Genomic DNA, 112480 nt, shown 5'->3' with positions numbered 1-112480 from the left:
ATCCTGGAGAAGGGGTCGGGCATCGTCGACCGGATGCGGGTCACGCCGGTGAGCCGGCTCGGGCTGCTCCTTGGCCGGGTGCTGCGGGACGCGACGGTCTTCGTCTTCCAGGCCGTGCTGCTGGTGCTGGCCGCGCTGGCGATGGGGCTCAGGGCGCCGCTCTCCGGCATCCTGATCAGCTTCGCGTTCGTCGGGCTGCTCACGGTCTCGCTCGCCTCGCTGTCCTACGCGGTGGCGATGAAGGTCCGCACACCCCAGGAGTTCGGCCCGCTCATCAACGCCGTGTCGATGCCGTCCATGCTGCTCTCCGGCCTGATGCTCCCGATGGCCCTCGGCCCGGGCTGGCTGGACGTCCTCTCGCACTTCATGCCGTTCCGCTATCTGGTGGACGCCATGCGCGACGCCTACGTCGGCCGGTACGCGACGGACCACATGCTGTACGGCGCCCTGGCCGCCCTGGCCCTCACCGCCCTGTCCGTGACGGTGGGCACACGGGTCTTCCGGACGTCGGGCGCGTAATTAGGCTGACCTCATGGTCAATCTGACGCGCATCTACACCAAGACCGGCGACAAGGGCACCACCAACCTCGGCGACATGAGCCGGGTCGCCAAGACCGACCTGCGGATCGCCGCGTACGCCGACGCCAACGAGGCGAACGCGGTGATCGGCACGGCGATCGCGCTGGGCGGGCTCGACGAGGAGGTCGTGAAGGTCCTCACCCGGGTGCAGAACGACCTGTTCGACGTCGGAGCCGACCTGTCCACGCCCGTCGTGCAGAACCCGGAGTTCCCGCCCCTGCGGGTCGAGGAGTTCTACGTGGACAAGCTGGAGGCGGACTGCGACCACTTCAACGAGCGGTTGGAGAAACTCCGGTCGTTCATCCTGCCCGGCGGCACCCCGGGCGCGGCCCTGCTGCACCAGGCCTGCACGGTCGTACGCCGCGCCGAGCGCTCGACGTGGGCGGCGATGGAGGCCCACGGGGACACCATGAACCCCCTCACCGCCACCTACCTCAACCGGCTGTCGGACCTGCTGTTCATCCTCGCCCGGACGGCCAACAAGGCCGAGGGCGACGTCCTGTGGGTCCCGGGCGGGGAGCGTTAGCTCTCGCGTTTGGGGAACAGGGTGTAGCTGCCGGCGATCAGCAGGTTGATGCCGATCAACCACAGCATGCGCTGCTGCCAGTCCCGCAGCGAGCCGGTCTCGCCGGCGCCGCCGACGTACCAGGCGGCGGCCTGCAACAGCGCGATGGCGACCAGCGCGGCGAGGATCCAGCGGCCCGCGACCTTCCATTCGTGGACGGCGCGGGCCGTTCCGTACTTCGGTGGCCGGACCGGCGGCGGACCGTCCGCGAAACGGTGGGCGAAGCGGGCGTCGGCCCAGCGGATCGTGGAGTGGCCGAGGCCCACGGTGAAGCCGATGTAGACGGCGGCCAGGCCGTGCTTCCAGTCCGGCTCGGCGCCGCCCCGCAGGTCCACCGCCGTGACCGTGAACAGCACCAGCTCCAGAAGCGGCTCGCACAACAGCAGGGCCATCCCGACCCGTGGCATCTTCAGCGGGTACCGGAACGTCAGTCCCGCGGCCAGCAGTACCCAGAACGCCACCTCGCAGGCGACGATCAGCCCGACGATCACCGTTCGCTCCCTTCGCTCACCTTTCCAGGCTCGCGTCGGGACCGGCCGCTTTCGTCGTCGGCGGTGACGAAGTGGCGGTACATCGAAGGATGCAGTCCCGAACCGTTCGCGGGGATCAGGCGGAGCGTGGCCCTCGCGTGTTGGATGGGGTCATGGCCGTACGACTCCCCCGCCCGCACCGCTTCGACGTGTACATCGCGGTCGGCGGGCTGCTCGGCGGGCTGCTGCTCGTCCTCGCGGGCCTCGGCACCCGACGGTCCGACGACCCGATCACCCTCCTCGACGGCCCCTGGCCGGTGCTGGTGCCGCTCACCGTGCTGGCCGGCTGCGAGCTGCTGCGCCGCACGGCGCCCCGCACGGCCCTGCTGACCGGCACGGTCGCGATCTGCGCGGACCTGCTGACCCAGGGCAGCCTCGCGTCGGTGCTGATGTTCACCGACGTCGTCTACGCGGCCGTCCTGTACGGCCCGCTCGCCTCCGCCCGCCGCATCCAGTGGATCACCGGACTGCTCACGGTGGCCGGGACGCTGGTGCCGTTCGCGGTGTGGCGGGTGCCGGAGGCGCTGCTGATCGGCGTGGTCGTCGGTGTCGTGGCGTACGGGCCCGCCGCCACCGGCTGGATCGTCCGCAACCACCGCGACGCGGCCGAGGCCGCGCGCCTGCGCGCCGAACAGACCGCGCTGCTCGCCGAGATGGACCGCGCCCAGGCCGTCGTCGCCGAACGCGCCAGGATGGCACGGGAGTTGCACGACATGGTCGCCAACCACCTCTCGGCGATCGCGATCCACTCCACCGCCGCTCTGTCGCTGGACGATCCGGAGACGTCCCGACAGGCCCTCGGCGTCATCCGCGAGAACAGCGTCAAGGGACTCGAGGAGATGCGCCGGCTGATCGGCATCCTGCGGGACGGCGACAGTGAACCCAGCGCTGTCCCGACCCTCGACGGCCTCGGCGTCCTGGTCGACGACGCCCGCGCCAACGGCCTCGACGTCACGCTGGACGCCGAGCACGACACGACCCTGCCGGCCCCCGTCGAGCTCGCCGCCTATCGGATCGTCCAGGAATCCCTGACCAACGCCCTCAAGCACGCCTGCCCCGGGCTCGTCACGGTGACCCTGCGCCAGCCCGACGGCTCCCTCACCATCGCCGTGACCAGCCCGTACGGCGACCGCGACGGCCCGAGCGCGCCTGGTTCGGGGGCCGGTCTGGTGGGTATGCGGGAGCGGGCCGCGCTGCTCGGCGGCTCCTTCGAGTCCGGCCCCGAGAGCTCCCCGGGCGGCAAGGTCTGGGCCGTGCGCGCCGTCCTCCCCGTCAACCTCGACATCACCGAAGGAGACCTCGCATGAGCCGGCCCGTCCGCGTGCTCGTCGCCGAGGACCAGTCCGCCGTACGCGCGGGGCTGGTCCTGATCCTGCGCAGCGCGCCCGACGTCGAGGTGGTCGGCGAGGCCGCCGACGGGGAGCAGGCGGTGGCGCTGGCCCGGGAACTGCGGCCCGACCTGGTGCTGATGGACGTACAGATGCCGCGTCTGGACGGGGTGTCGGCGACCCGGAAGGTCACCGAGGAAGGGCTCGCGGACGTCCTGGTGCTGACCACCTTCGACCTCGACGAGTACGTGTTCGGGGCCCTGCGGGCGGGGGCCTGCGGTTTCCTGCTGAAGAACACCGAGGCCAAGGACCTCATCGCGGCCGTGCGGACGGTGGCGCGCGGCGAGGGCATCGTCGCCCCGGCCGTCACCCGGCGCCTGATCGCCGAGTTCGCCGCCAAGCCCGTACGGCAGCCGAGTGTCGACCCGGCGGTCCTCGACGCCCTCACCCGCCGCGAGCGCGAGGTGCTGTCCTGTCTGGGCGAGGGGCTGTCCAACGCGGACATCGCGACCCGGCTGGACATGGCGGAGGCGACGGTGAAGACGCACGTCAGCCGACTGCTGGGGAAGCTGGAGCTGCGCAGCCGGGTGCAAGCGGCGGTGCTGGCGCAAGAGTTGGGCATCTGAGCGGCCGCGTACTCCTTTGCATACAGAGTGGTCCAGACCTATTGACCTGTGGTCCAGACCTTTCTATTCTCGCCGCACCGTGGCGTGAAGGCTCAGTCACGCCCCAACCCCCAAGGAGGCGCGGCATGCGCTTCAGACACAGAGTCGCGGCAGGGATCGCGACCCTGGTGCTCCCCTTCGCCGGCCTCGTCGGCCTGGCGAGCCCCGCCCAGGCGGCGACGTCGGCGACCGCCACGTACGTCAAGTCGCAGGACTGGGGTACCGGGTTCGAAGGCAAGTGGACCGTCAAGAACACCGGCACCACCAGTCTCAGTTCCTGGACGGTCGAGTGGGACTTCCCCTCCGGGACCTCCGTCACCTCCGCCTGGGACGCCGACGTCACCTCCTCCGGCACCCACTGGACCGCCAAGAACAAGTCCTGGAACGGCACCCTCGCCCCCGGCGCCTCCGTCTCCTTCGGCTTCAACGGCAGCGGCTCCGGCTCCCCCGGCAACTGCAAGCTCAACGGCGGCAGTTGTGACGGCGGCACCACGAACCCGGGCGACAACGCGCCGAGCGCCCCCGGCACCCCCACCGCCTCCGACATCACCGACACCTCGGTGAAGCTGTCCTGGAGCGCGGCCACCGACGACAACGGCGTCAAGAACTACGACGTCCTGCGCGACGGCACCAAGGTCGCGACGGTGACCACGACCTCGTACACCAACACCGGCCTGACCGCCGGCACCAGTTACTCCTACACGGTCCAGGCCCGCGACACCGCCGACCAGACCGGCCCGGTCAGCGGCTCGGTCGCCGTCAAGACCACCGGCGGCACCACCGACCCGCCGCCCACCGGCGACAAGGTCAAGCTCGGCTACTTCACCGAGTGGGGCGTCTACGGCCGCAACTACCACGTCAAGAACCTGGTCAGCTCGGGCTCCGCGGCGAAGATCACCCACATCAACTACGCGTTCGGCAACGTCAAGAACGGTCAGTGCACCGTCGACGACACCTACGCCGCCTACGACAAGGCCTACACCGCCGACCAGTCCGTCAGCGGCACCGCCGACACCTGGGACCAGCCGCTGCGCGGCAACTTCAACCAGCTGCGCCAGCTGAAGGCCAAGTACCCGCACATCAAGGTGCTGTACTCCTTCGGCGGCTGGACCTACTCCGGCGGCTTCGGCCAGGCCGCGCAGAACCCGGCCGCCTTCGCCAAGTCCTGCAAGGCCGTCGTGGAGGACCCGCGCTGGGCCGATGTCTTCGACGGCATCGACATCGACTGGGAGTACCCGAACGCCTGCGGTCTGACCTGCGACACCTCGGGCGCCGCGGCCTTCAAGAACCTGATGTCGGCGCTGCGCACCGAGTTCGGCTCCAACTACCTGGTCACCGCGGCCATCACGGCCGACGGCTCCTCCGGCGGCAAGATCGACGCGGCCGACTACGGCGGCGCCTCGGCCTCGGTCGACTGGTACAACGTGATGACGTACGACTACTTCGGCGCCTTCAACGCGCAGGGCCCGACCGCCCCGCACTCGCCGCTGACCTCGTACTCCGGCATCCCGCAGGCGGGCTTCAACTCCGCCGACGCGATCGCGAAGCTGAAGTCGAAGGGCGTCGCCTCGAAGAAGCTGCTGCTCGGCATCGGCTTCTACGGCCGCGGCTGGACCGGTGTCACCCAGGCCGCCCCCGGCGGCACGGCGACCGGCGCGGCCCCCGGCACCTACGAGGCGGGCATCGAGGACTACAAGATCCTCAAGAACTCCTGCCCCGCCACCGGCACCATCGCGGGCACGGCGTACGCCTACTGCGGCAACAACTGGTGGTCCTACGACACCCCGGCCACCATCGGCACCAAGATGACCTGGGCCAAGAACCAGGGTCTGGGCGGCGCCTTCTTCTGGGAGTTCAGCGGTGACACCGGCAACGGTGAGCTGGTCAGCGCCATCAACAACGGGCTCAGCTGACAGCGGTAGCGAGCAGCACTAATCAGCAGTACTAGGCGACATTGACGCGCTGACCGGGCGGGGCTGCCTCCAGCCACGCGAGGAAACCGGTCAGCGCGTCTTCGCTCATGGCGAGCTCCAGACGCGTGCCCCGGTGCAGACAGGTGAGGATGACCGCGTCGGAGAGCAGCGCCAGCTCCTCCTCGCCCTCGGGCAGCCGGCGCCCGGCGACCTCGATCGCGGCGCGCTCCAGGACCCGGCGGGGGCGGTAGGCGTAGGAGAAGACGCGGTACCACTCGATGCGGTCGCCGTTGTAGCGGGCGACGCCGTAGCTCCAGCCCTTGCCGTTGGTATCCGGTTTCTCGGGTACGTCCCAGCGCAGCGAACAGTCGAAGGTGCCACCGGACCGCTGGATGAGTCTGCGGCGCAGGCCGAAGACGAACAGCCCCACCACCACAAGGGCCACGACCAATCCGCACACAGTCAGAGCGAGGACCATCGACACCGACCTCCTCGTCTACTCGGTAACGGAATGGAAAAAACTTCCACATTTGCCTCAGCCGCGACCAGGGCCGGATTCCTCCGGTCCCAGCCGCGGCTGAGTGACGTCATACGGTCTCGCGCAGGCTAGCGCGTCGCCGCCGCACGGATTCGTACATCCGCGCGGCGCTCGGCGGCGGCGTCACCCTCCGCCTTCGCGCGCTCCAGCTCACGCTCCGCGCGCTGGACATCGATCTCGTCCGACAGCTCGGCGATCTCGGCCAGCAGCGACAGCTTGTTGTCCGCGAACGAGACGAAACCGCCGTGCACCGCGGCGACGACCGTTCCACCATCACTCGTACGGATGGTCACCGGGCCCGACTCCAGCACACCGAGCAGCGGCTGGTGACCGGGCATGACGCCGATGTCGCCGGACGTGGTGCGCGCGACGACCAGGGTGGCCTCGCCGGACCAGACCTCTCGGTCGGCCGCGACCAGCGCGACGTGCAGCTCAGCAGCCAAGGTGGCTCCTCGGGTCACCACCCGACGTTCTAATGCCGGGTGTTGTTGGCAAGTCTAGTAGGGCGCCGAGCGGCAATGTGTCGGGGCCCGCCCCGGGGTACGGCCGGGGGTCTGGGGGTTGCCCCCAGGGGATGCAGCAGTAGGCGTGAAAGAGGGGGCGGGACGCACCCCGCCCCCTCAGACGTGAGCCACGGGGCTCACTTCGAACTCAGTGAGTTCAGGAGACGCCGAGCTCCTTGGCGTTGGCCTTCAGGTCCTCGATGCCACCGCACAGGAAGAACGCCTGCTCCGGGAAGTGGTCGTAGTCGCCGTCGATGATCGCGTTGAACGCGGTGATCGACTCGTCCAGCGGCACGTCCGACCCGTCGACGCCGGTGAACTGCTTGGCGACGTGGGTGTTCTGGGACAGGAAGCGCTCCACGCGACGGGCACGGTGGACGACGAGCTTGTCCTCTTCGCCCAGCTCGTCGATACCGAGGATCGCGATGATGTCCTGAAGGTCCTTGTACTTCTGCAGGACCGTCTTGACGCGCATCGCGGTGTTGTAGTGGTCCGCCGCGATGTACCGGGGGTCGAGGATGCGGGACGTCGAGTCCAGCGGGTCCACGGCCGGGTAGATGCCCTTCTCGGAGATCGGACGGGACAGAACCGTCGTCGCGTCGAGGTGGGCGAAGGTGGTCGCCGGGGCCGGGTCGGTCAGGTCGTCCGCGGGGACGTAGATCGCCTGCATCGAGGTGATCGAGTGACCACGGGTCGAGGTGATGCGCTCCTGGAGGAGACCCATCTCGTCGGCCAGGTTCGGCTGGTAACCCACCGCGGAGGGCATACGGCCGAGCAGGGTCGAGACCTCGGAACCGGCCTGCGTGAAGCGGAAGATGTTGTCGATGAAGAACAGCACGTCCTGCTTCTGCACATCGCGGAAGTACTCCGCCATGGTCAGACCGGCCAGGGCCACACGAAGACGGGTGCCCGGGGGCTCGTCCATCTGACCGAAGACCAGGGCGGTCTTGTCGATGACGCCCGACTCGGCCATCTCCTCGATGAGGTCGTTGCCCTCACGGGTGCGCTCACCGACACCGGCGAACACGGAGACACCGTCGTGGTTGTTGGCGACGCGGTAGATCATCTCCTGGATGAGCACCGTCTTGCCGACGCCGGCACCACCGAACAGACCGATCTTTCCACCCTTGACGTACGGGGTGAGAAGGTCGATGACCTTGACGCCGGTCTCGAACATCTCGGTCTTCGACTCGAGCTCGTCGAAGTTCGGGGCCTTGCGGTGGATGCCCCAGCGCTCGCCCGTGTACTGCTCGTCGGTGTTCAGCACCTCACCGAGGGTGTTGAACACCTTGCCCTTGGTGAAGTCGCCGACCGGCACGGTGATGGAGGCACCGGTGTCGGTCACCGGGGCCTGGCGGACCAGACCGTCGGTGGGCTGCATCGAGATGGTGCGGACCAGGCCGTCACCCAGGTGCTGGGCGACCTCCAGGGTCAGCGTCTTCTTCGCGCCGTCCTGGGCCGGGTCGGCCACCTCGACGTGAAGGGCGTTGTAGATGTCGGGCATGGCGTCGACGGGGAATTCCACGTCGACGACCGGGCCGATGACCCGGGCGACGCGGCCCGTGGCAGCGGCCGTCTCAACTGTCGTCGTCATTACCTGTCACTCCCCGCGGTCGCGTCGGCCAGGGCTGCGGAGCCACCGACGATCTCGCTGATTTCCTGGGTGATTTCGGCCTGGCGGGCCGCGTTGGCAAGACGGGAGAGCGTGGTGATCAGCTCGCCCGCGTTGTCGGTCGCCGACTTCATCGCGCGCCGCGTGGCGGCGTGCTTCGAAGCGGCCGACTGGAGAAGCGCGTTGTAGATACGGCTCTCCACGTAGCGCGGCAGAAGGGCGTCGAGGACGTCCTCCGCCGAGGGCTCGAAGTCGTACAGCGGGAGGATCTCGCCCTTGGGGGCGGCCTCCTTCGCGACCTCTTCGAGGCTGAGCGGCAGCAGACGGTCGTCGAGCGCCGTCTGCGTCATCATCGACACGAACTCGGTGAAGACGATGTGGAGTTCATCCACGCCACCCTCGGCCGTGTCCTTCTCGATGGCCTCGATCAGCGGACCCGCGACCTTCTTCGCGTCCGCGTACGTGGGCTCGTCGGTGAAGCCCGACCACGACTCCACGACCTTGCGCTCGCGGAAGTTGTAGTGGGCCAGACCGCGGCGGCCGACGATGTACGTGTCGACCTCCTTGCCCTCGGCCTCGAGACGCGCGGTCAGCTGCTCCGCCACCTTGATGGCGTTGGAGTTGAAGGCGCCGGCGAGACCACGGTCGCTCGTCAGGAGCAGCACCGCGGACCGCACGACCGTCTCGGCCTGCGTGGTCAGCGGGTGCTTCGTGTTCGAGCCGGTTCCGACCGCCGTGACCGCGCGGGTGAGCTCGGTCGCGTACGGCGTGGAGGCCGCCACCTTGCGCTGCGCCTTGACGACACGCGAGGCGGCGATCATCTCCATCGCCTTCGTGATCTTCTTGGTCGCGGTGACGGATCGGATGCGACGCTTGTAGACCCGGAGCTGGGCTCCCATGAGTCAGGTCCCTTCCGTCGTCACTTGGCCGCGGCGGGCGCGTCTTCGCCGAGAAGCTTGCCGTCCGAGGTCTCGAACTGCTTCTTGAAGTCCGCGATGCCGTCGGCGATGGCGGTGAGCGTGTCGTCCGACATCTTGCCGCCCTCCTTGATGGAGGTCATGAGGCCCTGCTCCTTGCGGTGCAGGTACTCCAGGAGCTCCTTCTCGAAGCGGCGGATGTCGGCGACCGGGACGTCGTCCATCTTGCCGGTGGTACCGGCCCACACGGAGACGACCTGGTCCTCGGTCGGCATCGGCTGGTACTGCGGCTGCTTGAGCAGCTCGACCAGACGCTGACCACGCTCCAGCTGCGACTTCGACGCGGCGTCCAGGTCGGAACCGAAGGCGGCGAACGCCTCCAGCTCGCGGTACTGGGCCAGGTCCAGACGCAGACGGCCGGAGACCTGCTTCATCGCCTTGTGCTGCGCGGAACCACCGACTCGGGAGACGGAGATACCGACGTTCAGCGCGGGGCGCTGACCGGCGTTGAAGAGGTCCGACTCCAGGAAGCACTGGCCGTCGGTGATGGAGATGACGTTGGTCGGGATGAACGCCGAGACGTCGTTGGCCTTCGTCTCGACGATCGGCAGACCCGTCATCGAACCGGCGCCCAGCTCGTCGGAGAGCTTCGCGCAGCGCTCGAGGAGACGGGAGTGCAGGTAGAAGACGTCACCCGGGTAGGCCTCACGCCCCGGCGGGCGGCGCAGCAGCAGGGACACGGCGCGGTAGGCGTCGGCCTGCTTCGAGAGGTCGTCGAAGATGATGAGGACGTGCTTGCCCTCGTACATCCACTGCTGACCGATGGCCGAACCGGTGTACGGCGCCAGGTACTTGAAGCCGGCCGGGTCGGACGCCGGGGCGGCGACGATGGTCGTGTACTCCAGCGCGCCGGCCTCGTCGAGGGCGCCACGCACGGAGGCGATGGTCGAGCCCTTCTGGCCGATGGCGACGTAGACGCAGCGGACCTGCTTCTTCGGGTCGCCGGAGCGCCAGTTGTCACGCTGGTTGATGATCGTGTCGACGGCCAGGGCGGTCTTGCCGGTCTGACGGTCACCGATGACCAGCTGACGCTGGCCACGGCCGATCGGGGTCATCGCGTCGACGGCCTTGTAGCCGGTCTCCATCGGCTCGTGCACCGACTTACGGGCCATGACGCCCGGAGCCTGCAGCTCGAGGGCGCGACGACCGCTGGTCTCGATCTCGCCGAGGCCGTCGATCGGGTTGCCGAGGGGGTCGACGACACGGCCGAGGTAGCCCTCGCCCACGGCGACCGACAGGACCTCGCCGGTACGCGTGACCGGCTGACCCTCCTCGATGCCGCTGAACTCACCGAGGACGATGGCGCCGATCTCGCGCTCTTCCAGGTTGAGCGCGAGGCCGAGGGTGCCGTCCTCGAACTTCAGCAGTTCGTTGGCCATGGCCGAGGGGAGACCCTCGACCTTCGCGATGCCGTCGCCGGCAAGGGTGACCGTACCGACCTCCTCGCGCGAGGCCGCGTCCGGCTTGTACGACTGGACGAAGTTCTCCAGCGCGTCCCGGATCTCCTCCGGCCGGATCGTGAGCTCCGCCATCTGGGTTCCCTGCTCTCCTTGTTGGGCCCGAAGTTTCACTTTGGGGGTCTGGGGGCGACCCCCAGGAATCCTCTGCACGGCCCAACCGGGCCGTCTGTACGTACTGCTTATGAAGTTGCTGCTAGCCCGCCAGGCGGCGGCCGGCGTCCTCGATACGGTCCGCGAGGGAGCCGTTGATGACCTCGTCACCGACCTGCACCCGGATCCCGCCGAGGACCTCGGGGTCCACGTCGATGTTGAGGTGCATCGTGTGGCCGTAGAGCTTCGCGAGGGCGGCGCCCAGGCGCTGCCGCTGCGTGTCGCTCAGCGGCACCGCCGAGGTGACGACCGCGACCAGGCGGTCCCGGCGCTCGGCGGCGAGCTTGGACAGGGACTCCAGTCCCGACTCCAGGCTACGTCCCCGAGGCGCGGCCACAAGACGCGTCACCAGACGCTCGGTGGTCGCGTGGGCTCGGCCGCCGAGGAGGCTGCGCAGCAGCTCGCTCTTGGCCGACACCGTCGCGGCGCGGTCGGTCAGCGCGGCACGCAGACCGGTGTTGGAAGAGACGATCCGGCTGAACCGGAACAGCTCGTCCTCGACGTCGTCGAGCGCGTCCGCCTGCTGTGCGGCGGTGAGGTCGGCGATGTTCGCCAGCTCCTCGAGGGCGTCCGCGAGGTCGCGCGACTGCGACCAGCGGGAGCGCACCATGCCGGACACCAGATCGGCGCTCTCGCCGCCGACCTGCCCTCCGAGGAGGCGCTGGGCCAGTTCGGCCTTGGCCTCGCCGGCCTGCGCCGGGTCGGTCAGGACCCGACGCAGCGACACCTCGCGGTCGAGCAGCGCGGTGACGGCGGCCAGCTCGTCGGCGAGCGTGCCGGCGTTCACGGACGTGTTGTCCGTCAGCGCGTCGAGACGCTCACGTGCGGCTGCCAGGGCCTCGCGGCTCGCTCCGTTCATCGCGCGGCCTCGGCCTTCTCCTCGAGCTCGTCGAGGAAGCGGTCGATCACGCGGCTCTGTCGGGCGTGGTCCTCGAGGGACTCGCCGACGAGCTTGCCGGCCAGGTCGGTGGCGAGCTTGCCGACGTCCTGACGCAGCGCGGAGGACGCGGCCTTGCGGTCGGCCTCGATCTGCGCGTGACCCGCGGCGACGATCTCCTCGCGCTGCCGCTGGCCTTCCGCGCGCATCTCGGCGATGAGCGTGGCGCCCTGCTCCTGCGCCTCCTGGCGCAGACGCGCGGCCTCGTGCCGGGCCTCGGCGAGCTGAGCCTTGTACTGCTCAAGGACGCTCTGAGCCTCGACCTGCGCGGCCTCGGCCTTCTCGATTCCGCCTTCGATCGCCTCGCGGCGCTCTTCCAGAACCTTGTTGATGTTCGGAAGCAGCTTCTTCCAGAAGAAGAAGAACACGATGGCGAAGGCGATGGTGCCGACGAGCAGCTCGGGGCCCGGAGGAATGAGCGGGTTCTGCTCTTCCTCGGCCGCCAGCTGTACCCAATTGGCGATCACATCAGTGCCTTTCGTCGAAACGTGTCAGGTAAGCGGTAATTACTTACCGAACACGAACGGCATGACGATGCCGATGAGGGCGAGCGCCTCACAGAAGGCGAAGCCCAGGATCTGGTTGGCGCGGATCAGGCCGGCGGCCTCGGGCTGACGGGCGAGGGCCTGGGTGCCGTTACCGAAGATGATGCCGACGCCGACGCCGGGGCCGATGGCGGCGAGGCCGTAGCCGATGGAGCCGAGCGAACCGGAGACAGCGGCGAGGGTCTCAGTGGCAGCCATGCTGATTCTTCCTTCTCTTTCTTGGACCGGCGGGGGTTGGCCACCGGACGTTCTGGGGCTTGGGGGTAGGGGCTCAGTGGTGCTCGGCGAGAGCGCCCTGAATGTACGAGCAGGCCAGCAGCACGAAGACGTACGCCTGGACGGCCTGCACGAAGAGCTCGAAGAGGATCATGACCATGGTCATGACGAAGGAGACACCGGCCGCCGGGATCATCGCGCCGTTCAGCAGGTACCAGGAGGCGACGGTGAACATGACCAGCATCAGGTGGCCGGCGAACATGTTGGCGAAGAGCCGGACCGCGTGCGTGAAGGGGCGGACGAACAGGTTCGACAGGAACTCGATGATCATCACGAGCGGCAGCACGGCGCCGAGCGACTTGTCGTAGCCCGTCACGTTCTTGAAGAAGCCCACGAAGCCGTGACGCTTGAACGTCAGACCGACCCAGAGGATCCAGACGAGGCCGGCGAGCACCACCGGGAAGGCGAAGACCGAGGCCACCGGGAACTGGGCCAGCGGGATCACGGACCAGATGTTCATGATCCAGATGAAGAAGAAGAGGGACACCATGAGAGGCACCCACTTCTCGCCTTCCTTCTTGCCGAGCGTCTCGTAGACGATGCCGCGGCGCACGAAGTCGTAGCCGGCCTCGCCGACCATCTGGAGCTTGCCCGGGACGACCTTGGCCTTGCCGAACGCGGCATAGAAGAAGGTGATGACGAGCAGCGTGGTGATGAGGGCGAGCAGCATCACCTTGTTGAACTCGAACCCGCCGACCGTGGCGATCGGCTGGAACAGGAACGAGTGCAGGCCCGGAGCCGGGAAGCCACACCCGTTGTCGGACATGATCCGACAACTCCAGTCAAAGGCGAGCTGGGTCTGGTCAGCACTCACCACGGGCTCCTTCGGCGTGACGCATGGGTACGGCTACCTCGTTGTGTCGGCGCGGCGCGCAGCCGCTGGTCGGCACCGGACAGGTGTTACGGATGTGGGGGCGGCTGGGGGGCATCAAGCCTCGCGATTGAGCAGGCGTCAGCTCAGATGCCCGCGCCCGCGATGCCGCAGTTGGCACCGGACGATAGCAGGAGTTCTTCCCACCCTTTATCCCGGCCCTACCCCTCACGACGACGACCCTGACTTCTCCGACTTCCCGCTCTTTTCGGAGTCCGGGTCGACGTAGAAGATCTTGGCCTTCATGTGGGCTCGGGCCTGTGCGCCCATCCACACGACGGTCGCGACGACGAGTGCGGCCGCGAACGCCTTCGGGTTGAAGAGAGAGGTGTCCTGGAAAAGGGCGACGAAGATCAGAAGCAACAGGAGTTGGGCGACATAGAGCATCAGCCCCATGGCCTGGAACAACTGCGGGAGCGTTTTTGCCGTCCATTGCAGGACGTACAGACCGATTCCCATGAAGAGGATGGCCAGTACCGTGCCGACGGCCGCCCCGATGGCCCCCTTGCCGCCCGCGACCACGCCACTGACGGCAACGGTGACCGCGCCGACCGCCGCTGTAGGTACAGCGGTCTGCATGAGGTTCCGGGCGTCATTGGACGGCATGGCGGCAACTCCGCTTTCACAGGGGGGCAGGTGTCGTCATGGACGAGCGTAGTCCCGGATGGAGAGCTTGAGTCTCACGCCAATGGACCGTCGCACTGCGGTCCTTCGACTCTGTCCGGGGTTCTCGTGAACCGTATCACAAACTATTTGATGAGGTCTTTACCTGGAAGGTGTGCTCGGTGTCACACATGAGAGTGACAGTGCGCGTCTGTGCAGAAACGCCGCCCACTTGTCTGGTATTGGGGCGCTTTGCGGCCCCAACCCACTCCCACGACTTGGCAATGCTCTAGTCAGATTCTTACCTTGCCGCGTCAGCGCGACGTTCCGGCTTTCCGCCTGTCCGAGAAGCGCGAACGGACGCCGAGGGCCGTCGCACCGTTGACGCCGGAGACACCGACGGCCACCGGAGTGCGCTCGTCCGCGTCCTCCGACTCGGCGTCCGCGGCGGCCTGTTGCGCGGCCGCTGCGGATTCCGCAACGGCCCTGCGACGGCGGTACCGCGGCGGCACGAAGGCCTGTGCCCAGACGGGGGCTCGCGGCGTGAAGCGCGGCAGCAGGAGCAGGAGCAGGCCGATCGCGGAGAGGAACACCACACTCAGCACGATCCACATGGACGCCGAGTTCACGGAGTAGGCGAGCGCGCCGAACGCGATCAGCGCCGACCAGAAGTACATGATCAGCACCGCGCGGCTGTGCGAGTGCCCGATCTCCAGGAGCCGGTGGTGCAGATGACCGCGGTCGGCGGCGAACGGCGACTGACCGCGCCAGGTGCGCCGCACGATCGCGAGGATCAGGTCGGCGGCCGGGATCGCGATGATCGTGAGCGGCAGCAGCAGCGGGATGTAGACCGGCACCGTCTGGTGCACGGCCGCCTTCTCGGACCCGGCGAACAGCTTCAGCGCGTCCGGGTCGACCTGCCCGGTGATGGAGATCGCGCCGGCCGCCAGCACCAGGCCGATGAGCATCGAGCCGGAGTCGCCCATGAAGATCCGGGCGGGGTGCATGTTGTGCGGCAGGAAGCCCAGGCACATGCCCATCAGGATCGCCGAGAACAGCGTGGCCGGGGCGGCGGCCTCGATGCCGTACGAGACCCAGACGCGGTAGGCGTAGAGGAAGAACGCCGCCGAGGCGATGCACACCATGCCCGCCGCGAGGCCGTCGAGGCCGTCGACGAAGTTCACTGCGTTGATGGTGATGACGACGAGCGCCACCGTCAGCAGGGTGCCCTGCCACTGGGTCAGCGCCACGTTGCCCACGGTGGGGATCGGCAGCCACAGGATCGTCAGACCCTGCATGACCATGACGCCGGCGGCGATCATCTGGCCGCCCAGCTTGATCAGGGCGTCGATCTCGAACTTGTCGTCCAGGACGCCGATCAGCCAGATGAGGGCGGCGCCGGACAGCAGCGCGCGCGGCTCGTTGGACTTGTCGAAGACCTGACTGAGGTTGGTGAGGTGGTCGGCGACCAGCAGTCCCGCGCACAGTCCGAAGAACATGGCGATACCGCCGAGCCGCGGAGTCGGTTCCCGGTGCACGTCACGGGCCCTGATCTCCGGCATCGCTCCTGCCACGATCGCGAACTTCCGTACCGGCCCTGTCAGCAGATACGTCACCGCGGCCGTGATGCAGAGCGTCAGCAGGTATTCACGCACGGGCTTCCCCACAGGTCTCGCTGGCCATCACAGCCCCACACACTAGCGATGGACGCATATGGATGGGGACTTCCGGGTAGCGACGATGGTTGCACGTGTGGCTGTGCACTCAGGTGTACGCAGGGGCGTCTACCCCCGCTCAACCCGGATACGGCGGAAATCCCCCGACCAGCTCCCGCACTTCTTCACGAGCCTTCTGCGTCTCGTTCTCCCCTCGGAGCACCCCCGCGAGCAGTACGGCGATCCGCGCCATCTCCACCTCGCCCATCCCCTGTGTGGTCACGGCCGCCGTGCCCAGCCGCAGGCCACGGGCGTCCGCGTGCGGCAGCGCACAGCAGTCGAGCACCAGGCCCGCCGCCGCGAGCCGCCCCCGCGCCGTGCGTCCGTCGACGCCGAGCGGGGCCGGATCGGCGGTGACCAGATGGGTGTCCGTGCCGCCGGTGGTGACGACCAGCCCCTCGGCGGCCAGGCCCGCGGCGAGAACCCTCGCATTGGCGACCACCTGATGGGCGTACGCCGTGAAGGCCGGGGTTGCCGCCTCGCCGAACGCGACGGCCTTGGCGGCGATGGTGTGCATCTGCGCACCGCCCTGGGTGAACGGGAAGACGGCCCGGTCCACGCGCTCGGCCAGGTCCGCGCCGCACAGGATCATGCCGCCGCGGGGTCCGCGCAGCACCTTGTGTGTGGTGGCGCAGACGACATCGGCGTACGGCACCGGGCTGGGCGCGGCTCCCCCGGCGACGAGCCCGATGGGGTGGGCGGCGTCGGCGATGAGATAAGCCCCGACCTCGTCGGCGACCTCGCGGAAGAAGGCGTAGTCGATGTGCCGGGGGTAGGCGATCGACCCGCACACGATCGCCTTGGGCCGGTGGGTGAGGGCGAGGGCGCGCACCTGGTCGTAGTCGACGAGACCTGTCTCCGCGTCCACGCCGTACGGCACGAAGTCGAACCAGCGGCCGGAGAAGTTGGCGGGCGAGCCGTGGGTGAGGTGACCGCCGTAGGGCAGGCCGAGGGCGAGGACGGTGTCGCCGGGGCGCAGCAGCGCGGCGTACGCGGCGAGTACGGCGGACGAGCCGGAGTGGGCCTGCACGTTGGCGTGCTCGGCGCCGAACAGCGCCTTCGCGCGGTCCACGGCGATCCGCTCGGCGACGTCGACGATCTCGCAGCCGCCGTGGTGCCGGGCACCCGGATACCCCTCGGCGTACTTGTTCGCCAGCGGCGACCCCAGCGCCGCCAGCACGGCCGGCGAGCTGAAGTTCTCGGCGGCGATCAGCTGGAGCGACGTCGACTGCCGAGCGAGCTCCCCGAGCAGGATCTCGGCCAGCTCGGGATCCTGCCGTCGCAGGATGTCGGCGGTCTCGGGGGCATGGGTGACCGACATGGTGGACTCCGGGGCGTCGACGGTGACGTACGTCCAATGTAGGCCCGCCACCGACGGCCTGCTCGGCCATCACGCCCACCCGGCTACTCCCCCAGGCCCCACACCCCCCAAGCCCACCCACCCTCACATCCGAGCATGCACCCCCGTCAACGCCGTCACCACCGAATCCACCGCCTGGTGCAGCCCATCCCGGACGCGGTCCCCGCCCGGACTCACATCCGCGCAGGAACACCCGTCAGAGCCGTCACCACCGGATCCACCGCCTGGTGTATCTCGTCGCCGATCGAGCGGAAGAACGGCAGGGGGGCGCCGTAGGGGTCGTAGACCTCGTCCGCCTCTGCCGTCGGGGCCAGGAGCCACCCGCGTAGAGCCGCCGCGGCACGGACCAGGGCACGGGCTCGGGCGACCACGCCGTCGTCCAGGGGTGGCAGCGTTGTCGGGTCTATGGCTCGGACCAGGCGGGTGAACTCCTTCAGGGTGAAGGTGCGCAGGCCCGCCGAGTGGCCCATGGAGATGACCTGCTGGCGGTGGTCGCGGGTGGCGGTGAGGACGAGGTCAGCCATGATGACGTGCTCGTCGAGGAGTTCGCGGCCGGTGAAGCCGGAGGCGTCCGCGCCGAAGTCGGCCAGGACCGCCTCCGCGTTGGCCTCCATGGGCGCCCCCTCGTGGCCCCAGGTCCCCGCGCTCTCCACGACCAGGCCGCCCCACAGCGGGTCGCCCAGCCGGTCCGCCAGGGCATGCCGGGTCAGCCGCTCGGTGATCGGTGAGCGGCACACGTTGCCGGTGCTGACGTGGAGGATGCGGAAGGTGTCACGCGGAAGCCCTGTGAACGTCCGCGTCTCTTCCGGGTCCCATATGCCACGCCCCGCGTCAGGGGCCGTCAATTCGCCACCTCGAGGTCGGGTACGACCTTCCTCAGCTCGTCCGCGGTGAGGGCGCCCTCACGCAGCAGCAGCGGCACCTCACGCGTGACGTCGACGATCGACGACGGGACGATGCCGGGGGTCGGGCCGCCGTCCAGGTAGACCGAGACGGAGTCGCCGAGCATCTCCTGGGCGGCGTCGCAGTCCTCGGGCGCCGGGTGTCCCGTGAGGTTCGCCGAGGAGACCGCCATGGGGCCGACCTCCGTCAGCAGCTCGATCGCCACCGGGTGCAGCGGCATCCGTACGGCCACCGTGCCCCTCGTGTCGCCCAGGTCCCACTGGAGGGACGGCTGGTGCTTGGCGACGAGGGTCAGCGCGCCGGGCCAGAAGGCGTCGACGAGTTCCCAGGCCAGCTCGGAGAAGTCCGTGACGAGGCCGTGCAGGGTGTTCGGGGAGCCGATGAGGACGGGCGTGGGCATGTTGCGGCCCCGCCCCTTGGCCTCCAGCAGGTCGTGGACGGCCTCCGAGGAGAACGCGTCGGCGCCGATGCCGTACACCGTGTCGGTCGGGAGGACCACGAGCTCGCCACGGCGGACGGCGGACGCGGCTTCGCGCAGACCGGTCGAGCGGTCGGTCGCGTCGTTGGTGTCGTATCGCCGTGCCATTTAGCGGGCCTCCTCGTACACGTACATCTGAAAGAGAGTCTTCGGGCTGCTCACGGCATCGCCTTGCGAGCGGTCGCGAAACGCGGGCGGTTGTTGAGGTCGGGGTGGTCGGCCGCGTCGGCCCAGCCCCGCTCCTCGGTGAAGATCCACGGCACCTGGCCGCCCTGGGTGTCGGCGTGTTCGATGACGACGACGCCGCCGGGGCGCAGGAGCCGGTGTGCGGTCCGTTCCAGGCCGCGGATGAGGTCGAGGCCGTCCTCCCCTGAGAACAGGGCGAGTTCGGGATCGTAGTCCCGCGCCTCGGGAGCGACGTACTCCCACTCGGTCAGCGGGATGTAGGGCGGGTTGGAGATGACCAGGTCGACCTGGCCGTCGAGGTCCGGGAAGGCGTCCAGGGCGTTGCCCTGACGCAGGTCGACCCTGGACCCCTCGACGTTCTTGCGCGTCCACTGGAGGGCGTCCTCGGACAGCTCCACGGCGTGCACCCGGGAGCGCGGGACCTCCTGGGCGAGGGCGAGCGCGATGGCGCCGGAGCCGGTGCACAGGTCGACGATGCACGGCTCCACGACGTCCATGGCGCGTACGGCGTCTATCGCCCACCCGACCACGGACTCGGTCTCCGGACGGGGGACGAAGACGCCCGGGCCGACCTGGAGTTCCAGGTACCGGAAGAAGGCCCGTCCGGTGATGTGCTGGAGCGGCTCGCGCTGCTCACGGCGGGCGATGACCTCCCAGTACCGGGCGTCGAAGTCCGAGTCCTTCACGGAGTGCAGCGCGCCCCGCTTCACGCCGTGCACGAACGCGGCGAGCTCCTCCGCGTCGTTGCGCGGCGAGGGCACGCCGGCGTCGGCCAGCCGCTGGGTGGCCTGGGCCACCTCTGCGAGCAGCAGGTTCACGCAAGTCCTCCGTGTCGTACTCGGTACTGCGTACGTGCCTCTTTCGCGGCCTTTAGGCAGCTGCCAGCTTCGCCGCCGAGTCCGCGTCGACGCAGGCCTGGATCATTGCGTCGAGGTCGCCGTCCAGGACCTGGTCCAGGTTGTACGCCTTGAAGCCGACGCGGTGGTCCGAGATGCGGTTCTCCGGGAAGTTGTACGTACGGATCTTCTCGGAGCGGTCGACGGTGCGGACCTGGCTGCGGCGGGCGTCGGCGGCATTCTTCTCCGCCTCCTCCTGCGCCGCGGCGAGCAGCCTGGAGCGCAGGATACGCAGTGCCTGCTCCTTGTTCTGAAGCTGGCTCTTCTCGTTCTGGCAGGAGGCGACGACTCCGGTGGGAATGTGCGTGATGCGTACGGCGGAGTCGGTCGTGTTGACGGACTGGCCGCCGGGACCGGAGGAGCGGTAGACGTCGATGCGGAGGTCGTTCGGGTTGATCTCGACGTCGACCTCCTCCGCCTCGGGCGTCACGAGGACACCGGCCGCGGAGGTGTGGATACGGCCCTGGGACTCGGTCGCCGGCACACGCTGCACGCGGTGCACGCCGCCCTCGTACTTCAGGCGGGCCCAGACGCCCTGTCCGGGCTCGGTGGCTCCCTGGCCGCCCTTGGTCTTCACGGCGACCTGGACGTCCTTGTAGCCGCCCAGCTCGGACTCGGTGGCGTCGATGATCTCGGTCTTCCAGCCGACCCGCTCGGCGTACCGCAGGTACATGCGCAGGAGGTCGCCGGCGAACAGGGCGGACTCGTCGCCGCCCGCGCCGGCCTTGATCTCGAGGATGACGTCCTTGTCGTCGCTGGGGTCGCGCGGGACGAGGAGGAGGCGGAGCTTCTCGGTGAGCTCCTCGCGGCTCTTCTCCAGGTCCTTGACCTCGGCGGCGAAGTCGGGGTCGTCGGCGGCGAGCTCCTTGGCGGTGCCGATGTCGTCGCCGGTCTGCTTCCAGGAGCGGTACGTGGCGACGATCGGGGTGAGCTCGGCGTAGCGCTTGTTCAGCTTGCGCGCGTTGGCCTGGTCGGAGTGGACCGACGGGTCGGCGAGCTTCTTCTCCAGGTCGGCGTGCTCACCGACGAGTTCCTCGACGGCCTCGAACATCTCTGGCTCCTGTACTGCGGATGAAGGGGGAAGGCGGGCGACCAAAAACGCCGGTCCCGGCGCACTCCGAGGAGTGCGACGCGGACCGGCGCTGGTGGCTCGCTACTTCTTGGCAGCAGCCTTGCCGAAGCGGGCCTCGAAGCGGGCCACGCGGCCACCGGTGTCGAGGATCTTCTGCTTGCCCGTGTAGAACGGGTGGCACTCGGAGCAGACCTCGGCGCGGATGGTGCCGCTGGAGATCGTGCTGCGGGTGGTGAACGACGCGCCACAGGTGCAGCTGACCTGCGTCTCGACGTACTCGGGGTGGATGTCGCGCTTCAAGGTGTCTCCTAGTTTCGGGAGGGCACCGGGTCGCCGTCCGCGGGCTGCGGGGGCGTGAACCGGGGCCGACGTACCAGTCTGCCAGGACTGGCCGCATCCCCCAAAACCGGGGGCCGCGGCGATCTATTCCCGGCGGTCCGCTACGACGTCACGACACCCTTCGCCTGGCCCGTCGCCGTGCCCTCGGTGGCCGACTTCGGGATCGCCTGGTCGTTCTCCAGGGCCTTCCAGACCAGTGCGGCCTTGTCCTTGTCGATGAGGACCCGGTTGCCGTCCTGCGGGTCGTACTGGACCGGCATGGTGACCATGGTCATGTTCTTCGAGCTGATGCCCTTGAGACCGTTCGCGAAGGACATGAGCTTGTTGACCGAGCCGAGGTCGGAGTCGGTGGTGACGGCCTTGGTGGCCGTGTTGGCGAGGTTGAAGAGCTTCTTCGGGCTGTCGAAGAGGTCGACCGTCTTGACCTGGTTGATCAGCGCCTTGATGAACGCCTGCTGGAGCTGGATGCGCCCGAGGTCGGAGCCGTCGCCGACGCCGTGCCGGGTGCGGACGAGGCCGAGGGCCTGCTCGCCGGTGAGCGTGTGCGTGCCGGCCTTCAGGTTCAGGTGGCTCTCGGAGTCCTTGATGCTCTTGGTGGTGGTGACCTGCACGCCGCCGAGCTCGTCGATGAGCTTCTGGAAGCCCGAGAAGTCGACCTCCAGATAGTGGTCCATGCGGATGTCGGTGATCGACTCGACGGTCTTCACCGCGCAGGCGGCGCCGCCCGTGGAGTACGCGGAGTTGAACATCACGCCGCTCGCGGCGTCATGCACGGTGCCGTCGGAGTCGGTGCACTCGGGGCGGTCGACGAGGGTGTCGCGGGGGACGGAGACCACGCTGGCCTTCTTGTGGCCCTCGTAGACGTGCACGATCATCGCCGTGTCGGAGCGGGCGCTGCCGTCGTCGGTGCCGCCGCCCAGCTTCTTGTTGGAGCCGGAGCGGGTGTCGGAGCCGAGGACGAGGATGTTCTCCGAGCCGTTGTCGACCTTCGTGGGCCGGTCGGTGCCGAGGGCCTGGTCGATGTCGACGCTCTTGATGTTGCCGTTGAGCTTGAAGTACAGGTAACCGGCTCCGGTGCCGCCCAGCACGACGATGCCCGCGGCGGTCCAGGCCGTGATCATCAGGCCCTTGCGCTTGCCGCGGGTCTTGCGGCGACGGCCCTTGGCGCGGTGACGCGGGCCCGTGGTGTCGGACTCCTCGGCTATGCCGGGGTCCGGTGTGCTCTCGGCGGTCATCTGCTCCTCGTTCTCGTCCGGTCGGTTACCCCCTGCTTTCAGGGTCAGACGTGGTCGTTACGACCCGAACCTCACCATGGTCGCTCCGTCCGGTCAGACGGGTAAACCGGAGAAAGGGTTGCACAACGCACTGTGCCCACCCGGTGGACGGGTGGGCACAGTGCGTAGTCGTGTCAACGGGGTCGCACCCCGCTCACCTGCTATTTCATCCGAAGATGTCGTACTGCTTGAAATCGGTACCGACGGAGATCCTTGTGGCGAAGATCTCGCTGGTGGCCTTGCCGGTGCCCTTGTACAGGTACAGGGTGCCGCCGGGCGTACGGGCCAGGAAGTCGGCCTTGCCGTCACCGGTCATGTCACCGATGGCGTCGAAGGCGTTGTACGTGGTGTTGCTCCAGGTGCGGACCTTCACACGGGCGGAGAAGGGGCTGGAGGCCTTGCCGGTGCCCTTGTAGAGGTAGAGGGCGCCGGTGCTCTTGTTACGGGCGAGCAGGTCGGCCTTGCCGTCACCGTTGAAGTCGCCCTTGCCGCGCACCATGTTGTAGGCGTTCCAGCCGGTGCCGGTGCCGATCTGCACACGGGACGAGAAGGTGCCGTCGCCCTTGCCCGGGTAGAGCCACGCCTTGCCGGCGGAGTCCACGGAGACCAGGTCGGGCTTGTAGTCGCCGGTCAGGTCGCCCGGGGTGATGATGCGGGTGCGGGTCTTCCAGTTGTCGAAGACCTTCTTCTCGGCCCAGTCCTCGTTGGCCCACGAGTAGTACGACCGGTAGACGTCGCCGGTGGAGCTCTGGCGGAACAGGATGTCCTGGACGCTGTCCCGGTCGAGGTCCGTCTGGACGACGAGGTTGACGCCGCCCCAGTCGCCCAGGGACTGGCGGGCGCCGAACGAGGTGCCCTTGGAGTTCTTCTGGTAGGCCGTCTTCGTGGACGCGTTGCGCACGAAGAGGTCGGCCTTGGCGTCGGTGTAGCTCATGTTGGCGTCGTCGACCTGCGCGTAGGCGGCGCCGAGGTACGTCTTCACCTTCGAGAAGACGCTGTACGCGCCCTTCTCGACACAGTCCACGACACCCCAGGACACGACACCCACGATGCGGCCGTTCACGACGAGCGGGCCGCCGGAGTCGCCGTTGCACGCGGACGTCGTACCGGCGTCGCTGCCGCTGGCGGGCTTGCCCGCGCAGACCATGTGGCCCTTGACGAAGTCCGTGCCGTAGTAGCCGGCGCAGGTGCTGTCCGACTGGATCGGCAGCGTGGCCGTCTTCAGGGTGTTGGAGACGTCCTCGCTGGTGGAGCTGGTGCGGCCCCAGCCGTAGACCTTCGCGCTGGTGCCGGCGGCGTACGACGCGGTGTCCGTGGACGTCGTCATACGGATCGGCGTCGACTTGGTCGGGGTCGCCAGGGTGAGGACGGCGATGTCGTTGTCGATGGTCCGCGAGCTGTACGACGGGTGGGTCCACTGACGGACCACACCGGAGACCGCGCCGGTGGTGTTGCCGGCGTCGTCGGGCAGCGTCGTGGCGCCGGTGACGATCGCGCCGTACTTCGCCCAGTCGTAGCCCTTGGCGCAGTGCGCGGCGGTGAGGATCTTCGTCGGCGAGACGACCGCGCCACCGCAGAAGAACCCGGTGTCGGTGGTGTCGTCGTAGTACCAGAGCTGGGCCATCCACGGCGCCGAGGTGATCGTCGTGGTGGAACCGCCGATGATCTTCGGGTCGACGGTGCCGCCGCTGGTGCTCGAGCTCAGGGACGACTTCGAGGTCGTCTCCCCCGCGACGTCGTCACCGGCGACCGCGCCCGCGACCCGCTTCTCCAGCTCGGCCTGCGACACCGTGCTGATGGCCGGCTTGACCGTCGGCTTCGGAAGCGCGGTCGCGGCATCGGCCGACGTGGTCAGCAGAGCGGCGGCGACGGCGGCCGCGATACCGGCCGCGCCGATGGGCAGGGCGATCCGCATCCGGCGTCTGTGGCGACCGCCCCCGGACATGGCTGTACCCACTCAAGTCCCCCCTCGGGATCAGAAGTTCACAGGTCGAAAAAGTGACCGAAGAGCGCGATCGTACACCGGCAACAAGACGCGAAAAGGGCCACCCCTGTCACAGGAGTGGCCCTTTACTGAAGACTTACGTCAGTCGCCGTTACCGGGGGTAGGCGTCGTCTTCTGGATCTGCATCAGGAACTCGGCGTTCGACTTCGTCTGCTTCATCTTGTCGAGAAGCAGCTCCACCGCCTGCTGCTGGTCGAGGGCGTGCAGCACCCGGCGCAGCTTCCAGACGATGGCGAGCTCGTCGCTGGCCAGCAGGATCTCTTCCTTACGGGTACCGGACGCGTCGACGTCCACCGCCGGGAAGATGCGCTTGTCGGCGAGCTTCCGGTCGAGCTTGAGCTCGGCGTTGCCGGTGCCCTTGAACTCCTCGAAGATGACCTCGTCCATGCGGGACCCGGTGTCCACCAGCGCGGTGGCGAGGATGGTCAGCGAGCCGCCGTCCTCGATGTTGCGGGCCGCACCGAAGAAGCGCTTCGGCGGGTACAGGGCGGTCGAGTCGACACCACCGGACAGGATGCGGCCGGAGGCGGGCGCGGCGAGGTTGTACGCACGGCCCAGACGCGTGATCGAGTCGAGCAGGACGACCACGTCGTGACCCAGCTCCACCAGACGCTTGGCGCGCTCGATGGCGAGCTCGGCGACCGTGGTGTGGTCCTCGGCCGGACGGTCGAAGGTCGAGGAGATGACCTCGCCCTTGACCGACCGCTGCATGTCGGTGACCTCTTCCGGACGCTCGTCGACCAGGACGACCATCAGGTGGCACTCGGGGTTGTTGTGCGTGATCGCGTTGGCGATGGCCTGCATGATCATGGTCTTGCCGGTCTTCGGCGGGGCCACGATCAGACCGCGCTGGCCCTTACCGATCGGCGCGACGAGGTCGATGATGCGGGTGGTGAGGACGCCCGGGTCCGTCTCCAGACGGAGGCGGTCCTGCGGGTACAGCGGCGTCAGCTTGTTGAACTCCGGTCGCCCGCGCCCGGAGTCGGGCGCCATGCCGTTCTGGGAGTCCAGGCGGACCAACGCGTTGAACTTCTCGCGGCGCTCGCCGTCCTTGGGCTGGCGGACCGCACCGGTGACGTGGTCGCCCTTGCGCAGGCCGTTCTTACGGACCTGGGCGAGGGAGACGTACACGTCGTTGGGACCCGGCAGGTAACCCGACGTACGGATGAAGGCGTAGTTGTCGAGGATGTCCAGGATGCCCGCGACGGGGATCAGGACGTCGTCGTCGGCGAGCTGCGGCTCGGGGCCGCCCATCTCGTCGCGCCCACGGCGGCCACGGCGGTCCCGGTAACGGCCGCGACGGCCGCGACGGCCACCGTCGAAGTCGTCGTCGTCCTGCGGACCGGCGTTGCGCTCCTGGCGGCCGCCGCCCTGCTGCTGGCTCTGCTGCTGACCGCGCTGGCCGCCGCCCTGCTGCTCGTCGCCCTTGCCGCGACGGTCGCGGTCCCGGCCGCCACGCTCACGGTCACCGCGGTCGCCCCGGTCACCACGCTCGCCGCGGTCCCGGCGGTCGCGACGGCCCTGACGGCCCTCGGCGTCACCGGCGTCGCCCTGCGCCTGGGCGGGCGTCTCGGCCTTCGGCTCGCTCTTCGCCTCGGCGGCCACCGTCTCGGGGCTGCCGGCCTCGGCCGTGGCACGGCGACGACGGCGCTCCGCCGGGGCGTCCTCTCCCCCACGCTCGGCTTCGCTCGCGCGGGAGGGGCCCCCAGCCGGCTGGCCGGGGATCTCGATCTGCTGCTGGGCCACGGCCTTCTCGGCCTTGGCGGGCGCTTCGGCCTTGGCCTCGGCCTTCGCCTCGGCGGCCTCGCCGGTACGAGCCTTGGAGGTGGCGCGGCGCTTGGGCTTGGTCTCGGCGGCGGCCTCGGCCTTCGCCGGGGCACCACCACCTCCGGCCTGCGCCTCCTTGATGACCTCGATCAGCTGGCTCTTGCGCATACGCGCGGTGCCCCTGATGCCGAGGCCGGATGCGACCTGCTGAAGCTCGGCCAGCACCATGCCGTCGAGGCCGGTACCGCGGCGCCGCCGGGAGCCGGCACCGCTGGCAGGCGCGGAGGCGTCCGTGGCGGGCGCGGCAGCGGTCTCCTCGACACGTGCGCCCATCAGATCGGTGGTGTCGCTCACGAAGGGTCCTTCCCTGGAGCGGACGTCGGCCTGTCTGGCTCGGCGACCGTTTGTGCTGTCCGACGTCGGTCCCATCCTTGTGGACCGAGCCGGGGCGGTGGTCCGCCTGGGCGGCGGAGGAAATTTCTGGTGATGGCGCTTCCCAGAGCGGTGACACCGACTGGCTGTGTCACGTGGCTCGGTCGCACCGGTTCCGGAGCGTGCCCGGCAAGTCGCTCAGTGCTCGCGTACGAGGTACTGCCCGCGTACGTCGTACGAAACACAGTGCGGCTTGGGAGGCTCCCGGAAGAATGTCTGTCCCGGACGGGGACGTGAAGCACCTCGCCATGGTGGGGTCGGGTGCAGACTTGAGGTTAACACTACCGGATCCAACAAACATTCCCCCTCTCCAAAACCGACAACGGCCGGCTTCAGATGTCAGTGGCGGTGGAAGCGAGCGGTAGTACGCACGCCCCCTGTGCATCGAGTTCGAGCCTGTTCGCGGCCCAGCCCGGGCCCGCCAGATGGGCCACCTTGTCCGCGCTGTCCTCGTCGGCCAGCGCCAGAACCGTCGGTCCCGCTCCGGAGATCACGGCCGGAACTCCGTCCGCCCTCAAGCGCTCCACGAGCGCTGCGCTCTCCGGCATGGCCGGAGCCCGGTACTCCTGGTGCAGCCGGTCCTCGGTCGCGGGCAGCAGCAGCTCGGGGCGCCGGGTGAGGGCCTCGACGAGCAGTGCGGCGCGGCCCGCGTTGGCGGCGGCGTCGACGTGCGGCACGGTGCGCGGGAGAAGACCGCGCGCGGTCTCCGTCAGAACCGGCTTACCGGGCACGAAAACCACCGGAACGATGGAATCGCCGGGCTCCAGCCTGATCGCCCGCGCGGCACCGGCCTCCATCCAGGCGATGGTGAAGCCGCCGAGCAGACACGGGGCCACGTTGTCGGGGTGGCCCTCGATCTCGGTCGCGAGCTCCAGGAGCGCGGCGTCGTCGAGCCGGGACTCGCCGCCTATGGTCACGGCACGCGCGGCGACGATGCCGGCCACGATGGCGGCCGAGGAGGAGCCGAGGCCACGGCCGTGCGGGATGCGGTTGGCGCACACGATCTCGAGGCCGCGCGGCTGTCCGCCGAGCAGGTCGAAGGCGGTGCGCAGGGACCGTACGAGCAGGTGCTTCTCGTCGCGCGGGAGGGTCTCGCTGCCCTCACCCGCGATGTCGATGTGCAGCCCGGAGTCGGCCACCCGGACGACGACGTCGTCGTAGAGCCCCAGCGACAGGCCCAGGGCGTCGAAGCCCGGACCGAGGTTGGCGCTGGTGGCGGGGACGCGCACCCGTACGGCGGCGGCGCGGAACGCTGGACCGGCCATCGCTCGATGACTCTCCTTGAGCTGCGTGATTGTCGAATGACATTCGATACGTACGTGGAGACCCTCTGCGCACTGTCGACGGGCCCTGTAAGACCGCTGTCGACGGCGCGGCTCCGCGGCATATGCGGCGGGCGGGTTCGGTACAGCCTATCGAAGGAAGGTTCTGTGGCGACATAGGGCGCACAGGAGGCGCACGATGCGTGTCGTAAGCCCCCTGTGCACCCCCTTTAGGGACGCCCCAGGTGTACTGCGTTTACGCCAAGTTCTTCAGGCGGTTCTACGCCAGACCCAGGCGCTCGGCGGCCGTCGCCGCGTCGACCGGGACGGTGACCGGCTGCGGGGCGCCGGCGACGGCCCAGTCGGGGTCCTTCAGGCCGTTGCCGGTGACGGTGCAGACGATGCGCTGCCCCGGGTCGACCAGGCCCTGCTCGGCGGCCTTCAGCAGACCGGCCACCGACGCGGCGGAGGCGGGCTCGACGAAGACGCCCTCCTGCGAGGCCAACAGCCGGTAGGCGCGCAGGATCTCACGGTCCGTCACCTCGTCGATGAGGCCGCCGGACTCGTCCCGCGCCGCGAGCGCGTAGTTCCAGGACGCCGGGTTGCCGATGCGGATGGCGGTGGCGATCGTCGACGGGTCCTTGACGACCTCGCCGCGCACGATCGGGGCACTGCCGGACGCCTGGAAGCCCCACATACGGGGGGTCCTGGCGGCGATGCCGTCGGCGGCGTACTCCTTGTAGCCCTTCCAGTACGCGGTGATGTTGCCCGCGTTGCCGACCGGGAGGACGTGGATGTCGGGAGCGTCGCCGAGCATGTCGACAATCTCGAACGCGGCGGTCTTCTGGCCCTCGATACGCACCGGGTTGACCGAGTTGACCAGCGCCACGGGGTAATTGTCGCTCAGGGCGCGGGCGAGGGTGAGGCAGTCGTCGAAGTTGCCGTCGACCTGGAGGATCTTCGCGCCGTGGATGAGCGCCTGACCCATCTTGCCGAGCGCGATCTTGCCCTGCGGCACGAGCACGGCGGAGACCATGCCGGCGCGCACGGCGTACGCGGCCGCGGAGGCGGAGGTGTTGCCGGTGGAGGCGCAGATGACCGCCTTCGCGCCCTCCTCCTTGGCCCGGGTGATGGCCATGGTCATACCGCGGTCCTTGAAGGACCCCGTCGGGTTCGCGCCCTCCACCTTGAGGTGGACCTCGCAGCCCGTGCGCTCGGAGAGCACCTGCGCGGGCACGAGGGGCGTGCCGCCCTCGCGGAGCGTCACGACCGGCGTGGTGTCGGATACCGGCAGCCGGTCCCGGTACTCCTCGATGATTCCGCGCCACTGGTGGGTCATTGCTGGTTACTCTCCTTCAACCCGCATGATGCTGGCGACACCGCGCACGGTGTCGAGCTTGCGCAGCGCCTCGACGGTCCCGGAGAGGGAGGCGTCGGAGGCCCGGTGGGTGACGACGACGAGGGAGGCCTCGCCGTCCTTACCCTGCTGGCGAACCGTATCGATGGAAACCCCGTGCTCGGCGAACACGGTCGCGACCTGGGCGAGAACACCCGGTTTGTCCGCGACATCGAGACTGATGTGATACCGCGTGACAACCTCACCCATGCCCGACACGGGCAGGGCGGCGTACGCGGACTCGCCGGGACCGGTCGCACCGTTGAGCCGGTTCCGACAGACGGCGACGAGGTCGCCGAGCACGGCCGAGGCGGTGGGGGCACCACCGGCGCCGGGGCCGTAGAACATGAGCTGGCCGGCGGCGTCGGACTCGACGAAGACGGCGTTGTAGGCGCCGCGCACGGAGGCCAGCGGGTGGCTGAGCGGGATCATCGCGGGGTGCACGCGCGCGGTGACGGACCCGCCGTCCTCGGCGCGCTCGCAGATGGCGAGCAGCTTGATGGTGCAGCCCATGTTCTTCGCGGAGGCGAAGTCGGCGGCGGTGACCTCGGTCATGCCCTCGCGGTAGACGTCGTCGAGACGCACGCGCGTGTGGAAGGCGATACCGGCGAGGATGGCGGCCTTGGCGGCGGCGTCGAACCCCTCGACGTCGGCGGTCGGGTCGGCTTCCGCGTATCCCAGGGCGGTGGCCTCGTCGAGGGCCTCCTGATACCCCGCCCCCGTGCTGTCCATCTTGTCGAGGATGAAGTTGGTCGTCCCGTTGACGATGCCCAGCACCCGGTTGACCTTGTCACCGGCGAGGGACTCGCGCAGCGGGCGGATCAGCGGGATGGCACCGGCGACGGCGGCCTCGTAGTAGAGGTCCGCGTCGTGCTCCTCCGCGGCGGCGTGCAGGGCGGCGCCGTCCTGGGCGAGGAGCGCCTTGTTGGCGGAGACCACGGAGGCGCCGTGCTCGAAGGCGGTGGTGATGAGCGAGCGGGCGGGCTCGATGCCGCCGATGACCTCGACGACGACGTCGATGTCCCCGCGTTTGACCAGCGCGGTGGCGTCGGTGGTGACGAGCTCGGCGGGGATGCCCTCACGCACCTTGGAGGGCCGCCGTACCGCGACCCCCGCGAGCTCGACGGGGGCGCCGATCCTGGCGGCGAGGTCGTCGGCGTGCGTCGTCATGATGCGCGCCACCTCTGAGCCGACAACCCCACAGCCCAGCAGCGCCACCTTCAGCGGACGCGTACGCATCATCCGACCTCGTTTCCTCATACCGTCTACGGTTGGACCAGTCTCACTCACCGGACGGGAGTTTCTACCCTTCGTCCGGATCGTGAGACATCTATTTCATTTGTACGGGGCCGGAAGACAGGAGATCTTCCTTCCCCGGGCTGACCGCGCCGACCTGCTATCCGACGTCGAGACGCAGGAGATCCTCCTCCGTCTCACGGCGGACGATGACCCGGGACTCACCGTCGTTCACGGCGACGACCGGCGGCCGCAGCACATGGTTGTAGTTGCTGGCCATGGAACGGCAGTACGCGCCGGTGGCCGGTACCGCGATCAGGTCCCCCGGCGCGATGTCGGCCGGCAGGAACGCGTCCCTGACCACGATGTCCCCGCTCTCGCAGTGCTTGCCGACGACCCGGGCGAGCATGGGCTCGGCGTCCGAGGTCCTCGACACCAGCGCGACGCTGTACTCGGCGTCGTACAGCGCGGTCCGGATGTTGTCGGACATGCCGCCGTCGACGGAGACGTAGGTGCGCAGCCCGTCGAGCGGCTTGGTGGTGCCGACCTCGTAGAGCGTGAAGGCGGTGGGCCCGACGATCGCGCGCCCCGGCTCGACGGAGATCCGGGGCGTGCGCAGCTTCGCGCCCTCGCACTCCCGGGTGACGATCTCGGTGAGCGCCTTGGCGATCTCGTGCGGCTCACGCGGGTCGTCGTCGGAGGTGTACGCGATCCCGAGCCCGCCCCCGAGGTCGATCTCGGGCAGCTCGACCCCGTGCTCGTCACGGATGTCCTTCAGCAGCCCGACCACCCGGTGGGCGGCGACCTCGAACCCGGACATGTCGAAGATCTGCGACCCGATGTGGGAGTGGATCCCGATGAGCTCGAGCGAGTCGAGCTGAAGGGCCCGCCGCACCGCCTCGGCGGCCTGTCCCCCGGCGAGCGGAATCCCGAACTTCTGGTCTTCATGGGCGGTGGCGATGAACTCGTGCGTATGAGCCTCGACGCCGACGGTGATACGGATCTGGACCCGCTGCCGCCTGCCCAGTTCCTGGGCGATGTGCGCGACCCGGACGATCTCCTGGAAGGAGTCGAGGACGATACGGCCGACACCGTTCTCGACGGCCCGGGTGATCTCTTCCTTGGACTTGTTGTTGCCGTGGAAGGCGATGCGGTCGGCGGGCATGCCGGCGGAGAGCGCGGTGGCGAGCTCGCCGCCGGAGCACACGTCGAGGTTGAGCCCCTCCTCGTGCAGCCAGCGCACGACGGCCCGGGACAGGAACGCCTTGCCGGCGTAGAAGACGTCGGCGTCGGTACCGAAGGCGGAACGCCAGGCACGCGCCCGGGCCCGGAAGTCCGTCTCGTCGATGACGTAGGCGGGCGTGCCGTGCTGCTCGGCGAGGGTCTTGACATCGATCCCACCGACGGTGACGACACCGTCCTCGCCACGGCTGACCGTCTGGGCCCAGACCTTGGGGTCGAGGGTGTTGAGGTCGGCCGGCGGAGCGGAGTAGTGCCCCTCGGGAAGGACGTCGGCGTGACGGGGCCCGGCGGGGTGTGCGGAACGGCTCATCTTCTTGGCTGGCTCTCTGTTCGCTGTCTCAGAGGTGTTCGGGTGCGTCGATGCCGAGCAGGGTCAGGCCACCGGCCAGCACCGTCCCGGCGGCTTCGGCGAGCGCGAGCCGGGCGCGGTGGGCGGCCGAGGGTTTCTCGTCGCCGTACGGGAGGACGGTGGGCACAAACGCGAGCGTGGCATCCGCGACGGTGACGAGATGCCGGGCAAGCCGATCCGGACTGCGGTGTGCCGCGGCTTGGGCGAGGACGCGGGGGTGGTCGGCGAGGGGGGTGATGAGGGGGGCGGGGGCGGGGTTGGTGACGCGGGCGAGGGGGGTGTGGGTGGCTTGCGCGTCTCCCGGCTGTACGCCCTCGGCGTGTACGTCGTCTGCGTGTACGGCAGCTGCGCGTACGGCGTCTTCATTCACGTCGTCGGCGGGGGCCTGGGTGCTGCTGAACCCCAGGTCGGCGGCGTTGCGGGTGAGAGCCCGGGTGCGGGCGTGGGCGTACCGGACGCGGAAGAGAGGGTTGCTCTCACGCTGGACGAGGTGCTCGTCGGTGATCCGGGGCCGGTCGCGGGGGGCCGGGTGGAGAAGGGCCCAGCGGGCGGCGTCGCGGCCGAGGGGGGTGGGGTCGGCGGGAGCGGGGACCGGGCGGACGTCGACGTCGAGGGGGGCGGGCGCGTCGGGGGTGCCGTGCGCGTCGACCCGGGCGCCGAGGATGTCGGTCCAATCCGGTTCGGGGCGGACCGTACAGGAGGTGCGGACGAGGGCGCCCTGGGAGCGCAGGATGCGGGCGGTGGCGTCCATGACGACGACAGCGCGGACCTCGTAGGGCGCGTGCAGCTGCACGAGCTGCCCGGTGGGGTGGTCGACCATGCCGTACCGCGGGCCTCGCCGCAGGATCTCCTCGACGAGGGCGGCGGAGGTGTCCGCACTCCGCAGGCTGATGTTGAGGAATCCGGGGCCGGTGACGACGACGTCGGCGATGCCGGGGGCGCCGAGCAGATGGGGCCGGAGGATCGCGGCGACCTCGGCCGATGGCCGGCCGGCGGGTCGGGCGAGCTGGAGGGCGACGTTGGTGGCGTAGTCACCACACCCGCCGGGACCGGGGGGCGTGACGACGGCCCGTCCGGGAACGGTCACGCTCAGCTCCCCACCGTCGACAGCGCGACGGACCGCGCGCAGCACGGTGCGGGAGAGCTCGACGGGGGTCACGGGACAAGCGTATGGGAGGAGGGGGGTGGGTAGGCGAGTCGGTTTGGCGGAAGGTCCGGGATGTGGACGGGGTGGGGGTTGGGAGGGGCGGAGGTGGGGGTGGGGCGCGGATGGGAGGGCTGAGGTGGCGGGAGCGCGGGCAAGGGGGCTGGGCGTGGGAGGGGCCGGGCACAGCGGGGCTGGGCGGGGACCGGCTGCGGGCTGGGTGGGGGTACGGCTCAGCCGACGGTGCGGCCGGCGGTGCGTCCGGCAATCCGCTCGGCCTCGTCGGCGCCGAGGACGCGCCCGAAGATGTCGTCGTCACCGGGGTCGCCAGGGTCACCGGGGTCGCCGGCGTCGTCGACCTCCTCGGCCGGGGCCCCGTGGTGCTTGCGCTCGATCAACTGCCGCACCAGCTGCACCAGTTCGGCAGGCTCGAAGGGCTTGGCGAGGAAGGCGTCGACACCGACGTCCAGTCCACTCTCGACCTCGTGCTGAGTGCAGGCGCTGACGATGGCGAGGGGGAGATCACGAGTCCGCGGATCGGAGCGCAACCGAGCGGCGGTACGGAGCCCGTCAAGTCGGGGCATAACGACATCAAGGGTCACCACATCGGGGCGCACCTGATGCACGACTTCCAGACACTCGGCACCATCGGCCGCGGTCACGACCTCGATGCCCTCCAGCTCGAGATTGACCCTGATCAACTGCCGGATGACCTTGTTGTCGTCCACAACAAGCACTCGGCCCGACGCGCCTGGCACAACTCGAGAGTAGGTCCGGACCGGCCACCGCGTCCGGGTTTTGCCTACTTCCGCCCCACGCGAGGGAACGACACCGAGATCACCGACCAAGACAGCCCCTCCGACGAGGCCCGCGACCCCGCAAAACCCGTTCATGAACACCCCGACAGAGCTGGTAGTGTTCTACCCGTCGCCGCGAGCAACGCGACCGACACGCCCCCGTAGCTCAGGGGATAGAGCAACGGCCTCCGGAGCCGTGTGCGCAGGTTCGAATCCTGCCGGGGGCACTCGCCAGTCAGGCTGTAGCGATCAAGCTCTGATCTGGGCGGATGCCGACTTGAGAGAGCGGGAGTCAGTTTTACTGGCTCCCGCTCTTTCGTTTGTTCGGTGGTGCTTAGTGCGGGAACGAGTCCGTTCCGTACGTCTCGTGGCGTTGTCTCGCTACCTTGAGCAGGGTTTCGCGTAGGGAAGCGCGGGTGCTGCCTCGGGTTTTGATTGCGTGGCAGTTGGGGCAGAGGGCGATCATCTGGTTGGGGTGGTCGCGGCCGCCCAGGGCCAGGTCCAGGACGTGGTCGATTTCGAGTGTGGGTAGGTGGCGGTCGGTCACGTCGGCGGGCTGGCCTGTGCAGTGGGGGTTCTCGCAGTTGCCGCGGCTGCGGCGGAGTACGAGGTAGCGGGCCGCGCGGGAGCGGCGGGGGGCCTGTGTGGTCCGGGGGACGCGCTCGGGGTCGGTCTTCGCTTCCCGCTCCTCTATGAGCCGGCAGCCGCGTTCGTACTCGGCGGCCGTCATCAGCCACTCCTCCGGCTCGGTTCCCGTCGCCGAGTCGGTCAGGCCCACGTCGGCGAGGAGGGGCCCCGGGTCCAGGTCGTCGAAGTAGGTGCTGAGGAGGTCGTCGAGTACGGCCAGGCGGGTTGCCGTGGAGTGCCGGAAGAGGGTGTGCAGCGGCTCGGCCAGGCCTCCGCGTGGCTGGTTGGCGGTGAACCAGCGGAGCGGTTCCGCGTCGCCGTGCGCCGTGGGCACCGTGCCCTCGTAGTCCTGCAACGTCCAGATGCCGGCGCGGTGCAGGGAGGCCACGGGGTAGTCGGGGCGCGGTCGCTCTCCTCTCGTGCCGTGTCGTTCGAGGAGGGTTCTGAGGGCGCGCTCGGTCTCCACCCAAGGAAGCAGGCGGGGTTCGGCTCTGAGGGCTCGGCCCATGGACCACAGCAGGGTGATGGGTTGGTACAGGGCGGGGTGGCCGGAGGAACGGTTCACCTTGAGGTGGGTGACTCGGTGGAGGAGGTCGGCTTGGGACGGGGCCGGCGCCGGGAGATCCGCCACGACCGCGAAACCGAGGTTCTCCAGGAGTGCGGCGGCGTGGGCCGCGCCGCCCGAGAAGTCGCGTGCCGGCAGGGGTGATTGTCCGGGCACGTGGCCGTGCGCGGCTCCGATGATCGCCTTGGAGTCGTAGGGCCTGCCCTCGTGCAGCAGCAGGTAGCGGCGGGCACGGCGGAAGCCGTAGGCCTTGAGGAAGGTGTCGCGGCCGAGCCGGTCGCACTCCTCGATCGCCTTCTCCACCTCGCGGCGGGTGATGTCCGTCAGCGCCATGCCGGAACCCTACGTGAGCAGCACATGTGCAGCCGTGACCTTGCCCACAGATCGTCCGGGAGGGGTGGGACAACTCGGATGGCGGCGTGGGTTGTTGATGGGGTGTCGGGGTGGTCTTTCGTTTGCGGAGGGCAAGGGGGCGGGCATGTTTTCCTTTCAACAATGGCCTTTTCGGCTTTCGTCCAGTTCACTCGGGACGACCTGCCGCCAGGTGGTTCGCGGCAGTTGAAGGTAGTTCGAGGTAGTTCGGTCCACAGGAAGCATGTGCGGATATGTCCAAATCGTCCGAGATATCGCAAGTGCCGATAAATCCCCACCCTGTTAGTGCCGCCGAGGTCATCCCGGGAGACCTCGTCGCGTTGTCGGCGGAGGATGTCGCGCGGCCTCGGTGGTACGTCGTCACGCACACGTTGCCCGAGTCGCCGGAGACGATCCGGGTGACGTTGCGGCCGCCGTTGGGCGGGGTGGATCGCGATGAGGTGCTCGGGCGGGAGCGGCTGGTGACCGTCGCGTGCCGGCGGATGGATGTGACCGGGGTGCCTCGGCTGTCGTCGGCGCCCCTCGGCGACGTCGAGTTCCGGGACGGGGACCGGGTGGGGTCCTTGCGGGCCGTCGATCCGGGTGCCGTCGAGGTGACCTTCGTACGGCGTTGGGGGGTCTGGCACCGGGATCTCGACGTCTGCGACGACCCGGTCGTGTCCGACGGTGACGTGCGACGGTGGGCCGCCGACGCGGACCGGGACGGGTATGTCGTACGGCATCACCCTCGGGCCGTGCGTGAGGCCGCTGCCGGTGGGCCTCGGCGGGTCGTCGTCACCGGGCTCGGGGCCGTCACTCCGCTCGGGGTCGGGGTCGGTGAGCTGTGGCAGGGATTGCTCGACGGGCGGCACGGGATACGGGAGTTGGTGGGCGAGGAGTTCGACGAGCTGCCGGTGCGGGTGGCCGGGACCGTGCCCGTCGATCCCGCCGAACTGCTGCCCCGGGCCGCCGCCCGGCGGATGAACCGGGCCGCCCAGTTCGCCGTGCTCGCCGCGCGGGAGGCCTGGGGGGACGCCGGGTTCATGGAGGGCGGGACCGTGGAGAGCGGGCTCGATCCCGCTCGGGTGGGCGTGAGTCTCGGGGCCATCCTCGGGGACGCCTCCGTCCTGGTCGGCGGGGACCGCAAGCTCAGGGAGAAGGGGCCGCGCGGGGTCTCACCACTGACCACCCCCATGACCGTGCCGTCGCAGGCCGCCTCCCAGGTCTCCCTCGATCTGCACATCACCGGCGAGGCACGGACCGTCACCAGTGCCTGTGCCTCCGGGACCGAGGCGATCGGACAGGCCATCGACCGCATACGGTACGGCCGGGTCGACGTCGCTCTCGCGGGCGGCGCGGAGGCTGTCGTCACGCCGGCGATCATGGCCTCGTTCGCCTCCATGCGGGCCCTGTCCCAGGCGGGGGTCGCGGAGGGGTCGCCCTCACGGCCGTTCGCCAAGGACCGGGACGGGTTCGTGAACGGGGAAGGCGCGGGGGTGCTCGTCCTGGAGGCCGAGGAACACGCCCTGGCCCGTGGGGCGCGGATCTACTGCGAGGCCGCCGGATGGGGGCTGTCCGCCGACGCGCATCACATGGCCGCGCCGGATCCCTCCGGCAGCGGGGTCGCGCTCGCGCTGCGGCGGGCGGTCCGGGACGCGGGCGGGCACGTGGTGGACGTCGTACACGTGAACGCGCATGCGACGGCGACCGTGGAGGGGGATCTCGCCGAGGCCGGGGCCCTGCGGGCGGTGCTGGGGCGGCGGTCCGTGCCGGTGACCGCCCTGAAGGGACACCTCGGGCATCTCCAGGGCGCCGCGGGTGGGGTCGAGGCGGTCGCGGCCGTGCTGACCCTGCATCACGGGGTGGTGCCGCCGACCGTGGGGTGCCGGGACGTCGACGACGCGGTCGGGCTGGACGTGGTGACCGGCGAGCCCCGGGAGCTGCCGGGAGACGGCGATCTGGCGCTCAGCAACTCGTTCGGGTTCGGGGGGCACAACGCGGTGCTGGCGTTGCGGCGGCTCGGGGCCGGGATCGGAGTCGGGATCGGGTAGTCGGGCGGTACGGACGCGAGCAGCCCGGCGGCACGGACGCGGGTAGCCATGGCGGCGCGGACGCGAGCAGCCCGGCGGCACGGACGCGTGCCGTGAAGGTGGCGGCGGTCCGCAAACTCGCTCAGGCCGAGCGTTTGCGTGCCGCCGTCTTCTTCGCTCCGGTCGTGGACTTCGACGCCGTCTTCTTCGCCGTCGACTTGGCCGCCGTCCTCGACGTCGACTTCGCTGTCGTCGACTTGGCTGCCGTTGACCTCGCGGTCGTTGACTTCGCCGCCGTCTTCTTCGCCCCGGTCGTGGACTTCGACGCCGTCTTCTTCGCGGTGCCGCTCGCTGTCGACTTCTTCGCCGACCCCGCCGTCTTCTTCGTGGTTCCGCTCGCCGTCGACTTCTTGCCTCCGGTCTGCTTCGGCGCGGCCCGTGCCGACTTGCGCTGTGGGAGGGGGGTGACCTTGGCCGGTTCCTCGCCCCGGGACTCCTTCGCCTCGCGGACGCTCTTCTCCAGGGCGGCCATGAGGTCGAGGACCTTGCCGCCCTTCGACGGTTCCGGGGCCTCGGGCGGCGTCTCGCCGGCGGCCTTCGCGGCGACGACCTCTTCCAGGGCCTCGCGGTACTCGTCGTGGAGGTCCTCGAGGTCGATCTCGCCCAGGGTGTCCATCAGGGCGTCCGCGAGGTCGAGTTCCTTGTCGTTCACGGTGACCTTGGTGTCCGGGGCCACGCCCTGCGGGGCGCGGACCTCGTCCGGCCACAACAGGCCGTGCATGGCGATGGCGTCCTCCACCACTCGCAGCATGCCGAGCCGTTCCTTGCCGCGGAGCGCGAATTTCGCGATGGCGACCTTGTTGCTGCGCTTCAGCGCCTCCCGCAGCAGGGTGTACGGCTTCGCGGCCGGCGCGCCCCCGGCGGCGAGGTAGTACGCCGCGTCCATCTGGAGGGGGTCGATGCGGTCGGCGGGTACGAAGGCGACGATCTCGATCGTCTTGGCCGTGGGGAGCGGGAGGTGGGCCAGGTCCTCGTCCGTGATGGGGATGATCGTGCCGTCGGCGTCCTCGTAGCCCTTGCCGATCTCGGCCGAGCCGACCTCTTTCTCCTCCAGCTCGCAGACCTTGCGGTAGCGGATCCGGCCGCCGTCCTCCAGATGGATCTGGCGGAAGGAGATCGAGTGGCTCTCGGTGGCGTTGACCAGCTTGATCGGAATGCTGACCAGGCCGAAGGAGATGGCGCCGTTCCATATGGATCGCACGAGCAGCACCCTTTCGGACGATAAGTACTATATCTACCCATTTCCATGGGATTCTCATCGTATGACGCCGATCACCGAGGTGGACGGGCACCGGCTCGCGCTCAGCAACCTGGACAAGGTGCTGTATCCCGCGACCGGGTTCACCAAGGGTGAGGTGCTGCACTACTACGCGACCGTCGCCGACGTCCTGCTCCCCCATCTGCGGGACCGGTCCGTGTCCTTCCTGCGGTATCCGGACGGCCCCGACGGTCAGGTGTTCTTCGCCAAGAACGTGCCGCCGGGTACGCCCGACTGGGTCACCACCGCCGAGGTGCCGAGGTCCGAGGGGCCGTCGCGGATGGTGCTGGTCCAGGATCTGGCGAGCCTGATGTGGGCCGCGAACCTCGTCACCGAGTTCCATACGCACCAGTGGGTCGTCCAGGACCCGGACAGGGCCGACCGGCTCGTCTTCGATCTCGACCCCGGTCCGCCCGCCACCGTCGTCGACTGCTGCGAGGTCGCGCTGTGGCTGCGGGAGCGTCTCACCGAGGACGGGATCGGCGCGTACGCCAAGACGTCCGGGTCCAAGGGGCTGCATCTGGTCGCCGCTCTTCAGCCGACCGCGTCCTCCGAACAGGTGACTGACTACGCGAAGCAGCTCGCCGTCACCGCCGAGCGGACCATGCCCGGGCTCGTCGTGCACCGGATGACCAGGAGCCTGCGGCCCGGGAAGGTCTTCGTCGACTGGAGTCAGAACGCCGCCCGGAAGACCACGGCCACCCCCTACACCCTGCGGGCGCGACAGGAGCCGACCGTCTCCGCGCCCGTCACCTGGGAGGAGGTCGAGGAGTGCCGGTCACCCGGCCAACTGACCTTCCTGGCACCGGACATCGCCCCCAGGGTCCAGGACCACGGCGATCTGCTGGCCCCGCTCTTCGATCACCGGTCCGCCGGTCGGCTGCCCTAGCGTCGATGCCCGCCCCAATGGGCACAGTTCGTGATCAACAGGGGTATATCTCCCCACCCGAGCAAGGAGCGGCGATCGGCAATGCGAGCACGGCCCACGTCACCACGGCCCACGTCACCACCGCCCACGTCACCGTCGGAACCGTCGGAATCCCGACCCGCCTCCCGCCCCCTCTGCCGCACCCTCCTCACCGGCCTCGCCACCCTCACGGCCCTCTCCCTCGCCGCCGCCCCCTGGGCCTCCGCGGCGGACCCCGGGCGGGCTCCGGACGGCGAGGTGATCACCGACTGGAACCTGACCGCCGTCCAGGTGATCGCCGGGGACGCCGCGCGGCCCACCGCCGAGCCGTTCCTCTGGTACGGCTTCGTCTCGGCCGCCGTCTACAACGCGGTCGTCGGCATCGAGGGCCGGTACACCGCGTACAAGTGGAACGTACGAGGGCCCCGGCACGCCTCCTCCGAGGCCGCCGCCGCGACCGCCGCGCGGCGGGTGCTGCTGACGTACTTCCCGGCGTCGAGGAAGCGCATCGAGGCCGCGTACGCCGACTCGCTCGCGAAGATCCCGGACGGGACGGCCGAGGAGCAGGGCGTGCGGTTCGGGGAGCGGGCCGCGGCGCGGATCGTCGAGCTGCGGGAGGACGACGGACGGGACAGCCGGGTGACGTTCGACCCGGCACCCGGTCCCGGGGTCTGGCAGCCCGCGCCGCCCGACCACCGGCCGGCCCAGCTGCCATGGCTCGCCCAGGTGCGGCCGATGCTCTTCGACTCACCGGACAGGTTCGTGCCGGGGCCGCCGCCCGCGCTGACCTCCGAGACGTACACGAGGGATCTTGCCGAGGTGAAGTCGGTCGGCGCGAAGGACAGCGTCACCCGGACCGCGTGGCAGACCGAGACCGCGCGGTTCTTCTCGCACCCGCTGCCGCAGCAGCTCCAGGCCGGGTACCGGGACCACGCCGAGCGGCACGGGCTGGACATCGTCGAGGCCGCCCGGTACTTCGCCGCCGCCAACACCGCCTCCGCCGACGCGACGATCACCACCTGGAACTCCAAGTTCGGCTACGCCTTCTGGCGCCCCGTCACCGCCGTACGGCAGGCCGACACCGACGGCAACCCGGCCACCGAGGCCGACCCGGACTGGCTGCCGCTGCTCAACACGCCGCCCTACCCGGAGTACATGGGCGGCCACTGCGCCAACGACGGTGCCGTGATGGCAGTGCTGGACCGCCTCACCGACGGGGACATCGACCTTCGGCTGTCGTCGACGCCGACCGGCACGACCCGGACGTACACGGACTCGGCCGACTACATGCGGGACGTGATCGACGCGCGGGTGTGGAGCGGGATCCACTTCCGCACCGCCGACCTCGTCGGCAGCCGGGTCGGACGGGACATCGGGAACTGGGCGCTCGACCACTACTTCCGGCCGCTGCGCTGACCGCGACGCCGTGGCGATCCGTCACAAGGGTCCTAGACCCGGCTCCAGGTGTGGCGGTCGCGGGCCATCGCGTGCAGTGCCTCCACGTCCGCCGGTTTGAGGACTCCGCCGGTCCGGGCCAGGTTCGCCACGTCGATGTCCGTGAGGACGCGGACCTCGCGCGGGGGCGCGGTGATCCGGACGTCCGTCGGGCCGACGAGGGCGAGGACCGGGTGGACCTCGGCGGTCAGGGCGTAGGAGGCGCGGTCGGCGTCGGCGCGGACGCGGCGCAGCAGGGGGTAGGGGTCGCGGCGCCCCAGGGTGACCATGGGGTCGGCGACCGTCACCCGCTGCTTGCGGGCGTACAGCGTGTGGACGGCGAAGAGGCCGCCGGGGCCGATCGCGAGGTGGTGGACGCGGTCGCCGCCGGGGAGCGGGACGGAGTGCAGGACGTGCCAGCCGACCCCGTCCAGGCGGTCCAGGGCCTCCCCCACCGTCTGCTCGGCGAGCAGGGCCTTGCGGCGCGGGTCGGCGCGGAGCCGGTGCGGTGGTCCGGGGTCGCGGTCGAGGGCGATCTGGAGGGCCTCGCCGGGTCGGTTGGGCGCCAGGTCGTCGTCGGGGTGGAGGGTCAGGCGGGCGAGTTCCGCCGGGGTCGGCACCGGGGGCGGGCCGACCGCCACCGGGCCCGTCAGAAAGGGCCCGAGCGCTTCCAGTACGTCGTCCCTGCGGTCCTCGCTCAGCAGATTGACGCGAGCCGCCTCACGGTCGTACCAGGCGACGTTCCTCCCGTCCGTAAGGCACACATACAGCCGCTCCTGGCCGTGCCGCCAGGTCGGTATGACGCGCAGTCCGTTCATGCACCATCACCCCTTGACCATGGGAACAGGCGGGGTGCTCCAGGGGCAAGAAGGCGGTTACCTTTGTGAGGAGTTGGGCCTGCCCGGCGGATCAGGTCGCAGGTGAGCCGCGGCGCCGATCGACGCAGGTGAACGGGGTCTGGTGCGTGCAGCCGCAAGGCGGCTGGGGGTCCCCCTCCGGGGGGGCGCGTGCCAGGCCCCGCGCCTGCGGCATGATCCGCCGGGGAGGCCCTGGGTGGGAGTTGGGGAGGCGTGATTGCGTACCCGCAGGAAGCAGCCCGACGTACCGGCCCCGGAGAGTCCATGGAATGAGATCGTGCCCGGATTGTGGATGGGTGGGCACGAGTTCAGGGGGCACTCGGGGCAACTGGAGTTCGCCGTCGTTCGGGACGAGTTCGATCTCGTCCTGACCCTGTTGAGGTTGCCGGGGCACGGGCCCGACCCCGGCGTGGAGCACCATGTGTGGCCGATACCCGACGGGCCTCTGGACGGAACCCAGCTCGCGGGCGTGATCCGTCTGGCACGGGCCGCGAGTGAGGCACTGGACGAGGGCCGCAAGGTCCTCGTCCGCTGTTACCACGGCTACAACCGCTCGGGACTGGTGATCGCGCACACGCTGGTCCGTGGCGGGCGCTCCGCGGAGGAGGCGATCCGGACGATCCGGACCCGCCGCTCGCCGTGGGCGCTGCACAACGACCTGTTCGTCGACTATCTACGGGCGGGCCTGCCGACCGCTCGGCTGCTGGAGGAGCTGGCAGATTGACATGCTCCTTGCCCTGAAGGGTGAGGATTTCGGCCTTCTCGACTGGTTGCCGTGCCGCTACGCGGCACGGTTTCCGGTGGAGAATCCGTGGCTTCCTGTTTCTTCGCGCTGCGCCAGAACAGGTTCTGGTCTTACCGGCGCTCCGCAGGCTGATACCGCCAGTCCGGCGGCCGTCTTCACGTTGAGTGCGGCGTTGTGGTCCCGGTCGTGGAGAGTGCCGCACGCGGTACACGTCCACTCCCGGATGTGCAGCGGCTGGGGACCGTCTTTGACCCCGCAGGTGGAACAGACCTGGCTGCTCGGCTCGAACCGGCCGATCTTGACCAGGGTGCGCCCGTACCGTTGCGCTTTGTATTCCAGCATGTTCACGAACGCCGTCCAGCCCGCGTCGTGGACGGACTTGGCCAGCCGGGTACGCGCCAGTCCCGCCACCGCCAGGCTCTCCACGGCGATTCCTTGGTTCTCGGAGATCAGCCGGGTGGAAAGCTGGTGGTGGAACTCTTTGCGGGCGTCGGCGACCTTGGCATGGGCGCGGGCGACCTTGAGACGGGCCCTGGCGCGGTTGTTCGATCCCTGCTGTTTGCGGGACAGCTCTCGCTGGGCCTTCTTCAGCTTCTTCTCGGCCCGGCGCAGGAACCGCGGGGAGTCGATCTTCTCGCCGGTGGACAGGACGGCGAAGTGGGTGAGGCCGAGGTCGATGCCGATGCTCTGGCCGGTGGCGGGCATCCGGCTCGCGTCGGCCGCGAGGTCGGTGCCGATGACGAACGAGGCGAAGTATCTGCCCGCACTGTCCTTGATGACGGTGACCGAGGAGGGGGTGGCGGGCAGGGTGCGGGACCACTTCACCTTCACCGCCCCGATCTTCGGCAGGTTCAGCCGTCCGCTGTCGGTGATGTTCCAGCGGGCGTTGACGGTGAACCGGATCGACTGCCGGGCATCCTTGCGGGACTTGAACCGGGGTGCACCCAGTTTCGGACCCTTGCGGGCGCCCTTGAGGGAGGCGAAGAAGTTTTTGTAGGCACTCTCGGCATCCCGCAGGGACTGCTGCAGCACGACCGCGGAGACCTCGCCCAGCCAGGACCGCTCCACACTCCGTTTCGCCTCGGTGATCAGACGAACGGACAGCTCGCCCGCCTTCGGGAAGGGCCTGCCCGCCTTGCGGGCGTCCTCACGGGCGCGCACCGCGTCGTTGAACACGACGCGAGCGCACCCGAACGCCCTGGCCAACGCGATCCGCTGACCGGCATCCGGGTACAGGCGAAACGCATACCGGAGCTGCATGACGATCACACTAGACAGGTCGAACGAGTACCGTCACCGGGAACAATCGAGCGAACCTTCACCGTCACCGCAGGACAGTCCGGCTCCGCAGGTTTGAGATTCGCTTCACGCCCGGGCTGAACCCCGGAGCTGCGAATGAATCCCGGAAGCCGGTACGCGACCCCGGCCAGGTGCGCAAAAAGGACTTCCGTACGAATAAGGTGTACGGGCCGGTCATCGCCCGCCTGTACGCCCCTGGAGCACAGTGCCACGCCCCCTCCGCACCGCCCTCGTCACCGCGCTGCTGCTGGCGTCCGCCACGGCCTGCGGTGACGCGGGCGGGCTGGAAGGGGCCGGTGCCACGCCGACCGCGACCAGCCCGGCCCGGCTCTGGCCGGAAATGACCCCCGCCTCCAGCCCGGCCTGGAACTACGACGACGGCGAGTCCGAGGTCATGAAGGGCATCACCGCGGCCGGCGACGATGTCCGCAAGGTGGATCCGGTGGCCGTGGTGAAGGCGGAGATCGCCCAGCACCCGGACGAGTACTCCGGCTCCAAGGCGCCGTACTACGAGACGGCCCGCCGCATGGTGGACTGCGGGGAGCAGTCGGCGAGCGGCAGGTGTCCCGTGCTCAAGGCCTACTACCGCGACCTCACCGGTGACGGGCACGAGGACCTGACCCTGGGCTTCCGGTTGCTGCCGGGCAATCAGACGGCGGTACGCGTCTACACCTTCGAGGGCGGCCGGCTGGTGCAGGTCATGGCCAACGACGACGCCGTGAGCGGGGTCGAGCTGGCCGGGCGCTCCGTGATCATCCACGCGCCGTCCGACCTGGCCGACTACGAGTACCGGTTCCAGTGGACCTGGGACCCGGACCAGCACGTCATGCTGCTCACGCACGACGAGATGCTGCGCGTCGGCAAGGCCCCGTCCCCCTCGGCCTCCGCGGGCGCCTCCTCCGCCGCCTCGCCCTCCCGCACGCCCTCCCCCTCGGCGAGCTCGCGATGAGACTCGTGCTCCCGCGGTGGGCCGGCGCCCTCGCCGTGAAGGCCGCCGTCTTCATCACGGTGATGTGCTGCGCGCTCGCCGCGCTGCTCGGCGTCCTGGTGCATGTCTCGGTGACCAACCACACCGTCGGCCAGGCCCGCGAACTGGCGCTCCAGCGGCTCGAGGACGCGACCTCGGCGTACGAGGCCGGCGACAGCCTGGGCCCGTTCGCGGGCGTCGACACACCGGGGCTGCCGGACTCCCTGCGGGACCTGGCCGTGGCGGGCGAGCGCGGCACGATCGTCGCCGAACGGGACGGCTATCCCACGATGTGGGCGGCCGGTCCGGCCGACGGGAACCGGGCCCTCGCGGTCCGGGTCGACTACCGCCAGCAGGCCCGCACCATCGACGCCCTCGACCGGTCGATCCTGTGGTCCTCGCTGCTGGCCATCGGGGCGACCCTGCTGGTCGGGGCGTTCGCGGTGACGCGGGTGACGCGGCGGCTGCACGCCACCGCGCGGGTGGCCCGGCGGATCAGCGGGGGTGACCTGGACGCCCGGGTCGACGATCCCCGGACGAAGGATCCGTCGCGGCCGCAGGACGAGGTGGCCGCCGTCGCCGCGGCGCTGGACTCCATGGCGGCCTCGTTGCAGAGGAAGCTGCTGAGCGAGCAGCGGTTCACGGCGGACGTGGCGCACGAGTTGCGGACGCCGCTCACCGGCCTGCACGCGGCGGCGGAGCTGCTGCCGCCGGGCCGGCCGACGGAGTTGGTGCGGAACCGGGTGGGGGCGTTGCGGACGCTGACCGAGGATCTGCTGGAGATCTCCCGGCTGGACACCGGGCGGGAGCGGGTCGAGCTGGACACCGAGCCGCTCGGGGCGTTGGCCTCGCGGGTGGTGCGGGCGTCGGGGACCGGGACCGAGGTGGTCGTCGTACGGGATGTGTCCGTGGAGACGGATCGGCGGCGGCTGGAGCGGGTGCTGGGGAATCTGGTGGCCAACGCGCATCGGCATGGGCGGGCGCCGGTGACTCTGACGGTCGACGGACCGGTCGTGACGGTGCGGGATCACGGGGACGGGTTTCCGGAGTATCTCGTCGAGCACGGGCCGCAGCGGTTTCGGACGGAGGGGGGTTCGAAGGGGCATGGGCTGGGGTTGACGATCGCGCTGGGGCAGGCGGAGGTGTTGGGGGCGCGGCTGCGTTTCGAGAACGCGGTGGGTGGCGGGGCGGTGGCGACGTTGGTGCTTCCCTGAGGGGAGCCGGTTCGCGCTCCTATGGCCCAGCGTGGCGCGCGCCCCTCCGGCGGCGCTCCTAATGTGGCGAATAGTCAAGTTCGCCCCATACGTGGAGGTCTCCCCCATGTCCCTGCGTTCCCGTCTCTCCATAACCGTGGCCGCCGGCGCCCTGCTCGCCGCAGCCGCCGCCACTCCCGCCGTCGCGAACGACGACTGGGACGACCAGCGCGGCGACTGGGGTCACCACCAGCAGCACCCGCGCCTGTACAAGGGCGTGGTCACGGCGAGCACGCTGAATCTGCGCAGTGCGCCGAACCGCGGGTCACAGATCATCCGGACCGCCCACAAGGGCGAGATCGTGTCGATCTTCTGCAAGACCGGCGGCCAGACCATCGGGGGCAACCCCCTCTGGTACCTCCTCACGGACGGCACCTGGGCCTGGGGGGCGGCCCGGTACATCGACAACATCGGGGCCGCGCCACGCTGGTGCTGATGTCACCGGCACAGAGGTAAGACAACCTGCCCCATTTGGGTAAGTTCCGGACATGACCAAGGCCGGAACCACCGTGGCTCAAGCGGATCGCCCCGCTCCCGCTGTGCGCCTCCCCCGGCGCCGTGGCATCGAACTCGCCCTCATCGTCCTCGCCGTCCTGCTCTCCGTGTACGGCTACTGCGACGTGGGCCTCGCCACCCACGGCACCGTCCCGCCCGGCGCCGCCGGTTACGGCGCCGGGCTCGGCGTGCTCGCGCTGGTCGCGCATCTCGCGGTCCGCTACCGGGCGCCGTACGCCGATCCGCTGCTGCTGCCGATCGGCGTCCTGCTCAACGGGCTCGGCCTGGTCCTGATCTACCGCCTCGACCTGGAGACGCCCGGCGACCGGGCGGCCCCCACCCAACTCGTGTGGTCCACGGTCGGCGTGGCCCTGTTCATCGTGACCGTGCTGCTGCTGCGCGACTACCGCGTCCTTCACCGGTACGCCTACGTCTGTGTGGCCGCCGCCCTCGTCCTGCTCACCCTGCCGATCTTCTTCCCCTCCGTGAACGGTGCCCGGATCTGGATCCGGATCGCCGGATTCTCCATCCAGCCGGGCGAGTTCGCGAAGGTGCTCCTCGCGGTGTTCTTCGCCGCCTACCTCGCGGCCAACCGCAACGCGCTCGCCTACGCCGGCCGCCGGGTGTGGCGGCTCCAGCTGCCGACCGGCCGCGTCCTCGGCCCGATCGTCGCGATCTGGCTGCTGAGCGTCTGCGTACTGGTCCTGGAGCGCGACCTCGGGACCTCGCTGCTGTTCTTCGGACTCTTCGTGATCCTGCTCTACGTCGCCACCGGGCGCACCGGCTGGATCGCCGTGGGCCTGCTGCTGGCCTCCCTCGGCGCGGTCGCCGTCGGCTGGCTGGAGCCGCATGTGCACAGCAGGGTGGAGGACTGGCTGCATCCGTTCGCGTCGATCGAGGCCGGACAGGGCCCCAACCAGCTCGCGCAGTCGCTCTTCGCCTTCGCCGCCGGCGGCATGCTCGGCACCGGGCTCGGGCTCGGGCACTCGATCCTCATCGGGTTCGCGGCCAAGTCGGACTTCATCCTGGCGACGGCGGGCGAGGAGCTGGGGCTCGCCGGACTGTCGGCGATCTTCCTGCTCTACGCCCTGCTGGTGGAGCGCGGGATCCGGGCCGGCCTGTCCCTGCGCGACCCCTTCGGGCGGCTGCTCGCCGTGGGACTGGCCTCGATCGTGGCGCTCCAGGTCTTCGTCATCGCGGGCGGAGTGACCGGGCTGATCCCGCTGACCGGGATGGCGATGCCGTTCCTGGCCCAGGGCGGTTCCTCGGTCGTCACCAACTGGGCGATCGTGGCCCTGCTGATCCGGGTGAGCGACTCGGCCCGCAGCCAGTACGACGGGGAGGTCGCCCCGTGACCCGGTACATCCGCCACGCCGCCTGCTTCTGCGCCCTGCTGCTCGTGGCGCTGCTCGTCAACGCCACCCGCGTCCAGGTCTTCGAGGCCCGCTCCTACGACGACAACCCCGCCAACCGCCGTTCCTCCATCGCCCGTTACGGCCAGCCGCGCGGCGACATCCTGGTCGGCGGCAGGTCGGTCACCGGCTCGCAGGACACCGACGGGCGGCTGCGCTACGAACGGACGTATCCGAAGGGCCCGTTGTACGCGCCCGTCACCGGGTTCGCCTCGCAGATCTACGGCACGACGTTCCTGGAGCACACCGAGGACGGCATCCTGTCCGGGAGCGACCCGATGCTCTCGGCGTTCCCGCTGTGGAACGACTTCGTCCGGGCCCGCAGCCCCGGCGGGAACGTGGTCACGACCCTCGACAAGGACGCCCAGGAGGCCGCCTACGCGGGGCTCGCGGGCCGGAAGGGCGCGGTGGCGGCCGTCGAGCCGTCGAGCGGCCGGATCCTGGCCCTGGTGTCGAGTCCGTCGTACGACCCCGGGGTGCTGTCCGGGAACGACGTGTCCGTGAAGCGGTCCTGGGCGGGGCTGAACGAGGACCCGGACAAGCCGATGCTCAACCGGGCGATCCGGCAGACCTATCCGCCGGGTTCGACGTTCAAGGTGGTCACCGCGGCGGCCGCGCTGGACGCGGGGGTGGTGACGGACGTGGACGAGCCGACCGACTCGCCGGACCCGTACACCCTGCCCGGGACGTCGACCTCGCTGGTGAACGAGGCGACGGGGTGCGAGGACGCCTCGGTGCGGGCGGCCTTCGAGTGGTCGTGCAACACGGTGTTCGCCAAGCTGGGTGTGCGGGTCGGCGTGACGGACATGGCGGCCACGGCGGCGGGGTTCGGCTTCAACGACCAGGGGCTGGGCATCCCGTTCTCGGTCGCCGAGAGCACCTTCGACGTCTCCGTCGACAAGGCGCAGCTCGCGCTGTCCTCGATCGGGCAGTACAACACCCGGGCCACACCGCTCCAGATGGCGATGGTGTCGGCGGCTGTCGCGAACGGGGGTCAGGTGCGCCCGCCGTATCTGGTGGAGCGTACGACCCGCTCGGGCGGCGCCACGGTGGCGACGTCCGGCGGTCGGCCGGTGCGGCAGGCGATGCACCCGGCGACCGCGGTGCGTCTGAAGGAGCTGATGGAGGGCGTGGTGCGGGAGGGCACCGGCACCAACGCCGCGATCCGCGGCGCGACCGTCGGCGGCAAGACCGGCACCGCCCAGCACGGGATCGGCAACTCCGGTACGCCGTACGCCTGGTTCATCTCCTGGGCGCAGGGCGAGCGTGACATGGAGCCGAGGGTCGCGGTCGCGGTGGTGGTGGAGGACGCGGCGGCGGACCGGGGGGAGATCAGCGGCGGCGGGGACGCGGCGCCGATCGCGCGGGCGGTGATGGAGGCGGTTCTCAACTCCTGAGACGGGTCTACCGAGACGCCCAACTCCCGACCTACCGTTCGGTACATGACGTCAGCCGCAGCGTACGAACTCGCCCAGGTCAACATCTCACGTCTCAAGTTCCCTTTGGATTCACCGGAGTTGAAGGACTTCGTCGACGCGCTCGATCCGGTCAACGCCTCCGCGGAGGCCGCCGACGGTTATGTCTGGCGGCTTCAGTCCGAGGGGGGCGACGCGACCGACATCAAGGTCTTCGGCGACGACTGGCTGATCATCAACCTGACGGTGTGGCGCGACCCGAACGCCCTGACCGCGTTCATGTACCAGGGACAGCACCGCGAACTGCTCTCCCGCCGCCGGGAGTGGTTCGAGAAGGTCGCGGAGGCGATGACGGCCCTGTGGTGGGTGCCGGTCGGCCACCGTCCGACGGTCGCCGAGGCCGAGTCCCGCCTGCTGCATCTGCGCGCCAACGGCCCCACGCCGTACGCCTTCACCCTGCGTACGTCCTTCCCGGCCCAGGGCGCCGAGCCGGTGTCGTTCGCGGTGCCGGAGGACCTGGGCTGCTCGGTCTAGGACGGCGCGCCCGGGACGGCCTCCCGGCGCCGCAGCCACCCCGCCGGCACCGCAGCCACACCCGTGCGGGCGGCGACGATGCCGCCCGTGATGGCGCAGGTGGTGTCGACGTCGCCGAAGCCCTCGGCGGTGGTCCACAGTGCGGAGACGAGGTCGTCGGGGTGACGGGCGGCGGACCAGACGGCGAACGGCACGGTGTCGTCGGCGCGGATCCGCTGCCCGTTGCCCAGCAGGTCGGCGGCCTTCCACGGCTCGGTGGCGAAGGGGACCTCGGCGGCGCGCAGCAGCCCTTCCCGTACCGCGCTCTTCGGAGTCAGCGCGGCCACCGCGGCCGGTGTCAGTTCCCGCTGCGCGGACAGGGCCGCCGCGACGGCCACCGCGACCGCGCCCGCGATGCCCTCGGGGTGGGCGTGGGTGACCTCGGCCGACAGCGTGGCCTGCTCGACGACCCGGGACACGTCGGTGTGGAACCACGCGCCCAACGGTGCCACCCGCATCGCGGCGCCGTTGCCGAGGCTGCCCTCGCCGCCGAAGAGCTCGCGGGCGAACTCGGGCCAGCGGGAGGGTTCCTGGAGCAGCCGGGGCAGCAACTCGTGCATGCCGTGGCCGTATCCGCGGGCCGGGTCGACGTCGTAGGCCAGCGCGAAGGCCTGGGCCAGCTCGGTCTGCCGTATCTCCCCGAACTGGTCGAGCACCCGGACGACGCCGAGCGCCATGGCGGTGTCGTCGGTCCAGTGCCAGTCGGCCTCCTGCGGCATCCGCCGGGCGCGGACCTCGTCGTAGGCCTGCCGGGGCTCGCGGAAGAGCGGGAACCAGCGCTCGCCGAACGCGTCCCCGAGGGCGAGGCCCTCAAGGCTGCGGCGGGCGGCGACACGGTCCGCGGTGATGGTCACTCGGTGGCTCCCAGCTCGATCGACTGCCGCACCTCCGCGACCCGCTCATGCTCCTCCGCCGCGAACCGCTCCGCATCCAGTTTCTCGGCGATCTCCTCGTCCTGGGCCATCAGCAGATCGAGATTGGAGTCCCCCATCTCGAAGACACCCATGTCGACGTACGCCTGCTGGAGCCGCTTGCCCCACAGCCCGATGTCCTTGACGCACGGCACGATCCGCGAGAACAGCAACTGGCGGAACAGCGCGAGGAATTCGGACTGCTCGCTGAACTCCTCGGCCTCCGCGGTCGGTATCCCGAAGTTCTCCAGCACCTCCACGCCCCGGAGCCGGTCCCGCATCAGATAGCAGCCCTCGATGACGAACTCCTCGCGCTCGCGGAGTTCGGCGTCGCCGAGCTGCTTGTAGTAGTCCCGCAGCGCCATCCGTCCGAAGGCCACGTGCCGGGCCTCGTCCTGCATGACGTAGGCCAGGATCTGCTTGGGCAGCGGCTTGTCGGTGGTGTCGCGGATCATCCCGAAGGCGGCGAGGGCGAGTCCCTCGATGAGGACCTGCATACCGAGGTAGGGCATGTCCCAGCGGCTGTCCCGGAGCGTGTCGCCCAGCAGGGACTGGAGGTTGTCGTTGATCGGGTAGAGCATCCCGATCTTCTCGTGCAGGAAGCGTCCGTAGATCTCCGCGTGCCGGGCCTCGTCCATCACCTGGGTCGCGGAGTAGAGCTTGGCGTCCAGGTCGGGCACGGACTCCACGATCCGCGCGGCGCAGACCATGGCGCCCTGCTCACCGTGCAGGAACTGGCTGAACTGCCAGGAGGCGTAGTGCTTGCGCAGCTCTCCCTTGTCCCGGTCGGTCATCTTGGCCCAGTACTTGGTGCCGTACAGGGACATGGCCTCGTCGGGGGTGCCGAGCGGGTCGTCGGGGTCGACCTCCAGCTCCCACTCGATGCGCTTCTGCCCGTCCCACTGCTTGTCCTTGCCCTTCTGGTAGAGGGCGAGCAGACGCTCCCGTCCGTCGTCGTACTCCCAGCTGAAGCGCGCCGCGCCGGTCGCCGGCACCTGCCAGTGGGGGTCTCCCGGATCTGTGGCGTACAGGTCGAAAGTCGGCATGTCCCGCAGGCTCACACGTGGTAGACGCCGGGTCAACAAGTTGCGCGAGAGGGATTGACGGGCTTGCTGACAAGCAGTCTCATAACACCATGACGACGCTGACGGACGCCGACGCGCTCGCGGGACTGCGTGATGCGCTCGGCCTGCTCAAGGACCGGGAGCAGGTGGCCCAGCGGCTGCTGGACTCCTCCGCGAAGCACTCCTTCGACCCCGACAAGGAGCTGGACTGGAACGCGCCCTTCGAGGAGGGCAAGTGGTTCTGGCCGCCCGAGCTGGTGTCGCTGTACGACACCCCGATGTGGCGGCGGATGAGCGAGGAGCAGCGGATCCTGCTGTCCCAGCACGAGGCGGCGGCCCTGGCCTCCCTCGGCATCTGGTTCGAGCTCATCCTCATGCAGCTGCTCGTACGGCACATCTACGACAAGGCGGCGACGAGCGCGCACGTCCGCTACGCGCTGACCGAGATCGAGGACGAGTGCCGGCACTCCAAGATGTTCGCCCGGCTGATCTCCCACGGGGACACTCCGTGGTACCCGGTGAGCCGGACGCACCAGAATCTGGGGCGCCTCTTCAAGACGATCTCGACGACTCCCGGATCCTTCACCGCGACGCTGCTCGGCGAGGAGGTCCTCGACTGGATGCAGCGGCTCACGTTCCCGGACGAGCGGGTCCAGCCGCTGATCCGGGGCGTGACCCGGATCCACGTGGTCGAGGAGGCCCGCCATGTGCGCTACGCCCGTGAGGAGCTGCGGCGCCAGATGGTGACGGCGCCGCGCTGGTCGCAGGAGTTCACGCGGGTCACCTCCGGTGAGTTCGCGCGGGTGTTCTCGGTGGCGTTCGTGAATCCCGAGGTCTACACGAACGTGGGGCTGGACCGGCGGGAGGCGATGGCCCAGGTGAAGGCGAGCGGGCATCGGCGGGAGGTCATGCAGACGGGGGCGAAGAAGCTGACGGACTTCTTGGACGACATCGGTGTGCTGCGGGGTGTCGGGCGGCGGTTGTGGAGGGCTTCGGGGTTGCTGGCCTGATATTTGTCCGCGGGCGAGTGGGGGCTGGTCGCGCCCACGCGGCGGAGCCGCAAATCGATACAGCCCCGCGCCCCTAAAGGGGCGCGTCCGCTGGACCCACCTGTTTTTCAGGGGCGCGGGGAACTGCGCGACCAGCCACGACGCGCCCGCAGCCGCCCATTACGCTGCACCCATGACCCCTGCCGCGCCCGCCTACCGCCGTCTCAGCGTCGAGGAGCGACGCAGTCAGCTCCTCGAAGCCGCACTGACCCTCTTCGCGCACCGTGCGCCCGAGGACGTGTCCCTCGACGACGTGGCCGAGGCGGCCGGGGTCTCCCGCCCCCTGGTGTACCGGTACTTCCCCGGCGGCAAGCAGCAGCTGTACGAGGCCGCTCTCAGGTCCGCCGCAGACGAGCTGGAGCAGTGCTTCGACGAGCCCCGCGAAGGACCGCTGCTCACCCGCCTCTCCCGGGCCCTGGACCGCTACCTCGCCTTCGTCGACCAGCACGACGCCGGTTTCAGCGCGCTCCTCCAGGGCGGGAGCGTGGTGGAGACGTCCCGTACGACGGCGATCGTGGACGGGGTGAGGCGGGCCGCGGCGGAGCACATCCTCAGCCACCTCGGAGCCACCGAGCCGGGACCCCGGCTGCGGATGACCGTGCGGATGTGGATCACGGCGGTGGAGGCGGCCTCCCTCATCTGGCTCGACGAGGACAAGCAGCCCCCGCTCGACGAACTGCGGGACTGGCTGGTGGAGCAGTTCGTCGCCGTGCTGTCGGTGACCGCCCGGCGCGACCCCCAGACGGCCACGCTGGCGCAGGCCCTCGCGGCGGATGTCTGACACTGGTCCGGTGAAGAGCGAAGACACCCCCTTCGAGGGCGGCCCGATGGACGGCCGCGTCCTCCCCGTCCTCCTGGGCCCCACCGGGCACCCGCCCAAGCAGTACCGCATCCCGGTCCCCGCCCCGGACGGCGGCCCGCCCACCGTGCTGGTCTACAAGCGCGTCCCGCGAGGCCAGAGCAAACGTCTCGGGCTCCAGCAGGGCTGGAAGTACGAGTACGACCCCGAGGGCCGGCCGAGCCGCGTGCGCTGGCCGTGGTCGAAGCCGGACGCCGGGCCGGACGCCACGCCGGGCGGCAAGCGGGAGGACACCGACGGGTGACGTGATTGCGCCGGACCGCCCACACCCGGCGCGCGCGTGCCGCCGACCCGTCCCATGCTCGCCGTGCGGAACAGAGGGGCTGTCCCGCACCGGAGGTGATGACGTGTCAGGAAGGCTGCTGCGTCTGGTGTGTACGGCGGCGCTGGCGGCCGGCGCGGTCCTCGCACCCGTGCCCGCGACCGCCGTACCGGAGCCGGACGACCGCGAACGCACCGTCGCCGAACTGCTGACGGACCTTCAGCGCCTGTACCGGGAGGCCGAGCAGGCCACCGAGACGTACAACGCGACCGAGGAAAAGCTGCGGAAGCAGCAGGCCGAGGTACGGCGCCTCGACACCGCGCTCGCCCGCGCCCGGCTCTCCCTCCACGACAGCAGGGGCGCGGCCGGCCGGCTGGCCCGCCAGCAGTACCAGAACAGCACCGACATCTCGCCGTACGTCCGTCTGCTGCTGGCCCGCGATCCGCAGCGCGCGCTCGACCAGGGCCATGTCATCGGCCAGTTGGCGCGGGAGCGGGCCGAGACGGTGGGCCGGCTGACCGGCAGCGAGAGGAAGGCGGACGGGCTGGCACGCGAGGCGCGCGAGGCCCTCGACAAGCGGCTCGGCCTCGCGGCCCGGCAGAAGAAGGACCGGGACGGCGTACGCGAGAAACTGCACGCGGTCGAGGAACTGCTCGCCTCCCTGACCCCGGAACAGCTCGACGCGGTCTCCGAGTTGGAGCGCACCGACATCGCACGGGCCCAGCAGGACCTGGTCGCCTCGGGCGCCCTGAGCAGCGACGAGGACGAACCCACCCGGGAGGCCGACCGGGCGCTGCGCTACGCCGTGCAGCAGCTGGGCAAGCCGTACAAGTGGGGCGCCGAGGGGCCCGAGTCGTACGACTGCTCGGGGCTGACGTCGGAAGCCTGGGGCCACGCGGGCCGGGTGATCCCCCGCACCAGCCAGGAACAGTGGGCCCGGTTGCCGAGAATCCCCCTGCGGGACCTGCGCCCCGGAGACCTGGTGATCTACTTCCCCGACGCGACCCACGTCGCCCTGTACCTGGGCGAGGGCAAGATCGTCCAGGCCCCGAGAACAGGCGAGGACGTCAAGGTCTCCCCCCTCGCCTCGAACCCGATCCTCGGAGCGGTACGACCCGACCTACGGCCCGAGCCACACCGTCCGGCAGAGAGGGACCACGGCGCGGCCGAATGACGTCAACTTCCCGCGGGGGAAGTACGGGCGTCCGACAAGCGGTACTGACCCACCTCCGGGTCGGCGGGACCGTCCATTCCGAGGTCTCTGCGCATGGCTTCTCGGAGCTGGGCGTTGTCCCGCCAGAGTTCGGCGCGACAGGCTCGATAGGAGTCGCCTCGGATGTTCGGCTCCTCTATGAGCCGGTCGCGCATCGACGTCAAGGCGTCGCAGGCGGACTCGGCGAGGTGGATGATGTCGGCCGAGGCGGTGAGTGACAGGCTCTGTCTCAGGCGCCAGATGCCGGCGCTGTCGAGGGCCTGATGCAGCTCGCCGTAGAGGGCGTCGCCGGACGGGCGGTCGGTCCGCAGAACGATGCCTCGCATGTCGGAGTGGCCGCGACTCAGAGCCATCAGGAACTCCGAGTACACGGCCCTGCGCGTCTGCGCCGCCTCGCGCTCCTGGTCACGGTGCCAGCGGAGCCGCTCGGCGACCAACGCGGCCCCTACACCCACCACGGCTCCCGCCAGAGTGCTCAGCGAAGATATCCAGTCCACCGGTAGGTGCTACCCACACGTCCGATATCCGCTAACGCCGCGGGCGTCGCCAGTGGGCGCGGCGCCAGCCCGTCACGCCTCGGAGAACGAGGACAGGTAGGCCGCGGTCCGGTCCGGCTCGTAGAAGAAGTTCTCGAAGTCGGAGGGGTCGTTGAAGGCGTTGGCGAACCGATTCGCCACTGGCTGTAGCTGGCCTGCGGCGCCGATGAGGTTGAGGATGTGCTCCGGCGGAGGCGCGAGCATCGCGTTGGTCCACTTGGTGACGTGCTGAGCCGTGTCCCAGTAGCGGTCGAACGTGCCCTGCATCCACTCCTCGTCGAACTCCTTCTCGCCGCGCTCGAGGATCGAGTCGAGGTAGGAGGCGGCGCACTTGGCGGCGGAGTTGGAGCCCTGCCCGGTGATCGGGTCGTTGGCGACGACGACGTCGGCGACGCCCAGGACCAGACCGCCGCCCGGGAGGCGACCGATCGGGTTGCGCACCGTCGGGGCGTAGCGGCCGGCCAACGTGCCACCGGCGTCGGTGAGTTCGACCTGCGTGGCCCGCGAGTACTCCCACGGCGTGAACGTCTCCATGAGTTCCAGGGTCAGGGAGAGGTGCTCGGCCGGGTCCTTGACGCCCTTGAAGACGTCGAGCGGGCCGCCGGGTATGCCCTCCCAGAACAGGATGTCCGCGCGGCCGGAGGTGGTGAGCGTCGGCATGATGAACAACTCGCCGACCCCGGGCACGAGGTTGCAGCGGACCGCGTCGTACTCGGGGTGCTCGGGGCGCGGGCCGAGACCGTGCACGTAGGAGACGGCGAGGGCGCGCTGCGGTTCGCTGTACGGGGAGCGCTCCGCGTCCCGGCCGAACATCGAGACCAGCTCGCCCTTGCCCGCCGACACCAGCACCAGGTCGTACGTACGGGAGAAGTAGTCGAGGTCGGAGACCGCCGCGCCGTGGATGACGAGCTGACCGCCGCGCTGGGCGAAGGTCTCCATCCAGCCGGCCATCTTCACTCGCTGGTCGACCGACTGCGCGTACCCGTCGAGCTTGCCCACCCAGTCGATGGCACGGGCCGCGTGACCCTCGGCCCAGGAGCCGGGGGCCGCGACCGAGACGCCGAGTCCTTCGATCTTCGGGGCCTGGGACTCCCAGAAGTTCAGCTGGAGATCGCGCTCGTGCTGCAGTGCCGTGTGGAACATGCACTGCGTCGACATGACCCGGCCGGAGCGGATCTCGTCCGCCGTCCGGTTCGACATCAGGGTGACCTCGTACCCGTTCGACTGGAGTCCGAGGGCGAGCTGGAGACCGGACTGGCCGGCTCCGACGACGAGTATCTTCCGCATACGGGGCTGTTCTCCTACTCGGGGATCTACTCGGGTGTTTCGTCCAGCGCGTGCCCGACCAGGGACAGCAGGGTCTCGATCACCGAGATCCGGCGCCGCGCGTCCATGATCATGACAGGTATGTGCGCGGGGACGGTCAATGCCTCCCGCACGTCGTCCGGGTCGAACAGCTCACTGTCGTCGAAGTGGTTGACCGCGACGACGTACGGCAGTCCGCAGCTCTCGAAGTAGTCGAGCGCGGGGAAGCAGTCCTTCAGACGGCGGGTGTCGGCCAGTACGACCGCGCCGATCGCGCCGCGTACCAGGTCGTCCCACATGAACCAGAACCGCTGCTGGCCGGGCGTGCCGAACAGATAGAGGACCAGGTCGTCGTCGAGCGTGAGACGGCCGAAGTCCATGGCCACGGTGGTGGTGAGCTTGCCCGGGGTGGCGGTGAGGTCGTCGGTCTCCTCGCTCGCCTCGGTCATCAGCGCCTCGGTCTGCAGGGGCGTGATCTCCGAGACGGCCGATACGAGCGTGGTCTTGCCCACGCCGAAGCCGCCGGCCACGACTATCTTCGTCGCGATCGGGGCCCGGGTGCGGTCCGTCTGCCAGGACCTGAGGTTGTCGTCGGCTTCGATGTCGACGAGCGGGGCGACGCCGCGAGCGGCGTCAGAGACGACGGAGTCCACTCAGCACCCTTTCGAGCAGAGCGCGGTCCGGGCGGCCGGTGCCGTGACCGGTGCCGGTGCCGTACACACGGATCTTTCCCTGGTCCGCGAGGTCGCTCAGGAGCACGCGGACCACGCCGAGCGGCATCTTCAGCAGCGCGGCGATCTCGGCCACCGTGCGCATCCGGCGGCAGAGTTCGACGATGGCCCGCATCTCCGGCATGACCCGGGTGTTGAGGGAACCATTCGTCAGTTCCTTGCGCTCCTCGGGTGCCTCCAGAGCCGCGACGAACGTCTCCACGAGGAGGACGTGGCCGAAGCGGGTGCGGCCGCCGGTGAGCGAGTAGGGGCGGACGCGGGCGGGCTTGCGGTCGCCGCCGCGTACGGGAAGGTTCGGGCGCTCGGTCATCGCGTGCCCCCGGCGGTCTCGGACTCCAGTGACTGCCGTAGCTCACTGCGGAGTTCGGGGGTCAGGACGTGGCCGGCCCGGCCGACGAACAACGCCATGTGGTACGCCACGACGCTCATGTCGCAGTCCGCGGAGCCGTGGACGCCGAGCAGCGAGCCGTCGCTGATCGACATCACGAACAGGCTGCCCTCGTCCATCGCGACCATCGTGTGCTTCACCCCGCCGAACTCCATGAGCCTGGCGGCGCCGATGGTGAGGCTGCCGATGCCGGAGACGATCGTGGCGAGGTCCGCGGAGGAGCCGCGGGGGCCTTTCGGGGTGGCGCGGGTCTGACGGGCCTCGTCGTTCTGGCCGGGGTCGGAGGAGAGCAGGAGCAGGCCGTCGGAGGAGACGACCGCGACTGACTGGATGCCCGGCACCTCCTCGACCAGGTTCGTCAGCAACCAATGCAGGTTGCGGGCTTCACTGCTCAGTCCGAAGGTACTGGGCGCGGTCAACTGCTTGCCTCCTCGGGAGTGCCCCCCGTGGCTTCTTCGGCTGGTGCGGGTGTCCTCGTCTGACCCGTCTGTTCGGCGATCTCGGTCTCCACGTCGCGGTAGCCCGCCTCCGCCCCCCGGCGGAAGCCGCCGAGCCTCCGGCGGAGGGCTTCGGCATCCACGGATGCGGTGCGCTGACGCGGTGCGGTCTCGGTTGCGGTGATCTTCGGGGTGCGCTTGGGGAGGCCCTTCGCGGTGAGCTGGTCCTCGTCCGGGGTGCGCGTGTGTTCCGTCTCGGCTTCGCCTTCGACGGAGTCGTTCCCACCGGCGCCGCTCGTGCCGCTCTCGTCGTCGGGTGCGGATGGCCCCTGTGGGGGTTCCCCGCCGTCGGCGACCGCGGGTTCGGGGGCGGGTTCCGGAGTCTCCGTCACCGGTACCAGCAGCTCCATCGTCGTCTCCGCGGGAGACTCCTCCCGCTTGCGTACCGCCTCCTCCGCGAGAGCCACCAGGGCGTCCCCGGCCGTGGAGCGGCTCGGCAGGACGTTGGAGTTGGCCTCCGCGTCGGCGCCCGGGAAGGTGAAGGTGGGGGCGGTGCCGGAGAGCGGGGTGGCGGACGGGACCGCCGCGGACGGGGCCGGGGCCAGCAGGGTCTTCGGCAGGACGACCACCGCCGCGATGCCACCCTGCTTCTGCTCGCGGAGCTGGACGCGGACGCCGTGCCGGTGGGCGAGACGGGCGACGACGTACAGGCCGAGGCCGAGCCCCTCCTCGCCCTCCTGGTCGTAGGGGGAGTCCGGGTCGAAGTCGGCGAGGCGGGAGTTGAAGCGGGTCAGCCGCTCGTCGGTCACGCCGATGCCCTCGTCCTGGACGGAGAGCATGACCTCGCCGCTTTCGAGGAGCCAGCCGGAGACCTCGACGGGCATGTCCGGCGGGGAGAACGACGTGGCGTTCTCCATCAGTTCGGCCAGGAGGTGGGAGAGGTCGTCGGCCGCGAAGCCCGCGACGTGCGCGTGCGGGGGCAGGGCGGCGATCCGGACCCGCTCGTACCGCTCGATCTCGCTCACCGCGGCCCGTACGACGTCCACCAGCGGGACCGGTCCGGCGTGCTGCTGGACGTGTTCGGTGCCGGCGAGGACCAGGAGGTTCTCGCTGTGGCGGCGCATGACCGTGGCGAAGTGGTCCAGCTTGAAGAGGGTGGCGAGCCGGTCGGGGTCCTGTTCGCGCTCCTCCAGGCCCTCGATGACGGCCAGTTGGCGTTCGACCAGGCCGAGGGTGCGCAGGGCGAGGTTGACGAAGGTGCCGCCGATGCTCTCCCGCAGTCGGCCCAACTGGGCGGCGGACTCGGCGAGTTCGGCCCGCAGCTCCTCGCGGGCGTCGGCCATCTTCTGGCGCTGCCCGACCAGGTGCTTGCGGTCGGACTCCAGGGTGCCGACGCGTTCCTGGACCGCGACGGCGTGCGCGTGCAGGGCGTTGACGGAGCGGACGACCTGGGCGAACTCGTCGTTGCGGCCGGTGAACCTGACCGGCTCCTCCGCGGTGAGCTCCTCGGCCTGCGCGAGCCGGGCGGAGCCGCGGCGCAGGACCGAGAGCGGCCGGGTCAGGGTGCGGGCCATGGCGGTGGCGACACCGACGGCGAGCAGCATGAGGGCGCCGAGGATCGCGACCCGCAGCTCCAGCGCGGTGACGTCGTCGTCGCGGAGCTGGGCGAGGTCCTTGGTGCGCTGGTGGTAGAGGGCGGACTCCACACCGCGCATCAGGTCGACGCGGGCGGAGAGGGCGGCGTCGGCCTTCTTGGTGCTGGTGCCGAGTTCGCCGTCGGAGAGCGTGGCCTGGTCGGTGAGCGTGGCGAGGTACTTCTCGGCGGAGTTGACCTCGGGGCCGGTGACCGTGGAGTCGTAGCTGTTCTTCGCCGTGTCGGGGGCCGTGTCGTGGAAGTCCGCGAGGGCGGCGTCGGAGCGCAGCCGGGCCTGCTGGGCGGCGGCGCTGAGGGCGGCGCGCTGCTTGGCGTCCGCCTCCGAGGAGGTGACGACGGTGGAGGCGATCCCGGTGATCGGGTCGGTGACCGTCTGGGTGGTGCGGGGCACGTTGAGGGCCGCGAGGAGCAGTCCGCGGGCGGCGGCGGCCTGCTGTACGGCGGAGTCCAGCTCGGCGAGCGCATGGGCGCCGGAGCCGGCCCGGGGCGGCATCTGCTCTGCCAGCCGCTCGGCGAGGCGGTGCAGTTCGGTGATGGCCGCGGAGTAGGACTGGTGGACTTCGAGGGCGGTGCTCTTGCCGGTGAGCGCGGCGCGGCGCAGGGCGGCGACGCCGTCGAGGTCTTCCCGCAGATCGGCCGGGGTGTCGGTGTCGGCGCGCAGTTCCTCGACCTGGCGGTCGACGCGGGCGCTGCGCTGCTCGGAGGGCGCCTTGGACTTGGTGCGGCCGGCGGAGACGTACGAGGTGACCTCGTCGCGCTCGTCGGCGAGCGAGTGGGCGAGGGCGAGCGCGTCCTGGGTCTGCTCGGCGAGCGTCACGAGGTCCTGGGAGTCGCTGAGTTCCCCGGAGGCGGCGAGCACGGAGGGGGCCCCGGCCGCGGCGATGGCGGCGGCCACGACGGCGACGGCGACGATCAGCCGGTTGCGTACATGGGTGGGGCGGCCCTTGCCGGCGGCGGAACCGTCGGCGGTGGTGGGATCGGCGGGGGCCGTCTGCTTGCTCGTACGACGAGGCCGCGTCTTCTGCACCGGTGCTCGCATTCCTGACTCGTGTACCCATGGGCCCGGGTGACGCTCCGTCAACTGGAGTCACACACCGGGTACGTTTCCCGACCCTCCCAGTGCCGCTGGGCAGCGGGCGCGCATCACCCGACCCGCCACCCGAAGGAGTGAACCCCGGACGGGAGTTGGCGAGCAAGTTCCGGTGGCATGGTCAGGGACCTTGCGCGGCCTGCCGGTTGGACGTCGTCGCCGACCGATGGCATTATCCGCCACCACGCCTTCCCGGAGTGAACCAATCCACCCCAAACCAGGCGCCTGACCTGCGCGACTGCGCCCATCCGGCAACCATTGCCAGCCTTTCGCGAACCTTGTGAAGGGCTCGTGCAGACTGGCCGAATGCGTACGGAACTTATCTCGGAGCCCGGCGACCCGGCCCGCCCCGACGAGGACTTCGCGAGTGTCGCCCTTCCGGCCTCCGGACAGGGCGGGGCGCTCGTGGTCCTGGACGGTGTCACGCCACCGGCCGGGGAGACGGGGTGTCTGCATTCCGTCCCCTGGTTCACCGCACGCCTGGGTGGCGCGCTGACCGAACTGACCGTTTCACTCCCCGATGTTCCGCTGCCGGAGACTCTGTCCCGCGCTCTCACACGTACCTCCGAGTCCCACGCGCACACCTGTGACCTTTCTCACCCACGAACACCGCAGGCGACGGTGGTCGTCGCGCGCTGGTCGGCGGAGTCGGTGGAGTACCTGGTCCTGTCGGATTCGGCGCTGCTGGTGGAGTCGCCGTCCGGCGCGGTGACGCCCGTCCTGGACGACCGCCTCTCCCGCCTCCCCCGCTCCGCCCTGGCGACCGACGCCCTGGTCGACTCGACGGTCCGCAACAAGGAGGGCGGCTTCTTCACAGCCGCGGCGGATCCGTCGGTGGCGGCACGCGCGGTGACGGGCGTACTGCCACGGTCCTCCGTACGGTCACTGGTCGCGTTGACGGACGGGGCGACCCGCTGGGTGGAGAAGTTCCGCGAGGGCGACTGGACGGACTGCTTCACCTTCGTACGCAAGGAGGGGGCGGGGGCGCTGGTGGCGCGGGTACGGGAACTGGAGGCCGGGGACGCGGAGTCGCGGGTGTTCCTGGGCCGGAGCAAGACACACGACGACGCGACGGTGGTGTTCGCGGAGCTGTGAGGCGGCGAGGCTCGCGGGGCCGTCAGGCGATGGCTCGCTGGGGCGTGCGGCCTACTTCTCCATCCCCCGGTTCAACTGGTGCAGCAGCCGCGCCAGTTCGCCGACCTCCCCCGCGTCCCAGTCCGCCAGTCGGCCTGCGTAGCGTGCGCGGCGGGCGTCGCGTACGCGGCCCACTCGGGAGCGGCCCTCCGTCGTGAGTTCGACCAGCCAGGCGCGGCCGTCCGCGGGGTCGGGGGCTCGGGTGACGAGGCCGAGGGTCTCCAGGGCGCGGAGCTGGCGGGACATGGTGGCCTTGCCGACGCCGATGTAGGCGGCGAGTTCCGTGGCGCGCTGTTGGCCGCACTCGTCCAGGCGTACCAGGAGGCCGTACGCGGAGGACTCCAGGTCGGGGTGGACCTCGCGGGCCATCTCGCCCTGGTTGGCCCGGGCGCGCCGTAGCAGCACGGTCAACTCCCGTTCCAGTGCCAGGAATTCGGGCTGGTCCACACCGCTCCCGGCCATGCCGGACCCGACTCCGTGTCCGCCGTCGTTGCCCTCTTCGCGCACGTCAGTCCCTGCCTCGGTTTTCCCGGTACTGAAAGTTTCCGCCAAATTGCGCCGTCACCGCAGCTCGGTAAGTATTTCGCAGGGCTAGACCAACGGCAGCAACCGGTCCCTCTTCCCACCCGCTTGTCGACGTGCGTAGCTTCTGGACCAGGCGATGTCTGGCATGCCCACGCCATACACCCCGGCCGGGTGTTCCCCCACCGAGCATCACCAAGCCCTCGGAGGCCCGCCATGCCCGCCCCCAGACCCGGATCACCCCGCCCGCGGCGCCTGCTCCTCGCCGGGGCCCTCATAGCCGTATGCGCGCTGCTGCCTCCGGGCGCGGCGTCGGCCGTCGAGTCGCCCGACGCCGAAGCCACCGCCACACCGGCCCGCGGTACCGCCCACATGGGCATGGGCGTCGTCGCCCACGACGGACAGGGCGGCCTGCCCACCCGCACCCGCGCCGCCCGGACCGAGGGCGTCGACGTGGCCAGCTACCAGGGCAACGTCGCCTGGACGACCCTCCGGAACAGCGGGGTCCGGTGGGCCTACACCAAGGCGAGCGAGGGGACGTACTACACGAACCCCTACTTCTCCCAGCAGTACAGCGGCTCCTACAGCGTCGGCATGATCCGCGGCGCTTACCACTTCGCGACCCCGGACACCACGACCGGCGCAACGCAGGCCAACTATTTCGTCGACCACGGCGGCGGCTGGTCCGCCGACGGCAGGACCCTGCCCGGCACGCTCGACATCGAGTGGAACCCGTACGGCGACTCCTGCTACGGCAAGACCCAGAGCGCGATGGTGAGCTGGATCCGGGACTTCCTGAACCGGTACAAGGCCCGCACCGGCCGCGACGCCGTCATCTACACCTCCACCAGCTGGTGGAGCCAGTGCACCGGCAACTACGCCGGCTTCTCCGCCAACCCGCTGTGGATCGCCCGCTACGCCTCGACCCCGGGGACGCTGCCGGCCGGGTGGAGCACCTACACCATGTGGCAGTACACCTCGTCCGGGCCGACGGTCGGCGACCACGACCGGTTCAACGGGGCCCTCGACCGGGTCGTCGCCCTGGCCAACGGCTGACACTCGGGCGTACGGCGAAGGCCCGGGCCTCCCTCACGAGAACCCGGGCCTTCACCTCATCCGGTGCCGTCCGTCACGCCGCCACCGGAACCTCCGACGCCGCCCCGTTCGTCGCCGGGGACAGCGCCAGCTCCAGCACCTGGCGGACGTCCGTCACGGCGTGGACGTCGAGCTTGTCCAGCACCTCGGCGGGGACGTCGTCCAGGTCGGGCTCGTTGCGCTTGGGGATGATGACGGTCGTGACGCCCGCCCGGTGCGCGGCGAGCAGCTTCTGCTTCACACCGCCGATGGGCAGCACGCGACCCGTCAGCGAGACCTCGCCGGTCATCGCGACGTCGGTCCGCACCAGTCGCCCGCTCAGCAGCGACGCCAGTGCCGTCGTCATCGTGATGCCCGCGCTCGGGCCGTCCTTGGGCACCGCGCCCGCCGGGAAGTGGATGTGCGCGCCCCGGTCCTTCAGGTCGCCCACCGGCAGCTCCAGTTCGGCGCCGTGCGAGCGCAGGAACGACAGGGCGATCTGCGCGCTCTCCTTCATCACGTCCCCGAGCTGCCCGGTCAGCGTCAGGCCCGCCGCACCCGTCTCCGGGTCCGCCAGGGACGCCTCGACGAAGAGCACGTCACCGCCGGCTCCGGTGACCGCGAGGCCGGTCGCCACACCCGGCACCGCGGTGCGGCGCTCCGCCGGGTCCTGGGCGGACTCGGGCACGTGGTGCGGGCGCCCGATCAGGCCGCGCAGTTCCTCGTCCGTGACCGTGAACGGCAGCTTCCGCTCACCCAGTTCGTGCTGGGCCGCGACCTTGCGCAGCAGCCGTGCGATGGACCGCTCCAGGGTGCGGACGCCCGCCTCGCGGGTGTACTCGCCGGCGAGCTTGCGCAGGGCGCTCTCGTCGAGCGTCACCTCGTCCTTGTCGAGGCCGGCCCGCTCCAGCTGGCGCGGGAGCAGGTGATCGCGGGCGATGACGACCTTCTCGTCCTCGGTGTAGCCGTCGAGGCGGACCAGTTCCATACGGTCGAGCAGGGCCTCGGGGATGGCATCCAGGACGTTGGCCGTGGCGAGGAAGACCACGTCCGACAGGTCGAGTTCGACCTCCAGGTAGTGGTCGCGGAAGGTGTGGTTCTGCGCCGGGTCGAGGACCTCCAGGAGGGCCGCCGCCGGGTCGCCCCGGTAGTCGGACCCCACCTTGTCGATCTCGTCGAGCAGGACCACCGGGTTCATCGACCCGGCCTCCTTGATGGCGCGGACGATCCGGCCGGGCAGCGCGCCGACGTACGTACGCCGGTGACCGCGGATCTCCGCCTCGTCCCGCACACCGCCGAGGGCCACGCGGACGAACTTGCGGCCCATGGCGTGCGCGACCGACTCACCCAGCGAGGTCTTGCCGACGCCGGGCGGGCCGACGAGCGCCAGTACGGCACCGCCGCGCCGGCCGCCGACCACGCCGAGCCCCCGCTCGTCGCGCCGCTTGCGCACCGCCAGGTACTCGGTGATCCGCTCCTTCACGTCCTCCAGGCCGGCGTGCTCGGCGTCCAGGACCGCCTTGGCGCCCTGGATGTCGTACGCGTCCTCGGTGCGCTCGGTCCACGGGAGTTCGAGCACGGTGTCCAGCCAGGTCCGTATCCACGACCCCTCGGGCGACTGGTCGCTGGACCGCTCCAGCTTGTCGACCTCCTTGAGCGCGGCCTCGCGCACCTTCTCCGGCAGGTCGGCGGCCTCCACCCGCGCGCGGTAGTCGTCGGACTCCTCGCCGTCCTGTTCGCCGTTGAGTTCGCGCAGTTCCTTGCGTACGGCCTCCAGCTGGCGGCGGAGCAGGAACTCGCGCTGCTGCTTGTCGACGCCCTCCTGGACGTCCTTGGCGATGGTCTCGGCGACGTCCTGCTCGGCGAGGTGGTCGCGGAGCTGCTGGGTGGCGAGCTTGAGGCGGGTGACCGGGTCGGCGGTCTCGAGCAGCTCGACCTTCTGGTCGGTGCTCAGGAAGGGCGAGTACCCGGAGTTGTCGGCGAGCGCGGAGACGTCGTCGATGGCCTGGACCCGGTCCACGACCTGCCAGGCGCCGCGCTTGCGCAGCCAGGCGGTGGCGAGGGCCTTGTACTCCTTGACCAGTTCGGTGACATGGCCCGGCAGCGGCTCGGGCACGGTCTCGTCGACACGGGTGCCCTCGACCCAGAGGGCGGCACCCGGTCCGGTCGTCCCGGCACCGATCTTCACCCGGCCCCGGCCGCGGATCAGGGCGCCCGGGTCGCCGTCGGCCAGCCGGCCGACCTGCTCGACGGTGCCGAGCACACCGGTGCCCGGGTAGGTGCCGTCGATGCGTGGCACGAGCAGCACCCTGGGCTTCCCCGGCTCCGACCGGGCGGCGGCCTGGGCGGCCTCCACCGCGGCGCGTACGTCGGGGTCGTTCAGGTCGAGCGGGACCACCATTCCGGGCAGCACGACCTCGTCGTCGAGCGGCAGCACAGGCAGAGTGAGCGGTGTGGACGTCGAAGCCATGATCTCCCCTTCGGCATTCAAGTTGAGCTATGCCGACTCAATGCACGTGAGCCTCCGAATGTTCCCCAAGGGGCGTTCGCTGTGAGCGATCACCTCTGCCGGGACTCGTGACGCTGCTGATGTAGTAACCATCAACAGCTTTCACTTGTTACCAGCGAAGGGCCTCGGCATGGACCGGATCGTGCGGGCGTGGGTGGACGGGTGGGTCGTCTCGCGCGGGGCGGCCCCGCCGGTGGTCGAGCCGTGGGGTTGCACGATCGACATGGGGATGGACGGCCATGTCGCCCGGCACGTGCTGGGCGCGACCGGGGACGATGTCGAGGAGACGGTCGTCCGCAAGGTGGCCGGGGCGGTCACGGGTGCCGGGGTGTGGCTCAAGGTGTTCCGGGATCCGGCCGTGGTCGGCGACTGGCTGGGCGAGGGCTGGTGGATCGATCCGGAGCCCGGCTGCCTGATGACGCTCCCTCTGACGACACTGCCCACGACGACACCCGCCGACGAACCGCCGGTCCCGGACGGCTACCGCCGGCGCACCTGGTCCCGCGGCGGCCTCGTCCGCACGATGATCGCCGCCCCCGACGGCTCCTGGGCGGCCCGCGGCCAGCTCGCCCCGACCGGTGCGACGGCGGTCGTCGACCAGGTCGCCACGTCCCCGGCCCACCAACGCAAGGGGCTCGGCACCCTCGTCATGCACACACTCCAGCGAGCCGCGACGGAACAGGGCGCCGAGACCTGCGTACTGGCGGGCACACCGGCCGGGAAGGGCCTGTACGAGTCACTGGGCTGGACGGTGTCGGCTCCGCTGACCAGCGCGAGGTTCACGGGGCACGGGACGCCGTAGAGAAACGGTCGTCTCCGCTTGCACATACTTGCTGTGGATGCCGTTGCGGAGACCGTTCGGGACGGTGGAGCAGCGCGGGCCCGGGCGGCGCGCGCTGATCACGGGGGCGACGGTTCCGGTTCGTCGCCAGGGTCGGCGACTCCGGCGCGGGCGGCGAGGCCCCCGCTGCGAACGAGGTACGTATGGCCGCCCCTGAGGCGAGCCATGTCCCGAGCCGCACCGCCTGTGGCTGGTCCTCACCGACGACCAGCCGAAGGAGACGGGCTGGGCGCTGCCGCCGACCCTCGACTGATTCGGCGGCGACGGCACGACCTTCGCGCGCACGCCATCACCACCGTCGTCAAGAACCACGCCCTCGACTTCATCGACCGGTCCCGCACCGACGGCCGCCCCTGGTTCGCGTACGTCGCCACGCGCTCCGCGCACGAGGTGAACGCCCCGGAGCGGAAGTAGGCCCACGCGCGCGTGCCCGAGTGGCGGGGCCGGCTGGACAACACCCTCGTGCTGTTCACCAGCGACCATGGTCTGCGCTGGGGCCACCACGGCCGGCTGCGCAAGTCGGTGCCGTACCGCCCGAGTCTGGAGGTCCCCTTCCACCTCTCCTGGTCGGCCGGCGGCCTCGGCACCGCCCGCACCGACGACCGCCTCACGGGCCACGTCGACATCAGCCGCCCGCACGGCGACGGCCGGGTCCTCTTCCGGGAGTACTACGACCTGCGCGCCGATCCCTACCAGCTCAGGAACCGCCTGGACCGGGGCGGGGTCCTCGCCCAGCGGCGGACCCACGGCCACGTGGCCGTCCCCAAGGTCAGAGCCATCAGGTGCCCCCACTCGGTCATCGGGTCGGTGAAGGCGAGCAGGTCCTGGAGCAGCATGCCGGCGAACAGGGCCAGCAACGGCCAGCGGAGCCAAGGGGAGAGCAGCCCGGCCAGCGCGCCCGTGCCCGCGGCGACGCCGAAGCTGATGCCGTAGTCGAGGCGGTGCAGGGAGCTGTCGGGCAGGTGACCGACCAGGACGGCGAGTCCGACGGGGAGTTCGGTCGCGAGAGTGGCCAGGACATGGCCGAGGAGGAAGACACCGGCCGCGCGCAGTCCGCCGATCCGACGCTCCAGCGCGGTCATGACCAGCAGAAAGCCCAGCACGTACGGCGACACGATGCCGCCCGCTACCCACAGCGCGCTGGCCACCAGGACGAGCACGGGCGTGCGCACGAGGTGGGCCACGTCGGTGCTGGAGCCCTGGAGCAGGGAGTGGACGAGGGTGGGGTCGGCGTACTCGGTGACGAGCGAGGTGACGGCCAGGACAACGGCGTAACCGAAGGTGAACGGCGTCCCGGTGGGGGTGGGGAGCAGACGCCAGGGGCGCAACCGGCGCCGGGGGTCGGCGACTTCAGGGGCTTCAGTGGCTTCGGTGACTTCGGGCGTCTTGTCGGCGACGGGGACGGGTGCCGGTCCGCGCTGGCCCGGTACCGCGTCGAGCAGTCCGGCGACGTCGGGGAAGCAGGCGTCGGCAGGAGCGTGCGGCGCGTCTGCCGACTTCGCGGTCCGTTCCACCGTGAGTCGCTCCTTCCGTTTCGCCCCAGCCTTCGCGCTCACCCACCCCGCTGTCTGTGACCGGCGCCACGCGAACCCCGATTCACAGGCACTTCTCAAGAACCGCCCCTCGGTACCGGGGGCTGAACGTCGGCCGAAATCTCGGTGCACCCCGCACCGGACTGCCAGGATGGGCCGATGCCCATCTCGTACGACATTCCCGAAGTCCTGGACCGTCGCGAGGGCCCGCACGGCGAGGTCGTGCTGCGCCGGCACGGTGAGTTGTTGCAGATCATCGCCAACGGGTGCTTCCTGATGGACACCTCCGACGGCCGCTCGGAGCGGCTGCTGGTGGACGTGGCGCTCGACGCGCTGGACGGGCGGCCCGGGCCGAGCGTGCTGATCGGCGGGCTCGGGGTGGGGTTCTCGCTCACCCATGCCACCGCGGATTCGCGCTGGGGCCGGATCGCCGTCGTGGAGCGGGAACCGGCCATCATCGACTGGCATCGCCACGGCCCGCTGTCCGCATTGTCGGCGGCGGCGCTCGCCGATCCACGCACCGAGATTCTGGAAACGGATCTAGTCACTTATGTGAATGAGACATGGGACACGTATGACGCGCTGTGCCTGGACATCGACAACGGGCCCGACTGGACCGTCACCGAGGGCAACGACGGGCTGTATTCGGCGGCCGGACTCGCCAGCTGCGCAAGGGTGTTGAGGCCCGGCGGGGTGCTCGCGGTGTGGTCGGCGCAGCCTTCTCCGGAATTTGAAGGAACCCTACGGAATGCCGGGTTCCAGCAGGTGCGTACCGAAGAGGTGCCGGTTGCCCGGGGCGTTCCGGACGTCGTGCACGTCGGTGTCCGACCTGGATAGCCGTGGCGTGGTGACTCCCCGTACTCTGCTTCCCTGGCGCAGATCATTCAAGCGTCAATCGCAAGCATGCGCAGGCATAAGCCAGTAAGCGGGATCACCCCACTGATTCCGGAAAGCAACCCTTGGGGCGGGCGATGGAGCAGACACACACCTCCCAGACCGGCACGGCTACGGCCACCCCCGGCGCGCAGCGCCGGGTGCTGGTGGTCGAGGACGACCCGACGATCGTGGAGGCCATCGCGACCCGTCTGCGTGCCGAGGGATTCCTCGTGCAAACCGCGGGCGACGGTCCGGCGGCGGTCGACACGGCCGAGGCCTGGCAGCCCGACCTGCTGATCCTCGACATCATGCTGCCCGGCTTCGACGGTCTGGAGGTCTGCCGCCGCGTGCAGGCCGCCCGGCCGGTGCCGGTGCTGATGCTCACCGCGCGCGACGACGAGACCGACATGCTGGTCGGGCTCGGGGTCGGCGCCGACGACTACATGACCAAGCCGTTCTCGATGCGGGAGCTGGCCGCGCGCGTGCATGTGCTGCTGCGCCGGGTGGAGCGGGCCGCGCTGGCCGCCGCGACGCCCAGAAGCGGCATCCTGCGCCTGGGCGAGCTGGAGATCGACCACGCGCAGCGCCGGGTGCGGGTGCGCAGTGAGGACGTCCACCTCACCCCGACCGAGTTCGACCTCCTGGTGTGCCTGGCGAACACCCCGCGCGCGGTGCTCTCCCGCGAGCAGCTCCTCGCCGAGGTCTGGGACTGGGCGGACGCCTCCGGCACCCGCACGGTCGACAGCCACATCAAGGCGCTGCGCCGGAAGATCGGCGCCGAGCGGATCCGCACGGTGCACGGCGTGGGCTACGCCCTGGAGACGCCGACGCCATGAGCGGCGGCCCGCCCGGACGGAGAGGCCCCTGGGAGCCCTGGGGCGGCGTGCGCCCGTTCTCGATCAAGACCAAGCTGGGGGCGCTCGTCGTCACCTCGGTCCTGATCACCACGGGCCTGTCGATGATCGCGGTGCGCACCAAGACGGAGCTGCGCTTCATCACGGTGTTCTCGATGATCGCCACACTGCTCATTACGCAGTTCGTGGCGCATTCGCTCACGGCCCCGCTGGACGAGATGAACGCGGTCGCCCGCTCGATCTCGCACGGTGACTACACGCGCCGGGTGCGGGAGAACCGCCGGGACGAGCTGGGCGACCTCGCCGAGACGATCAACCGGATGGCCGACGACCTGGAAGCCCAGGAACAGCAGCGCAAGGAGCTCGTGGCAAATGTCTCCCACGAGCTCAGAACCCCCATCGCGGGGCTCAGGGCGGTGCTGGAGAACATCGTGGACGGGGTCTCGCCCGCGGACCCCGAGACGATGCGTACGGCCCTGAAGCAGACGGAGCGGCTCGGCCGGCTGGTCGAGACGCTGCTCGACCTCTCCCGCCTCGACAACGGCGTCGTACCGCTGAAGACGCGCCGTTTCGAGGTGTGGCCGTATCTGTCGGGCGTGCTGAAGGAGGCCAACATGGTCTCCTCGGCGCGCGCGGGCATCGCCTCCGGATCCGGCAGCCACACGCGTACCGACGTGCATCTGCACCTGGACGTGTCCCCGCCGGAGTTGACCGCGCAGGCGGACCCGGAGCGGATCCACCAGGTGGTGGCCAACCTGATCGACAACGCCGTCAAGCACAGCCCGCCGCACGGGCGCGTGACGGTGAAGGCCAGGCGCGGATCCGTGCCGGACTCCCTGGAGCTGGAGGTCCTCGACGAGGGCCCCGGCATTCCGCGCTCCGAGTGGCACCGCGTCTTCGAGCGGTTCAACCGGGGGGCCGTGAACCGGCCGCACGGTCCGGGCAGCGACGGCGGTACCGGGCTCGGCCTGGCGATCGCCCGCTGGGCGGTGGATCTGCACGGCGGCCGGATCGGTGTGGCCGAATCCGAGCGGGGCTGCCGGATTCTTGTCACCCTTCCGGGACTTCCATCTCTGCCAAGTTGACGTAAAGTTCGAACCGGAGCCACAAGATCCACCGCGGTCCGCGCTGACGGACACGTGTGATCACGGGTGATCCGCCACAGGCCCGCGCCATCGGCGTCCCGGGGCCGTGCTCACCCCTTCCCATCCAACGCTGTGAGAAGCGGAACCACGCTTGTTTCCCGCCATTTCTGGCCCCGAAACACGCTTTCCGATGTGACTTACGCGACGATGACCTTGCCCGGCCTGACCTTCCCGGCCATGGGGGCGTAGCCTTTATTCCCGCTGTCCATCACCTTGTGAAGCGGAAGAGGGCGGTTGCCGCCGTGTCGCCACAGTCCCCCAGTAACTCGAGCATCTCGACCGACACCGACCAAGCGGGGAAGAACCCCGCTGCCGCGTTCGGTGCCAATGAGTGGCTCGTCGACGAGATCTATCAGCAGTACCTCCAGGACCCGAATTCGGTAGACCGAGCCTGGTGGGACTTCTTCGCCGACTACAAGCCGGGCGCCGCCGCCCCGGCTGCGGCCGCTGCTCCGGCCCCGGCGGCCCCCGCCGCGCCCGCCCAGGCGGCTCCCGCGGCTCCTGCGGTGCCCGCGCCGGCTCCGGCGGCCCCCGCCGCCGCGAAGCCCGCGGCCGCCGCCCCGGCGCCCGCCAAGGCCGCCGCCCCGGCTCCGGCCGCGGCGAAGCCGAAGGTCGAGCCGGCCCCCGCGGCCGCGGACGGCCCGGAGCTGGTCACGCTGCGCGGCCCCGCCGCCGCGGTGGCGAAGAACATGAACGCCTCGATCGAGGTGCCCACGGCCACGTCCGTGCGCGCGGTCCCGGTGAAGCTGCTCTTCGACAACCGCATCGTGATCAACAACCACCTGAAGCGTGCCCGCGGCGGGAAGATCTCCTTCACCCACCTCATCGGCTACGCGATGGTGCAGGCCATCAAGGCCATGCCGTCGATGAACTACTCCTTCACGGAGAAGGACGGCAAGCCGACCCTGGTCAAGCCGGAGCACATCAACTTCGGCCTCGCCATCGACCTGGTGAAGCCCAACGGCGACCGCCAGCTGGTCGTCGCGGGCATCAAGAAGGCCGAGACGCTGAACTTCTTCGAGTTCTGGCAGGCCTACGAGGACATCGTCCGCCGCGCCCGTGACGGCAAGCTGACGATGGACGACTTCTCCGGGGTCACGGTCTCCCTGACCAACCCCGGCGGCCTCGGCACCGTCCACTCGGTCCCGCGTCTGATGCCCGGACAGTCGGTCATCATGGGCGTCGGCTCCATGGACTACCCGGCGGAGTTCCAGGGCACCTCCCAGGACACCCTGAACAAGCTCGGCATCTCGAAGGTCATGACGCTCACGTCGACCTACGACCACCGGGTCATCCAGGGCGCCGCCTCCGGCGAGTTCCTGCGCGTCGTCGCGAACTACCTCCTCGGCGAGAACGGCTTCTACGACGACATCTTCGAGGCCCTGCGCATCCCCTACGAGCCGGTCCGCTGGCTCAAGGACATCGACGCCTCGCACGACGACGACGTCACCAAGGCCGCGCGGGTCTTCGAGCTGATCCACTCCTACCGGGTCCGCGGCCACGTCATGGCCGACACCGACCCGCTGGAGTACCGCCAGCGCAAGCACCCCGACCTGGACATCACCGAGCACGGGCTCACCCTGTGGGACCTGGAGCGCGAGTTCGCGGTCGGCGGTTTCGCGGGCAAGTCCCTGATGAAGCTGCGCGACATCCTCGGTGTGCTGCGCGACTCGTACTGCCGCACCACCGGCGTCGAGTTCATGCACATCCAGGACCCCAAGCAGCGCAAGTGGATCCAGGACCGCATCGAGCGCGCGCACTCCAAGCCGGAGCGCGAGGAGCAGCTGCGCATCCTGCGCCGACTGAACGCGGCGGAGGCCTTCGAGACCTTCCTCCAGACGAAGTACGTCGGCCAGAAGCGCTTCTCCCTGGAGGGCGGCGAGTCCGTCATCCCGCTGCTGGACGCGGTCATCGACTCGGCGGCGGAGTCCCGCCTGGACGAGGTCGTCATCGGCATGGCCCACCGCGGCCGCCTGAACGTCCTCGCCAACATCGTGGGCAAGTCGTACGCCCAGATCTTCCGCGAGTTCGAGGGCAACCTCGACCCGAAGTCCATGCACGGCTCCGGCGACGTGAAGTACCACCTGGGCGCCCAGGGCACCTTCACGGGCCTCGACGGCGAGCAGATCACCGTCTCACTGGCCGCGAACCCGTCCCACCTGGAGACGGTCGACCCGGTCATCGAGGGCATCGCCCGCGCCAAGCAGGACATCATCAACAAGGGCGGCACGGACTTCACGGTCCTGCCGGTCGCCCTGCACGGTGACGCGGCCTTCGCGGGCCAGGGCGTGGTGGCCGAGACGCTCAACATGTCGCAGCTGCGCGGCTACCGCACCGGCGGCACGGTCCACATCGTCATCAACAACCAGGTCGGCTTCACCGCCGCCCCGGAGTCCTCGCGCTCCTCGATGTACGCCACCGACGTGGCCCGCATGATCGAGGCGCCGATCTTCCACGTGAACGGCGACGACCCCGAGGCCGTCGTCCGCGTCGCTCGCCTGGCCTTCGAGTTCCGTCAGGCGTTCAACAAGGACGTCGTGATCGACCTCATCTGCTACCGCCGCCGCGGTCACAACGAGTCGGACAACCCGGCCTTCACCCAGCCGCTGATGTACGACCTGATCGACAAGAAGCGCTCGGTGCGCAAGCTCTACACCGAGTCCCTCATCGGTCGCGGCGACATCACCCTGGAAGAGGCCGAGCAGGCGCTCCAGGACTACCAGGGCCAGCTGGAGAAGGTCTTCACCGAGGTCCGCGAGGCCGCCTCCCAGCAGGTCACCGGCCCGGTGTCGGACCCGCAGGCGGAGTTCCCGGTCGCCGTGAACACCGCGATCTCCTCGGAGGTCGTCAAGCGGATCGCCGAGTCCCAGGTCAACATCCCCGACACCTTCCACGTCCACCCGCGTCTGCTGCCGCAGCTGCAGCGCCGGGCGACGATGGTCGAGGACGGGACGATCGACTGGGGCATGGGCGAGACGCTGGCCGTCGGCTCCCTGCTCCTGGAGGGCACCCCGGTCCGGCTGTCCGGCCAGGACTCCCAGCGCGGCACCTTCGGCCAGCGCCACGCGGTCCTCATCAACCGCGAGACCGGCGAGGAGCACACCCCGCTCCAGTACCTCGCCGAGGACCAGGCCCGCTACAACGTCTACAACTCCCTGCTCTCCGAGTACGCGGTCATGGGCTTCGAGTACGGCTACTCGCTGGCCCGCCCCGACGCGCTCGTGATGTGGGAGGCGCAGTTCGGCGACTTCGTCAACGGCGCGCAGACGGTGGTCGACGAGTACATCTCGGCGGCCGAGCAGAAGTGGGGCCAGACGTCCGGCGTCACCCTGCTCCTGCCGCACGGCTACGAGGGCCAGGGCCCGGACCACTCCTCGGCCCGTGTCGAGCGGTTCCTCCAGCTCTGCGCCCAGAACAACATGACGGTCGCGATGCCGACCCTGCCGTCGAACTACTTCCACCTCCTGCGCTGGCAGGTGCACAACCCGCACCACAAGCCGCTGGTGGTCTTCACCCCGAAGTCGATGCTGCGCCTCAAGGCCGCCGCGTCGAAGACGGAGGAGTTCACGTCGGGTCAGTTCCGCCCAGTGATCGGTGACGCGTCGGTGGACGCGGCAGCGGTCAAGAAGGTCGTCTTCTGCGCCGGCAAGGTCTACTACGACCTCGACGCCGAGCGTCAGAAGCGCGGTATCACGGACACGGCGATCATCCGCGTCGAGCGCCTGTACCCCCTCCCGGGTGCCGAGCTCCAGGCCGAGATCGCCAAGTACCCGAACGCCGAGAAGTACCTGTGGGCCCAGGAGGAGCCGGCGAACCAGGGCGCGTGGCCCTTCATCGCCCTCAACCTGATCGACCACCTGGACCTGGCCGTCGGCGCGGACATCCCGCACGGCGAGCGCCTGCGCCGCATCTCGCGTCCGCACGGCTCGTCGCCGGCGGTGGGTTCGGCCAAGCGTCACCAGGCCGAGCAGGAGCAGCTGGTGCGTGAGGTGTTCGAGGCCTAGGTCTCGGAACAGCTGATCAATTGATCGCAGAAGGGCCCGACCCCGTCCGGGGGCCGGGCCCTTCCCGCTACGGGGGTGTATCGATGGGCAAGCGCCACATACGCAAGATGCTGCGCCGGATGGGCACCGGTGAACCCGTCCACGCCTCCACCGGCCTGGGGACCACCAAGGGGCTCGCGCGACTGGCCTTCTACGCCGAGCAGTTCGGGTACGAGTACGCGGGCGCTCATCAACTCGGCAAGAAGTACGTGATCCGGGTCGTGCCCGCCCACGACCCCGAGGCCCGCGCGCGGGCGGCGGAGAACTGGGTGAGATACCCGGGTGCCGCCTCGAGAGGCGCGCTGCCGCAGCTGGACGAGGACGCGGTAGCGGTGTTCAACGCGCGGATCGGTTTCGAGCTGGCCACCCGCTTCACCGAGAAGCAGATGCTGGGGCTCACCACGTTCGGCTTCACCGGGCTGGCCCTCGGACCCTGGATCAAGTTCGGCCTCGTCGTCGGCGGCACCTTCTGGCTGGCCCTGATGGCCCTCGTCCCGATCCTGCTCGTCGCCAACCGGCGCTACCGGGCCAAGAACGCCGCCCTGCTGAAGGCCGCGGGATTCACCCCGGTGACCGACCGGGACGGGCAGCCGCGGTATCTGCCACCGGCCGCCGACCCGCGGGACTGACCAACTGACTACTCGTCCCGACTACTCGTCGTCCTCGTCGTCGTCCAGCCGCGCCAGCCACGTGGCCAGCCGCTCGACCGGCACCTCGAAGTCGGGGTTGAGATCGACGAACGTCCGCAGCTGCTCGGCGAGCCACTCGAAGGTGACCTCCTCCTCGCCGCGCCGCTTCGCCAGTTCCTCGATGCCACGGTCGGTGAAGTACAACTCTCGCTCCTGATACGGACGGGACGAACCCTCGGGCCTACTCCCTCAGGGTATGCCGTACATCAGTCACGCGGATGTGCGAGGTCGTACGCCAGTCCCAGCACCCCGTGCGCCAGCAGCAGGGCTCCGGCGGCGAGCCAGCCGCCGCTGCGGCGCCGTAGGCCCCAGGCCGCGAGGGGGAGGCCGGTGGCGACCTGGGCGAGGCAGAGGGCACGGGCCCTGGAGTCGCCGGACCAGGGCAGCCAGGGGGTCAGACGGCGGCCGGCGACCGTCTCGAGCTCGCCGCGGACCGTCTCGCGCCAGCCCTCCCATTCGACGGCTCGGGCGTCGGGCTGGACGCGGGCGACCTCGCGGAGGCGGTCGGCGGGTTCGCCGGGGGCGAGTCCGGTGGGGAGGGTCAGACCCGCGCGGCTGAGGACGGCGAGGAGTCCGCGCAGCCGGGCCCGGGCGTCGGCCGCGGTGTCCGGTTTGGTGAGGGCGTCCAGGGACTCGACGTCCAGGACGGGGTCGAGGCCGAGGCGGGCGGCGAAGGTGCGCATGGCCTCGTCCTCGCCGGCCGGGGTGCCGGCCGCGAGCCAGACGTAGCCGACGGGACGGCGGAAGCCGGAGGCGAGGGTGTAGCCGCTGCGGTCGGCGTCCCACCACAGCGCGAGGACGGGCCAGGGGGCGCCGACGGCGAGTGCCGTGGCCCAGCCGGTGAGGACGCGGTCGACCGGCTCCTCACCGTGCCGCCAGGGCTTTCCCTCGGGGACGAGGACGCTCCACTGCGGGCCCGCGCTCGTGAGCAGCATGCGTTCGCGCAGCAGCTGGGCGGCCGGGGCGACGGAGTCGGGTTCCGCGCGGCAGAGCAGCAGGGCGCCCGGGGCGGGGCCGGTACGAGGGGCACCGGGGCGTGGGGCTTCCGTCGGCGACATGCTCACACGCTAGGTGGATTTGGGCGCTTTGGTCATTTTGAGGGACGTGAACATCCCCAGAACGGGTGTCTTGACTTTCCGTGGCCGCGATATATCGTGAATAGCGGAAGACGCGATATGGCGTGTGTGGTGTCACGGGGAGGTCTGCACCATGTCCGAGTGGTCCGTGTCGGAGCCGAGGAAGCTCACGTTCGACGAGCCGGTGAGCCGACTCCATGTACGCATCGTCAACGGAACGGTGAACGTGGTGGGCACCGACGAAGGTTCCGCCCGCCTGGAGGTCTCCGAGCTGGAGGGACCACCCCTGACGGTGACCCAGGAGGGCGGCACCCTCACGGTGGCCTACGACGACCTGCCCTGGAAGGGCTTCCTCAAGTGGCTGGACCGCAAGGGCTGGCGACGCAGTGCCGTCGTCTCGCTGGCCGTGCCGGCCGACACCCTGGTCGAGGTCGGGGTGGTGGGCGCCGCGGCCGTGGTCTCGGGCATCGACGGACGTGCGGAGGTGAAGGGGGTCACCGGCGACACGACACTGGTGGGGCTGACCGGCAGCGTCCGCGCCGACACCGTCTCGGGCAGCCTGGAGGCACAGGCCCTGCGCGGCGACCTCCGCTTCAACTCCGTCTCCGGGGACCTGACCGTGGTGGAGGCGGGTTCCTCGGTCAAGGCGGACTCGGTGAGCGGTTCGATGATCGTCGACCTCGATCCGACGAGCCGCCCGACCGACATCAACCTCACGAGCGTCTCCGGTGAGATCGCCATCCGCCTCCCCCACCCGGCGGACGCGGAGGTGGAGGCGAACACCGCGAGCGGATCGGTCTCCAACGCCTTCGAGGACCTGCGCGTCGGCGGCCAGTGGGGCGCCAAGCGGATCACCGGCCGGCTCGGCACGGGCAACGGCAGCCTCAAGGCGACCACCGTCTCGGGCTCGATCGCCCTGCTGCGCCGCCCGCCGGCCGAGGAGGAGCCGTGGGACGTGGACCCGGTGGACCCGGCGGACCCCGTGGACGTGGAGGACGGGGGCCCGGTGGCCGATGGGCCGGGCGACTCGGGGGACAATTCCGTTTCCGGTCCGGGTGACGGCACAGCCGGCGCCCCGGCCGACGGCACGACCGACAAGAAGGTGCTCTGACATGCCTCCCGTCTTCGCCCACGGCCGCCTCCGCCTCTACCTGCTGAAGCTGCTCGACGAGGCCCCGCGCCACGGCTACGAGGTGATCCGGCTGCTGGAGGAGCGTTTCCAGGGGCTGTACGCACCGTCGGCCGGCACCGTCTACCCCCGCCTCGCCAAGCTGGAGGCCGAGGGCCTGGTCACCCACACCACCGAGGGCGGCCGCAAGGTGTACGCCATCACGGACGCGGGCCGCGCCGAACTGGCCGACCGCAGCGGGGAGCTGGCCGACCTGGAGCTGGAGATCCGCGAGTCGGTCGCCGAGCTCGCCGCCGAGATCCGGGCCGATGTGCGTGGCGCGGCGGGCGACCTGCGGCGCGAGATGCGGGCGGCCGCCTCGGAGGCCCGTCGCGGTGGCGGGGCCGAACAGGACGGCCCCGTGGGGGACTTCGGGGACCACGCCGACAAGGAGGCGTGGCGGGCGGCCAAGGAGGAGATGCGCCGCGTCAAGCAGGAGTGGAAGGAGCAGGCCCGGCGCGCCAAGGACGAGAGCCGCCGGGCCCGCGAGGAGGCCCAGCGGGCCCGGCGCCAGGCCAAGGAGGCTCAGGAGCGGGCACGGGTCCAGGCCCAGGAGGAGGTCCAGCGCATCGCACGGCGGGTCCAGGAACAGGTCCAGGACCACTTCGCGCGGGGCGACTGGCCGACGGGGGTGCGCGAGGGCCTGACGGAACTGGCCAAGGAGTTCGGCGACTTCGGGCGGGACTACGGCAGGGAGTTCGGCAAGGACTTCGGCTTCGGCCACGGCCACGGCCACGGCCACGCGGAGAAGGTCGACCCGAAGTCGGCGCCGAGCACACCCGAGTACACGCAGACCCCGGAGGACTTCCCCGCCGACTACGAACCCTCCTGGGCCCACGAGGACGGCACCGGCGACCCGACCCGCGATCTGGACCGCCTCCTCGACCGCTTCCGGGACGACATCCGCGACACGGCCCGAGACCACGGCGTCACCCCGGACCAACTCCGAGCCGCCCGCCACCACCTCTCGACAGCGGCAGCACACATCGGGTCACTGCTGCGAACGCCGAAGGCCTGAGGGGCAGAGGCCTGCGGCGAAAGCGTGGGGCTGGAAGGCCGGGACCGGGGGCCGAGAGCCGAGGGCCGGGACCGGGGGCCAAGGGCCGGGAGCCGGAGGCCGGGAGCCGAGGGCCGGAGGCCGGGAGCCGGAGGCCGGGAGCCGAGGGCCGGAGGCCGGGAGCCGGGAGCCGGAGGCCGGGAGCCGAGGGCCGGAGGCCGGGAGCCGGGGGCTGAGACTGGAGGGCCTGGGACCCCAGAACTCGGGGCTCGATGCCTGAGGCGCGAAGGCCTGAAGACCGCGTGGCGGAAGCCTGAGGCTGGAAGACCTGAGCCCGGGAGTCGGGGCCGAGGCCCGGAGCCTGGGCACGGACCCCGGACCCCGGACCCCGGAGCCCGAGCCCGAGCCCGAGCCCGGAGCCCAAGCCCTGCACCCCGAGAGCGGTCCGTTCAGCCGGCCTTCGCCTCGGTCTCGCCCTCACCCCCGCCCTCGCCGTAGAGCACGCGGGTCAGGGCCTCGTGGGTGACTCCGTGGTCGGCGAGTACCTCGCCCGGTACGCCGGGGCGGGTGGTGAGGGCGAGGAGGATGTGTTCGTCGCCGATGTGCCGGTCGCGGCGGGCTACGGCGGTGCGCAGGGAGCGTTCCAGGACGTCCTTGGCGTCTCGGCCGAAGGTGCGGCGACCGGACGACCACCAGCCCTTGTCCTTGCGGTCACCGGACATCGCGCCGACGCCGTGCACCTCCTCGACGCGGGCGACGATCTCCGCGACGTCGATGCCGAGTCCGGCGAGGGCGTCCGCCTCGGCCTGGGAGAGGCCGGCGCGGCGCCGGGCCTCGGCCAGGGACTGCCGTACCGACTCCTTCCGTTCCGCCGTGAGGCCCAGCGAAGCCAGCGCGAAGGACCCGCGGCTCGCCTCGCGGTCGAGCAGCGCGAGCAGCAGGTGCTCGGCTTCGACGGTGGCCGCGCCCGTCGCCTCGGCCTGCCCGACCGCCGTCTGCACGACTGCGCGGGCGTCCTTCGTGAACCGCTCCAACATCAATGCCTCCCGTACTTCTTGTGCACGGCCTGCCTGCTCACACCTAGTTCCGCGGCGATCTCCTGCCACGACCAGCCCTGGTTGCGCGCGCTGCGCACCTGTACCGACTCCAGCTGCTCCAGCAGCCGGCGCAGTGCGGCGACGGCCCGCAGACCCACCCGTGGGTCACGGTCGCCCGCCCGCTGGGCGAGATCTGTTGCTTCGGTCATGACGTCAACCTACGTTGACACCCTCGGCATGTCAACCAAAGTTGACGCACCGGGCACGGAAAAGGCGGGCCCGGCGATCCGGACCCGCCCCACTCCCCCCACGTCAGGAATGCGTGAGCACGATCTTGCCGAACTGCTCGCCCGACGCCAGCCGTTCGAAGCCCTCCCGGGCCCGGTCCAGCGGCAGCACCTCGTCGATCACGGGCCTGACCCCCGTGGCGGCACAGAAGGACAACAGGTCCTCCAGCTCGTCCTTGGTCCCCATGGTCGAGCCGACCACCTTGAGCTCCAGAAAGAAGATCCGGGTCAGCTCGGCATGCGAGGGCCGGTCACCGCTGGTCGCGCCGGAGATGACCAGCGTGCCGCCGGGCTTCAGCGACTTCACCGAGTGGGACCAGGTGGCCGCGCCGACGGTCTCGATGACGGCGTCCACCCGCTGCGGCAGCCGCGCCCCCGACTCCAGCGCCTCCACGGCACCGAGTTCGATGGCCCGCTTCCGCTTGGCCTCGTCCCGGCTGGTGGCGAAGACCCGCAGACCCGCGGCCTTGCCGAGCACGATCGCGGCCGTGGCGACACCGCCGCCGGCGCCCTGCACCAGGACGGAGTCGCCGGGGCGTACACCGGCGTTGGTGAAGAGCATCCGGTACGCCGTCAGCCACGCGGTGGGCAGACAGGCGGCCTCCGCGAAGGAGAGCTCCTTCGGCTTGGGCAGGATGTTCCAGGTCGGCACGGCGACCTGCTCGGCGAAGGTGCCCTGGTAGTGCTCGGTGAGGATCGACCGGGGCTCCTTGGGCCCGACGCCGTGGCCGGACTGACCGATCACGGAGTGCAGCACGACCTCGTTGCCGTCCTGGTCCACTCCGGCGGCGTCACAGCCGAGGATCATCGGCAGCTTGTCCTCGGACAGCCCGACACCCTTCAGGGACCAGAGATCGTGATGGTTGAGGGAAGCGGCCCTGACGTCGATCACACTCCAGCCCGGGCGGACCTCGGGAGCCGGACGCTCCCCCAACTCGAGGCCGTTGAGCGGCTGATCACGGTCGATGCGGGCGGCGTAGGCAGCGAACATGATGTTGACGATAGGGTCCGACGCGGCTCGGGGGAACCGCGGACCCCTGTGACACACGCCCTCTTGCGCTCGAGCAAATTCAGCCCGTCCGGCGTTTGAGGACAAGGCCCCTCAAGGGCCGACGGGGGTCCAGGGGGCGGAGCCCCCTGGAGGATGGGACGGGTAGGGGCGGCGGGGGCGAGGAAACCACCCGGACAGCCCTGCCCCCGGGTAAAGAAATGGCCCCGCCCGGAAAGAACCCGGACGGGGCCACCTAGGCACAGGTCACCTCAACGGCGAGCCACACCCTCCGCACGAGCCGCGGCAGCAACCGCCGCGGTCACCGCCGGAGCCACCCGCTCGTCGAACGGCGACGGAATCACGTAGTCCGCAGCGAGGTCGTCACCGACGACCGCCGCCAGCGCCTCCGCCGCCGCGATCTTCATGCCCTCGGTGATCCGGGACGCCCGCACCTGGAGCGCACCGGCGAAGATGCCGGGGAACGCCAGGACGTTGTTGATCTGGTTCGGGAAGTCGGACCGGCCCGTCGCCACGACCGCCGCGTACTTGTGCGCGACGTCCGGGTGCACCTCGGGGTTCGGGTTGGCCATGGCGAAGACGAACGCGCCCTCGGCCATCGACGCCACCGCCTCCTCCGGCACCGTGCCACCGGAGACGCCGATGAAGACGTCGGCGCCTTCGAGGGCGGCCTCCAGGGACCCGCTGATGCCGGCCTTGTTGGTGAACCCGGCGAGCTCCCGCTTGACCGGGGTCAGGTCGTCCCGGTCCGCCGACACCACGCCCTTGCGGTCGGCGACGGCGACGTCCCCGATCCCGGCGTCGACGAGGATCTTCGCGATGGCGACACCGGCCGCGCCGGCACCCGAGATGACCGCCCGCAGCTCACCGAGCCCACGCCCGGTCAGCCGCGCGGCGTTGCGCAGGGCCGCCAGCGTCACGACGGCCGTGCCGTGCTGGTCGTCGTGGAAGATCGGGATGTCGAGCGCGTCCTGGAGACGCTTCTCGATCTCGAAGCACCGGGGCGCCGAGATGTCCTCCAGGTTCACACCACCGAAGGACGGGGCGAGCCGGACCACGGTCTCGACGATCTCGTCGACGTCCGTGCAGGCCAGCGCGATCGGCACCGCGTCCACGCCGCCGAACTGCTTGAAGAGGATGGCCTTGCCTTCCATGACCGGAAGGGAGGCCTCGGGCCCGATGTCACCGAGTCCGAGCACCGCCGTACCGTCCGTGACGACGGCGACGACCGAGGACTTCCATGTGTAGTCGTGGACCAGGTCGGGCTGCTCGGCGATGGCGCTGCACACCTTCGCCACGCCGGGCGTGTACGCGAGGGACAGGTCGTCCTTGTCACGGACGGGCACGGTGGCCTGCACGGCCATCTTGCCGCCGCGGTGCAGGGCGAAGGCCGGGTCGAAGGAATCGAGGGGCTCCGCCCCGCCGTCGTGACCCGTATCGCTGTCGCTGCGAGGATTGACGATCTCCGCTGCCACTTTGTTCTACCCCTTAGATATTCATGGTTTGAGGGTGGCCACTCCTGGTTGAGAAGTGGGCGGGCACCGCGCATGGTCCAGATCGGTGATGCGTACGAGCCATGCGCGACGGGCGCGCCGCACACGCGCCCTGAGCCCCGGATGAGGGGTGTAAAGAACCTTCTTACCGGACGGACGGCACCTGCGACGAGTCCATAAGTGCAAGGTCACATGACGGGCCCCGTGGGCCCCCGGTCGGTGACATGAATCATGGCCAAATATGCGGACACGCCCTCGACCGTCTCTTGACACGGACTCGAACAGAGGCCGAGCCGTCAAGGTGTCGCTCACATCGTGAGATATGCCGAAGATCCTCCGGCCGGAACGACTGATTCCCGCAGAAGGTGCGGTCGTGATGTCCGTCCTGATGCGGTTCGGGGGTCACCCGTTATCTGATTTTGACATGACGGGTCCCCTGAATGGCTCAGTCCGAATGGCAAGATGCCGTAATCACACGAGGTCGCGACACTCGAAGACGTGTGTTCTCGTCGACCCACGGCACTGTCGATCCCGTCGGCAGCGCCCCGCCCCATCGGCAACTCCACCCATCCGCCGGAGGAACCCACCATGACCGCAAGCTCCACCCGTCGTACGACCACCGCGCGTTCCAGGATTGCCGCGGTAGGTGCGATCGCGGTCGCTGGCGCCCTGATTCTCACCGGTTGCGGTGACCAGACGGAGGGCTCCAACGAGTCGGCGTCGACGAACGACGCCCCGCTCTTCGACAAGCTGCCCGCCAAGATCCAGAAGGCGGGTGTCATCAAGGTCGGCACCAACGCCGAGTACGCGCCCATGGAGTACCAGGAGGGCGGCAAGATCGTCGGTGTCGACCCGGACATCGCCGCCGCGCTGGGCAAGCAGCTGGGCGTGGAGTTCAAGTTCACCTCCGGCTCCTTCGACGGTCTGATCACCTCCCTCAACTCCGGCCGCTACGACGCCGCCATGTCCTCCATCACGGACACCAAGGCGCGCCAGGAGGGTCTGGACGACAAGGGCAAGAAGCTCGGCCCGGGTGTCGACTTCGTCGACTACTTCACGGCCGGTACCGCCGTGTACGTCCAGAAGGGCAACCCGAAGAAGATCAACTCGATCGCCGACCTCTGCGGCCAGACGGCCGCGGTGCAGCGGGGCACGACGTACGAGCAGGCGCTGAAGGACCAGTCCAAGAAGTGCACGGACGGCGGTGACAAGAAGATCACCATCGAGCCGTTCGAGAACGACACCGAGGCCCAGACCCGTGTGAAGTCCGGTGGCGCGGTCGCCGGCGTCAACGACTACCCGGTCGCCATCGACATGGCCCGCAAGGCCGACGGCGGCAACGCCTTCGAGGTCGTCGGCGAGCAGGTCGACGCCGGTCCGTTCGGCATCGCGGTGAACAAGGACAACAAGGAGCTCGCCTCCGCTCTCGAGGAAGCCGTCAACGCGATCATCAAGGACGGCACGTACAAGAAGATCCTGGAGAAGTGGGGCGCCGAGAGCGGTGCCATCGACAAGGCCGCGATCAACGGCGGCAAGTGACCGTCCCGTAACGCTGAAGGGCAGTCACTGTGACTGACAAGTTCGACAAGGAGCCGGCGGACTCGACTCCGCCGGTCTCCAAGGAGGCCTCCGTCCCGCCGGAGGCGATCAAGGCCATCCCGGTCCGCCACTACGGCCGCTACGTCAGCGCCGTCGTGGTCCTGGCGCTGGTGGGCCTGCTGGTCAACGCGTTCGCCACCGCCAAGAAGATCCAGTGGAGCGCGGTCGGTGACACCGTCTTCGACTCCACGGTCATCGCGGGCGCCGGCCGCACCCTGCTGATCAGCGTCCTGGCGATGATCCTGGGCGTGGTCCTCGGCATCGTGCTGGCCGTCATGCGGCTCTCCAAGAACCCGGTGACGAGCTGGGTGGCCTGGGTCTACATCTGGTTCTTCCGCGGGACGCCGGTCTACGTCCAGCTCCTGCTGTGGTTCAACCTGGCGCTGATCTTCCCGATGCTGAATCTCGGTCCGATCTACAAGGACGAGATGACGGACGTCATGACCCCGTTCATGTGCGCCCTGCTCGGACTGGGCCTGAACGAGGCGGCGTACATGGCGGAGATCTGCCGCGCCGGTCTGATGGCCGTGGACGAGGGCCAGACCGAGGCCTCGCACGCGCTCGGCATGAGCCACGCCAAGACGCTGCGCCGGATCGTCATCCCGCAGGCGATGCGGGTGATCGTGCCGCCGACCGGCAACGAGTTCATCAACATGCTGAAGACCTCGTCGCTGGTGTACGCGGTGACGTACAACGAGCTGCTGCGCGCCACGTCGACGATCGGTTCCACGTCGTACGCGGTGATGGAGCTGCTCTTCGTGGCCTCCATCTGGTACCTGGTCATGACCAGCGTGTTCAGCGTCTTCCAGTACTACCTGGAGCGGCGCTACGCGCGCGGTACGACGCGTCAGCTGCCGTCGACGCCGTGGCAGAAGGTCAAGGCGAACATGCTGTCGCTCGGCCGCGAAAGGGGTGCGGCATGACCGCGATGGTGAAGTCCGAGGGCGTCCACAAGTCCTTCGGCCCCGTGGAGGTCCTCAAGGGCATCGACCTGGAGGTCAGGCAGGGCGAGGTGTTCTGCCTCATCGGCCCCTCCGGCTCCGGCAAGTCGACGTTCCTGCGGTGCATCAACCACCTGGAGAAGATCAACGCCGGTCGGCTGTACGTCGACGGCGAGCTGGTCGGCTACCGCCAGAAGGGCGACAAGCTGTACGAGCTCAAGGACAGCGAGGTCGCGCTCCAGCGCCGGGACATCGGCATGGTGTTCCAGCGGTTCAACCTGTTCCCGCACATGACGGCCCTGGAGAACGTCATGGAGGCGCCGATCCAGGTCAAGGGCGTCGGCAAGGCCCAGGCCAGGGAGCGGGCGGGCGAGCTGCTAGAGCGGGTCGGCCTCGCCGACAAGGCGAAGAACTACCCCTCGCAGCTCTCCGGCGGCCAGCAGCAGCGCGTCGCCATCGCCCGGGCCCTCGCCATGGACCCGAAGCTGATGCTCTTCGACGAGCCCACCTCGGCCCTCGACCCGGAGCTGGTCGGTGACGTCCTCGACGTCATGCGCGACCTCGCCGAGTCCGGCATGACGATGGTCGTCGTCACCCACGAGATGGGCTTCGCCCGCGAGGTCGGCGACAGCCTGGTCTTCATGGACGGCGGCGTGGTCGTCGAGTCCGGCAACCCGCGCGAGGTCCTGACGAACCCGCAGCACGAACGGACACAGGCCTTCCTCTCCAAGGTGCTCTGACCGTCGTACGACGACGAAGGGGCGGTACGGGATTCCCGTACCGCCCCTTCGTCGTTCCCCCGCGCTGCCGCGCTACTTCACCGCGAGCAGGAGTGTGTCCGAGGGTGAGCACCACACCGGGCGCGCCTCCCCGAAGCCCTTCTCGCGCAGTACGCGCGCGTGCCAGGCCGCCGAGGGCATGTCGCCGTCGGCGTGGTCGCCGTAGATCTCGAAGCGGCGGGCCGTCGGCTCGGCCAGCGCCGGGTCCTTGGCGGCGACCTGCCACCACTCGGACCAGTCGAGGGCGCCGTCCGCCTTGGCCTGATCCATACGGGCGTGGCGCTGGGCGCGTTCGGCCGCGTTGATCCGGGGCGTGGTCTCGTCGATCATGTGGTCCGCGTTCATGAAGACACCGCCGTCGCGGACCAGCCCCGCGACCTGACCGTAGAGGGCCGCGAGGGGTTCGCTGTGCAGCCAGTGCAGGGCCGTGGCGGTCAGGACGGCGTCGTAGGACTCGTACGGCAGCCCGGCCGGCCAGTCCGGGTCCTTGAGGTCGGCCGTCACGAAGGTGACCCGGTCGTCGCCGGCGAAGGTGCCCTCGGCGATGGCCAGGAGCGCCGGGTCGAGGTCGACGCCGGTGCTGGTGGCCTCCGGGAACCGCGCGAGCAGCCGGGCCATGATACTTCCCGTGCCGCACGCGAGGTCCAGCACGCGCGGGCGGGGTCCGACGAGGGCCTCGACCATGTCGAGCATGATCCGGAAGCGTTCCTCGCGGTCGGGCATGTACCACTCCTGCTGCCGGTCCCAGCTCTCCTGCCAGGCCTGCCAGTCGGTTCCGGTACTGGTGGTCATGGGAGCCCCCTCTTCAGACGCCAACGTAATACCCTGGAAGCACGATCAGCTGTTACCCGGACCGCACGACGACCATAGAACGCCTCCGTAAGGACTACAAGTGGAACTGGCCTATTACTCGGACTACGCCGTGCGTCTCGTCAACAGCGAGGACCCGGCCCGGGGCAAGGAGTCACTGACCTCGGTCGAGGCCGTTCGCGAGCTCTTCGGCGCCAGTCAGGACGCGGGCCGGCGCGCCACCGAGGCCGACGTCAGCCGGTTCCGCTCGGTCCGCGCTCGGCTGCGGGCCGTCTTCGAGGCCGCGGACGGCGGCGACGAGACCCTCTCGGTGAACCTGCTGAACTCGCTGCTGCTGGAGTTCCCGGTCAGCCCCCAGATCTCCGGGCACGACCACCGCGACGACGACGGCCGCCCGCTGTGGCACATGCACCTGGCGGACCATCCCTCCAACGCCACCGCCGGCTACGCGGCCATCGCCGCGATGGGCCTGGCCTTCCACATGACGGAGTACGGCGTGGACCGCCTCGGCCTGTGCGAGGCGTCGCCGTGCCGCAACGCCTATCTGGACACCTCCACGAACCGCTCCCGGCGCTACTGCTCGGACCGCTGCGCCACCCGCGCCAACGTGGCCGCCTACCGCGCCCGCAAGCGCCTGGAGGCCGACCGGTCGGAGAAGACCGGCCTCGCGGCCGACAGAGCCCAGCGCGCGACGGCGAACGGCGAACGCTGACCGGGCTTGCGCGGCCGGTGCCGGAAGCGCACCCGGCCCAGGATCAACTCGACGGGCACGACCCCGTAGTCGGTGCTGTCGCCGCCCGCGTACGCGTTGTCCCCGAGCACCCACCAGCCGCCCTCGCGGCGTTCCGCGGCCCGTTTCACGACCAGCAGGTCCTGTTGGAACGGATGGCGCAGGACCACCACGTCACCCGGCCGGATCCGAGCGCCGTACTGCACGACGAGCCGGTCGCCGTGGTGCAGCGTGGGCACCATCGACGGTCCGGTCACCTCGGCCAGCCCGAAGGGCAGGAGCGCCCCTCTCTGCTCGGTCTCCTGCGACAGCTCCGGCATCCCCGGCACCTCCCCGGTCCGTTCCTCCACCAGTCTGAGTCCGACCCTGGACTTTTGTCCTAAGCCCATGGGGGCACTCGCGAAAACCCGTCTCGCAGGGAGTAATGTCCCACCTGAGAAGACGATCACGAGGAAGGAATGCTCCATGCTTTCCCGCCTGTTTGCCCCCAAGGTCAAGGTCAGCGCACACTGCGACCTGCCCTGCGGTGTGTACGACCCGGCCCAGGCCCGCATCGAGGCGGAGTCGGTGAAGGCCGTCCAGGACAAGATGGCCGCCAACGACGACCCTCACTTCCAGGCTCGCGCCACGGTCATCAAGGAGCAGCGCGCCGAGCTCGCGAAGCACCACGTTTCCGTGCTCTGGAGCGACTACTTCAAGCCCCCGCACTTCGAGAAGTACCCGGAGCTGCACCAGCTGGTCAACGACGCCCTCAAGGCCCTCTCGGCCGCCAAGGCCTCGACCGACCCGGCCACCGGCCAGAAGGCTCTGGACTACATCGCCCAGATCGACAAGATCTTCTGGGAGACCAAGAAGGCCTGAGCCTCACCAAGTCTCGCCGTACGGCGGCGCAGTGATACATATCACTGCGCCGCCGTCGCGTATATCCAGCGTGTTCCTCCCGATTGATGGCCTTTTAGTCGTTTACGTTCCGCATACCTTCCTTTCACGAAAGGTGTGCGCGCCGAGATGAGACGTCGTTGGTGGAGGACGGCCGCGTTGACGGCCTCCGCGGTGACCGGGGCACTGCTCGTCCAGGGCGCGACCGGGCGTCCGGCCCAGGGCGCTTCGGACGACGGGAAGCCACCGCCCGTCGAGACCAGCACCCGCACGGCGCGGCTCTCCGTGGCCGCCGACGGCACCTCGGCGAGGCTCGGCCGGCGCGACACCGCGGTCTTCAGCCTGCTCGGCCTCACCTGGTCCGACCCGTCCGCGCGGGTGGACGCCACGATCGAGGCCCGTACCCGGGACGCCGGGACCGGCATGTGGTCGACGTGGCGGACGCTGGAGGACGGCGGCGAGGGTGACCCGGGCGCCACCCGCGGCGGGACCGAGCCGGTCTGGGCCGGGGCCTCCGACGGCGTGGAGGTACGGGTGGACGTCGCGTCCTCGGCCGAGCTGCCGGAGGGGCTGCGCCTCGACATGGTCGACCCGGGCACCGGCACGGTGTCCGGCCTGGAACCGACCGCCTTCCCGAGGGACGCCACCGAGTCGCCGTCCACCGCGCCGAAACCGCCGATCACCTCGCGGGCCGGCTGGGGCGCCGACGAGTCGATCAGCCCGCAGTCTCCGGCGTATCTGCCGGGCGGGAAGATCAAGGCGGTCACGGTCCACCACACCGTCAACTCCAACGACTACACCTGTGACCAGGCGCCGGCCGTCGTCCGGGGCATCTACGCGTACCACGTGAAGACGCTGGGCTGGAAGGACATCGGCTACAACTTCCTCGTCGACAAGTGCGGCACGGTCTACGAGGGCCGCAAGGGCGGCGTCGGCCTCCCGGTGCTGGGCGCGCACACCTACGGCTTCAACGGCCAGACCACCGGCGTCTCGGTGCTAGGCACCTACACGCGGAACGCCCCGTCCACGGCGGCGATGACCTCGGTCGCCCGGCTCGCGGCGTGGAAGCTCGGCCTGTACGGGGTCGACCCGAACGGCACGACCACGCTGACGGCGGGTGCGGACGGCAAGAACTACTTCGGCACGTCCTGGACGGCGGGCACGCGGTTGACGTACCCGACGATCATCGGCCACCGCGACGGCTACAACACCGAATGCCCGGGTGAGGCGTTCTACGCCCAACTGCCCGCGGTCCGCGCCCACGCGGCCGACCCCGCCGCCGGCCTCGCCCTCCCGCCCGGGTGAGCGAAGGCCTTACCGGGAATGCCAGCCTCCGTGCGATGCTGACGAGGTGAACCGTGACGATCTGGTGAGGCTGCGGCAGGCGCGCGACCGCATGGACCGCGAGTACACCGAGCCCCTCGACGTGACGGCCCTCGCCCGCACCGCCCTGATGTCCCCGGGCCACTTCCAGCGCAGCTTCAAGGAGGCGTACGGCGAGACCCCGTACGGCTATCTGATGACCCGCCGCGTCGAACGCGCCAAGGCCCTGCTGCGTCGCGGCGACCTCTCCGTGACCGATGTCTGCATGGCGGTCGGCTGTACCTCGCTCGGCTCCTTCAGCTCCCGGTTCACCGAACTGGTGGGCGAGACGCCGAGCTCCTACCGGGCCCGCTCGCACGAGGAGAGCGCGGAGATCCCGCCCTGCGTGGTGCGGGCGTACACGCGTCCGAGACGGGCATAGGGCGGGCTTTCGCCTTAGGTTGGCCCCATGGACCTGAAACTCCACACCTGTTTCATCGCCGTCGACGACCATGACAAGGCGATCGCGTTCTACTGCGACGTGCTGGGCCTGGAGATCCGCAACGACGTGAAGTACGAGGGCATGCGGTGGACGACCGTCGGCTCGCCGCTCCAGCCGGACGTCTCGATCGTCCTGGAGCCGCCCGCGGCCAACCCCGATCTCTCCCCCGCCGACCGGGAGGCGATGGACCAGCTGCTGGCCAAGGGCGTGCTGCGCGGGGTCAACTTCACCACCGAGGACTGCGACGCCCTCTTCGCCCGGGTCCGGGAGTCCGGCGCCGAGGTGCTCCAGGAACCGACGGACATGCCGTACGGCGTGCGGGACTGCGCGTTCCGGGACCCCGCCGGAAATATGCTGCGGTTCATGCAGGCCGGCTGACCTACGATCGCCGGCATGAGCATCCGCTGGACCTACGCCTTCGTCGACCGCCCCGCCGAACTCCTCGGCCAGGCGCAGGAGTTCTGGACGGCGGTCACGGACACCCGGCTGTCCGCGCCACGCGGCCCGCGCGACGAGTTCGCGACCCTGGTGCCGGCCGACGCCGACGCCTGCGTCAAGATCCAGGGGGTCTACGAGGGCGGCGGCGCCCATCTGGACTTCTCCGTGGACGACGTGTCGGGGTTCGTGAAGACGGCCCTGCGGCTGGGCGCGACCATGGCCGCCGAGCACGAGGGCTGGGCCGTACTGCGCTCCCCCGCCGGGCAGTTGTTCTGCGCGGTGCCCTGGCACGGCGAGTCGGTCCGCCCACCCGTCGTCCACGGCAGCCGCCTCGACCAGGTCTGCCTCGACCTCGCGCCCTCGGCCTACGACGCCGAAGTGGCCTTCTGGACCGCCCTGTTGCCGGACTGGACGTCCCGCCCGGGCTCCCTCCCGGAGTTCCACGTGCTCGTGCCACCGCCCGGGTTCCCGGTCCGCGTCCTGCTCCAGCGGCTCGACGAGGAGCGCGCGGCCTCCGCCCACCTCGACCTGGCCTGCGCGGACATCGAGGCGACCCGGGCCCGGCACGAGGAGCTGGGTGCCGTGACGGTCTCCCACGGCACCCACTGGACGGTGCTGCGCGACCCGGCCGGCGGCACGTACTGCCTGACCGGCCGGGACCCGGAGACCGGTGGGCTCCCTAGCGCGTCCTGATGAAGCAGAGGGCGTCGCCCTCCCGCGGGTCGGCCGTGTCGAGCCCGCACTGCTCCTGCCACCCCTCGGGGAGCGAGGGCGTCGGACTGGCCTCCTCCCAGCCGTACGGCCCGCCGGGCTCCGCCGAGTCCTGGAGCCACCAGGTGAGGCCGCCGCCGACGGCCACGGCGACGACCCACACGATCAGGATCCACCGCCATAACCGAGGCCGTCGCGTCACGCCCACGCCTCCACGTCGACCACGGCAGCCACCGGGAGCGGCCCGTAGATGTGCGGGAACTCCTCGGCACCCGGCTTCGGGGCCTCGTACCGCAGCGGGACATCGAGCCGGTCCGGGTCGATGACCAGGAGCACCAGCTCGTCGGGGCCGTCGTAGGAGCCGTAGAGGAAGGCCGCGACCTTGGGGAGCTGCTCGCGCGTCGAGCAGTGGATGAAGCCCTCCTCCTGGAGGGTCTTGCCGCGGGTCGACATCTCGTATGTGCCGCGGGCGCGGGCGGCTTCCCAGAGGGGGCGTTCGGTCAGGTGCACGATGGGCGTGGACATGGGCTCACGTTAAGGCCTCAGCCGCGCCGCCCGCCTTCGCAAATAGCGCTGCTCGGGCAGGCTCAGCGTCTGCCCGGCCGCCGACTCGTAGGCGGCGCGGGCCTCGTCGTACGACCCGGCGCGCTCCAGCAGATGCGCCCGTACGGCATCCCGCCGGTGCCCCAACTCGCCGTCCAGGGCGTCCACTTCGGTGAGGCCCGCCGCGGGTCCGTGGACCATGGCGACGGCGACGGCCCGGTTGAGGCGCTCGACGGGACCGGGGACGAGACGGACCAGGACGTCGTAGAGGCCGAGGATCTCCCGCCAGTCGGTGCCGTCCGCGGACGGCGCCTCGTCGTGTACGGCGGCGATGGCGGCGCGCAGTTGGTAGGGGCCGACCGGTCCGCTGCTCAGGGCATGGGTGATCAGGGCGACGCCCTCCTCGATCGCGGCCCGGTCCCAGCGGTCGCGGTCCTGTTCGTCGAGGGGGACGAGGTCGCCGTGCGGGCCGGTGCGGGCCTCGCGGCGGGCGTCGGTGAGCAGCATCAGGGCGAGCAGGCCGGTGACCTCGCCGGTGTCCGGGAGGAGCCGGTGGACGGCGCGGGTCAGCCGGATCGCCTCGCCGGCGAGGTCGCGGCGCTGGAGGGCGGGGCCGGAGGTCGCCGTATAGCCCTCGTTGAAGATCAGGTACAGCGTGTGGAGGACGGCCGGCAGCCGCTCCACCCAGTTGTCGGGCCGCCCGAACCGCACGCCCCGCAGCTTCTGTTTGGCGCGGCTGATCCGCTGGGCCATGGTCGGCTCGGGCACCAGGTAGGCGCGGGCGATCTCGGTGGTGGTCAGACCGCCGACCGCGCGGAGGGTGAGGGCGATCTGCGCGGGCGGGGGCAGGTCGGGGTGGCAGCACAGGAAGAGCAGGGAGAGGGTGTCGTCCTCCTGCGGCAGCCGTTCCGGTCCCGGCGGGAGGGCGAGGGCCACCGCCCGTTCCTCCCGGGCCCGGCGCGCGTCCTCCGCCCGCAGCGCGTCCACCAGCCGCCGCGAGGCCACCTTGATGAGCCAGCCGCGTGGATTGTCCGGCACCCCGCTCTCCGGCCACTGCCCGGCCGCGGCGAGCAGCGCCTCCTGTACGGCGTCCTCGGCGCTGTCGAAATGCCCGTACCGCCTGACCAGCGCGCCGAGGACCTGCGGCGCGTGCAGGCGCAGCAGGTCCTCGACGTCGGTGGTGCGTCCCACGGATCTCAGATGTCCCCGCCGCCGTCCAGGATGGGGCGGATCACCACGGGGTACGTGGGGGCGCCCGCGGGCTGCGGGCAGCGGGCGACGCGCTCGGCGATCTCCGTGACCCGCTCCAGGCTCGCGCAGTCCAGCACCCAGTAGCCGGCCATCAGCTCCTTGGTCTCGCTGTACGGTCCGTCGGTGATCACGGCCTTGCCGTCGTCGCCGAGGCCGACGTGCCGGATCTTCGCGGGCTCGGCGAGGCCCTGCCCGTCGACGATCTCGCCGGTCTCGGCCAGGTCGTCGTTGATCGCGCCCATGTAGGCGAACATCGCCTGCATGTCCTGCTCGCTCCAGGCCGGGGAGCCCGGGGAGCCCTTGCCGCGCATGGCCTCGTAGTCGATCTGTGTTCCCTGTACCAGGACCAGGTACTTCATGAGTCCGCTCCTTCGGCTCCGGCCACCCCTCCTGGGCGGCTCTCACCGGGAACGTCGGAGCCGGGCCGGGGTTCTCGACAGGGTTCAGGTTTTTTTCGCGGCGCTTTTTCTGCCGATCTTCTTCGCGCGCTCGTCCCCGGGCTCGGCGCCCTCCTCGACGTAGGACTCGCACTTCGGATTGCGGCACGGTCCGGCCACCCAGACCGGAACCCACGCACCCAGCGTCTTGTGGCGCTTGACCACCGTCTCGACCGACTGCCCACAGGCGGGACAGGCGCGTTTTTCGCTGTCCATGCCTTCAGAGTAGGGCGACGGGGGCCTCAGCGCTTCCTGCTGTACGTCCGCACGAAGATGCCGTTGCCGAACGCGCGGAAGTCGTCGAGTCCGAACATGGTGAACGAGAAGGCGGAGCGGAACATCGGCATGCCCGTGCCGAGGGTGATCGGGTAGGTCTTGACGACGATCTCGTCGATCTCGTCGAACAGTTCACCGGCGATCTGGGCCCCGCCGCACAGGTAGATCCCCAACCCGCCCTCTTCGGCCTTGAGTTCGCGGACCCTGCCGACCAGGTCGTCGCCGATGATCTCGACGTTCGGGTCGGGCGACTCGGTCAGGGTGCGGGAGGCGACGTACTCGCGCAGGTGGGCGTAGGGGCTGGTGACGCCGTCCTTCAACGCCAGGTCGTAGCTGGCGCGGCCCTGGATGACGGTGTCGAACTTCCGGTTCGGCAGGTCGTCGATGCCGAGGGGCCGGCGGCCGTGGGTGGGCAGGGTCTCCGGGTATTCGGTCTTCAGGTACTCGAAGAACTCCTCGTCGACGAGCGGGATCATGAACGCCGCGTCGCCGCTCTCGTCGCCGATGAAGCCGTCGATCGAACAGGCGATGAAGTACGTGAGCTTTCGCAAGCTGGTCTCTTTCCGTCGGCTGCCGGTTGCCTCTGTCAGTTGAACGACTTCAGTTGTAGTGCTTCACTTGTAGTGGTTGCAAGGCGTTTTCGGGAACCGGCGGAAGTAGGAGAGGGGATTCCGTATGGCGAGCAATCCGGAGCGACGGGCGGCGCTGGTCGACGCGGGGGTGGAGGTGCTGTCACGGGAGGGGGCGCGAGGGCTGACCTTCCGCGCGGTGGACGCGGCGGCGGGGGTGCCCGTGGGGACCTCCTCCAACTACTTCACCGGGCGCGACGACCTGCTCCGCCAGATGGACGCCCGGCTCCATGTCCGGCTGGCGCCCGACCCCGCCGTGCTCGCCGAGCTGATGACGAGACCGAAGGACCGCGCACTGGTCACGGCGTTCATGCACGACCTCATGGCCCGCGCGACCCACGACCGCACCGGCTACCTCGCCCTCCTGGAGATGCGCCTCGAAGCCACCCGGCGCCCCGAACTCCGCGCGTCCTACACCAAGTCGGTGCGCGGGGACCTGGAGTACGGCATGGAGTTCCACCGGGACGCGGGGCTGCCCGGCGGCGACGAGACGGTCACGGTCCTCTACCTCGCCATGCTCGGCCTCCTCCTGGAACACCTGACCCTGCCGGGGGTGCTGGAGGGGGTGCTGCCGGGGGTGGGAGTGCCGGAGGGGATGGTGGAGCGGATCGTGCGGGCTGTGGTGCCGGAGGGGTGAGACGGGGGCGTGCGGGCGGGGTGCAGGGGGCCTGGGCCGAGGGGCGTGCCTGGGTTGAGAGTCTGCCGGGGGCTCGGGATGGTTCGGCTCGGAGACCCGCCCCAGGAGCTCAGGGGCATGCCTGACCCGGAGACCTGCTTGAGGGGCTCAGGGGCGTGCCGGTATGGCCTCAGTTGCCGTGGGGGCGGGCGTGGCTCGGGGGCGCCTGGGCGGGCGGCCCGGAGACGGCCCGGGCGGGGCTGTGGCGCGGGCGGATCAGTTCCGGGGGTCGCGCCACATCGGCCACATCCGGGGGCCGTCGGGGAGGGTCAGGGCGGGGCCGACGGGGTTGAAGCCGAGGCGTTCGTAGAGGGCTCGGCTGCGGGCGCTGCTCGCCTCCAGGTAGGCGGACAGCCCCTCGCGGTCGCAGCGGTCGAGGACCGAGGCGATGAGCGCGGTGCCAAGGCCCTGGCCCTGGTGGTCCGGGGCCACGCCGATCATCCAGAGGTACTCGTGAGCCCGGCCGGCGGGGTGGACGTCCGCCGTCAGCCGGCCGATCAGCTCCACGCGTTCGTTGTCCGGGTCGATCTCCGCCCGCAGTTCGGCGGGGCCGTCGGCAGCCGCCTCGTCCTCGTCCCCGTGCTCGCCCTCGGGCACCGGCAGCCACAGCGCACAGGCCGTACCGTCCTCGGTGACGTCGACGCGCCCCTCGGCCAGCACGATGTCGGTGAAGGCGGCCATCAGCCGGGGGTGGGTCGTACGGCGGTGCTCGTCGCCCGGGAACACCCAGCGGCTGACCGGGTCGTCCTGGAACGCCGCGTCCAGCAGTCCGACGACCAGCTCACGGTCCCCTTCGCCCGCCGTCCGGATCGCCACACCCATGTTCCGCCGCCCCTCGTGTCAACTGACGTTGATCGTACGGGCGTTGAGACTAGCCGGTGCGTAGGGATCAGTGGGACGGGGGCGGCACAAGAAGGCTCGGTACAGGAAGGCGGGGCCCGCACACCGTGGGGATGTGCGGGACCCGCCGGCCGGAGCCCCTCGGGGCGCGCGGGGTCAGGAACCGCACGCCCCCAGAGGTCCGGGGTCTTGATCGGCCGCTTCCGGAGTCGTCCCCTTCCGGAGTCGTCCCCTTCCGGAGAGCAGTACGGCCCTTCACCATCCCAGCGCTCAACTGCTGCGCCGTGTCACAAACTCCGCGAGCGCCAGCAGCCCCTCCGCCGCCTCCGGCTCGGGCACCGCACGGGACAGCTCCCGCATCGCGCGGGCCATCCGGTCGGCCGCCTCGGTCTGCGCCCAGTCGCGCCCGCCGGCCTCCTCGACGGCGCGTGCCGTCCGGTCCAGCTCCCCCTTCACGTACGGCGCCGCGTAGAGCGCCGCCAGTTCCGCGGCCGCCGGCGTGCCGGAGGCCAGCGCGGCCACCACCGGCAGCGACTTCTTGCGGACGGCGAGGTCGGCGCCGGCCGGCTTGCCGGTACGGGCCGGGTCGCCCCATATGCCGATCACGTCGTCGATGAGCTGGAAGGCGAGCCCGGCCTCCCGGCCGAACGCGTCCAGCGCCTCGACGTCCCCCTCCGGCGCGCCCGCGTACAGCGCGCCCAGCGCACAGGCGCACCCGAGCAGGGCGCCCGTCTTGGCCTCGGCCATGGCCAGGACCTCGTCGAGGGTGACCTCTCCGGGGCCCAGCTTCTCCATCGCCGTGTCCGCCTGCTGACCGGCGCACAGCTCGACGACACAGGCCGCGAGCCGGACGGCGGCGGCCCCGGCCGCCGGGTGCGGATCCTCGGCGAGCAGCCCGAGCGCGAGTGCCTGGAGCGCGTCCCCGGCGAGGATCGCGTCGGCCTCGCCGAACACGGTCCACGCGGTGGGCCGGTGCCGACGGGTGGTGTCCCGGTCCATCACGTCGTCGTGGAGCAAGGTGAAGTTGTGGACCAGCTCCACCGCCGCGGCCACCCGTACCGCCGCTTCCCGCGCCTGAGCTCCCCCCAGGGCGTCGGCCGCGGTCAGGACGAGCGCGGGCCGTATGGCCTTGCCCGCGTTGCCCGCCGCCGGGGTCCCGTCGGCGTGCTCCCAGCCGAAGTGGTAGAGCGCGATCCGGCGCATGGACCCGGGCAGCGAGTCGATCGCCGCGCGCAGCACGGGGTCGACCGACACCCGGGCCCGCTCCAGGATCACCGCCGCCTCGTGCCCGTCGAGCGGGTCCGTCCCCGCCGGGTGCTGTTTCGCCTCCGTCGTGAACTCGGCCATGGGGTTCCCCTCGGAGGGTCCGCGGACGGTGGCGGTTCCGCCGCGACTGGGCGCGTACGACCGGGGTGTACCCGCCCGTGGGGGCGGGAACACGGTTCCCAGCTGGAGAAACGTCACCTCCAGCGGCCGATCTCGACGTTCTCCAGCACGCCGAGCGCGTCGGGCACCAGGACCGCGGCCGAGTAGTAGGCGGTCACGAGGTACTTGATGATGGCCTGTTCGTTGATGCCCATGAACCGCACCGACAGGCTCGGCTCGATCTCGTCGGGGATGCCGGCCTGCTGGAGACCGATCACGCCCTGCTCGGCCTCCCCGGTGCGCATCGCGATGATGGAGGTCGTACGGGCCTCGGTCACCGGGATCTTGTTGCACGGGTAGATCGGCACACCGCGCCAGGTGGGGATGCGGTTGCCGCCCACGTCGATGGTCTCGGGGACGAGTCCGCGCTTGTTGAGCTCACGGCCGATCGCGGAGATCGCGCGCGGATGGGCGAGCAGCAGCTTGGTGCCGCGCCGCCTGCTGAGCAGTTCGTCCAAGTCGTCGGGGCTCGGCACACCGTCGTGCGGCTGGAGGCGCTGGTCGTACTCGCAGTTGCTGAGCAGCCCGAACTCCCGGTTGTTGACCAGCTCGTGCTCCTGGCGCTCCTTCAACGCCTCCACGGTCAGCCGGAGCTGCTGCTCGGTCTGGTTCATCGGCTGGTTGTAGAGGTCGGCCACGCGCGAGTGGATGCGCAGCACGGTCTGGGCGACGCTCAGTTCGTACTCGCGCGGCCGGGCCTCGTAGTCGACGAAGGTGTGCGGGATGTCCGGTTCGCCGCTGTGGCCGGCGGCGAGGTCGATCGCCTTCTCACCGTATTTGTTGGTGCTCTGCTCGGGGGTCGAACGCAGCGCTTGGAGGTGCTCGCCCAGGGTGTCGGTGCGCTCCGCTACCTGGTCGACGTCGTTCCGCGGCAGGACGAGCACCGTGCAGGCGGTGACCGCGCGCGCGGTGTACTCCCAGATGGCGTCGGGGTCGAGCAGCGCGTGGTCGCCGAAGTAGGCGCCGTCGGCGAGGACTCCGAGAACCGCGTCGTCGCCGTAGGGCCCCGTGCCGATCTTCTCCACCCTGCCGTGCGCCAGCAGGAACACCTCGTCGGCCTGGCTGCCGAACGAGGCGATCACGTCGCCCGGGGCGAACTCGCGCTGCTGGCAACGCCGGGAGAGCTCGGTGAGCACCTCCTCGTCCTCGTAGGACCGCAGCGCCGGCAGTTCGCACAGCTCCTCCGGGATGACCTCGACCCGGTCGCCCGTCTTCACGAAGGTGACCCGGCCGTCCCCCACGGCGTAGGTCAGCCGCCGGTTCACGCGGTACGTACCGCCTTGAACGTTCACCCAGGGCAGCGTGCGCAGCAGCCAGCGGGAGCTGATCTCCTGCATCTGGGGTGCGGACTTGGTCGTGGTGGCCAGGTTCCGCGCGGCCGCCGTACCGAGACTCTGCTGCGGCCGGCCCTGCTCAGTGCGGACCTCTTCGCCTACCGACATATGAGAATTGCCCTCCCGGTCATGCTCCCGCGCCGGTCTGCGCCGGGGCATCGATCTGCGGGCAAGCCTTCCATCACGGAGTGTGCTGGTGCTATTACACGAAAGAGTTGGAATGGATCTTCGATAACTGGGCAATACCGAGATCTCGCACATGGTTCCCGGCCCGGTGTCCGAAACAGCTCGCACACCGTACGAACCAGGTAGTCCCGGTCCGCCCGCCTCCGGTACAAGCAGCAATATCAGGCGAGCCGCGAAGGAGCGGCCGTCGCGCACGTGAAGGAGGCGGCATGGCCCCACCCATGTCCGCGAACGCTTTCCTGGAGGCTCTCCAGGACGAGGGCGTCACCGTCGTCCAGGTCGGCGACTGGAGACACCACAACCGCAACCACAAGGGCCCCTGGGGCCCGGTGCACGGCGTGATGATCCACCACACGGTGACCAAGGGCAGCGCGCGCACGGTCGAGCTGTGCCGGGACGGCTACGCGGACCTCCCCGGCCCGCTCTGCCACGGCGTGATCACCAAGGACGGCCGCGTCCACCTCGTCGGCTACGGCCGCGCCAACCACGCGGGGCTCGGCGACGACGACGTCCTGCGCGCCGTGATCGCCGAGAAGGCCCTCCCCCACGACAACGAGGCGAACACCGACGGCAACCGGCACTTCTACGGCTTCGAGTGCGAGAACCTCGGCGACGGCCAGGACCCGTGGCCGGCGGCCCAGCTGGAGGCGATCGAGCGGGTCGCCGCGGCGATCTGCCGCCACCACGGCTGGACGGAACGGTCGGTCATCGGCCATCTGGAGTGGCAGTCGGGGAAGGTGGATCCGCGCGGTTTCACGATGGCGTCGATGCGGGAGCGCGTTCGGGACCGCCTGAAGTGACACCGCCGCCCCCGCGGTGACAATGGAACGGTGTCCAACCCCGGCTCCCCCGACCTCAGCGCCCTGCGCCCGCGACTTCCGTCGCCGCTCCAGGAGGTCGAGGACGACCGTTTCACCCGCCGGGGCGTGCGTCTGCTGCTGAAACGCGACGACCTGATCCACCCCGACCTGATCGGCAACAAGTGGCGCAAACTGGCGCCGAACCTCACGGCGGCGGCCGGTCGTCCGATCCTCACCTTCGGTGGCGCGTACTCCAACCATCTGCGCGCCACCGCCGCCGCGGGGCGGTTGCTGGGGCTGCCGACGGTCGGGGTGGTCCGCGGCGACGAGCTCTCCGACCGCCCGCTGAATCCTTCCCTCACCCGCTGTGTGTCCGACGGCATGCGCCTCCACTTCGTCGACAGATCGACGTACCGCCGCAAGACCGACCCCTCGGTCCTGGAGGCGATCGGGCGCGCGGCCGGGGCGCCTGACGCGTACGTCGTCCCCGAGGGCGGCAGCAACGCCCTCGCGGTCCGCGGGTGCGTGACGCTCGGCGAGGAGCTCCGGGGCCGGGCCGACGTCGTCGCGGTCGCCTGCGGCACGGGCGGCACGTTCGCGGGACTGGCCGCGGGACTGGGGCCCGGGCAGCGGGCGTTGGGGATACCGGTGCTCAAGGGCGGCTTCCTGACGGCCGACATAGAGGCCCTTCAGCGGGAGGCCTTCGGCGACCGCCGCGGCGACTGGTCCCTGGACGACCGCTTCCAATTCGGCGGCTACGCCCGCACGACCCCCGAACTCGACACCTTCGCGAAGGACTTCGAGGAACGGCACGGGGTGGGGGTGGAGCGGCTGTATGTCGCCAAGTTGCTGTATGGACTTGTCGCGTCGGTGGAGGAGGGGGCGTTCGAGACGGGGGCCAGGGTGGTCGCGGTGACCACCGGGGCACCGTTCGCCGGGTGATCAGCGGGACTTCTTGCCGAACCGGCGTTTGGTCCCCTGCTTCGCAGTCAGTTTCTGGGCTTTGCGGTGCATTCCGATCTGCCTGTAGGCCGCGGCCAAGGAACTGAGAGTGGCCTGAGTGCGCTTGTGGTCGACCCCGAGGGTGCGGCGCTCCCGGGCAAGTGTGTCCTCGAGCAGCGCCACGGCTTCCGGGAAGCAGCGGAGCTTGCACAGGGTGACGCCGAGGTTGTGAGCCGTGTTGAGGGTGTCGCGGTGCTCGTCACCGAGGACACGGCGGCGCCGGGCGAGCGTGTCCTCGAGCAGACGGCGGTCCTCTTCGTATTCCCGCAACCCGTGCAGGGCGGCAGCGAGAACGTGCATGGACGCCAGGGTCTCAGGGTTGTCCTGGCCCAACACCCTTCGCTGCCAGTCGACGACTTCCACGAGGAGCCGCCGGGCCTCTTCGTATTCCTCCAGTCTGTCCAGGACATCAGCCAGAGCGATCGCGGATCTCATTGTGTCGGGGTGGTCGTCCCCGTTGGCGTCGCGGCGCCGGGCCAGAATGTCCTCGATCATGCTCCGGGCCTCGTCGTATCTGCCCATCTCCTGCAAAGTGCGGGCCAGGTGCTGAGAGGCCTCAAGGGTCAGAGAGTGCTCGTCGCCGAGTGTGCTCCTGCACAGCGCCCAGGCCTCCTCGTGCAGTCGGCAGGCTTCGGCCACCGCGCCGAGCAGCATGAAGACGTCTCCGAGGTTGAGCATCGACTGAAGCGTGTCCGGGTGCCCGTCCCCGAGAACGCGACGCCGACGCGTCAGGGTGTCCTCCTCCAGCGCCCGCGACGCGGCACGGTCTCCCAGCACGTTGAGAGAGACGGCCATGTTGCTGGCTGACTGGAGCGTGTCGGGGTGGTCGTCGCCCAGCACACGACGACGGCGCTCCAGGGTGTCCTCGCTCATGCGCACCGACTCCTCGTTCACACCGAGGTTGGCGAGGATCGCGGCGAGGTCGTTGGCGGAGTGCAGCGTGTCGGGGTGGTCCTCGCCCAGTGTCCGTCGGCGACGGGTGAACGCGTCCTCGATGATCGGCCGGGCGTCCTGAATGGCACCCAGGTCCGACGTCGCGTGACCGAGATACTGCGTGCAGGTGAGCACTTCCGGGTGATCGGGGCCGAGCTGTGCGGTCCAGGCGTCGCGCAGTACGGCGGCGAGGTCGGCGGCGGGCCGCGGCCGGGCACTGCGGATGAGGAAGCGCAATGCGTCGCGGAGCACCGGGCGCAACTCGGGCCGAGTGGTGACGTCGATGTGCTGTGAGACCAGGTGCGAGGTCAGACTCGCCCATGCGGGCCAGTCGGCCGGATCCTGCGGATCTCCGGGCGCGACGGAGGCCAGGACCATGGCCACGTCGTCGCTGATCGCCGCGGTCCGCACCGCGTCCACCTGGTCACGAAGCACCGCCTGCGTCAGCCGATGCACCTGAAAAGCCCCGCCGTCGATCCGGACGAGGCTGTATCGGCGCAGGGGTTCGAGCGTGGACCTCATCCACGTCAGCTCGTCCGCGTGGGCCGGAATCGTGGTCAGCCGGGCGCGCGCGTCCACCAGCCACTCGGTGGGGATCGGATCCGGGCCCAGGAACGCCGTGAGCCGGAGGAGGGCCGCCGCGTCGGGGTGCTCGGCGGCCAGATCCTCCGCGGCGATGCCGACCGCGGCCGCGAGCGGCACCGGATAGTCCGGGTCCTCGCCCTCCCGCAGGATCCGCGTGCTGTCGCGCAGCAGCCGCAGGTACAGCGCGGCATGCGTGCCCTTCTCGATCATGTCCGCGGCCTGGGCGAGCGCGAGGGGAAGGTCGCCGAGTTCGGACGCCAGCGCGTCGGCCTCGTCCTCGGTCGTGCTCGGGACCCGGTTCTTGAAGTACGCCAGTGAGTCGGCCCGGGTGAACACGTCCAGTGCCACCGGCCGGGCGATCCGGCGCCAGTTGGGGTTGCGGGACGTGATCAGGACGTGTCCGCGGCCCTCGGGCAGCCAGCGTCCGATCAACTCGGGATCCTCGGCGTTGTCGAGGATGATCAGCCAGCGCCGCCGCTCGCGCAGCTTCGTCAGCAGCGTACGGGCGTTGTGCTCGGCGCCGGCCTCCTTGACGGCGATACCCAGGCGGTCGGCCAGTTCCGTGTAGTGGACCGGGATCTGGTCGGACTGTTCGGCGTCGATCCACCACACCAGGTCGTACTCGTCGGCGAACCGGTACGCGTACTCCAGGGCGATCTGCGACTTGCCGATGCCGCCCATCCCGTACAGCGCCACGACGGAGTGTTCGTCGGTGGGGAGGCCTTCGCGGAGTTGGGCGAGCTGGGTCTCCCGGCCGGAGAAGTCGAGGTTGCGGCGGCGGCTCACGTTCCACACGCCGGACTCGCCGGTGCCACCGGTGCCGGGCAGCGGGGGCTTCGGACCGTGCGGTACGACCGGCTCCTGGGGCGTCTCAGGGGTGTTCCCCGGGAACGCGGGGCGTTCGGTCGGGCGCCGGGCCCCGTTCACCGCAGCCCGCAGCGCCTCGACGGCGGCCCTCTCGTCCAGCCCGTGCAGGTTCTTGCGGATCTTCCCGTCGAGCATCGCGGGTACGTCCGCGCCGGTCAGCGGCTCCACGGCCAGCGGTATCAGCCGCTCCCGCCGGGCGACCACGGCCGACCACTCCTCCTGCGTCCAACGGCCGCGCTCGAAGTACGACTTGGAGAACAGGGCGACCACCGCGTCCGCCCGCCCGAGCCCCTCGTCCATGCGCTGGACGAAGTCGTCCCCGGTGTCCCAGTCCCACACGTCGAGGACCGTCTCGTGGCCGTCCTCCTCGAGATGCCACGCCACCCACTCGGCCCAGAGCCGGTCCGCTCCCGCGTAACTGATGAAGTAGGTGTCGGCCACGCTGCCCCCCGAGTCACCCTGTGCCGATCGTGTCCCGCCTATGATCCCCCGTCAGACCGCCGCGGGAGTACGGAAGTCCTCACGCCGCCTCCCGGTACGCCGCCGCCTCCTCCAGGTCCAGCCTGCGCAGCAGGGTCCGCAGCATCTCGTCGTCGATGTGCCGCGCGTCCCGGAGTTTCACGAACACCTCGCGTTCGGCGCTGATCATCTCGCGGGACAGCCGGCTGTAGGTGTCGTCGACGGTCTCGCCGGTCACCGGGTTCACCGAGCCGAGACGCTCCCAGACGGCGTTGCGGCGGCGCTCCAGGACCGTGCGGAGGCGGTCGGCGAGCGGGGGCGGGAGGGTGTTGCGTTCGTCGGACAGGAGCTCGTCCAGGCGGCGTTCGGCGGCCCTGGAGGCCTGCGCCTGGGCGTTGGCCTCGGCGAGGGTCTCTGCCTGGGCGTCGCGGCCGGGGAGCTTCAGCGCGCGGATCAGCGGGGGGAGGGTGACGCCCTGGACGACGAGGGTGCCGATGACGGTGGTGAAGGTCAGGAAGAGGATGAGGTTACGGCCGGGGAAGGGCTCGCCGTTGTGCAGGGTCTCGGGGATGGAGAAGGCGATCGCCAGCGAGACCACACCGCGCATCCCGGCCCAGGCGATGACGAAGGGGCCCTTCCAGGTGGGGTCGTCCTCGCGTTCCCGGATGCGGGCGGACAGCAGGCGGGGCAGGAACGTCGCCGGGTAGACCCACACGAACCTCGACACCACCACCACGAGGAAGACCGCGACCGCGTACCAGGCGGCGCTGGCGCCCTCGTACTCCCCGAGGCCCTTCACCACGAAGCGCAGTTGCAGGCCGATGAGGGCGAAGACCGACGACTCCAGGACGAAGGCGACCATCTTCCAGACGGCGTCCTCCTGGAGGCGGGTGGCGAAGTCGACCTCCCACGCGCGGTGCCCGAGGAACAGGGCCACGACGACCACCGCGAGGACTCCGGAGGCGTGGAACTGCTCGGCGGAGGCGTAGGCGACGAAGGGGATCAGCAGGGAGAGGGTGTTCTGGAGCAGCGGTTCCTTGAGGTGGGTGCGCAGCCAGTGGATCGGGACCATCAGGATCAGACCGACCGCGACGCCGCCGACCGCCGCGAGCAGGAACTCGCCGATGCCGCCCGCCCAGGACGCGCCCTCGCCGACCGCGGCCGCGAGGGCGACCCGGTAGGCGGTGATCGCGGTCGCGTCGTTCACCAGGGACTCGCCCTGGAGGATCGTGGTGATCCGGGACGGCAGCCCCACCCGGCGCGCGACCGCCGTCGCCGCGACCGCGTCCGGCGGCGCCACCACCGCGCCCAGCACGAGCGCCCCGGTCAGGGACAGGCCCGGCACGATCTGGTAGGCGGCCCAGCCGACGACGAAGGTCGCGAAGAGCACGTACCCGACGGACAGCAGCGCGACGGGCCGCAGTTGTGCCCGCAGGTCGAGGTAGGAGCTGTCGGTGGCCGCCGAGTGCAGCAGCGGAGGCAGCACCAGCGGCAGCACGATGTCGGGGTCCAGGGTGTAGTCCGGGACGCCCGGGACGTACGAGCACACCAGCCCGACGGCGACCAGCAGCAGGGGCGCCGGAACCGGGGTGCGCCGGGCGGCCGCGGCGACCGCGGCACTCCCCGCCACCAGCAACAGCAGTGGCATCACGTCCATGACCTTCGCCCACCCTCGTTTTTCCGCGCGGGCTTCCGCGCAGCCGTCGTAATCTGGCAATCATGAAACAGTGCACGCATGCCGACGCGCTGCCGCACCCGGAACCCGCGCCCTTGAGCGACACCTGTACGGAGTGTCTGCGCGAGGGCCGGCACCCGGTGCAGCTACGGCTCTGCCTCACCTGCGGTCACGTCGGCTGCTGCGACTCCTCGCCGGGGAGGCACGCCACCGAGCACCACAAGGATTCCGGTCATCCGATCATGCGCACCTTCGAACCCGGTGAGAGCTGGCGTTGGTGCTTCGTCGATCACGTACTCGTGTGACTCCCGACGACTCCGGTTCTGGACGGTTCGACCGTCTGACGTCTGGGTACGTCAACCCGGCGCGCGTTCTTCCCAATTGGAGCCGCAGACCCCTAGACACGGAGCGTGTCCACAGTTTTACTGTGAGTGACGCCGAGGGGTTGGGGTCCTGGGGACAGGAAAGTTGAGAGCGCGATAGCGTCACCGCTGAACCACACTTCGCGTTACCCCGGGGGGCGACCCTCGGCCCCGAAAAGCTTGTACCACCTTGGAGGTGAGGGTGTCCCAGATCGCAGGCGAGCCCGCGACCCAGGACTTCGTGGAAGTCCGGCTGCCGGCCGCGGGTGCCTACCTGTCGGTGCTGCGTACGGCGACTGCCGGTCTCGCGGCCCGTTTGGACTTCACCCTCGACGAGATCGAGGACCTGCGCATCGCGGTGGACGAGGCCTGCGCGATCCTGCTTCAGCAGGCCGTGCCGGGCTCGGTGCTCAGCTGTGTCTTCCGACTCGTCGACGACTCACTCGAGGTCACCGTCTCGGCGCCGACCACGGACGGTCACGCCCCCGCGCGTGACACCTTCGCCTGGACCGTCCTGTCCGCACTCGCGGGCAAGGTCTCTTCCGCCGTGGACGACGACAAAACCGTTTCGATCAGCCTCTACAAACAGCGCGGCGCCGGACCCGGTCCGGCGTGAGGACAGGGGACGGGCCGGTGCGTGACGAAGAGCGCGGCACACGGGAGCTGCCGGCCGAGGGCACAGGCGGGTCCCGACGCATGGGGGACGGAGTCGACGGCATCCCCGAACAGGCCCGGCCGCATCCGGAGGACGACTCGCCGGAGGCCGGCTTCCTGGACGACGGGCAGCGGGATCAGGAAGGTGCCGTGCGGAGCGTGTCTCTGGACGGACGGATCGGGGTCTCCCCTGTCCGAGCAGAGACGAGGGCTCGGGGAAGGGCGACGGGCGGGACGATGAGCGAGCACGAGCGAGACGATCAGCAGGGCGCGCAGAGCGGGCAGGCCGCTCAGCACAACCCTCAGGACCGCAGCGGAGCGCGCGCGATGTTCGTCGAGCTGCGCAAGCTGGACGACGGCAGCACGGAGTACGCGGACCTGCGCAACCGCCTGGTCCGTATGCACCTGCCGCTCGTCGAGCACCTCGCGCGCCGCTTCCGCAACCGCGGTGAGCCGCTGGACGACCTGACCCAGGTCGCCACCATCGGCCTGATCAAGTCGGTCGACCGTTTCGATCCGGAGCGGGGCGTCGAGTTCTCGACGTACGCGACCCCGACGGTGGTCGGCGAGATCAAGCGGCACTTCCGGGACAAGGGCTGGGCGGTCCGCGTCCCGCGCAGGCTCCAGGAACTGCGCCTCGCGCTCACCACGGCGACGGCGGAGCTCTCGCAGCTGCACGGCCGCTCCCCCACGGTCCACGAGCTGGCCGAGAAGCTGGGCATCTCGGAGGAGGAGGTCCTGGAGGGCCTGGAGTCCGCCAACGCGTACTCCACCCTCTCCCTGGACGTCCCCGACACCGACGACGAGTCGCCGGCGGTGGCGGACACGCTGGGCGCGGAGGACGAGGCGCTGGAGGGCGTCGAGTACCGCGAGTCCCTCAAGCCGCTCCTGGAGGACCTGCCGCCGCGCGAGAAGCGGATCCTGCTGCTGCGTTTCTTCGGCAACATGACGCAGTCGCAGATCGCGCAGGAGGTCGGCATCTCCCAGATGCACGTGTCCCGGCTGCTGGCGCGGACGCTGGCACAGCTGCGGGAGAAACTCCTGGTGGAGGAGTAGTCGCGCGGTCGTAGGCGCCGGTCGAGACGTGGTGGCGGAGCCGGGGCTACTTCTCGGCGCCGCCGGCGTTGCCGGGTCCGCGGATTCCGAGGGCCCGGGTCGTCTCGCCGTTGACCAGCAGCACGAGCGCGGTGACCGCGACGACCGCGAGCACGATGCCCACCGGGATGGCCACGCTGTCGGCCTGGAGCAGGTTGTAGGCCACCGGCAGCGCCAGGATCTGTGTGATGACCGCGGGACCGCGGCTCCAGCTGCGGCGGGCGAGCAGCCCGCGGGCGGCGAGCAGCGGCAGCAGGGCGAGGACGATGACCGTGATGCCGCCGGTGACGGCGGTCTGCCGGTGGTCCGCATCGCCCGTGAACCCCTCCACGAGCATCCAGACGCCCCCGACGACCAGCGCGAGCCCCTCCAGTCCGGCCAGTACGGCGGCGTAGGTCAGCCGCCGCGGACGCGGACCGGCGGTCTCCTCGGATGCGGGCGTCTGCTCACTGGTCACCCCAGAAGGGTATCCAGGACCCCACCGACCCGGCCGCCGGGTTCAAGCGCGTCTACGACGGTCCCGGACCCCTTTCCTGGCAGTCCCGTGGCTCCCGGCGGAGGCACCGGCGGATCCGGGTGCGCCGGGCGGTTGAGGGGGCGCTTCGTGGTGAGGTTCACGTGGGATCTCTTACTTGATCCCTACCTCGGCCTGTGCCGAGTACCACCCAGTAGGTACGCTGCAACTCATGCGTGCACTTCTCGTGGTCAATCCGGCAGCTACCACCACAAGCGCACGTACGCGCGATGTGCTGATCCACGCGCTCGCGAGCGAGATGAAGCTCGAGGCGGTCACCACCGAGTACCGCGGCCATGCGCGCGACCTGGGCCGGCAGGCGGCGGAGAGCCGGGACGTCGACCTGGTGGTCGCCCTCGGCGGCGACGGCACGGTCAACGAGGTCGTGAACGGCCTGCTGCACGCCGGGCCCGACCCGGAGGGACTCCCCGGCCTCGCCGTGGTCCCCGGCGGGTCCACCAACGTCTTCGCCCGCGCCCTGGGCCTGCCCAACGACGCCGTCGAGGCGACCGGCGTCCTGCTGGACGCCCTGCGCGAGGGCCGCGAGCGGACCGTCGGTCTGGGCCTGACCTCCGGCACCCCCGGCACCGAGGACGAGGCCGTCCCCTCCCGCTGGTTCACCTTCAACGCCGGCCTCGGTTTCGACGCCGGTGTCGTCGGCCGGGTCGAGCAGCAGCGCGAGCGGGGCAGGAAATCCACCCACGCGCTCTACGTCCGCCAGGCCCTGCGCCAGTTCTTCGGCGAGGCGCACCGCCGCCACGGCACGATCACGCTGGAACAGCAAGGCGCCGATCCGGTGACGGATCTCGTGCTGTCCATAGTGTCGAACACCTCTCCGTGGACGTTCCTGGGCAATCACCCGATGTACGCGTCACCTAAGGCCTCGTTCGATAAAGGCCTCGACGTACTCGGTCTCAGCCGAATGACGACGACCGCTGTCGCCCGGTATGGCACCCAGTTGCTCACTTCGTCCCCCGAACGCGGCCCGCACGGCAAGCACGCGGTCTCCCTGCACGACCTGGACCAGTTCACCTTGCATTCGAAGGTGCCCCTGCCCCTTCAGATGGACGGCGACCACCTCGGACTGCGCACCAGCGTGACGTTCACAGGCGTACGCCGGGCACTGCGTGTGATTGTGTGAGCAGAAAGGGCTGAAGTCCTTTCACTCGAACGTTTAGGCCAGGGTCCACCCCATGGAAGTACGGCTGTGACCTAGTCGACACCGAGGAATCAAAAAAAACTTTCCAGAAGGGGTTGTATCCGCCGCTGAGGTTTGCGAGTCTCTACGTGGCGATCGGGACAGCCCGCAACACCGGCTCCACAGATCACCGGAACCCCTCTTCAAAACCAGGACCACGCCAGGGAAACCTGTCGGTCGGCCCTTCACTTGTTGAGGGATTCGTGAAAGCGTTCACATTCACAAGCAACTTGCACGTAATACCAAGGAGAGGTAGCAGCCATGGACTGGCGTCACAACGCCGTTTGCCGCGAGGAAGACCCCGAGCTCTTCTTCCCCATCGGCAACACCGGTCCTGCGCTGCTGCAGATCGAGGAAGCCAAGGCCGTCTGCCGCCGCTGCCCCGTCATGGAGCAGTGCCTGCAGTGGGCGCTCGAGTCCGGCCAGGACTCCGGCGTCTGGGGTGGTCTCAGCGAGGACGAGCGTCGCGCGATGAAGCGCCGTGCCGCCCGCAACCGGGCCCGTCAGGCTTCTGCCTGACACACCCACCCCGCCTGAGCTTGGCGGCGCGTACAGCGAGTACGCATCTCCCGCCCCCGAGCCGCAGCGCGCAGTACCCCCGATGCGCAGCACAAGCTGGCAACGAGCATTCGAGCCCCGGACCACTTCAGGTCCGGGGCTTCTTGCTGTGCCCGATTACTGAACACAGCGCGTTTCAGACCTACTTGTTCGCACGCACCGGGACGTCCAGGATCACCCGGGTGCCGCCCTCCGGTGCCGGAACCATGTCGAACGTTCCGCCCAACTCGCCCTCCACCAGCGTCCGTACGATCTGGAGACCGAGGTTGCCCGCGGTGTGCGGGTCGAAGCCCTCGGGCAGGCCGACCCCGTCGTCCTGGACGGTGACGAGCAGCCGGGCCTCCTTCGTCGTACCGCCACGGACGGCCGAGACCTCGACCGTGCCGGTTTCGCCCTCACGAAAGCCGTGTTCCAGGGCGTTCTGGAGGATCTCGGTCAGCACCATCGAGAGCGGGGTGGCGACCTCGGCGTCGAGGATGCCGAAACGGCCGGTGCGCCGGCCGGTCACCTTGCCGGGCGAGATCTCGGCGACCATCGCCAGCACGCGGTCGGCGATCTCGTCGAACTCCACGCGTTCGTCCAGGTTCTGAGACAGCGTCTCGTGCACGATCGCGATCGATCCGACCCGGCGCACCGCCTCCTCCAGAGCCTCACGGCCGCGGTCGGACTCGATCCGGCGGGCCTGGAGGCGCAGCAGGGCGGCGACGGTCTGGAGGTTGTTCTTCACCCGGTGGTGGATCTCCCGGATGGTGGCGTCCTTGGTGATCAACTCGCGCTCACGGCGCCGCAGTTCGGTGACGTCCCGGAGCAGGACCAGCGAACCGATACGGGTGCCCTTGGGCTTGAGCGGAATCGCCCTGAACTGGATGACCCCGTCGCCGGACTCGATCTCGAACTCGCGCGGGGCCCAGCCGCTGGCGACCTTGGCCAGCGCCTCGTCCACCGGGCCGTGGGTCGGGGCGAGTTCGGCCGTGGTCTTGCCGAGGTGGTGGCCGACGAGGTCGGAGGCGAGGCCGAGGCGGTGGTACGCGGAGAGCGCGTTCGGGGAGGCGTACTGGACGACACCGTCGGCGTCGAGCCGGATCAGGCCGTCGCCGACGCGCGGAGCGGCGTCCAGGTCGATCTGCTGGTTCGCGAACGGGAAGGAGCCGGCCGCGATCATCTGCGCGAGGTCCGACGCGCTCTGGAGATAGGTCAGTTCGAGGCGGCTGGGGGTGCGCACGGTGAGCAGGTTGGTGTTGCGCGCGATGACTCCGAGGACGCGCCCGTCCCGTCGTACGGGGATCGACTCGACCCGTACGGGGACCTCTTCGCGCCACTCGGGGTCGCCCTCGCGCACGATCCGGCCCTCGTCCAGGGCGGCGTCCAGGAGGGGACGGCGGCCGCGCGGGACGAGGTGGCCGACCATGTCGTCCTGGTAGGAGGTGGGGCCGGTGTTGGGCCGCATCTGGGCCACGGAGACATAGCGCGCGCCGTCCCGGGTGGGTACCCACAGGACGAGGTCGGCGAAGGAGAGGTCGGAGAGCAGCTGCCACTCGGACACCAGCAGATG

General features: G+C 70.1%; 110 protein-coding genes, 1 tRNA gene and 1 pseudogene (2 of these 112 cut by a window edge). 49 read left to right on the top strand and 63 right to left on the bottom strand.

The window, feature by feature from the left end:
- On the top strand, positions 1-519 hold the 3' portion of the coding sequence (locus ABKA17_RS03945; protein WP_353690391.1) for an ABC transporter permease. 231 nt of this gene lie to the left of the window's left edge; 519 of the gene's 750 nt are visible here — the last part of the coding sequence; its start codon lies off the left edge, out of view; its stop codon occupies positions 517-519.
- Between the two features lie 13 nt (positions 520-532).
- Complete coding sequence (locus tag ABKA17_RS03940) at positions 533-1105, top strand: cob(I)yrinic acid a,c-diamide adenosyltransferase (protein WP_353690390.1); 573 nt, start codon at positions 533-535, stop codon at positions 1103-1105.
- On the opposite strand, the gene ABKA17_RS03935 is transcribed toward ABKA17_RS03940, so the two are convergent.
- A complete protein-coding gene (locus ABKA17_RS03935) occupies positions 1102-1635 on the bottom strand; it encodes a hypothetical protein (RefSeq protein WP_353690389.1) in 534 nt (177 codons plus the stop codon). The genes ABKA17_RS03940 and ABKA17_RS03935 overlap by 4 nt on opposite strands.
- Before the next feature lie 152 nt (positions 1636-1787).
- Between ABKA17_RS03935 and ABKA17_RS03930 the strand changes: the two genes are divergently transcribed.
- From ABKA17_RS03930 to ABKA17_RS03920, 3 genes are all read left to right on the top strand, one after another.
- Complete coding sequence (locus ABKA17_RS03930) at positions 1788-2981, top strand: sensor histidine kinase (protein ID WP_353690388.1); 1194 nt, start codon at positions 1788-1790, stop codon at positions 2979-2981.
- A complete protein-coding gene (locus tag ABKA17_RS03925; protein ID WP_353690387.1) occupies positions 2978-3628 on the top strand; it encodes a response regulator in 651 nt (216 codons plus the stop codon). Before ABKA17_RS03930 ends, ABKA17_RS03925 begins: the two co-directional genes overlap by 4 nt.
- 125 nt (positions 3629-3753) lie before the next feature.
- The gene (locus tag ABKA17_RS03920; protein ID WP_353690386.1) at positions 3754-5580 is read left to right on the top strand and encodes a glycosyl hydrolase family 18 protein; all 1827 of its coding nucleotides are present in this window, start codon (positions 3754-3756) and stop codon (positions 5578-5580) included.
- A gap of 31 nt (positions 5581-5611) precedes the next feature.
- On the opposite strand, the gene ABKA17_RS03915 is transcribed toward ABKA17_RS03920, so the two are convergent.
- From ABKA17_RS03915 to ABKA17_RS03790, 26 genes are all read right to left on the bottom strand, one after another.
- A complete protein-coding gene (locus ABKA17_RS03915; protein WP_353690385.1) occupies positions 5612-6058 on the bottom strand; it encodes a DUF2550 domain-containing protein in 447 nt (148 codons plus the stop codon).
- A 128-nt stretch (positions 6059-6186) separates the two neighbouring features.
- Positions 6187-6561, bottom strand: a complete 375-nt coding sequence (locus tag ABKA17_RS03910) for a F0F1 ATP synthase subunit epsilon (RefSeq protein WP_353690384.1) — start codon at positions 6559-6561, stop codon at positions 6187-6189.
- A gap of 217 nt (positions 6562-6778) precedes the next feature.
- Positions 6779-8215, bottom strand: coding sequence for a F0F1 ATP synthase subunit beta (gene atpD, locus ABKA17_RS03905; protein WP_353690383.1), 1437 nt, complete (start codon positions 8213-8215; stop codon positions 6779-6781).
- Complete coding sequence (locus tag ABKA17_RS03900; RefSeq protein ID WP_353690382.1) at positions 8215-9132, bottom strand: F0F1 ATP synthase subunit gamma; 918 nt, start codon at positions 9130-9132, stop codon at positions 8215-8217. The genes atpD and ABKA17_RS03900 overlap by 1 nt, the downstream gene beginning before the upstream one ends.
- A gap of 20 nt (positions 9133-9152) precedes the next feature.
- Entirely contained in the window at positions 9153-10742 is a 1590-nt protein-coding gene (gene atpA, locus ABKA17_RS03895) for a F0F1 ATP synthase subunit alpha (RefSeq protein ID WP_353690381.1), read from the bottom strand.
- Positions 10743-10863: 121 nt separating this feature from the next.
- On the bottom strand, positions 10864-11679 hold the full coding sequence (locus ABKA17_RS03890; RefSeq protein WP_353690380.1) for a F0F1 ATP synthase subunit delta: 816 nt from the start codon (positions 11677-11679) through the stop codon (positions 10864-10866).
- Entirely contained in the window at positions 11676-12224 is a 549-nt protein-coding gene (locus tag ABKA17_RS03885; RefSeq protein ID WP_353690379.1) for a F0F1 ATP synthase subunit B, read from the bottom strand. Before ABKA17_RS03885 ends, ABKA17_RS03890 begins: the two co-directional genes overlap by 4 nt.
- A gap of 39 nt (positions 12225-12263) precedes the next feature.
- A complete protein-coding gene (locus ABKA17_RS03880; RefSeq protein WP_015657805.1) occupies positions 12264-12500 on the bottom strand; it encodes an ATP synthase subunit C-like protein in 237 nt (78 codons plus the stop codon).
- A gap of 73 nt (positions 12501-12573) precedes the next feature.
- Positions 12574-13392 (bottom strand): F0F1 ATP synthase subunit A, encoded by an 819-nt coding sequence (gene atpB, locus ABKA17_RS03875; protein WP_502994122.1) that lies wholly within the window; start codon positions 13390-13392, stop codon positions 12574-12576.
- A 225-nt stretch (positions 13393-13617) separates the two neighbouring features.
- Positions 13618-14055 carry a Cg1360 family ATP-synthase-associated protein gene (locus tag ABKA17_RS03870; protein ID WP_353690378.1) on the bottom strand — a complete coding sequence of 146 codons (438 nt, stop codon included), beginning with the start codon at positions 14053-14055 and terminating at the stop codon, positions 13618-13620.
- Positions 14056-14366: 311 nt separating this feature from the next.
- Positions 14367-15707, bottom strand: coding sequence for an MraY family glycosyltransferase (locus ABKA17_RS03865; RefSeq protein WP_353690377.1), 1341 nt, complete (start codon positions 15705-15707; stop codon positions 14367-14369).
- A 139-nt stretch (positions 15708-15846) separates the two neighbouring features.
- Entirely contained in the window at positions 15847-17088 is a 1242-nt protein-coding gene (gene glyA / locus ABKA17_RS03860) for a serine hydroxymethyltransferase (protein ID WP_353690766.1), read from the bottom strand.
- Between the two features lie 212 nt (positions 17089-17300).
- Positions 17301-17972, bottom strand: coding sequence for an arsenate reductase/protein-tyrosine-phosphatase family protein (locus ABKA17_RS03855; protein ID WP_353690376.1), 672 nt, complete (start codon positions 17970-17972; stop codon positions 17301-17303).
- On the bottom strand, positions 17969-18616 hold the full coding sequence (locus ABKA17_RS03850; RefSeq protein ID WP_353690375.1) for an L-threonylcarbamoyladenylate synthase: 648 nt from the start codon (positions 18614-18616) through the stop codon (positions 17969-17971). The genes ABKA17_RS03855 and ABKA17_RS03850 overlap by 4 nt, the downstream gene beginning before the upstream one ends.
- A gap of 50 nt (positions 18617-18666) precedes the next feature.
- Positions 18667-19512, bottom strand: a complete 846-nt coding sequence (gene prmC / locus ABKA17_RS03845; protein WP_353690374.1) for a peptide chain release factor N(5)-glutamine methyltransferase — start codon at positions 19510-19512, stop codon at positions 18667-18669.
- Positions 19513-19564: 52 nt separating this feature from the next.
- On the bottom strand, positions 19565-20641 hold the full coding sequence (gene prfA / locus ABKA17_RS03840) for a peptide chain release factor 1 (RefSeq protein WP_353690373.1): 1077 nt from the start codon (positions 20639-20641) through the stop codon (positions 19565-19567).
- Positions 20642-20743: 102 nt separating this feature from the next.
- Entirely contained in the window at positions 20744-20962 is a 219-nt protein-coding gene (gene rpmE / locus ABKA17_RS03835; RefSeq protein WP_007384712.1) for a 50S ribosomal protein L31, read from the bottom strand.
- 140 nt (positions 20963-21102) lie between these two features.
- Entirely contained in the window at positions 21103-22236 is a 1134-nt protein-coding gene (locus ABKA17_RS03830) for an LCP family protein (RefSeq protein ID WP_353690372.1), read from the bottom strand.
- A 205-nt stretch (positions 22237-22441) separates the two neighbouring features.
- Entirely contained in the window at positions 22442-24190 is a 1749-nt protein-coding gene (locus ABKA17_RS03825; protein WP_353690371.1) for a trypsin-like serine protease, read from the bottom strand.
- Between the two features lie 171 nt (positions 24191-24361).
- Positions 24362-26401, bottom strand: a complete 2040-nt coding sequence (rho, locus tag ABKA17_RS03820; RefSeq protein ID WP_353690370.1) for a transcription termination factor Rho — start codon at positions 26399-26401, stop codon at positions 24362-24364.
- 410 nt (positions 26402-26811) lie between these two features.
- Complete coding sequence (gene thrB / locus ABKA17_RS03815; RefSeq protein ID WP_353690369.1) at positions 26812-27744, bottom strand: homoserine kinase; 933 nt, start codon at positions 27742-27744, stop codon at positions 26812-26814.
- A gap of 277 nt (positions 27745-28021) precedes the next feature.
- Positions 28022-29080, bottom strand: coding sequence for a threonine synthase (thrC, locus tag ABKA17_RS03810; protein ID WP_353690368.1), 1059 nt, complete (start codon positions 29078-29080; stop codon positions 28022-28024).
- 6 nt (positions 29081-29086) lie between these two features.
- The gene (locus tag ABKA17_RS03805; protein ID WP_353690765.1) at positions 29087-30379 is read right to left on the bottom strand and encodes a homoserine dehydrogenase; all 1293 of its coding nucleotides are present in this window, start codon (positions 30377-30379) and stop codon (positions 29087-29089) included.
- 154 nt (positions 30380-30533) lie between these two features.
- Positions 30534-31925 carry a diaminopimelate decarboxylase gene (gene lysA, locus ABKA17_RS03800; protein WP_353690367.1) on the bottom strand — a complete coding sequence of 464 codons (1392 nt, stop codon included), beginning with the start codon at positions 31923-31925 and terminating at the stop codon, positions 30534-30536.
- Between the two features lie 28 nt (positions 31926-31953).
- A complete protein-coding gene (gene nrtL, locus ABKA17_RS03795) occupies positions 31954-33123 on the bottom strand; it encodes an ArgS-related anticodon-binding protein NrtL (RefSeq protein ID WP_353690366.1) in 1170 nt (389 codons plus the stop codon).
- 218 nt (positions 33124-33341) lie between these two features.
- Entirely contained in the window at positions 33342-33836 is a 495-nt protein-coding gene (locus tag ABKA17_RS03790; protein WP_502994120.1) for a response regulator, read from the bottom strand.
- Between the two features lie 224 nt (positions 33837-34060).
- Between ABKA17_RS03790 and ABKA17_RS03785 the strand changes: the two genes are divergently transcribed.
- Positions 34061-34132, top strand: a tRNA-Arg gene (locus ABKA17_RS03785).
- A 107-nt stretch (positions 34133-34239) separates the two neighbouring features.
- Here the strand turns inward: ABKA17_RS03785 and ABKA17_RS03780 are convergent.
- Positions 34240-35430: an HNH endonuclease gene (locus tag ABKA17_RS03780; RefSeq protein WP_353690364.1), complete on the bottom strand. Its 1191-nt coding sequence runs from the start codon at positions 35428-35430 to the stop codon at positions 34240-34242.
- Positions 35431-35702: 272 nt separating this feature from the next.
- Between ABKA17_RS03780 and ABKA17_RS03775 the strand changes: the two genes are divergently transcribed.
- Positions 35703-37499: a beta-ketoacyl-[acyl-carrier-protein] synthase family protein gene (locus ABKA17_RS03775; protein ID WP_353690363.1), complete on the top strand. Its 1797-nt coding sequence runs from the start codon at positions 35703-35705 to the stop codon at positions 37497-37499.
- Between the two features lie 121 nt (positions 37500-37620).
- Here the strand turns inward: ABKA17_RS03775 and ku are convergent, their stop codons facing one another.
- Positions 37621-38739, bottom strand: coding sequence for a non-homologous end joining protein Ku (gene ku / locus ABKA17_RS03770; RefSeq protein ID WP_502994118.1), 1119 nt, complete (start codon positions 38737-38739; stop codon positions 37621-37623).
- Between the two features lie 61 nt (positions 38740-38800).
- On the opposite strand from ku, the gene ligD reads away from it, so the two are divergent.
- Together ligD and ABKA17_RS03760 are read left to right on the top strand one after the other, a co-directional pair.
- Positions 38801-39685 carry a non-homologous end-joining DNA ligase gene (gene ligD / locus ABKA17_RS03765; RefSeq protein WP_353690361.1) on the top strand — a complete coding sequence of 295 codons (885 nt, stop codon included), beginning with the start codon at positions 38801-38803 and terminating at the stop codon, positions 39683-39685.
- 81 nt (positions 39686-39766) lie between these two features.
- On the top strand, positions 39767-41119 hold the full coding sequence (locus ABKA17_RS03760) for a vanadium-dependent haloperoxidase (protein ID WP_353690360.1): 1353 nt from the start codon (positions 39767-39769) through the stop codon (positions 41117-41119).
- A 32-nt stretch (positions 41120-41151) separates the two neighbouring features.
- Here ABKA17_RS03760 and ABKA17_RS03755 read toward each other — a convergent pair whose 3' ends face one another.
- Positions 41152-41955 (bottom strand): nuclease-related domain-containing protein, encoded by an 804-nt coding sequence (locus tag ABKA17_RS03755; RefSeq protein ID WP_353690359.1) that lies wholly within the window; start codon positions 41953-41955, stop codon positions 41152-41154.
- 256 nt (positions 41956-42211) lie between these two features.
- Here ABKA17_RS03755 and ABKA17_RS03750 point away from each other — a divergent pair, with 256 nt between their 5' ends.
- Positions 42212-42718 (top strand): protein-tyrosine phosphatase family protein, encoded by a 507-nt coding sequence (locus ABKA17_RS03750; RefSeq protein ID WP_353690358.1) that lies wholly within the window; start codon positions 42212-42214, stop codon positions 42716-42718.
- 57 nt (positions 42719-42775) lie between these two features.
- Here ABKA17_RS03750 and ABKA17_RS03745 read toward each other — a convergent pair whose 3' ends face one another.
- On the bottom strand, positions 42776-43999 hold the full coding sequence (locus ABKA17_RS03745) for an RNA-guided endonuclease InsQ/TnpB family protein (protein WP_353690357.1): 1224 nt from the start codon (positions 43997-43999) through the stop codon (positions 42776-42778).
- 244 nt (positions 44000-44243) lie between these two features.
- Between ABKA17_RS03745 and ABKA17_RS03740 the strand changes: the two genes are divergently transcribed.
- The 6 genes from ABKA17_RS03740 to ABKA17_RS03715 all read left to right on the top strand — a co-directional run bounded on the left by ABKA17_RS03740 (position 44244) and on the right by ABKA17_RS03715 (position 50114).
- Entirely contained in the window at positions 44244-44987 is a 744-nt protein-coding gene (locus tag ABKA17_RS03740; protein ID WP_353690356.1) for a hypothetical protein, read from the top strand.
- Positions 44984-46219, top strand: a complete 1236-nt coding sequence (locus tag ABKA17_RS03735) for an ATP-binding protein (RefSeq protein ID WP_353690355.1) — start codon at positions 44984-44986, stop codon at positions 46217-46219. Before ABKA17_RS03740 ends, ABKA17_RS03735 begins: the two co-directional genes overlap by 4 nt.
- A 106-nt stretch (positions 46220-46325) precedes the next feature.
- The gene (locus ABKA17_RS03730; protein WP_353690354.1) at positions 46326-46694 is read left to right on the top strand and encodes an SH3 domain-containing protein; all 369 of its coding nucleotides are present in this window, start codon (positions 46326-46328) and stop codon (positions 46692-46694) included.
- 52 nt (positions 46695-46746) lie between these two features.
- Positions 46747-48108 (top strand): FtsW/RodA/SpoVE family cell cycle protein, encoded by a 1362-nt coding sequence (locus tag ABKA17_RS03725; RefSeq protein WP_353690353.1) that lies wholly within the window; start codon positions 46747-46749, stop codon positions 48106-48108.
- Positions 48105-49562, top strand: a complete 1458-nt coding sequence (locus ABKA17_RS03720; RefSeq protein ID WP_353690352.1) for a penicillin-binding transpeptidase domain-containing protein — start codon at positions 48105-48107, stop codon at positions 49560-49562. The genes ABKA17_RS03725 and ABKA17_RS03720 overlap by 4 nt, the downstream gene beginning before the upstream one ends.
- A gap of 45 nt (positions 49563-49607) precedes the next feature.
- Positions 49608-50114 carry a DUF3291 domain-containing protein gene (locus ABKA17_RS03715; protein WP_353690351.1) on the top strand — a complete coding sequence of 169 codons (507 nt, stop codon included), beginning with the start codon at positions 49608-49610 and terminating at the stop codon, positions 50112-50114.
- On the opposite strand, the gene ABKA17_RS03710 is transcribed toward ABKA17_RS03715, so the two are convergent.
- Complete coding sequence (locus tag ABKA17_RS03710) at positions 50111-51007, bottom strand: ADP-ribosylglycohydrolase family protein (RefSeq protein WP_353690350.1); 897 nt, start codon at positions 51005-51007, stop codon at positions 50111-50113. The genes ABKA17_RS03715 and ABKA17_RS03710 overlap by 4 nt on opposite strands.
- Complete coding sequence (locus ABKA17_RS03705) at positions 51004-52110, bottom strand: ferritin-like domain-containing protein (RefSeq protein ID WP_353690349.1); 1107 nt, start codon at positions 52108-52110, stop codon at positions 51004-51006. The genes ABKA17_RS03710 and ABKA17_RS03705 overlap by 4 nt, the downstream gene beginning before the upstream one ends.
- A gap of 89 nt (positions 52111-52199) precedes the next feature.
- Here ABKA17_RS03705 and ABKA17_RS03700 point away from each other — a divergent pair, with 89 nt between their 5' ends.
- The 4 genes from ABKA17_RS03700 (at position 52200) to ABKA17_RS03685 (ending at position 55472) form a co-directional block, all read left to right on the top strand.
- On the top strand, positions 52200-53138 hold the full coding sequence (locus tag ABKA17_RS03700) for an AurF N-oxygenase family protein (protein WP_353690348.1): 939 nt from the start codon (positions 52200-52202) through the stop codon (positions 53136-53138).
- A 172-nt stretch (positions 53139-53310) separates the two neighbouring features.
- On the top strand, positions 53311-53958 hold the full coding sequence (locus ABKA17_RS03695) for a TetR/AcrR family transcriptional regulator (protein ID WP_353690347.1): 648 nt from the start codon (positions 53311-53313) through the stop codon (positions 53956-53958).
- Positions 53959-53968: 10 nt separating this feature from the next.
- On the top strand, positions 53969-54280 hold the full coding sequence (locus ABKA17_RS03690; RefSeq protein ID WP_353690346.1) for a DUF8847 domain-containing protein: 312 nt from the start codon (positions 53969-53971) through the stop codon (positions 54278-54280).
- 103 nt (positions 54281-54383) lie between these two features.
- Entirely contained in the window at positions 54384-55472 is a 1089-nt protein-coding gene (locus tag ABKA17_RS03685; protein ID WP_353690345.1) for a C40 family peptidase, read from the top strand.
- A 2-nt stretch (positions 55473-55474) separates the two neighbouring features.
- Here the strand turns inward: ABKA17_RS03685 and ABKA17_RS03680 are convergent, their stop codons facing one another.
- The 6 genes from ABKA17_RS03680 to ABKA17_RS03655 all read right to left on the bottom strand — a co-directional run bounded on the left by ABKA17_RS03680 (position 55475) and on the right by ABKA17_RS03655 (position 61589).
- Complete coding sequence (locus ABKA17_RS03680; RefSeq protein ID WP_353690344.1) at positions 55475-56008, bottom strand: hypothetical protein; 534 nt, start codon at positions 56006-56008, stop codon at positions 55475-55477.
- A 72-nt stretch (positions 56009-56080) separates the two neighbouring features.
- Positions 56081-57334: a styrene monooxygenase/indole monooxygenase family protein gene (locus tag ABKA17_RS03675; RefSeq protein WP_353690343.1), complete on the bottom strand. Its 1254-nt coding sequence runs from the start codon at positions 57332-57334 to the stop codon at positions 56081-56083.
- A gap of 26 nt (positions 57335-57360) precedes the next feature.
- Positions 57361-58005, bottom strand: coding sequence for a GTP-binding protein (locus ABKA17_RS03670; RefSeq protein WP_353690342.1), 645 nt, complete (start codon positions 58003-58005; stop codon positions 57361-57363).
- Entirely contained in the window at positions 57986-58393 is a 408-nt protein-coding gene (locus tag ABKA17_RS03665; RefSeq protein WP_353690341.1) for a DUF742 domain-containing protein, read from the bottom strand. The genes ABKA17_RS03670 and ABKA17_RS03665 overlap by 20 nt, the downstream gene beginning before the upstream one ends.
- Positions 58390-58890 carry a roadblock/LC7 domain-containing protein gene (locus tag ABKA17_RS03660; RefSeq protein ID WP_353690340.1) on the bottom strand — a complete coding sequence of 167 codons (501 nt, stop codon included), beginning with the start codon at positions 58888-58890 and terminating at the stop codon, positions 58390-58392. Before ABKA17_RS03660 ends, ABKA17_RS03665 begins: the two co-directional genes overlap by 4 nt.
- The gene (locus tag ABKA17_RS03655) at positions 58887-61589 is read right to left on the bottom strand and encodes a sensor histidine kinase (RefSeq protein ID WP_353690339.1); all 2703 of its coding nucleotides are present in this window, start codon (positions 61587-61589) and stop codon (positions 58887-58889) included. The genes ABKA17_RS03660 and ABKA17_RS03655 overlap by 4 nt, the downstream gene beginning before the upstream one ends.
- A gap of 369 nt (positions 61590-61958) precedes the next feature.
- Here ABKA17_RS03655 and ABKA17_RS03650 point away from each other — a divergent pair, with 369 nt between their 5' ends.
- On the top strand, positions 61959-62747 hold the full coding sequence (locus ABKA17_RS03650; protein WP_353690338.1) for a hypothetical protein: 789 nt from the start codon (positions 61959-61961) through the stop codon (positions 62745-62747).
- A 51-nt stretch (positions 62748-62798) separates the two neighbouring features.
- Here ABKA17_RS03650 and ABKA17_RS03645 read toward each other — a convergent pair whose 3' ends face one another.
- Positions 62799-63293, bottom strand: coding sequence for a MarR family winged helix-turn-helix transcriptional regulator (locus ABKA17_RS03645; protein ID WP_502994116.1), 495 nt, complete (start codon positions 63291-63293; stop codon positions 62799-62801).
- 231 nt (positions 63294-63524) lie between these two features.
- Between ABKA17_RS03645 and ABKA17_RS03640 the strand changes: the two genes are divergently transcribed.
- Positions 63525-64364 carry a lysozyme gene (locus tag ABKA17_RS03640; protein ID WP_353690337.1) on the top strand — a complete coding sequence of 280 codons (840 nt, stop codon included), beginning with the start codon at positions 63525-63527 and terminating at the stop codon, positions 64362-64364.
- A 73-nt stretch (positions 64365-64437) separates the two neighbouring features.
- Here the strand turns inward: ABKA17_RS03640 and lon are convergent, their stop codons facing one another.
- On the bottom strand, positions 64438-66852 hold the full coding sequence (gene lon, locus ABKA17_RS03635) for an endopeptidase La (RefSeq protein ID WP_353690336.1): 2415 nt from the start codon (positions 66850-66852) through the stop codon (positions 64438-64440).
- 169 nt (positions 66853-67021) lie between these two features.
- On the opposite strand from lon, the gene ABKA17_RS03630 reads away from it, so the two are divergent.
- The 3 genes and pseudogenes from ABKA17_RS03630 to ABKA17_RS03620 form a co-directional block, all read left to right on the top strand.
- Complete coding sequence (locus ABKA17_RS03630) at positions 67022-67693, top strand: GNAT family N-acetyltransferase (protein WP_353690335.1); 672 nt, start codon at positions 67022-67024, stop codon at positions 67691-67693.
- 225 nt (positions 67694-67918) lie between these two features.
- Entirely contained in the window at positions 67919-68146 is a 228-nt protein-coding gene (locus ABKA17_RS03625; RefSeq protein WP_353690334.1) for a hypothetical protein, read from the top strand.
- Between the two features lie 12 nt (positions 68147-68158).
- A pseudogene (locus tag ABKA17_RS03620) lies at positions 68159-68347 on the top strand (sulfatase-like hydrolase/transferase); the annotation flags it as partial.
- Positions 68348-68421: 74 nt separating this feature from the next.
- On the opposite strand, the gene ABKA17_RS03615 reads toward ABKA17_RS03620, so the two are convergent.
- Complete coding sequence (locus tag ABKA17_RS03615) at positions 68422-69246, bottom strand: rhomboid-like protein (RefSeq protein WP_353690333.1); 825 nt, start codon at positions 69244-69246, stop codon at positions 68422-68424.
- 177 nt (positions 69247-69423) lie between these two features.
- On the opposite strand from ABKA17_RS03615, the gene ABKA17_RS03610 reads away from it, so the two are divergent.
- The 5 genes from ABKA17_RS03610 to ABKA17_RS03590 all read left to right on the top strand — a co-directional run bounded on the left by ABKA17_RS03610 (position 69424) and on the right by ABKA17_RS03590 (position 76811).
- The gene (locus tag ABKA17_RS03610) at positions 69424-70101 is read left to right on the top strand and encodes a spermidine synthase family protein (protein WP_353690332.1); all 678 of its coding nucleotides are present in this window, start codon (positions 69424-69426) and stop codon (positions 70099-70101) included.
- Positions 70102-70235: 134 nt separating this feature from the next.
- Positions 70236-70976: a response regulator transcription factor gene (locus tag ABKA17_RS03605; RefSeq protein WP_353690331.1), complete on the top strand. Its 741-nt coding sequence runs from the start codon at positions 70236-70238 to the stop codon at positions 70974-70976.
- Entirely contained in the window at positions 70973-72079 is a 1107-nt protein-coding gene (locus ABKA17_RS03600) for a HAMP domain-containing sensor histidine kinase (protein WP_353690330.1), read from the top strand. The genes ABKA17_RS03605 and ABKA17_RS03600 overlap by 4 nt, the downstream gene beginning before the upstream one ends.
- 302 nt (positions 72080-72381) lie before the next feature.
- Entirely contained in the window at positions 72382-76143 is a 3762-nt protein-coding gene (locus ABKA17_RS03595; protein ID WP_353690329.1) for a multifunctional oxoglutarate decarboxylase/oxoglutarate dehydrogenase thiamine pyrophosphate-binding subunit/dihydrolipoyllysine-residue succinyltransferase subunit, read from the top strand.
- Between the two features lie 83 nt (positions 76144-76226).
- Entirely contained in the window at positions 76227-76811 is a 585-nt protein-coding gene (locus ABKA17_RS03590; protein WP_353690328.1) for a hypothetical protein, read from the top strand.
- 21 nt (positions 76812-76832) lie between these two features.
- Here the strand turns inward: ABKA17_RS03590 and ABKA17_RS03585 are convergent, their stop codons facing one another.
- Both ABKA17_RS03585 and ABKA17_RS03580 read right to left on the bottom strand, forming a co-directional pair.
- Positions 76833-77015: a DUF6104 family protein gene (locus tag ABKA17_RS03585; RefSeq protein WP_123997793.1), complete on the bottom strand. Its 183-nt coding sequence runs from the start codon at positions 77013-77015 to the stop codon at positions 76833-76835.
- Positions 77016-77077: 62 nt separating this feature from the next.
- On the bottom strand, positions 77078-77929 hold the full coding sequence (locus ABKA17_RS03580) for a hypothetical protein (RefSeq protein ID WP_353690327.1): 852 nt from the start codon (positions 77927-77929) through the stop codon (positions 77078-77080).
- Between the two features lie 151 nt (positions 77930-78080).
- On the opposite strand from ABKA17_RS03580, the gene ABKA17_RS03575 reads away from it, so the two are divergent.
- Both ABKA17_RS03575 and ABKA17_RS03570 read left to right on the top strand, forming a co-directional pair.
- Entirely contained in the window at positions 78081-79058 is a 978-nt protein-coding gene (locus tag ABKA17_RS03575; protein WP_353690326.1) for a DUF4097 family beta strand repeat-containing protein, read from the top strand.
- Between the two features lies 1 nt (position 79059).
- Positions 79060-80133 (top strand): PadR family transcriptional regulator, encoded by a 1074-nt coding sequence (locus ABKA17_RS03570; RefSeq protein WP_353690325.1) that lies wholly within the window; start codon positions 79060-79062, stop codon positions 80131-80133.
- 428 nt (positions 80134-80561) lie between these two features.
- Here ABKA17_RS03570 and ABKA17_RS03565 read toward each other — a convergent pair whose 3' ends face one another.
- The 4 genes from ABKA17_RS03565 to ABKA17_RS03550 all read right to left on the bottom strand — a co-directional run bounded on the left by ABKA17_RS03565 (position 80562) and on the right by ABKA17_RS03550 (position 83920).
- A complete protein-coding gene (locus ABKA17_RS03565; protein ID WP_353690324.1) occupies positions 80562-81149 on the bottom strand; it encodes a Clp protease N-terminal domain-containing protein in 588 nt (195 codons plus the stop codon).
- On the bottom strand, positions 81149-81358 hold the full coding sequence (locus ABKA17_RS03560) for a helix-turn-helix domain-containing protein (protein ID WP_353690323.1): 210 nt from the start codon (positions 81356-81358) through the stop codon (positions 81149-81151). The genes ABKA17_RS03565 and ABKA17_RS03560 overlap by 1 nt, the downstream gene beginning before the upstream one ends.
- 103 nt (positions 81359-81461) lie before the next feature.
- Positions 81462-82427: a zinc-binding dehydrogenase gene (locus tag ABKA17_RS03555; RefSeq protein WP_353690322.1), complete on the bottom strand. Its 966-nt coding sequence runs from the start codon at positions 82425-82427 to the stop codon at positions 81462-81464.
- A gap of 269 nt (positions 82428-82696) precedes the next feature.
- Positions 82697-83920: an NAD(P)-dependent malic enzyme gene (locus ABKA17_RS03550; protein WP_353690321.1), complete on the bottom strand. Its 1224-nt coding sequence runs from the start codon at positions 83918-83920 to the stop codon at positions 82697-82699.
- A 606-nt stretch (positions 83921-84526) separates the two neighbouring features.
- On the opposite strand from ABKA17_RS03550, the gene ABKA17_RS03545 reads away from it, so the two are divergent.
- Genes ABKA17_RS03545 through ABKA17_RS03535 form a run of 3 tightly spaced genes read left to right on the top strand, consistent with a single transcriptional unit; the run spans position 84527 to position 87218 of the window.
- A complete protein-coding gene (locus ABKA17_RS03545) occupies positions 84527-85477 on the top strand; it encodes an ABC transporter substrate-binding protein (RefSeq protein WP_353690320.1) in 951 nt (316 codons plus the stop codon).
- A gap of 29 nt (positions 85478-85506) precedes the next feature.
- Positions 85507-86460 (top strand): amino acid ABC transporter permease, encoded by a 954-nt coding sequence (locus ABKA17_RS03540; protein ID WP_353690319.1) that lies wholly within the window; start codon positions 85507-85509, stop codon positions 86458-86460.
- Positions 86457-87218 (top strand): amino acid ABC transporter ATP-binding protein, encoded by a 762-nt coding sequence (locus ABKA17_RS03535; protein WP_353690318.1) that lies wholly within the window; start codon positions 86457-86459, stop codon positions 87216-87218. The genes ABKA17_RS03540 and ABKA17_RS03535 overlap by 4 nt, the downstream gene beginning before the upstream one ends.
- A 72-nt stretch (positions 87219-87290) precedes the next feature.
- Here the strand turns inward: ABKA17_RS03535 and ABKA17_RS03530 are convergent, their stop codons facing one another.
- Positions 87291-88049, bottom strand: a complete 759-nt coding sequence (locus ABKA17_RS03530) for a class I SAM-dependent methyltransferase (RefSeq protein WP_353690317.1) — start codon at positions 88047-88049, stop codon at positions 87291-87293.
- Between the two features lie 100 nt (positions 88050-88149).
- On the opposite strand from ABKA17_RS03530, the gene ABKA17_RS03525 reads away from it, so the two are divergent.
- Positions 88150-88779 carry a CGNR zinc finger domain-containing protein gene (locus tag ABKA17_RS03525; protein WP_353690316.1) on the top strand — a complete coding sequence of 210 codons (630 nt, stop codon included), beginning with the start codon at positions 88150-88152 and terminating at the stop codon, positions 88777-88779.
- On the opposite strand, the gene sodX is transcribed toward ABKA17_RS03525, so the two are convergent.
- The gene (gene sodX, locus ABKA17_RS03520; protein WP_353690315.1) at positions 88683-89117 is read right to left on the bottom strand and encodes a nickel-type superoxide dismutase maturation protease; all 435 of its coding nucleotides are present in this window, start codon (positions 89115-89117) and stop codon (positions 88683-88685) included. The genes ABKA17_RS03525 and sodX overlap by 97 nt on opposite strands.
- A 145-nt stretch (positions 89118-89262) precedes the next feature.
- Between sodX and sodN the strand changes: the two genes are divergently transcribed.
- From sodN to ABKA17_RS03495, 5 genes are all read left to right on the top strand, one after another.
- Entirely contained in the window at positions 89263-89658 is a 396-nt protein-coding gene (sodN, locus tag ABKA17_RS03515) for a superoxide dismutase, Ni (RefSeq protein ID WP_005480378.1), read from the top strand.
- A gap of 147 nt (positions 89659-89805) precedes the next feature.
- The gene (locus ABKA17_RS03510; RefSeq protein WP_353690314.1) at positions 89806-90981 is read left to right on the top strand and encodes a peptidoglycan recognition protein family protein; all 1176 of its coding nucleotides are present in this window, start codon (positions 89806-89808) and stop codon (positions 90979-90981) included.
- Between the two features lie 46 nt (positions 90982-91027).
- The gene (locus ABKA17_RS03505; RefSeq protein WP_353690313.1) at positions 91028-91420 is read left to right on the top strand and encodes a helix-turn-helix transcriptional regulator; all 393 of its coding nucleotides are present in this window, start codon (positions 91028-91030) and stop codon (positions 91418-91420) included.
- A 27-nt stretch (positions 91421-91447) separates the two neighbouring features.
- On the top strand, positions 91448-91858 hold the full coding sequence (locus tag ABKA17_RS03500) for a VOC family protein (RefSeq protein ID WP_353690312.1): 411 nt from the start codon (positions 91448-91450) through the stop codon (positions 91856-91858).
- A gap of 15 nt (positions 91859-91873) precedes the next feature.
- Entirely contained in the window at positions 91874-92611 is a 738-nt protein-coding gene (locus ABKA17_RS03495; protein WP_353690311.1) for a VOC family protein, read from the top strand.
- Here ABKA17_RS03495 and ABKA17_RS03490 read toward each other — a convergent pair.
- The 6 genes from ABKA17_RS03490 to ABKA17_RS03465 form a co-directional block, all read right to left on the bottom strand.
- Complete coding sequence (locus tag ABKA17_RS03490) at positions 92598-92792, bottom strand: hypothetical protein (protein WP_353690310.1); 195 nt, start codon at positions 92790-92792, stop codon at positions 92598-92600. The genes ABKA17_RS03495 and ABKA17_RS03490 overlap by 14 nt on opposite strands.
- A gap of 35 nt (positions 92793-92827) precedes the next feature.
- Positions 92828-93154, bottom strand: a complete 327-nt coding sequence (locus tag ABKA17_RS03485) for a DUF952 domain-containing protein (RefSeq protein ID WP_353690309.1) — start codon at positions 93152-93154, stop codon at positions 92828-92830.
- A gap of 9 nt (positions 93155-93163) precedes the next feature.
- On the bottom strand, positions 93164-94363 hold the full coding sequence (locus tag ABKA17_RS03480) for an RNA polymerase sigma factor (RefSeq protein WP_353690308.1): 1200 nt from the start codon (positions 94361-94363) through the stop codon (positions 93164-93166).
- A 5-nt stretch (positions 94364-94368) separates the two neighbouring features.
- Positions 94369-94782 (bottom strand): YciI family protein, encoded by a 414-nt coding sequence (locus ABKA17_RS03475; protein ID WP_353690307.1) that lies wholly within the window; start codon positions 94780-94782, stop codon positions 94369-94371.
- Between the two features lie 84 nt (positions 94783-94866).
- Entirely contained in the window at positions 94867-95076 is a 210-nt protein-coding gene (locus tag ABKA17_RS03470) for an LITAF-like zinc ribbon domain-containing protein (RefSeq protein ID WP_353690306.1), read from the bottom strand.
- Positions 95077-95102: 26 nt separating this feature from the next.
- The gene (locus ABKA17_RS03465) at positions 95103-95687 is read right to left on the bottom strand and encodes a dihydrofolate reductase family protein (RefSeq protein ID WP_353690305.1); all 585 of its coding nucleotides are present in this window, start codon (positions 95685-95687) and stop codon (positions 95103-95105) included.
- A 124-nt stretch (positions 95688-95811) separates the two neighbouring features.
- On the opposite strand from ABKA17_RS03465, the gene ABKA17_RS03460 reads away from it, so the two are divergent.
- Complete coding sequence (locus tag ABKA17_RS03460) at positions 95812-96402, top strand: TetR/AcrR family transcriptional regulator (RefSeq protein ID WP_353690304.1); 591 nt, start codon at positions 95812-95814, stop codon at positions 96400-96402.
- A 255-nt stretch (positions 96403-96657) separates the two neighbouring features.
- On the opposite strand, the gene ABKA17_RS03455 is transcribed toward ABKA17_RS03460, so the two are convergent.
- The 3 genes from ABKA17_RS03455 to ABKA17_RS03445 all read right to left on the bottom strand — a co-directional run bounded on the left by ABKA17_RS03455 (position 96658) and on the right by ABKA17_RS03445 (position 100148).
- Positions 96658-97263 (bottom strand): GNAT family N-acetyltransferase, encoded by a 606-nt coding sequence (locus tag ABKA17_RS03455; RefSeq protein WP_353690303.1) that lies wholly within the window; start codon positions 97261-97263, stop codon positions 96658-96660.
- A 288-nt stretch (positions 97264-97551) separates the two neighbouring features.
- The gene (locus ABKA17_RS03450; protein ID WP_353690302.1) at positions 97552-98628 is read right to left on the bottom strand and encodes a family 2 encapsulin nanocompartment cargo protein polyprenyl transferase; all 1077 of its coding nucleotides are present in this window, start codon (positions 98626-98628) and stop codon (positions 97552-97554) included.
- A 113-nt stretch (positions 98629-98741) separates the two neighbouring features.
- Positions 98742-100148, bottom strand: coding sequence for a family 2B encapsulin nanocompartment shell protein (locus ABKA17_RS03445; RefSeq protein WP_353690301.1), 1407 nt, complete (start codon positions 100146-100148; stop codon positions 98742-98744).
- A 287-nt stretch (positions 100149-100435) separates the two neighbouring features.
- Between ABKA17_RS03445 and ABKA17_RS03440 the strand changes: the two genes are divergently transcribed.
- Both ABKA17_RS03440 and ABKA17_RS03435 read left to right on the top strand, forming a co-directional pair.
- Positions 100436-101026: an N-acetylmuramoyl-L-alanine amidase gene (locus ABKA17_RS03440; protein ID WP_353690300.1), complete on the top strand. Its 591-nt coding sequence runs from the start codon at positions 100436-100438 to the stop codon at positions 101024-101026.
- Positions 101027-101056: 30 nt separating this feature from the next.
- Positions 101057-101968: a 1-aminocyclopropane-1-carboxylate deaminase/D-cysteine desulfhydrase gene (locus ABKA17_RS03435; protein ID WP_353690299.1), complete on the top strand. Its 912-nt coding sequence runs from the start codon at positions 101057-101059 to the stop codon at positions 101966-101968.
- Here ABKA17_RS03435 and fxsT read toward each other — a convergent pair whose 3' ends face one another.
- Both fxsT and ABKA17_RS03425 read right to left on the bottom strand, forming a co-directional pair.
- Positions 101969-104854, bottom strand: coding sequence for an FxSxx-COOH system tetratricopeptide repeat protein (fxsT, locus tag ABKA17_RS03430; RefSeq protein WP_353690298.1), 2886 nt, complete (start codon positions 104852-104854; stop codon positions 101969-101971).
- 79 nt (positions 104855-104933) lie between these two features.
- Positions 104934-106529 carry a Na+/H+ antiporter gene (locus ABKA17_RS03425; RefSeq protein WP_353690297.1) on the bottom strand — a complete coding sequence of 532 codons (1596 nt, stop codon included), beginning with the start codon at positions 106527-106529 and terminating at the stop codon, positions 104934-104936.
- Between the two features lie 62 nt (positions 106530-106591).
- Between ABKA17_RS03425 and ABKA17_RS03420 the strand changes: the two genes are divergently transcribed.
- From ABKA17_RS03420 to ABKA17_RS03410, 3 genes are all read left to right on the top strand, one after another.
- Positions 106592-106852 carry a UBP-type zinc finger domain-containing protein gene (locus ABKA17_RS03420; RefSeq protein WP_353690296.1) on the top strand — a complete coding sequence of 87 codons (261 nt, stop codon included), beginning with the start codon at positions 106592-106594 and terminating at the stop codon, positions 106850-106852.
- Between the two features lie 259 nt (positions 106853-107111).
- Entirely contained in the window at positions 107112-107525 is a 414-nt protein-coding gene (locus ABKA17_RS03415; RefSeq protein ID WP_030784224.1) for an ATP-binding protein, read from the top strand.
- A 17-nt stretch (positions 107526-107542) separates the two neighbouring features.
- Positions 107543-108619: an RNA polymerase sigma factor SigF gene (locus tag ABKA17_RS03410; protein ID WP_502994114.1), complete on the top strand. Its 1077-nt coding sequence runs from the start codon at positions 107543-107545 to the stop codon at positions 108617-108619.
- Positions 108620-108665: 46 nt separating this feature from the next.
- Here ABKA17_RS03410 and ABKA17_RS03405 read toward each other — a convergent pair whose 3' ends face one another.
- Entirely contained in the window at positions 108666-109115 is a 450-nt protein-coding gene (locus tag ABKA17_RS03405; protein ID WP_353690294.1) for a hypothetical protein, read from the bottom strand.
- A gap of 229 nt (positions 109116-109344) precedes the next feature.
- Here ABKA17_RS03405 and ABKA17_RS03400 point away from each other — a divergent pair, with 229 nt between their 5' ends.
- Both ABKA17_RS03400 and ABKA17_RS03395 read left to right on the top strand, forming a co-directional pair.
- The gene (locus ABKA17_RS03400; RefSeq protein WP_353690293.1) at positions 109345-110313 is read left to right on the top strand and encodes a diacylglycerol/lipid kinase family protein; all 969 of its coding nucleotides are present in this window, start codon (positions 109345-109347) and stop codon (positions 110311-110313) included.
- A gap of 318 nt (positions 110314-110631) precedes the next feature.
- On the top strand, positions 110632-110889 hold the full coding sequence (locus ABKA17_RS03395; protein ID WP_016639615.1) for a WhiB family transcriptional regulator: 258 nt from the start codon (positions 110632-110634) through the stop codon (positions 110887-110889).
- A gap of 181 nt (positions 110890-111070) precedes the next feature.
- Here ABKA17_RS03395 and ABKA17_RS03390 read toward each other — a convergent pair whose 3' ends face one another.
- Positions 111071-112480: the 3' portion of a sensor histidine kinase gene (locus ABKA17_RS03390; protein WP_353690763.1), read on the bottom strand. The gene runs 57 nt beyond the window's last position; only the last 1410 of its 1467 coding nucleotides appear in the window; its start codon lies off the right edge, out of view; its stop codon occupies positions 111071-111073.

The organism is Streptomyces sp. RG80 (genome assembly GCF_040446465.1).
Lineage (GTDB): Bacteria > Actinomycetota > Actinomycetes > Streptomycetales > Streptomycetaceae > Streptomyces.
This window is presented reverse-complemented; position numbering and strand designations above follow the sequence as displayed.

Bases quoted from the DNA above. Each gene is read 5' to 3' on its own strand.
- ABKA17_RS03630 (WP_353690335.1), top strand. From the start codon at position 67,022: ATGGACCGGATCGTGCGGGCGTGGGTGGACGGGTGGGTCGTCTCGCGC.
- ABKA17_RS03880 (WP_015657805.1), bottom strand. From the start codon at position 12,500: ATGGCTGCCACTGAGACCCTCGCCGCTGTCTCCGGTTCGCTCGGCTCC.
- ABKA17_RS03530 (WP_353690317.1), bottom strand. From the start codon at position 88,049: ATGACCACCAGTACCGGAACCGACTGGCAGGCCTGGCAGGAGAGCTGG.
- ABKA17_RS03745 (WP_353690357.1), bottom strand. From the start codon at position 43,999: ATGCAGCTCCGGTATGCGTTTCGCCTGTACCCGGATGCCGGTCAGCGG.
- thrC (WP_353690368.1), bottom strand. From the start codon at position 29,080: ATGACCCACCAGTGGCGCGGAATCATCGAGGAGTACCGGGACCGGCTG.
- atpD (WP_353690383.1), bottom strand. From the start codon at position 8,215: ATGACGACGACAGTTGAGACGGCCGCTGCCACGGGCCGCGTCGCCCGG.
- ABKA17_RS03450 (WP_353690302.1), bottom strand. From the start codon at position 98,628: ATGGCCGAGTTCACGACGGAGGCGAAACAGCACCCGGCGGGGACGGAC.
- ABKA17_RS03825 (WP_353690371.1), bottom strand. From the start codon at position 24,190: ATGCGGATCGCCCTGCCCATCGGCGCGGCCGGTATCGCGGCCGCCGTC.
- ABKA17_RS03650 (WP_353690338.1), top strand. From the start codon at position 61,959: ATGCGTACGGAACTTATCTCGGAGCCCGGCGACCCGGCCCGCCCCGAC.
- lon (WP_353690336.1), bottom strand. From the start codon at position 66,852: ATGGCTTCGACGTCCACACCGCTCACTCTGCCTGTGCTGCCGCTCGAC.
- ABKA17_RS03535 (WP_353690318.1), top strand. From the start codon at position 86,457: ATGACCGCGATGGTGAAGTCCGAGGGCGTCCACAAGTCCTTCGGCCCC.
- ABKA17_RS03485 (WP_353690309.1), bottom strand. From the start codon at position 93,154: ATGTCCACGCCCATCGTGCACCTGACCGAACGCCCCCTCTGGGAAGCC.
- ABKA17_RS03495 (WP_353690311.1), top strand. From the start codon at position 91,874: ATGAGCATCCGCTGGACCTACGCCTTCGTCGACCGCCCCGCCGAACTC.
- ABKA17_RS03775 (WP_353690363.1), top strand. From the start codon at position 35,703: ATGTCCAAATCGTCCGAGATATCGCAAGTGCCGATAAATCCCCACCCT.
- ABKA17_RS03570 (WP_353690325.1), top strand. From the start codon at position 79,060: ATGCCTCCCGTCTTCGCCCACGGCCGCCTCCGCCTCTACCTGCTGAAG.
- ABKA17_RS03395 (WP_016639615.1), top strand. From the start codon at position 110,632: ATGGACTGGCGTCACAACGCCGTTTGCCGCGAGGAAGACCCCGAGCTC.
- prfA (WP_353690373.1), bottom strand. From the start codon at position 20,641: ATGTTCGAGGCCGTCGAGGAACTCGTCGGTGAGCACGCCGACCTGGAG.
- atpA (WP_353690381.1), bottom strand. From the start codon at position 10,742: ATGGCGGAGCTCACGATCCGGCCGGAGGAGATCCGGGACGCGCTGGAG.
- ABKA17_RS03475 (WP_353690307.1), bottom strand. From the start codon at position 94,782: ATGAAGTACCTGGTCCTGGTACAGGGAACACAGATCGACTACGAGGCC.
- ABKA17_RS03600 (WP_353690330.1), top strand. From the start codon at position 70,973: ATGAGCGGCGGCCCGCCCGGACGGAGAGGCCCCTGGGAGCCCTGGGGC.
- ABKA17_RS03940 (WP_353690390.1), top strand. From the start codon at position 533: ATGGTCAATCTGACGCGCATCTACACCAAGACCGGCGACAAGGGCACC.
- ABKA17_RS03920 (WP_353690386.1), top strand. From the start codon at position 3,754: ATGCGCTTCAGACACAGAGTCGCGGCAGGGATCGCGACCCTGGTGCTC.
- ABKA17_RS03470 (WP_353690306.1), bottom strand. From the start codon at position 95,076: ATGGACAGCGAAAAACGCGCCTGTCCCGCCTGTGGGCAGTCGGTCGAG.
- ABKA17_RS03695 (WP_353690347.1), top strand. From the start codon at position 53,311: ATGACCCCTGCCGCGCCCGCCTACCGCCGTCTCAGCGTCGAGGAGCGA.
- ABKA17_RS03665 (WP_353690341.1), bottom strand. From the start codon at position 58,393: ATGACCGAGCGCCCGAACCTTCCCGTACGCGGCGGCGACCGCAAGCCC.
- ABKA17_RS03675 (WP_353690343.1), bottom strand. From the start codon at position 57,334: ATGCGGAAGATACTCGTCGTCGGAGCCGGCCAGTCCGGTCTCCAGCTC.
- ABKA17_RS03730 (WP_353690354.1), top strand. From the start codon at position 46,326: ATGTCCCTGCGTTCCCGTCTCTCCATAACCGTGGCCGCCGGCGCCCTG.
- ABKA17_RS03700 (WP_353690348.1), top strand. From the start codon at position 52,200: ATGACGACGCTGACGGACGCCGACGCGCTCGCGGGACTGCGTGATGCG.
- ABKA17_RS03565 (WP_353690324.1), bottom strand. From the start codon at position 81,149: ATGTTGGAGCGGTTCACGAAGGACGCCCGCGCAGTCGTGCAGACGGCG.
- ABKA17_RS03780 (WP_353690364.1), bottom strand. From the start codon at position 35,430: ATGGCGCTGACGGACATCACCCGCCGCGAGGTGGAGAAGGCGATCGAG.
- ABKA17_RS03610 (WP_353690332.1), top strand. From the start codon at position 69,424: ATGCCCATCTCGTACGACATTCCCGAAGTCCTGGACCGTCGCGAGGGC.
- ABKA17_RS03850 (WP_353690375.1), bottom strand. From the start codon at position 18,616: ATGGCACGGCGATACGACACCAACGACGCGACCGACCGCTCGACCGGT.
- ABKA17_RS03715 (WP_353690351.1), top strand. From the start codon at position 49,608: ATGACGTCAGCCGCAGCGTACGAACTCGCCCAGGTCAACATCTCACGT.
- lysA (WP_353690367.1), bottom strand. From the start codon at position 31,925: ATGAGCCGTTCCGCACACCCCGCCGGGCCCCGTCACGCCGACGTCCTT.
- ABKA17_RS03640 (WP_353690337.1), top strand. From the start codon at position 63,525: ATGCCCGCCCCCAGACCCGGATCACCCCGCCCGCGGCGCCTGCTCCTC.
- thrB (WP_353690369.1), bottom strand. From the start codon at position 27,744: ATGGCCGGTCCAGCGTTCCGCGCCGCCGCCGTACGGGTGCGCGTCCCC.
- ABKA17_RS03760 (WP_353690360.1), top strand. From the start codon at position 39,767: ATGCGAGCACGGCCCACGTCACCACGGCCCACGTCACCACCGCCCACG.
- ABKA17_RS03455 (WP_353690303.1), bottom strand. From the start codon at position 97,263: ATGGGTGTGGCGATCCGGACGGCGGGCGAAGGGGACCGTGAGCTGGTC.
- ABKA17_RS03510 (WP_353690314.1), top strand. From the start codon at position 89,806: ATGAGACGTCGTTGGTGGAGGACGGCCGCGTTGACGGCCTCCGCGGTG.
- ABKA17_RS03925 (WP_353690387.1), top strand. From the start codon at position 2,978: ATGAGCCGGCCCGTCCGCGTGCTCGTCGCCGAGGACCAGTCCGCCGTA.
- ABKA17_RS03460 (WP_353690304.1), top strand. From the start codon at position 95,812: ATGGCGAGCAATCCGGAGCGACGGGCGGCGCTGGTCGACGCGGGGGTG.
- ABKA17_RS03725 (WP_353690353.1), top strand. From the start codon at position 46,747: ATGACCAAGGCCGGAACCACCGTGGCTCAAGCGGATCGCCCCGCTCCC.
- ABKA17_RS03900 (WP_353690382.1), bottom strand. From the start codon at position 9,132: ATGGGAGCCCAGCTCCGGGTCTACAAGCGTCGCATCCGATCCGTCACC.
- sodX (WP_353690315.1), bottom strand. From the start codon at position 89,117: ATGCCGGAGCTGTCGCAGGAGACCGAGCAGAGAGGGGCGCTCCTGCCC.
- ABKA17_RS03930 (WP_353690388.1), top strand. From the start codon at position 1,788: ATGGCCGTACGACTCCCCCGCCCGCACCGCTTCGACGTGTACATCGCG.
- ABKA17_RS03830 (WP_353690372.1), bottom strand. From the start codon at position 22,236: ATGACCGCCGAGAGCACACCGGACCCCGGCATAGCCGAGGAGTCCGAC.
- ABKA17_RS03805 (WP_353690765.1), bottom strand. From the start codon at position 30,379: ATGATGCGTACGCGTCCGCTGAAGGTGGCGCTGCTGGGCTGTGGGGTT.
- ABKA17_RS03915 (WP_353690385.1), bottom strand. From the start codon at position 6,058: ATGGTCCTCGCTCTGACTGTGTGCGGATTGGTCGTGGCCCTTGTGGTG.
- ligD (WP_353690361.1), top strand. From the start codon at position 38,801: ATGACGCCGATCACCGAGGTGGACGGGCACCGGCTCGCGCTCAGCAAC.
- ABKA17_RS03735 (WP_353690355.1), top strand. From the start codon at position 44,984: ATGAGACTCGTGCTCCCGCGGTGGGCCGGCGCCCTCGCCGTGAAGGCC.
- sodN (WP_005480378.1), top strand. From the start codon at position 89,263: ATGCTTTCCCGCCTGTTTGCCCCCAAGGTCAAGGTCAGCGCACACTGC.
- ABKA17_RS03705 (WP_353690349.1), bottom strand. From the start codon at position 52,110: ATGCCGACTTTCGACCTGTACGCCACAGATCCGGGAGACCCCCACTGG.
- ABKA17_RS03605 (WP_353690331.1), top strand. From the start codon at position 70,236: ATGGAGCAGACACACACCTCCCAGACCGGCACGGCTACGGCCACCCCC.
- ABKA17_RS03400 (WP_353690293.1), top strand. From the start codon at position 109,345: ATGCGTGCACTTCTCGTGGTCAATCCGGCAGCTACCACCACAAGCGCA.
- ABKA17_RS03445 (WP_353690301.1), bottom strand. From the start codon at position 100,148: ATGTCGGTAGGCGAAGAGGTCCGCACTGAGCAGGGCCGGCCGCAGCAG.
- ABKA17_RS03590 (WP_353690328.1), top strand. From the start codon at position 76,227: ATGGGCAAGCGCCACATACGCAAGATGCTGCGCCGGATGGGCACCGGT.
- ABKA17_RS03580 (WP_353690327.1), bottom strand. From the start codon at position 77,929: ATGTCGCCGACGGAAGCCCCACGCCCCGGTGCCCCTCGTACCGGCCCC.
- ABKA17_RS03500 (WP_353690312.1), top strand. From the start codon at position 91,448: ATGGACCTGAAACTCCACACCTGTTTCATCGCCGTCGACGACCATGAC.
- ABKA17_RS03555 (WP_353690322.1), bottom strand. From the start codon at position 82,427: ATGTTCGCTGCCTACGCCGCCCGCATCGACCGTGATCAGCCGCTCAAC.
- glyA (WP_353690766.1), bottom strand. From the start codon at position 17,088: ATGTCGGTCACCCATGCCCCCGAGACCGCCGACATCCTGCGACGGCAG.
- ABKA17_RS03560 (WP_353690323.1), bottom strand. From the start codon at position 81,358: ATGACCGAAGCAACAGATCTCGCCCAGCGGGCGGGCGACCGTGACCCA.
- ABKA17_RS03755 (WP_353690359.1), bottom strand. From the start codon at position 41,955: ATGAACGGACTGCGCGTCATACCGACCTGGCGGCACGGCCAGGAGCGG.
- ABKA17_RS03890 (WP_353690380.1), bottom strand. From the start codon at position 11,679: ATGAACGGAGCGAGCCGCGAGGCCCTGGCAGCCGCACGTGAGCGTCTC.
- ABKA17_RS03545 (WP_353690320.1), top strand. From the start codon at position 84,527: ATGACCGCAAGCTCCACCCGTCGTACGACCACCGCGCGTTCCAGGATT.
- ABKA17_RS03870 (WP_353690378.1), bottom strand. From the start codon at position 14,055: ATGCCGTCCAATGACGCCCGGAACCTCATGCAGACCGCTGTACCTACA.
- ABKA17_RS03420 (WP_353690296.1), top strand. From the start codon at position 106,592: ATGAAACAGTGCACGCATGCCGACGCGCTGCCGCACCCGGAACCCGCG.
- ABKA17_RS03575 (WP_353690326.1), top strand. From the start codon at position 78,081: ATGTCCGAGTGGTCCGTGTCGGAGCCGAGGAAGCTCACGTTCGACGAG.
- ABKA17_RS03425 (WP_353690297.1), bottom strand. From the start codon at position 106,529: ATGGACGTGATGCCACTGCTGTTGCTGGTGGCGGGGAGTGCCGCGGTC.
- ABKA17_RS03440 (WP_353690300.1), top strand. From the start codon at position 100,436: ATGGCCCCACCCATGTCCGCGAACGCTTTCCTGGAGGCTCTCCAGGAC.